General features: G+C 72.6%; 86 protein-coding genes, 1 tRNA gene and 5 pseudogenes (1 of these 92 only partly in view). 37 read left to right on the top strand and 55 right to left on the bottom strand.

The genetic code is table 11. The features are described from left to right. The first annotated feature begins 393 nt into the window (after positions 1 to 393). Positions 394 to 915 carry a sigma-70 family RNA polymerase sigma factor gene (locus tag Sm713_RS37340; RefSeq protein WP_212914362.1) on the top strand — a complete coding sequence of 174 codons (522 nt, stop codon included), beginning with the start codon at positions 394 to 396 and terminating at the stop codon, positions 913 to 915. Between the two features lie 136 nt (positions 916 to 1,051). Next, complete coding sequence (locus Sm713_RS37335) at positions 1,052 to 1,567, top strand: hypothetical protein (RefSeq protein WP_212914361.1); 516 nt, start codon at positions 1,052 to 1,054, stop codon at positions 1,565 to 1,567. A gap of 141 nt (positions 1,568 to 1,708) precedes the next feature. Here the strand turns inward: Sm713_RS37335 and Sm713_RS37330 are convergent, their stop codons facing one another. The 6 genes from Sm713_RS37330 to Sm713_RS37305 all read right to left on the bottom strand — a co-directional run bounded on the left by Sm713_RS37330 (position 1,709) and on the right by Sm713_RS37305 (position 8,914). Next, positions 1,709 to 2,917 (bottom strand): sensor histidine kinase, encoded by a 1,209-nt coding sequence (locus Sm713_RS37330; RefSeq protein WP_212914360.1) that lies wholly within the window; start codon positions 2,915 to 2,917, stop codon positions 1,709 to 1,711. Next, the gene (locus tag Sm713_RS37325) at positions 2,914 to 4,500 is read right to left on the bottom strand and encodes a cation acetate symporter (protein ID WP_212914359.1); all 1,587 of its coding nucleotides are present in this window, start codon (positions 4,498 to 4,500) and stop codon (positions 2,914 to 2,916) included. The genes Sm713_RS37330 and Sm713_RS37325 overlap by 4 nt, the downstream gene beginning before the upstream one ends. After that, a complete protein-coding gene (locus tag Sm713_RS37320; RefSeq protein WP_212914358.1) occupies positions 4,497 to 4,874 on the bottom strand; it encodes a hypothetical protein in 378 nt (125 codons plus the stop codon). Before Sm713_RS37320 ends, Sm713_RS37325 begins: the two co-directional genes overlap by 4 nt. Positions 4,875 to 4,998: 124 nt before the next feature. After that, the gene (locus Sm713_RS37315; RefSeq protein WP_212914357.1) at positions 4,999 to 5,823 is read right to left on the bottom strand and encodes a LytTR family DNA-binding domain-containing protein; all 825 of its coding nucleotides are present in this window, start codon (positions 5,821 to 5,823) and stop codon (positions 4,999 to 5,001) included. A gap of 52 nt (positions 5,824 to 5,875) precedes the next feature. Beyond that, positions 5,876 to 6,790 (bottom strand): Fpg/Nei family DNA glycosylase, encoded by a 915-nt coding sequence (locus tag Sm713_RS37310; RefSeq protein WP_212914356.1) that lies wholly within the window; start codon positions 6,788 to 6,790, stop codon positions 5,876 to 5,878. Positions 6,791 to 6,829: 39 nt separating this feature from the next. Next, complete coding sequence (locus tag Sm713_RS37305) at positions 6,830 to 8,914, bottom strand: SpoIIE family protein phosphatase (protein WP_212914355.1); 2,085 nt, start codon at positions 8,912 to 8,914, stop codon at positions 6,830 to 6,832. A 192-nt stretch (positions 8,915 to 9,106) separates the two neighbouring features. Here Sm713_RS37305 and Sm713_RS37300 point away from each other — a divergent pair, with 192 nt between their 5' ends. Next, complete coding sequence (locus tag Sm713_RS37300; RefSeq protein ID WP_212914354.1) at positions 9,107 to 10,534, top strand: lipase maturation factor family protein; 1,428 nt, start codon at positions 9,107 to 9,109, stop codon at positions 10,532 to 10,534. A gap of 126 nt (positions 10,535 to 10,660) precedes the next feature. Here the strand turns inward: Sm713_RS37300 and Sm713_RS37295 are convergent, their stop codons facing one another. Genes Sm713_RS37295 through Sm713_RS37260 form a run of 8 tightly spaced genes read right to left on the bottom strand, consistent with a single transcriptional unit; the run spans position 10,661 to position 18,758 of the window. After that, the gene (locus Sm713_RS37295; protein ID WP_212914353.1) at positions 10,661 to 11,578 is read right to left on the bottom strand and encodes an amidohydrolase; all 918 of its coding nucleotides are present in this window, start codon (positions 11,576 to 11,578) and stop codon (positions 10,661 to 10,663) included. After that, entirely contained in the window at positions 11,575 to 11,889 is a 315-nt protein-coding gene (locus Sm713_RS37290) for an L-rhamnose mutarotase (RefSeq protein ID WP_212914352.1), read from the bottom strand. The genes Sm713_RS37295 and Sm713_RS37290 overlap by 4 nt, the downstream gene beginning before the upstream one ends. Next, complete coding sequence (locus tag Sm713_RS37285; protein WP_212915097.1) at positions 11,886 to 12,899, bottom strand: aldo/keto reductase; 1,014 nt, start codon at positions 12,897 to 12,899, stop codon at positions 11,886 to 11,888. Before Sm713_RS37285 ends, Sm713_RS37290 begins: the two co-directional genes overlap by 4 nt. Before the next feature lie 14 nt (positions 12,900 to 12,913). Then, positions 12,914 to 13,723 carry an SDR family NAD(P)-dependent oxidoreductase gene (locus tag Sm713_RS37280; protein WP_212914351.1) on the bottom strand — a complete coding sequence of 270 codons (810 nt, stop codon included), beginning with the start codon at positions 13,721 to 13,723 and terminating at the stop codon, positions 12,914 to 12,916. Next, positions 13,720 to 15,069, bottom strand: a complete 1,350-nt coding sequence (locus Sm713_RS37275) for an L-fuconate dehydratase (protein ID WP_212914350.1) — start codon at positions 15,067 to 15,069, stop codon at positions 13,720 to 13,722. Before Sm713_RS37275 ends, Sm713_RS37280 begins: the two co-directional genes overlap by 4 nt. 20 nt (positions 15,070 to 15,089) lie before the next feature. After that, positions 15,090 to 16,124: an ABC transporter permease gene (locus Sm713_RS37270; RefSeq protein ID WP_212914349.1), complete on the bottom strand. Its 1,035-nt coding sequence runs from the start codon at positions 16,122 to 16,124 to the stop codon at positions 15,090 to 15,092. Then, positions 16,117 to 17,682, bottom strand: coding sequence for a sugar ABC transporter ATP-binding protein (locus Sm713_RS37265; RefSeq protein WP_212914348.1), 1,566 nt, complete (start codon positions 17,680 to 17,682; stop codon positions 16,117 to 16,119). Before Sm713_RS37265 ends, Sm713_RS37270 begins: the two co-directional genes overlap by 8 nt. Continuing rightward, on the bottom strand, positions 17,679 to 18,758 hold the full coding sequence (locus Sm713_RS37260) for a sugar ABC transporter substrate-binding protein (protein WP_212914347.1): 1,080 nt from the start codon (positions 18,756 to 18,758) through the stop codon (positions 17,679 to 17,681). The genes Sm713_RS37265 and Sm713_RS37260 overlap by 4 nt, the downstream gene beginning before the upstream one ends. Positions 18,759 to 19,036: 278 nt before the next feature. Between Sm713_RS37260 and Sm713_RS37255 the strand changes: the two genes are divergently transcribed. Then, complete coding sequence (locus tag Sm713_RS37255) at positions 19,037 to 19,747, top strand: FadR/GntR family transcriptional regulator (protein WP_212914346.1); 711 nt, start codon at positions 19,037 to 19,039, stop codon at positions 19,745 to 19,747. Between the two features lie 137 nt (positions 19,748 to 19,884). Here Sm713_RS37255 and Sm713_RS37250 read toward each other — a convergent pair whose 3' ends face one another. The 4 genes from Sm713_RS37250 to Sm713_RS37235 all read right to left on the bottom strand — a co-directional run bounded on the left by Sm713_RS37250 (position 19,885) and on the right by Sm713_RS37235 (position 26,566). Beyond that, positions 19,885 to 22,911, bottom strand: coding sequence for a glycoside hydrolase family 38 C-terminal domain-containing protein (locus tag Sm713_RS37250; RefSeq protein WP_212914345.1), 3,027 nt, complete (start codon positions 22,909 to 22,911; stop codon positions 19,885 to 19,887). A 442-nt stretch (positions 22,912 to 23,353) separates the two neighbouring features. Continuing rightward, positions 23,354 to 24,091 (bottom strand): flavodoxin family protein, encoded by a 738-nt coding sequence (locus tag Sm713_RS37245; RefSeq protein WP_212914344.1) that lies wholly within the window; start codon positions 24,089 to 24,091, stop codon positions 23,354 to 23,356. 245 nt (positions 24,092 to 24,336) lie between these two features. Then, positions 24,337 to 24,519 (bottom strand): hypothetical protein, encoded by a 183-nt coding sequence (locus tag Sm713_RS37240; protein WP_212914343.1) that lies wholly within the window; start codon positions 24,517 to 24,519, stop codon positions 24,337 to 24,339. Positions 24,520 to 24,931: 412 nt separating this feature from the next. Beyond that, positions 24,932 to 26,566 (bottom strand): SDR family NAD(P)-dependent oxidoreductase, encoded by a 1,635-nt coding sequence (locus Sm713_RS37235; RefSeq protein ID WP_374196114.1) that lies wholly within the window; start codon positions 26,564 to 26,566, stop codon positions 24,932 to 24,934. 412 nt (positions 26,567 to 26,978) lie between these two features. Here Sm713_RS37235 and Sm713_RS37230 point away from each other — a divergent pair, with 412 nt between their 5' ends. Then, positions 26,979 to 28,271 carry a DMT family transporter gene (locus tag Sm713_RS37230; protein ID WP_212914342.1) on the top strand — a complete coding sequence of 431 codons (1,293 nt, stop codon included), beginning with the start codon at positions 26,979 to 26,981 and terminating at the stop codon, positions 28,269 to 28,271. Here Sm713_RS37230 and Sm713_RS37225 read toward each other — a convergent pair. Beyond that, positions 28,261 to 29,172: pseudogene (locus Sm713_RS37225) on the bottom strand (peptidoglycan DD-metalloendopeptidase family protein); the annotation flags it as partial. The gene Sm713_RS37230 and the pseudogene Sm713_RS37225 overlap by 11 nt on opposite strands. A gap of 186 nt (positions 29,173 to 29,358) precedes the next feature. After that, positions 29,359 to 29,649: pseudogene (locus Sm713_RS41900) on the bottom strand (transglycosylase family protein); the annotation flags it as partial. 363 nt (positions 29,650 to 30,012) lie between these two features. Between Sm713_RS41900 and gndA the strand changes: the two are divergent. After that, positions 30,013 to 31,452: an NADP-dependent phosphogluconate dehydrogenase gene (gene gndA, locus Sm713_RS37220; protein ID WP_212914340.1), complete on the top strand. Its 1,440-nt coding sequence runs from the start codon at positions 30,013 to 30,015 to the stop codon at positions 31,450 to 31,452. 691 nt (positions 31,453 to 32,143) lie between these two features. Here gndA and panD read toward each other — a convergent pair. The 6 genes from panD to Sm713_RS37190 all read right to left on the bottom strand — a co-directional run bounded on the left by panD (position 32,144) and on the right by Sm713_RS37190 (position 40,322). Beyond that, positions 32,144 to 32,566, bottom strand: coding sequence for an aspartate 1-decarboxylase (gene panD, locus Sm713_RS37215; protein WP_212914339.1), 423 nt, complete (start codon positions 32,564 to 32,566; stop codon positions 32,144 to 32,146). 90 nt (positions 32,567 to 32,656) lie between these two features. Continuing rightward, complete coding sequence (locus Sm713_RS37210) at positions 32,657 to 34,024, bottom strand: MFS transporter (RefSeq protein ID WP_249416931.1); 1,368 nt, start codon at positions 34,022 to 34,024, stop codon at positions 32,657 to 32,659. A gap of 95 nt (positions 34,025 to 34,119) precedes the next feature. Then, a complete protein-coding gene (locus tag Sm713_RS37205; protein WP_212914338.1) occupies positions 34,120 to 35,340 on the bottom strand; it encodes an amidohydrolase family protein in 1,221 nt (406 codons plus the stop codon). Positions 35,341 to 35,383: 43 nt separating this feature from the next. Next, positions 35,384 to 37,108 carry a hydantoinase B/oxoprolinase family protein gene (locus Sm713_RS37200; protein WP_212914337.1) on the bottom strand — a complete coding sequence of 575 codons (1,725 nt, stop codon included), beginning with the start codon at positions 37,106 to 37,108 and terminating at the stop codon, positions 35,384 to 35,386. Next, entirely contained in the window at positions 37,105 to 39,168 is a 2,064-nt protein-coding gene (locus Sm713_RS37195) for a hydantoinase/oxoprolinase family protein (RefSeq protein WP_212914336.1), read from the bottom strand. Before Sm713_RS37195 ends, Sm713_RS37200 begins: the two co-directional genes overlap by 4 nt. A 497-nt stretch (positions 39,169 to 39,665) precedes the next feature. Then, positions 39,666 to 40,322: a TetR/AcrR family transcriptional regulator gene (locus Sm713_RS37190; RefSeq protein WP_212914335.1), complete on the bottom strand. Its 657-nt coding sequence runs from the start codon at positions 40,320 to 40,322 to the stop codon at positions 39,666 to 39,668. A 151-nt stretch (positions 40,323 to 40,473) separates the two neighbouring features. Here Sm713_RS37190 and Sm713_RS37185 point away from each other — a divergent pair, with 151 nt between their 5' ends. Together Sm713_RS37185 and Sm713_RS37180 are read left to right on the top strand one after the other, a co-directional pair. Beyond that, positions 40,474 to 41,232 (top strand): SDR family NAD(P)-dependent oxidoreductase, encoded by a 759-nt coding sequence (locus Sm713_RS37185; RefSeq protein WP_212914334.1) that lies wholly within the window; start codon positions 40,474 to 40,476, stop codon positions 41,230 to 41,232. A 31-nt stretch (positions 41,233 to 41,263) separates the two neighbouring features. Continuing rightward, positions 41,264 to 42,472 carry an NAD(P)/FAD-dependent oxidoreductase gene (locus Sm713_RS37180; protein WP_212914333.1) on the top strand — a complete coding sequence of 403 codons (1,209 nt, stop codon included), beginning with the start codon at positions 41,264 to 41,266 and terminating at the stop codon, positions 42,470 to 42,472. Between the two features lie 121 nt (positions 42,473 to 42,593). On the opposite strand, the gene Sm713_RS37175 is transcribed toward Sm713_RS37180, so the two are convergent. The 3 genes from Sm713_RS37175 to Sm713_RS37165 all read right to left on the bottom strand — a co-directional run bounded on the left by Sm713_RS37175 (position 42,594) and on the right by Sm713_RS37165 (position 47,148). Then, positions 42,594 to 43,559: an acetoacetate decarboxylase family protein gene (locus Sm713_RS37175; RefSeq protein ID WP_249416930.1), complete on the bottom strand. Its 966-nt coding sequence runs from the start codon at positions 43,557 to 43,559 to the stop codon at positions 42,594 to 42,596. Positions 43,560 to 43,781: 222 nt separating this feature from the next. Beyond that, positions 43,782 to 45,767 carry a peptidase M6 gene (locus tag Sm713_RS37170; RefSeq protein WP_212914332.1) on the bottom strand — a complete coding sequence of 662 codons (1,986 nt, stop codon included), beginning with the start codon at positions 45,765 to 45,767 and terminating at the stop codon, positions 43,782 to 43,784. Between the two features lie 94 nt (positions 45,768 to 45,861). Further along, entirely contained in the window at positions 45,862 to 47,148 is a 1,287-nt protein-coding gene (locus tag Sm713_RS37165) for a peptide MFS transporter (RefSeq protein ID WP_249416929.1), read from the bottom strand. 424 nt (positions 47,149 to 47,572) lie between these two features. On the opposite strand from Sm713_RS37165, the gene Sm713_RS37160 reads away from it, so the two are divergent. After that, positions 47,573 to 48,076, top strand: a complete 504-nt coding sequence (locus Sm713_RS37160; protein ID WP_212914330.1) for an N-acetyltransferase — start codon at positions 47,573 to 47,575, stop codon at positions 48,074 to 48,076. A 150-nt stretch (positions 48,077 to 48,226) separates the two neighbouring features. Continuing rightward, positions 48,227 to 49,324, top strand: coding sequence for a teichoic acid biosynthesis protein C (locus Sm713_RS37155; RefSeq protein WP_212914329.1), 1,098 nt, complete (start codon positions 48,227 to 48,229; stop codon positions 49,322 to 49,324). Positions 49,325 to 49,445: 121 nt separating this feature from the next. Here the strand turns inward: Sm713_RS37155 and Sm713_RS37150 are convergent, their stop codons facing one another. The 5 genes from Sm713_RS37150 to Sm713_RS37130 all read right to left on the bottom strand — a co-directional run bounded on the left by Sm713_RS37150 (position 49,446) and on the right by Sm713_RS37130 (position 54,901). Next, positions 49,446 to 50,108 carry a peptidoglycan recognition family protein gene (locus tag Sm713_RS37150; protein ID WP_249416928.1) on the bottom strand — a complete coding sequence of 221 codons (663 nt, stop codon included), beginning with the start codon at positions 50,106 to 50,108 and terminating at the stop codon, positions 49,446 to 49,448. Positions 50,109 to 50,546: 438 nt separating this feature from the next. Further along, positions 50,547 to 51,167, bottom strand: a complete 621-nt coding sequence (locus Sm713_RS37145; RefSeq protein WP_212914328.1) for a TetR/AcrR family transcriptional regulator — start codon at positions 51,165 to 51,167, stop codon at positions 50,547 to 50,549. Between the two features lie 10 nt (positions 51,168 to 51,177). Next, on the bottom strand, positions 51,178 to 53,313 hold the full coding sequence (locus Sm713_RS37140; RefSeq protein ID WP_212914327.1) for a xanthine dehydrogenase family protein molybdopterin-binding subunit: 2,136 nt from the start codon (positions 53,311 to 53,313) through the stop codon (positions 51,178 to 51,180). Further along, on the bottom strand, positions 53,313 to 54,320 hold the full coding sequence (locus Sm713_RS37135) for a xanthine dehydrogenase family protein subunit M (protein ID WP_212914326.1): 1,008 nt from the start codon (positions 54,318 to 54,320) through the stop codon (positions 53,313 to 53,315). Before Sm713_RS37135 ends, Sm713_RS37140 begins: the two co-directional genes overlap by 1 nt. Continuing rightward, a complete protein-coding gene (locus Sm713_RS37130) occupies positions 54,317 to 54,901 on the bottom strand; it encodes a 2Fe-2S iron-sulfur cluster-binding protein (RefSeq protein WP_212914325.1) in 585 nt (194 codons plus the stop codon). Before Sm713_RS37130 ends, Sm713_RS37135 begins: the two co-directional genes overlap by 4 nt. 88 nt (positions 54,902 to 54,989) lie before the next feature. On the opposite strand from Sm713_RS37130, the gene Sm713_RS37125 reads away from it, so the two are divergent. Continuing rightward, positions 54,990 to 56,174, top strand: coding sequence for an XdhC family protein (locus Sm713_RS37125; protein ID WP_212914324.1), 1,185 nt, complete (start codon positions 54,990 to 54,992; stop codon positions 56,172 to 56,174). Positions 56,175 to 56,189: 15 nt separating this feature from the next. On the opposite strand, the gene Sm713_RS37120 is transcribed toward Sm713_RS37125, so the two are convergent. Then, a complete protein-coding gene (locus tag Sm713_RS37120; RefSeq protein WP_212914323.1) occupies positions 56,190 to 57,164 on the bottom strand; it encodes a zinc-binding dehydrogenase in 975 nt (324 codons plus the stop codon). A gap of 108 nt (positions 57,165 to 57,272) precedes the next feature. On the opposite strand from Sm713_RS37120, the gene Sm713_RS37115 reads away from it, so the two are divergent. Both Sm713_RS37115 and Sm713_RS37110 read left to right on the top strand, forming a co-directional pair. Further along, on the top strand, positions 57,273 to 57,617 hold the full coding sequence (locus tag Sm713_RS37115; protein WP_212914322.1) for a helix-turn-helix transcriptional regulator: 345 nt from the start codon (positions 57,273 to 57,275) through the stop codon (positions 57,615 to 57,617). A 171-nt stretch (positions 57,618 to 57,788) separates the two neighbouring features. Then, entirely contained in the window at positions 57,789 to 58,550 is a 762-nt protein-coding gene (locus tag Sm713_RS37110; RefSeq protein ID WP_212914321.1) for a crotonase/enoyl-CoA hydratase family protein, read from the top strand. Between the two features lie 84 nt (positions 58,551 to 58,634). Here the strand turns inward: Sm713_RS37110 and Sm713_RS37105 are convergent, their stop codons facing one another. The 3 genes from Sm713_RS37105 to Sm713_RS37095 are packed head-to-tail and all read right to left on the bottom strand — an operon-like array spanning position 58,635 to position 62,727. Then, the gene (locus tag Sm713_RS37105) at positions 58,635 to 59,873 is read right to left on the bottom strand and encodes an NAD(P)/FAD-dependent oxidoreductase (RefSeq protein ID WP_212914320.1); all 1,239 of its coding nucleotides are present in this window, start codon (positions 59,871 to 59,873) and stop codon (positions 58,635 to 58,637) included. After that, positions 59,870 to 61,285: an FAD-dependent oxidoreductase gene (locus Sm713_RS37100; RefSeq protein ID WP_212914319.1), complete on the bottom strand. Its 1,416-nt coding sequence runs from the start codon at positions 61,283 to 61,285 to the stop codon at positions 59,870 to 59,872. Before Sm713_RS37100 ends, Sm713_RS37105 begins: the two co-directional genes overlap by 4 nt. Further along, positions 61,282 to 62,727 (bottom strand): FGGY family carbohydrate kinase, encoded by a 1,446-nt coding sequence (locus Sm713_RS37095; protein ID WP_212914318.1) that lies wholly within the window; start codon positions 62,725 to 62,727, stop codon positions 61,282 to 61,284. The genes Sm713_RS37100 and Sm713_RS37095 overlap by 4 nt, the downstream gene beginning before the upstream one ends. 301 nt (positions 62,728 to 63,028) lie before the next feature. Here Sm713_RS37095 and Sm713_RS37090 point away from each other — a divergent pair, with 301 nt between their 5' ends. The 9 genes from Sm713_RS37090 (at position 63,029) to Sm713_RS37050 (ending at position 75,783) form a co-directional block, all read left to right on the top strand. Further along, positions 63,029 to 64,009 (top strand): hypothetical protein, encoded by a 981-nt coding sequence (locus Sm713_RS37090; RefSeq protein WP_212914317.1) that lies wholly within the window; start codon positions 63,029 to 63,031, stop codon positions 64,007 to 64,009. 176 nt (positions 64,010 to 64,185) lie between these two features. After that, positions 64,186 to 65,718: an amino acid permease gene (locus tag Sm713_RS37085; RefSeq protein ID WP_249416927.1), complete on the top strand. Its 1,533-nt coding sequence runs from the start codon at positions 64,186 to 64,188 to the stop codon at positions 65,716 to 65,718. A gap of 188 nt (positions 65,719 to 65,906) precedes the next feature. Then, entirely contained in the window at positions 65,907 to 66,323 is a 417-nt protein-coding gene (locus Sm713_RS37080; RefSeq protein ID WP_212914316.1) for an SSI family serine proteinase inhibitor, read from the top strand. 1,133 nt (positions 66,324 to 67,456) lie between these two features. Continuing rightward, entirely contained in the window at positions 67,457 to 69,823 is a 2,367-nt protein-coding gene (locus tag Sm713_RS37075) for a glycosyltransferase (RefSeq protein ID WP_212914315.1), read from the top strand. Then, positions 69,820 to 71,061: an acyltransferase gene (locus tag Sm713_RS37070; protein ID WP_212914314.1), complete on the top strand. Its 1,242-nt coding sequence runs from the start codon at positions 69,820 to 69,822 to the stop codon at positions 71,059 to 71,061. The genes Sm713_RS37075 and Sm713_RS37070 overlap by 4 nt, the downstream gene beginning before the upstream one ends. Before the next feature lie 357 nt (positions 71,062 to 71,418). Further along, positions 71,419 to 72,588 carry a 2-keto-3-deoxygluconate permease gene (locus tag Sm713_RS37065; protein WP_212914313.1) on the top strand — a complete coding sequence of 390 codons (1,170 nt, stop codon included), beginning with the start codon at positions 71,419 to 71,421 and terminating at the stop codon, positions 72,586 to 72,588. Then, positions 72,585 to 73,946 carry a four-carbon acid sugar kinase family protein gene (locus Sm713_RS37060; RefSeq protein ID WP_212914312.1) on the top strand — a complete coding sequence of 454 codons (1,362 nt, stop codon included), beginning with the start codon at positions 72,585 to 72,587 and terminating at the stop codon, positions 73,944 to 73,946. The genes Sm713_RS37065 and Sm713_RS37060 overlap by 4 nt, the downstream gene beginning before the upstream one ends. 47 nt (positions 73,947 to 73,993) lie before the next feature. After that, entirely contained in the window at positions 73,994 to 75,016 is a 1,023-nt protein-coding gene (gene pdxA / locus Sm713_RS37055; protein ID WP_212914311.1) for a 4-hydroxythreonine-4-phosphate dehydrogenase PdxA, read from the top strand. Further along, entirely contained in the window at positions 75,013 to 75,783 is a 771-nt protein-coding gene (locus tag Sm713_RS37050) for a DeoR/GlpR family DNA-binding transcription regulator (RefSeq protein ID WP_212914310.1), read from the top strand. The genes pdxA and Sm713_RS37050 overlap by 4 nt, the downstream gene beginning before the upstream one ends. Positions 75,784 to 75,987: 204 nt before the next feature. Here Sm713_RS37050 and Sm713_RS37045 read toward each other — a convergent pair whose 3' ends face one another. From Sm713_RS37045 to Sm713_RS37025, 5 genes are all read right to left on the bottom strand, one after another. Beyond that, complete coding sequence (locus tag Sm713_RS37045) at positions 75,988 to 76,584, bottom strand: ATP/GTP-binding protein (RefSeq protein WP_212914309.1); 597 nt, start codon at positions 76,582 to 76,584, stop codon at positions 75,988 to 75,990. Next, complete coding sequence (locus Sm713_RS37040) at positions 76,565 to 76,939, bottom strand: DUF742 domain-containing protein (RefSeq protein WP_212914308.1); 375 nt, start codon at positions 76,937 to 76,939, stop codon at positions 76,565 to 76,567. The genes Sm713_RS37045 and Sm713_RS37040 overlap by 20 nt, the downstream gene beginning before the upstream one ends. Continuing rightward, the gene (locus Sm713_RS37035) at positions 76,932 to 77,363 is read right to left on the bottom strand and encodes a roadblock/LC7 domain-containing protein (RefSeq protein WP_212914307.1); all 432 of its coding nucleotides are present in this window, start codon (positions 77,361 to 77,363) and stop codon (positions 76,932 to 76,934) included. Before Sm713_RS37035 ends, Sm713_RS37040 begins: the two co-directional genes overlap by 8 nt. Before the next feature lie 14 nt (positions 77,364 to 77,377). Next, complete coding sequence (locus Sm713_RS37030; RefSeq protein ID WP_212914306.1) at positions 77,378 to 80,122, bottom strand: nitrate- and nitrite sensing domain-containing protein; 2,745 nt, start codon at positions 80,120 to 80,122, stop codon at positions 77,378 to 77,380. A gap of 864 nt (positions 80,123 to 80,986) precedes the next feature. Further along, a complete protein-coding gene (locus Sm713_RS37025) occupies positions 80,987 to 82,555 on the bottom strand; it encodes an acyl-CoA dehydrogenase family protein (protein ID WP_212914305.1) in 1,569 nt (522 codons plus the stop codon). Positions 82,556 to 83,138: 583 nt separating this feature from the next. Here Sm713_RS37025 and Sm713_RS37020 point away from each other — a divergent pair. Further along, positions 83,139 to 84,143 carry a GAF domain-containing protein gene (locus Sm713_RS37020; protein ID WP_212914304.1) on the top strand — a complete coding sequence of 335 codons (1,005 nt, stop codon included), beginning with the start codon at positions 83,139 to 83,141 and terminating at the stop codon, positions 84,141 to 84,143. A 391-nt stretch (positions 84,144 to 84,534) separates the two neighbouring features. Here the strand turns inward: Sm713_RS37020 and Sm713_RS37015 are convergent, their stop codons facing one another. Beyond that, complete coding sequence (locus tag Sm713_RS37015; RefSeq protein WP_212914303.1) at positions 84,535 to 85,542, bottom strand: LacI family DNA-binding transcriptional regulator; 1,008 nt, start codon at positions 85,540 to 85,542, stop codon at positions 84,535 to 84,537. Positions 85,543 to 85,797: 255 nt separating this feature from the next. Here Sm713_RS37015 and Sm713_RS37010 point away from each other — a divergent pair, with 255 nt between their 5' ends. From Sm713_RS37010 to Sm713_RS36990, 5 genes are all read left to right on the top strand, one after another. Beyond that, positions 85,798 to 87,090 (top strand): ABC transporter substrate-binding protein, encoded by a 1,293-nt coding sequence (locus Sm713_RS37010; protein ID WP_212914302.1) that lies wholly within the window; start codon positions 85,798 to 85,800, stop codon positions 87,088 to 87,090. A 3-nt stretch (positions 87,091 to 87,093) separates the two neighbouring features. Beyond that, positions 87,094 to 88,047 (top strand): carbohydrate ABC transporter permease, encoded by a 954-nt coding sequence (locus tag Sm713_RS37005; protein WP_212914301.1) that lies wholly within the window; start codon positions 87,094 to 87,096, stop codon positions 88,045 to 88,047. Positions 88,048 to 88,187: 140 nt separating this feature from the next. Continuing rightward, entirely contained in the window at positions 88,188 to 88,970 is a 783-nt protein-coding gene (locus Sm713_RS37000) for a carbohydrate ABC transporter permease (RefSeq protein WP_212915091.1), read from the top strand. 65 nt (positions 88,971 to 89,035) lie between these two features. After that, positions 89,036 to 91,165 (top strand): alpha-galactosidase, encoded by a 2,130-nt coding sequence (locus tag Sm713_RS36995; RefSeq protein ID WP_212914300.1) that lies wholly within the window; start codon positions 89,036 to 89,038, stop codon positions 91,163 to 91,165. Between the two features lie 118 nt (positions 91,166 to 91,283). Further along, positions 91,284 to 93,143, top strand: a complete 1,860-nt coding sequence (locus Sm713_RS36990) for an alpha-L-fucosidase (protein ID WP_212914299.1) — start codon at positions 91,284 to 91,286, stop codon at positions 93,141 to 93,143. A gap of 89 nt (positions 93,144 to 93,232) precedes the next feature. Here the strand turns inward: Sm713_RS36990 and Sm713_RS41895 are convergent, their stop codons facing one another. Together Sm713_RS41895 and Sm713_RS36985 are read right to left on the bottom strand one after the other, a co-directional pair. Continuing rightward, entirely contained in the window at positions 93,233 to 93,355 is a 123-nt protein-coding gene (locus tag Sm713_RS41895) for a hypothetical protein (protein ID WP_374196113.1), read from the bottom strand. Beyond that, positions 93,352 to 95,177, bottom strand: a pseudogene (locus Sm713_RS36985) (bifunctional YncE family protein/alkaline phosphatase family protein). Before Sm713_RS36985 ends, Sm713_RS41895 begins: the two are co-directional and overlap by 4 nt. A gap of 105 nt (positions 95,178 to 95,282) precedes the next feature. Here Sm713_RS36985 and Sm713_RS36980 point away from each other — a divergent pair. Then, positions 95,283 to 96,083 carry a lamin tail domain-containing protein gene (locus Sm713_RS36980; protein WP_212914298.1) on the top strand — a complete coding sequence of 267 codons (801 nt, stop codon included), beginning with the start codon at positions 95,283 to 95,285 and terminating at the stop codon, positions 96,081 to 96,083. Then, a complete protein-coding gene (locus Sm713_RS36975; RefSeq protein WP_212914297.1) occupies positions 96,047 to 98,062 on the top strand; it encodes an ExeM/NucH family extracellular endonuclease in 2,016 nt (671 codons plus the stop codon). The genes Sm713_RS36980 and Sm713_RS36975 overlap by 37 nt, the downstream gene beginning before the upstream one ends. Positions 98,063 to 98,194: 132 nt before the next feature. On the opposite strand, the gene Sm713_RS36970 is transcribed toward Sm713_RS36975, so the two are convergent. From Sm713_RS36970 to Sm713_RS41545, 3 genes and pseudogenes are all read right to left on the bottom strand, one after another. Continuing rightward, the gene (locus Sm713_RS36970) at positions 98,195 to 98,806 is read right to left on the bottom strand and encodes a hypothetical protein (RefSeq protein ID WP_212915090.1); all 612 of its coding nucleotides are present in this window, start codon (positions 98,804 to 98,806) and stop codon (positions 98,195 to 98,197) included. Between the two features lie 200 nt (positions 98,807 to 99,006). After that, positions 99,007 to 99,186: a hypothetical protein gene (locus Sm713_RS36965; protein ID WP_212915164.1), complete on the bottom strand. Its 180-nt coding sequence runs from the start codon at positions 99,184 to 99,186 to the stop codon at positions 99,007 to 99,009. A 70-nt stretch (positions 99,187 to 99,256) separates the two neighbouring features. Continuing rightward, positions 99,257 to 99,499, bottom strand: a pseudogene (locus Sm713_RS41545) (ATP-binding protein); the annotation flags it as partial. Positions 99,500 to 99,748: 249 nt separating this feature from the next. Here Sm713_RS41545 and Sm713_RS41890 point away from each other — a divergent pair. Beyond that, positions 99,749 to 99,874, top strand: a pseudogene (locus Sm713_RS41890) (transcriptional regulator); the annotation flags it as partial. Between the two features lie 82 nt (positions 99,875 to 99,956). Further along, positions 99,957 to 101,000 carry a transcriptional regulator gene (locus Sm713_RS36955; RefSeq protein WP_249416926.1) on the top strand — a complete coding sequence of 348 codons (1,044 nt, stop codon included), beginning with the start codon at positions 99,957 to 99,959 and terminating at the stop codon, positions 100,998 to 101,000. A 110-nt stretch (positions 101,001 to 101,110) separates the two neighbouring features. Here Sm713_RS36955 and Sm713_RS36950 read toward each other — a convergent pair. After that, a tRNA-Pro gene (locus Sm713_RS36950) sits at positions 101,111 to 101,184 on the bottom strand. A gap of 42 nt (positions 101,185 to 101,226) precedes the next feature. Continuing rightward, a complete protein-coding gene (locus Sm713_RS36945) occupies positions 101,227 to 102,813 on the bottom strand; it encodes an endo-1,3-alpha-glucanase family glycosylhydrolase (protein WP_212914296.1) in 1,587 nt (528 codons plus the stop codon). 597 nt (positions 102,814 to 103,410) lie between these two features. On the opposite strand from Sm713_RS36945, the gene Sm713_RS36940 reads away from it, so the two are divergent. After that, positions 103,411 to 104,895, top strand: coding sequence for an exopolysaccharide biosynthesis polyprenyl glycosylphosphotransferase (locus Sm713_RS36940; protein WP_212914295.1), 1,485 nt, complete (start codon positions 103,411 to 103,413; stop codon positions 104,893 to 104,895). Between the two features lie 120 nt (positions 104,896 to 105,015). Here the strand turns inward: Sm713_RS36940 and Sm713_RS36935 are convergent, their stop codons facing one another. Then, positions 105,016 to 105,960, bottom strand: coding sequence for a GDP-L-fucose synthase (locus tag Sm713_RS36935; protein ID WP_212914294.1), 945 nt, complete (start codon positions 105,958 to 105,960; stop codon positions 105,016 to 105,018). A gap of 164 nt (positions 105,961 to 106,124) precedes the next feature. On the opposite strand from Sm713_RS36935, the gene gmd reads away from it, so the two are divergent. The 3 genes from gmd (at position 106,125) to Sm713_RS36920 (ending at position 110,957) form a co-directional block, all read left to right on the top strand. Beyond that, positions 106,125 to 107,138 carry a GDP-mannose 4,6-dehydratase gene (gmd, locus tag Sm713_RS36930; RefSeq protein WP_212914293.1) on the top strand — a complete coding sequence of 338 codons (1,014 nt, stop codon included), beginning with the start codon at positions 106,125 to 106,127 and terminating at the stop codon, positions 107,136 to 107,138. A 178-nt stretch (positions 107,139 to 107,316) separates the two neighbouring features. Beyond that, entirely contained in the window at positions 107,317 to 110,043 is a 2,727-nt protein-coding gene (locus Sm713_RS36925) for a LamG-like jellyroll fold domain-containing protein (protein WP_212914292.1), read from the top strand. Between the two features lie 263 nt (positions 110,044 to 110,306). Next, positions 110,307 to 110,957 (top strand): hypothetical protein, encoded by a 651-nt coding sequence (locus Sm713_RS36920; RefSeq protein ID WP_212914291.1) that lies wholly within the window; start codon positions 110,307 to 110,309, stop codon positions 110,955 to 110,957. A 61-nt stretch (positions 110,958 to 111,018) separates the two neighbouring features. Here the strand turns inward: Sm713_RS36920 and Sm713_RS36915 are convergent, their stop codons facing one another. Together Sm713_RS36915 and Sm713_RS36910 are read right to left on the bottom strand one after the other, a co-directional pair. Beyond that, complete coding sequence (locus Sm713_RS36915) at positions 111,019 to 112,146, bottom strand: glycosyltransferase (RefSeq protein WP_212914290.1); 1,128 nt, start codon at positions 112,144 to 112,146, stop codon at positions 111,019 to 111,021. After that, entirely contained in the window at positions 112,143 to 112,679 is a 537-nt protein-coding gene (locus tag Sm713_RS36910) for a WcaF family extracellular polysaccharide biosynthesis acetyltransferase (RefSeq protein ID WP_249416925.1), read from the bottom strand. The genes Sm713_RS36915 and Sm713_RS36910 overlap by 4 nt, the downstream gene beginning before the upstream one ends. A gap of 324 nt (positions 112,680 to 113,003) precedes the next feature. On the opposite strand from Sm713_RS36910, the gene Sm713_RS36905 reads away from it, so the two are divergent. Continuing rightward, positions 113,004 to 114,428 carry a hypothetical protein gene (locus Sm713_RS36905; protein WP_249416924.1) on the top strand — a complete coding sequence of 475 codons (1,425 nt, stop codon included), beginning with the start codon at positions 113,004 to 113,006 and terminating at the stop codon, positions 114,426 to 114,428. Here the strand turns inward: Sm713_RS36905 and Sm713_RS36900 are convergent. Beyond that, on the bottom strand, positions 114,388 to 115,343 hold the 3' portion of the coding sequence (locus Sm713_RS36900) for a hypothetical protein (RefSeq protein ID WP_249416923.1). 280 nt of this gene lie beyond the right edge of the window; only the last 956 of its 1,236 coding nucleotides appear in the window; its start codon lies beyond the right edge, outside the window — the gene reads right to left on this strand; its stop codon occupies positions 114,388 to 114,390. The genes Sm713_RS36905 and Sm713_RS36900 overlap by 41 nt on opposite strands.

Raw genomic sequence — 115,343 nt, 5'->3', positions numbered from 1 at the left:
TTACCGGTACGCACGGCGCCTGAAGGGGCGCGGGGAACTGCGCGAGAAGCGACCACCGCGCGCGGACAAGCAGGCCACCGCAAGGACCACGGCGCCGACAAGGGGCGCGGGGAACTGCGCAAGAATGACCACCACGCCGCAGACAAGTAGCCCACCGCAAGGGGCAGGGCCCTGGCAAAGGAGCGCGGGGAACTGCGCAGAAGGCGACCACTCCGCCGCACACAAGCAGCCCACCGCAAGGGCAGACCCCCGACAGAGGGGTACGGGGAGGCCGCACTCCCCGGTCGCCCGGTCACCCGCTCGCCGCACCGCTCGCCGACCGCTTCGACCGCCCGCCGCAGACCGCGGCCCCTGCCCTGTCCGAGCCGGCCGGGACTGCGGTGCCATACGCCCATGACCGTGAGGACGGGGGAGCGGGAGCTCGCCGAGCTGCTGCGCGAGCACGCGGGTCCGCTCTTCGCACTGCTGCTGCGACTGAGCGACGGCGACCGGCAGCGCGCCGAGGACCTGGTGCAGGAGACCCTGGTGCGCGCCTGGCAGCACCCGGAGGCCCTGGCCGCCGACTACGAGTCGGTGCGCCCCTGGCTGTTCACGGTCGGCAGGCGGCTCGCGATCGACGCCCGGCGCGCCCGTCTCGCCCGCCCCGCCGAGGTGCCGGGCGTGGTGACGGAGAGCGCGCGGATCTGTGCCGACCACGCGGAGCGCGCCGCCGCGGCCCTCGATGTCCGCGAGGCTGTGAAGACTCTCACTCCCGAGCACCGCGATGTCCTGTTGCAGGTGTACTTCCGCGGGGCGAGCGTGGCGGAAGCCGCCCAGGCCCTGGGGATCCCTCCCGGTACTGTGAAGTCCCGGGCGTACTACGCTCTGCGGGCGCTGCGCCGGGTGCTTCCCGGTTACGCCTCCGACCAGGCGTGAAACCGTGGCTGAGGCAAAACATTCGCAAAGCGCCTTGCCAGTGCGCCGGTTGCGTACTCGGCTGTCCTCATCCGTGTTCCACAGACATCAGGGGCCCGGCCGGGGCGCGCCACGGACCGGAGGAAGGCGGGAAGGGATGCAGCACGCAGGCCGAGGGAGTACGGACGGCGCCGGCGGAGGCGAAGTCACCGTCCCCATGGCATGGTTGTACGCCGAGTACGTCGCCGACGAGGTGCTGCGCAGCGGGGATCTGATGCCGCCCACCTCGTTCGAGTACCGCGCCGGGCGTGACGCCCTGGCGCTGACCATCTTCCTGTCCGACCCGGAGAGCGAGCTCAGCGGCCCCCACGTCGTCGCGTACTTGGAGACCTGGCTGTCGCTGACGGCGTACGACCAGCCGTGGCGCGACTGGGTGCGCGAGCGCATGGCGCTGCTCACCGCCGACGCGGTGGCGTCCGGCGGCGTCGGCCCCGACCTGGAGCTGGCCGCGTGCGCCTGGCGGTGGCTGGAGGAGACCGAACTGCTCGCCCCGGACCTCGACGCGGTACCCGGGGGCGGCCCGGTCCCCGAGGAGGACGAGGCACCACAGGTCTGGACACCGGCCTGGCAGCTCGGACTGCCGCTCGGCCACCTCGCGATACACCTCTTCTGACCCCGCGCCGCACGGCCGGCACACGCAGACACACCCGCACGCACCCCGGCACACGCAGACCCACTCACGCACACCCCGGCAGACTCAGACCCTCCCGCGCACATGCCGTGCGCCACCCCGGCCTCCCCCGGCGGCCCCCGCTCAGCCCTCGCTGTCGGCCGGCGACGAGTGCACGCCCGCCCGGTACTTGGGAATCCGGATCGTGATCCGCATGCCCGCCCCCACACCGGTGTCGATGACCAGCCCGTAGTCGTCCCCGAAGACCTGCCGCAGCCGCTCGTCCACGTTGGACAGGCCGACGCCCGACGTCGCCTCGCCCTCGCCGCGCAGGATCCGGCGGAGCAGCTCGGGCTCCATGCCGACCCCGTCGTCCTCGATCACCACCTCCGCCTCGGCGCCCGCGTCCTTCGCGCTGATGGTGATGCTGCTGCGCGCCACTGCGCCCTCCAGACCGTGCTTCACGGCGTTCTCCACCAGCGGCTGGAGGCAGAGGAACGGCAGGGACACCGGCAGCACCTCGGGCGCGATCTGCAGGGTCACCGAGAGCCGGTCGCCGAAGCGGGCACGCACCAGCGCCAGGTACTGGTCGATGGAGTGCAGCTCGTCGGCGAGCGTGGTGAAGTCCCCGTGCCGCCGGAACGAGTACCGGGTGAAGTCGGCGAACTCCAGCAGCAGTTCCCTCGCCCGCTCGGGGTCGGTGCGTACGAACGAGGCGATCGCCGCGAGCGAGTTGAAGATGAAGTGCGGGGAGATCTGCGCGCGCAGCGCCCGGATCTCCGCCTCGATCAGCCGGGTGCGCGAGCGGTCCAGCTCGGCCAGTTCGAGCTGCACGGAGACCCAGCGGGCCACCTCGTCGGTGGCGCGGGCCAGCACCGCGAAGTCGCGTGTCGCGTACGTCACCAGCGCGCCCAGCACCCGCTGGTCGACCACCACGGCCGCCGCCACCCCCCAGCGCAGCGGGCAGTCCGGGTCGCCGCAGCCGCAGTCGAAGGCGGTCGAGCGGCCGGTGGCCAGCAGGCCGGCCAGCTTCTCCATCACGTGCCCGGCGTGCTCCTCCCCGCCGCCGTCCCAGGCGAGCACGGAGGAGCGGCCGGTGACGCAGAGCGCGTCGGTGCCCAGCAGCGTGCGCAGTCCCCGCACCGCCTTGCGGGCGGTGTCCTCGGTCAGCCCGGCGCGCAGCGGGGGCGCGGCGAGCGAGGCGGTGTGCAGGGTCTCGAAGGTGGCGCGCTCCACCGGCGAGCCGACGTCGCTGCGACCGCCCGGGTGCGCGGTGCGCCGGCCCACCAGGAACCCGCCCGCCAGCAGCAGCGGGCAGAGCGCGAGCAGCACGGCGGCCGCGGTGCCGGTCATCCGCTCGCCTCGGGTGCCGGGCGCTCCGGCCGCGCGTGCGCCCGGGCTCCCCCGGCGGCGGCCGCGGTCTGCCGGACGCTCAGCGACTCCGGCAGGTGGAGCCGGGTCATGGTGGCGGACGTGTGCGGCGGGATGCTGCCGGGGGTGGCCAGCGAGACCAGCACCATGGCGAGGAACCCCACGGGCACCGACCAGACGGCGGGCCAGGCCAGCAGCGTGTGCAGCCAGCGGGTGCTCGCGACGCCGGCCCCGGCCGCCGTCAGCGTGACCGCGACCAGCGCGGAGCCGCCGCCCAGCAGCAGCCCCGCCATGGCCCCCGGCGGGGTGAGCCTGCGCCACCAGATGCCGAGGACCAGCAGCGGGCAGAACGACGACGCGGACACCGCGAACGCCATCCCCACCGCGTCCGCCACCGGTATCCCCTCCATCAGCAGCGCGCCGCCGAGCGGCACGCCCATCGCCAGCACCGTGGCCAGCCGGAAGTGCCGGGGCCCGCGGGCCGGCAGCACGTCCTGGCTGAGCACTCCGGAGACCGCCATGGTGAGCCCGGACGCGGTGGACAGGAAGGCCGCGAAGGCGCCGCCCGCGACCAGCGCGCCCAGCAGATCGCCGCCGACCCCGCCGACGGCGCGCCCCGGCAGCAGCAGCACGGCCGTGTCGGCCTCCCCGCTGCCGGTCAGCTCCGGCGCGTACAGCCGGCCGAGCCAGCCGTAGACGGGCGGCAGCAGGTAGAACAGGCCGACCAGTGCGAGGACGACGACGGTGGTGCGGCGCGCGGCGCGGCCGTTGGGGCTGGTGTAGAAGCGCACCACCACGTGCGGGAGGCCCATGGTGCCGAGGAAGGTGGCGACGATCAGGCCGTAGGTGGCGTACAGCGGGTGGTCGGCGCGGGTGTCGGAGAGCGGCTGGTCGGGGCCCGGCGCCCCGGACATCACGTCCGGGTCCGTGGGGAACGCCGGCGGGGTGCTGCCGTCGTGGCGCCAGGCGAGCAGCAGGAAGACCGCGGGCACCAGCAGCGCGGTGAGCTTGAGCCAGTACTGGAAGGCCTGCACGAAGGTGATGCTGCGCATGCCGCCCGCCGCCACGGCGACCACCACCACGCAGGCGACGAGCACCGCGCCGAGCCAGCGGGGCGCGCCCGTCAGGGTGCCCAGCGTCAGCCCGGCACCCTGCAACTGGGGCACCAGGTAGAGCCAGCCCGCGCCCACCACCAGCACGCTGACGACCCGGCGCACCCGCGCCGACTCCAACCGCCCCTCGGCGAAGTCCGGGAGTGTGTAGGCACCGGAGCGCCGCAGCGGCGCGGCCACGAAGATCAGCAGGACGAGGTAGCCCGCGGTGTAGCCCACCGGGTACCAGAGCATCTCGGGCCCCTGGACGAGCAGCAGCCCCGCGACGCCGAGGAACGAGGCGGCGGAGAGGTACTCACCGCTGATCGCCGCGGCGTTGAGCGAGGCGCCCACGGTGCGCGAGGCCACGTAGAAGTCGGAGGTGGTGCGGGAGATCCTGAGGCCGAAGCCGCCGATGAGGACGGTGGCGAGCACCACGCCGGCCACGGCGCAGACGGCGTACGCCTCGTTCACGGCGGCCCGTGGGGGTCGGTGCCGCGCACCAGGCGGGCGAAGTCGCGCTCGTTGCGCTCGGCGCGCCGTACGTACCACCAGCCCAGCAGGACCAGCAGCGGGTAGCAGCAGAAGCCGAGCACCGCCCACACGAGGGTGGCACTGCCCAGCGCCGTGAAGAACAGCGGCAGGGTGACGACGGGCAGCGCGAGAAGCGCCAACGCGGCCAGCCCGGTCCGCAGCTGGCTGCGCATCAGGGAGCGTACGTAGGCGGCGCCGAGCGTGGTCTGCTCGTCGATCTCCCACTGGGTGCGGTGGCGCGGTATGCGGTGCACCCTGCGGGGCTCGCCGGTGACCCGCTCACGGCGGGGTGCGGGCTCGGCGCTGGCGGACACGGCGTGGAGTGTAAGCAGGTCGCGGCCGGAAGGGAAGGCGGACACCCGTGCGAGGCCGCCGGGCCCGTGGCTTCCGTACGCACAATGTCCGTGGTCTTCCGCACGAGCAGGGCCCGCGCGCCGGTCAGTTGCCCGCGCGTCGCACCAGCAGCTCCCGCACCCGGCTCGCGTGCCGCCTGCTCACGGCGAGCTGCGCGCCGCCGATCCGCACGCTCATGCCGCCGCCGTCCAGCCGGAGTTCGTCGATCCGGTGCAGCGCCACCAGGTGGCTGCGGTGGATGCGGACGAACCCGTAGGGCTCCCAGCGCTCCTCCAGCGTGGCCAGCGGGATGCGCACCAGGTGGCTGCCGTCCGGGGTGTGCAGCCGGGCGTAGTCGCCCTGGGCCTCGGCGTAGGTGATGTCGGCGACGGCCAGCAGCCGGACGACGCCGCCGAGTTCCACGGGGATGCGGTCGGCGCCGGCGTTGGGCACGCCCTCGGCTCCGACGGTGCGGACGCGGTCCGTGCCGCCCGCGGGGGTCCGGTCGGCCGGGGCGTGGTCCCCGGAGCGCCGGATGACCGCGAGCTGCTCGGCGACCCGGCTCACCGCCTCGGCGAGGCGCTCCTTGCGCACCGGCTTGAGGAGGTAGTCCACCGCCTTGAGGTCGAAGGCCTGGACGGCGAAGTCCTCGTGGGCGGTGACGAACACGATCAGCGGGGGCCTGGCGAAGCCGGCCAGCAGCCTGGCGACGTCCAGGCCGGTGAGGCCCGCCATCCGGATGTCGAGGAAGAGCACGTCGAAGGCGTCCTCGGCGTCGGGCCCGGACTCCAGCGCGCGCCCGATCCGGCGCAGCGCGCCGGTGGCGTCGGTGGCCCCCTCGACCTGGCCGACCCGGGCGTCGGCCCGCAGCAGGTACATCAGCTCCGCGAGCGCGGGCTCCTCGTCGTCCACGGCCAGTACGCGCAGCATGCGGCTGGAGTGTAGAGGTTCGCGACACGGGTGTGCAGGCGGCGCGAGCGGGCTACTTCAGCAGGCGCGACATCCGGCGGTCGGCGAGGATCTTCCCGTCGGTCTGGCAGGTGGGGCAGTACTGGAGGCTGGAGTCGCTGAACGACACCTCCCGCACGGTGTCACCGCACACCGGGCAGGGCTCGCCGGCCCGGCCGTGCACCCTGAGCCCGCTCTTCTTCTCGGCCTTCAGCCGCCCCGCGGCCACGCCCCGCGCCCGTTCCACCGCGTCGCCGAGCGTGCCGCGCATCGCCTCGTACAGGCCGTGCACCTCGTCGGCGCCGAGTCGCGCCGCCAGCTTGTACGGCGACATCCGCGCGGCGTGCAGGATCTCGTCGCTGTAGGCGTTGCCGATTCCGGCGATCAGGCTCTGGTCGCGCAGCGCGCCCTTGATCTGCCGCCGCTCCCCCGCCAGCAGGGCGGCGAGGCGGGCCTCGTCGAAGCCCACGTCGAGCGGGTCGGGGCCCAGCCTGGCGACGCCGGGCACCTCCGCGGGGTCGCGCACGACGTACACGGCCAGGCGCTTCTGGGTGCCCTGCTCGGTGAGGTCGAAGCCCTCGCCGGTCTCCAGCGCGACCCGCAGGGCCAGGGGGCCCTTGCCGGGACGCATCAGGGCGAGGTCGCGCGCAGCGCGTCGATGAGGGGTGGTGGCCGGGTGACGGGCGGGACCGTCGGGCAGCCGGTCGCGCCAGTGCAGCCAGCCGGCGCGGGCAAGGTGGACGACCATGTGCAGGCCGCCGGCGTCCAGGTCGAGGAACTTTCCGTACCGGCGCACCGCCATCACGCTCCGGCCCTCCAGGGCGGTCACGGGCGGTTCGTAGGTCTTCAGCACGCTGATGGCGACCGGCAGCACCCGCACGATCTCGTGCTCGGTCAGGTGGTCGCCGAGGAAGCCGGTGAGCGCTTCCACCTCGGGGAGTTCGGGCATGGATCCAGGGTGCCACCCCCGGAGTCCGATCACTGTCCGTCATTCTCGCCGTGGCACCACGAACTCGCCCCAGACGCACTTGCCGCTGCCGCGCGACTCCACGCCCCATACGTCCGCCATCCGGTCCACCAGCAGCAGGCCCCGCCCGGACACGCCGATGTCGCCGGCGTCCCGGCGGCGCGGCAGGGCGCTGGAGCCGTCCTCGACCTCGACCCGCAGCCGGCGGTCGAGCCCGGTCAGCACACGGAGCGTGACGATCGCGGGGCCCTCGGTGTGCGTCAGGGAGTTGGTGATCAGCTCTCCGGCCACCAGCTCTATCTCGTCGGTGCGCTCGGCGGCGCCCCAGGCGTGCACCGCCGCGCGGATCATGTGGCGGGCCTCGTGGAAGGCGTCGGGGTCGCCCGGTTCGATGTGCTGCTGGAGCCGGCCGCCGCTCTGCGGGGCGTCGACTCCCCTGCGGCGGAGCAGCAGCAGCGCCACGTCGTCGCGGCCGCTCAGCTCGTCGGCGGCCACGCAGAGCCGGTCGGCGAGCCCCGCCAGGTCGCCGGGGCCTGTGTCGACCAGGGCGGTCAGGTTCTGCATGCCGTCGTCCAGGTCCCCGCCGGGCTTCTCGACGAGGCCGTCGGTGCACAGCAGCAGGGTCTCGCCGGGGTCCAGCTCCATGATGCCGACGGGGTAGGCGAGCTGGTCGAACTCCGCGGAGAGGCCGAGCGGGAGCCCGCCCTCCACGGGCAGCCGGCGGCAGGCGCCGTCCGCGTGCCGCAGCAGCGGGTCGAGGTGGCCCGCGCGGACCAGCTGGGCGATCCCGGTGGCCAGGTCCACCTCGGCGTAGAGGCAGGTCGCGAAGCGCTCGGTGTCCAGTTCGTGCAGGAAGACGGAGGCCCTGGCCATCAGGGCGGCGGGTGAGTGCCCCTCCATCGCGTAGGCGCGCAGCACGATGCGGAGCTGGCCCATCACCGCCGCGGCGTGGGTGTCGTGGCCCTGCACGTCCCCGATGACCACGCCGACCCGGTCGCCGGGCAGGGGTATCACGTCGTACCAGTCGCCGCCGATGTCCCGGCCGAGGGCTGCCGAGCGGTAGCGGACCGCGACCTCGGCGCCGGGCACCTCGGGGATGGTGCGCGGCAGCATGGCCTGCTGGAGGCTCTCGGCGAGGTCCTTCTCCTGCTCGAAGAACATGGCCCTCTGCAGGCTCTGGCCGATGCTGCTGCTCAGGGCGACGAGGAGGTCGCGCTCCTCCTGGGAGAAGCCGAACTTGTCGTGGTACAGCAGCCCGAGTGCGCCGATCGGGCGGGCCTGCGCGATGAGCGGCAGGTAGGCGCCGGCCGTGATGCCCAGGTGCCCGAACCGCTGCCAGAGCAGCGGGTAGGCGGAGGAGAACTCCTCCGGCGACTCGACGAACCGGGGCTTGAGCGTGCGCACCACCTCGCTCATCGGATACGGGCTGTCGGTCCGCAGGAGCGTGGCGTCCGGCATGTCGCCGCCCACGGGGCCCCGCCACACCAGGTTGATCCGCCCGGCCTCCACGAGGCCCATGACGAGGCCGGCGGCGCCCGTGTGCAGCAGGCCGCGGGTGTCCTCCAGTACGTCGATGACGTCCTGGACGGTCCGGGCGTGGGCGAGGGCCGCGGTGACGCGCTGCACGATGCTCGTGCGCCGCCTGCGCTCGTCGCCGGACACGGCCTCCCGCGTCCGCTCCCGCGGGGTGGTCTTGTCGGCGAGTTCCTCGGTGGCGTCGCGCACGATGCCGAAGATGCGCCGCGGCCGGCCCGCCTCGTCGCGGCGGATGTAGCCCTGGGCGTGGGTCCAGCGCAGGCTGCCGTCGTGGCGGCGGACCCGGAAGTAGGTGCCGTAGTTCTCCGCGCCGGTCTTCAGCGCCTTCGAGACGACCGCGTCGAGCCGGGACGCCTCGTTCGGCGGGAGGCGCGAGCTGAGGCTGTGGGCGACACCGTCGTACTCACCGGGCCGCAGGTCCAGTACCTCGTGGCCCTGGTCGTCCAGGTGCAGGCGGCCGCTGTCGAGGTCCCAGTCGAAGCTGCCCATGCCGTTGAGCGCCAGGACGGGGTCCGGATGGACGGGCCAGTCCCCCGGGAGTGACGGCGCCTTCGCGCCCCGCTCGATCATGGACCACCTTGCCACCAGTTGCCGACTTGCCGGCGTCCCCGCTGTTCCGGCGCTCCCGCGCCGGCCCACCGATATCTACCGGTCCGCCCCGATTGTGAAGCCTATATATCTTTCGCACCAGGCGCCGCCTCCAGTGTGCCGCCGCCCTCCCTCCGGGAGCCTCCATGCATGACTCAGCGTCACACTGGTGACATGGAATGGTTCACGGCCGACGGCTACTGGATGAGCCGGCTGATCTTACAGCGGGGCCTGGCCGCCCTCTATCTGGTGGCCTTCCTCGCGTCAGCCCTGCAGTTCAGGGCGCTGATCGGCAGACACGGCATGCTGCCGGTGCCCGATCACGTGGCCCGGGTGCCCTTCCGGCGGGCGCCGAGCGTCTTCCACGCCCACTACTCGGACCGGTTCTTCGCGGGCTGCTGCTGGCTGGGCTGCGCCGTGGCCCTGGCCCTGCTCGCGGGCGCCGGCGACCTGGTGCCGCTGTGGGCGGCGATGCTGCTGTGGGCCCTGCCGTGGGCGCTGTACCTGTCGATCGTGAACGTCGGGCAGACCTGGTACGGCTTCGGCTGGGAGACGCTGCTGCTCGAAGTGGGGTTCCTGGCCATCTGGCTCGGCAACGACCACGTGGGGCCCCCGATCGTGGTGCTGTTCCTGCTGCGCTGGGTGCTGTTCCGGGTGGAGTTCGGGGCGGGCCTGATCAAGATCCGCGGGGACGCCTGCTGGCGCCGGCTCACCTGTCTGGACTACCACCACGAGACACAGCCGATGCCGGGCCCGCTGAGCTGGTTCTTCCACCGCATGCCGAAGCCGCTGCACCGCCTGGAGGTGGCGGCGAACCACGTCACGCAGCTCGTCGTGCCGGTCCTGCTCTTCACTCCCCAGCCGGTCGCGTCGATCGCCGCCGCGCTGATGATCGCCACCCAGCTGTGGCTGGTGCTCTCGGGCAATTTCGCCTGGCTGAACTGGGTGACCATCGTGCTGGCCCTGGCCGCCCTCGACCTCGCCCCGCTCGCCGGCGACCGCGCCCAGCCGCCCGCGCCGCTCTGGTACGAGGTGGTGGTGCTCACGGTCGCGGCCACTCTCGTGGCCCTGAGCTACCGGCCGGCGCGCAACCTCCTGGCCCGGCGGCAGCTGATGAACTTCTCGTTCGACCCGCTGCACCTGGTCAACACCTACGGCGCCTTCGGCAGCGTCAACCGGATCCGCCTGGAGGTGGTGCTGGAGGGCACCGAGGATCCGCGGCCGCGGCAGGACGCGCAGTGGCGGGAGTACGAGTTCCGGGGCAAGCCGGGCGATCCCCGGCGCTGGCCGCGCCAGTTCGCGCCGTACCATCTGCGTCTCGACTGGCTGATGTGGTTCGCCGCGCTCTCCCCCGCCTACGCCCGTCCGTGGTTCGGCCCGCTGGTGGAGCGCCTGCTCACCGGGGACCGGGACACGCTGCGGCTGCTGCGCCGCTCGCCCTTCCCCGCCGAGGACCCGCCCGGGGCCGTCCGCGCGCTGCTCTACCGCTACCGGTTCACCACCCCGGCCGAGCTGCGCGCGACGGGCGCCTGCTGGGACCGCACCTACATCCGCGAGTACTGGCCCCCGACCCGGCTGGAGGCCGGGCCTCCGGAGCCCTGAGCGGCACGGGAGCCCCGAGCCAGGGGACGACGGCGGGCCGGCGCCCCGCGAGCCCGCGAGGCTCGGGAGGGCCGGCGCGTGCGGGCCGCGGGAGCGCGCGAGGGCGGCACCCCGCGGCCCGTACCGCTACAGCCCGTAGACGCGGGTGGCGGTGCCGGAGAAGACCTGGGCCCGCTCGTCGCCGGACAGCTCCTCGGCGAGCAGGTGCGCGGTGTCCACGACCTGCCCGTAGTCGGCCGCGAGATTGCACACGGGCCAGTCGGAGCCGAACATCACCCGGCCGGGCCCGAAGGCGTCCAGCACGGTCTCGGCGTACGGCCGCAGGTCCGCCGCCGTCCAGGAGTCCCAGGCGGCCTCGGTGACCATGCCGGAGAGCTTGCAGACGGTGTTCGGCTGTGCGGCCAGGGCACGGACCTGGGCGGCCCAGGGCTCCAGCGTGCCCGCGGCGATGGGCGGCTTGCCGAGGTGGTCCAGGACGAAGGTGAGCTGGGGCAGCTCGGCCGCGGCCCGCACGCAGGCCGGCAGCTGGTGCGGCAGCACCACCAGGTCGTAGACGAGGCCGGCGTCGGCGACCGCGGCCAGTCCGCGGCGCACGTCCGGCCGCTGCAGCCACTGCGGGTCGTTCTCGCCCTGCACCTGGTGCCGGATGCCGACCAGGTGGCGTCCGCCGGGCAGGGCGCGCAGCCTCGCCAGCGACTCCTCGGCGTCCGGCCTGGTCAGGTCGGTCCAGCCGACCACGCCGGCGACCAGGTCGCTGCCGTCCGCGATGGCCAGGAAGTCCGGGGTCTCGGCGGCGGCGGAGACCGTCTGCACCAGCACGCTGGCCGTGACGCCCTTGGCGCGCGCCTCGGGCGCCAGGTCGTCCACCGTGAAGTTCCGCCGGATCGGCGCCATGGCCTGACCGGTGATCCATTCCTGGTCGCGCACCGACAGGTCCCAGACGTGGTGGTGGGCGTCGACGATCCCCGGCCCCGCCGGCGCGGGGGGCGGGCTCCCGCCGGTGGCCGCGCCGTTCCCGTCGTGAGTGTCCGAGGGTGTGGTCATGGCAGCTCCCATACGACCGGCAGGCCCGCCTCGGCGCCGTCCGGCGAGTAGTCGTGGGCGGTGTCGAGGAGTTCGGCCATCCGGGCCTGCCAGGCGACGTTCACCGGCAGGTTCTCCAGCTCGGCCAGCAGCCGGGCGTAGTCCTCGCACTCCAGCAGGTGGAAGAGGTGGGTGCCGCTGCGCCAGATGGTCCACGAGGTGGCGCCCGCCGCGCGGATCGCGGCCGTCAGCTCCCTGGGGACCTCGCGGTGCGCGGCCTCGTACTCCGGGACCTTCTCGGCACGGACCGTCGTGTGCAGTGCGACCCTCATGACGTCCTCTCCACGGCGGATGCGCCCGGCACGGGCACGTCGGGCGGCAGCAGCCGCTCGGCGCGCAGTTCCGCCCAGAAGTCCGCGGGCACCGGGCTCGCGTACTGCCGCACGCAGTCCGCCACCTCGTCCGCGGAGCGTGTGCCGACGAGCACCGACGCGACGGCGGGGTGGGCGAGCGGGAAGGCCAGGGCCGCGGCCCGCAGCGTGGTGCCGTGCCGCTCGGCGAGGGCCTTCATCCGCAGGGCGGTGTCGAGCAGGTCGTGCGGTGCGGTGGTGTAGTTGAAGGTGGCGCCGGGCTTCGGGTCGGCGAGCAGCCCGGAGTTGAAGGCGCCGCCGACCACGACGGAGGTGCCGCGGCGCTCGGCGGCGGGCAGCAGCCCGGTCAGCGCACGCTGGTCCAGCAGGGTGTAGCGGCCCGCGCAGAGCACCGCGTCGACGTCGGTGTCGCGGACGAACCTGGTGAGCATGTCCGTCTGGTTCATGCCGGCGCCGATCGCGCCCACCACGCCCTCGGAGCGCAGCCGCTCCAGCGCGGGGTAGGCCTCGCGGAACGCCTGCTCGCCGTGGTCGTCCGGGTCGTGCAGGTAGACCACGTCCACCCGGTCGGTGCCGAGCCGGGTGAGGCTCTCCTCCAGGGACCGGCGCACGCCGTCGGCGCTGAAGTCCCAGACCCGGCGGTGCGTGGCGGGCACCGCGAAACCGTTCGCCAGGTCGTCGCCCGCCGCCGTGGCGGCGTCCGCGGGCTCCAGCAGGCGGCCCACCTTGGTGGACAGGGTGTACCGGTCCCGGGGCCGGCCGGCGAGGGCCTCGCCGAGCCGCCGCTCGGAGAGGCCGATGCCGTAGTGCGGCGCCGTGTCGAAGTACCGGATGCCCGCCTCCCACGCGGCGTCGACCGCGGCACGCGCGCCCTGGCCGGTGACCGGCGTGTAGAGGTTGCCGATGGCCGCGGCGCCGAACGCCAGCTCGCTCACGCCGACCGGGCCGCGGCCGAGGGTGCGGGCCGGCATGCTGGGCACGGCGCTCACCGTCCGGCCGGGCGGAGCCTGAGCCCCTGCATACCGCCGTCCACGGCGAGTGCGGTGCCGGTGGTGGCGCCGGACAGCGGACTCGCCAGGTAGGCGATGGCGGCGGCCACCTCGTCCGCGCTCACCAGCCGCCCGGTGGGCTGCCGGGCCTCCAGCGCGGCACGCTCGGCGGCCGGGTCGTCGGCCGCGTCCAGCAGCCTGCCGACCCAGGGGGTGTCGACGGTGCCCGGGGTGACGCAGTTGACCCGGACGCCCTCGCGGACGTGGTCCGCGGCCATGGCGAGCGTCAGCGAGTACACCGCGCCCTTGCTGGCGCTGTACAGGGCGCGCTGCGGCAGCCCCGCGGTGCCGGCTATGGAGCAGGTGTTGACGATCGCGGCGCTCCGGCCGACCTCGGCGCCGCGGCGCAGGTGGGGCAGCGCGGCGCGGGTGGTGCGGACGATGCCGAGGACGTTGACGTCGAGCACCCGCCGCCACTCGTCGTCGTCGTTGTCCTCGACGGTGCCGCGGGCGCCGATGCCGGCGTTGTTCACCAGGATGTCCAGGCCGCCGAGGGCGGCGGTGGCGGCGGTGACCCCGGCGCGCACCGAGGCGTCGTCGGTGACGTCCGCACGGTAGCCGAGCAGGGGCCGGCTGCCGCCGTCCAGGTCGCCGGGGTCGAGGTCCAGCACGGCGACGCGGGCGCCGCGCGCCGCCAGCAGCTCGGCGGTGGCCCGTCCGATGCCGGAGGCGCCCCCGGTGACCAGGGCTTTCAGTCCCGCGAACTCCTGAGAGGCCGCCGGGTGCGGCGACGTGGTTTCCGTCATACCGCTGCATCCTTTCGCTCGGCCAGGTCGGCGACCCAGAAGGTGCCGTCCGGGTAGGTGTACTCCGCGATCGACTCGGGACGGATGGTTGCCGAGAAGCCGGGTGCGGACGGGGCCCGGTAGTGGCCGTCGCCGATCACCACCGGGTCCTCGAAGTGCTCGTGGAGGTGGTCGACGTACTCGATCACACGGTCCTCGGTCGTGCCGGTGAGCGCCACGTAGTCGAACATCGACAGGTGCTGGACCAGCTCGCACAGGCCCACCCCGCCGGCGTGCGGGCAGACGGGGACGCCGAACTTGGCGGCGAGCAGCAGGATGGCGAGGTTCTCGTTGACGCCGCCGACGCGGGCCGCGTCTATCTGGAGGACGTCGATGGACCCGGCCTGGAGGAGCTGCTTGAAGACGATGCGGTTCTGCACGTGCTCGCCGGTGGCGACCTTGACCGGTGCGACGTCCCGGCGGATCGCGGCGTGGCCGAGGATGTCGTCGGGGCTGGTGGGCTCCTCCACCCAGTAGGGGGCGAACTCGGCCAGCGCGCTGGTCCACTCGATGGCCTCGTCGACGTTCCAGCGCTGGTTGGCGTCGATGGCCATCCGGATGTCCGGGCCGACGACGGAGCGCGCCACGCGGCAGCGGCGGATGTCGTCGGCCAGGTCGGCGCCGACCTTCAGCTTGATCTGGGTGAAGCCGTCGGCGACGGCCTGCGCGGCGAGCCGCGTCAGCTTCTCGTCGTCGTAGCCGAGCCATCCGGGCGAGGTGGTGTAGGCGGGGTAGCCGCGCTCGCGCAGCCGGGCCGCGCGCTCGGCGGCGCCTTCGCGGCCCCGGCGCAGCAGGTCGAGCGCATCGTCGGGGGTGAGGGCGTCGGTGAGGTAGCGGAAGTCGACCTGGCTCACCAGCCACTCGGGCTCGGCGTCGGCGAGGAACTGCCACAGCGGCTTGCCCGCGGACTTCGCGGCCAGGTCCCAGGCGGCGTTGACGACGGCGCCGATCGCCATGTGCATCACGCCCTTCTCGGGGCCCAGCCAGCGGAGCTGGCTGTCACCGGTCAGGTCGCGGGCCAGCGAGCCGGGGTCGGCGGCGAGGTCGGCCACCGGCCGCCCGAGGACGTGCTCCCTCAGGGAGTCGATCGCGGCGACCTGGACATCGTTGCCACGCCCGATGGTGAAGGTGAAGCCATGCCCCTCGGGACCGCCCGGGGCGTCGGCGCGCAGCACGACGTACGCCGCCGAGTAGTCGGGGTCGGGGTTCATGGCGTCGGAGCCGTCGAGCTCCCTGGACGTGGGGAAGCGGATGTCGTAGGTGTCGACCGCGGTGATGCGGGCGGCGGAGGTGACGTTCTCGGTCACGTAAGGCCTTTCGGTGTGGGTCAGTCCTGGGCGCGGCCGGTCGTGACACGGGCGATCATCAGGGCGAGCAGAATGATTCCGCCGTAGATGGCGTCGATCCAGAAGGACTGCACCTGGGCGAGCGTCAGCATGTTCTTGACGACGCCGAGCAGCAGCACGCCGGTCACGGCACCGAACATGGTGCCCTTGCCGCCGTCGAGGCTGATGCCGCCGATGACCGCCGCGGCGAAGACCGTGAAGATCATGTTCTGGCCCTGGTTGGCGCCGATCGCGCCCACGTAGCCCGTGTACATGAGTCCGCCGACCGATGCGAGGACGCCGGCGATCACGTAGACGGACAGCCGCACCCGGTCCACCCGGATGCCCGCGGCCCGGGCCGCCTCCACGTTGCCGCCGATGGCGTACAGCGCGCGGCCCCAGCGGTGGTACTTGAGCATCAGCCCGGCGATTGCGAACGCCACCGCGGCCAGCCACACCGACATGGGGATGCGCAGGAACGTCGTGGTGGCCAGCGAGAAGAAGGCGTCGGGCATGCCGAAGAGCGTCTTGCCCTTGGTGGCGCCGACGAGCAGGCCGCGCAGCACGATCAGCATGGCGAGGGTGACGATGAACGCGTTGAGCTTCAGCTTCACCACGAGCAGCCCGTTGAAGGTGCCGAGGACGGCGCCGACCACGAGGATCGCGAGGATGGCCACCCCGGCGGGCAGCTCGGTGCCGAAACCGGACTGGGCCGCGGGCAGCACGAGCAGCGCGCCGACGGCGGGCGCGATGCCGACGACCGACTCCAGCGACAGGTCGAACTTGCCGGAGATCAGCACCAGGGACTCGGCCAGCACCAGCATGGCGAGCGAGGCGGACGCGCCGAGGATGGAGACCAGGTTCGACTCGGTGAAGAAGGCCTCGTTGAGGACGCTGCCGAGGATCAGCAGCACCACCAGCGCCGGCACCAGGGAGAGTTCGCGGGCCTTGCGCAGCAGAACGGACTTGGCGGCCCCCTCGCGTCCCGCCCGCCCCGGTGCGGGGGTCGGGGCCGACGGGGCCTTGGTGTCAGCCATCGTGTTCAGCTCCTTGTGAGTGCGTGTGCTGTGCCGCGTGCCCTTCGGCGGCGATTCCCTCGATGGAGGCGATCAGCTCGTGGTCGCTCCAGCCGGCCGGGTGCTCGGCGACGACGCGGCCGTGGAAGAGGACCAGGACCCGGTCGCAGCGGCGCAGGTCGTCGAGTTCGTCGGAGACGACCAGGACGGCGGTGCCGTCCTCGCGGGCGTTGTCGACCCGCCGCAGCAGGGATTCCTTGGACTTGACGTCCACGCCCGCCGTGGGGTTGATGAGGACGAGCAGCCGGGGGTCGGACGCGAGCGCGCGCGCCATGACGACCTTCTGCGCGTTGCCTCCGGAGAGGTCGGAGACGGGCTGGTCGGGGCCCTCCGCGTGGATGTCGAGCCGTTCGATGAGGTCGACCGCGAAGGAGCGCCTGCGCTCGGTGCCGACGAAACCGCCGCGGCCGATGCGGTCGAGGACGCTGAGGGTGGCGTTGTCACCGATGGTGAGACCGGTCACGAGACCCTGCTCGTGGCGGTCGCGGGGCACCCAGCCGACGCCCGCGCGCAGGGCGCCGGTCACATCGCCGAACGGCAGCTCGGTGCCCTGGAGCGTGGCCGTGCCGGCGGTCGGGCGGTGCAGGCCGGTGAAGGCCTCGGCGAGCTGGATCTTTCCGCTGCCGCTGGATCCGGCCAGCCCGACGACCTCGCCGCGGCGGATGGTGAGGTCCACGTCGTGGTAGGTCTCCGAGCTCAGCCCGCGGACGTCGAGGAGCACCGGGGCGTCGTCGGGGACGCCGGCGCGGGCCGCGGACTCCTCGCGGGTGACGAGCTCCCCCGCCATGGCCTCGACCAGCGCCGGGCGGTCGAGTTCCGCGACGGGTGCCGTGACGATCCAGCGGGCGTCGCGCAGCACCGTGACGGCCTGGCAGACCTCGTAGACCTCCTGGAGGTGGTGGGAGATGAACAGGAACGTGACGCCCGAGTTCTGAAGTCCCCGCATCCGCGCGAAGAGCCGCTCGATCTCGCGGTTGTCGAGCTGTGCGGTCGGCTCGTCGAGGATGATGAAGCGCGCGCCGCCGCTGAGGGCGCGGGCGATCTCCACCATCTGCCGGTCCTCGACCTTGAGCTCGGCGGTGCGCGCGTCCGGGTCGACGTGGATGTCCCAGGTGTCGAGGAGCCGCGCGGCCTCGGTGCGCAGGGTGCGCCAGCTGAAGAAGCCGCGGCGGCCCGCCGGCTGGCGGTTGATGAAGAGGTTCTCGGCGACGGTCAGCTCGGGGACGACGGTGGGGTGCTGGTAGACGCAGGCCACCTTCTGCCGCCACGCGTCGCGGTCGCCGAGCGCCGGCGCGGGCTCGCCGTCGAAGAGGACGGTGCCCGCGTCCGGCGCCTGGAGACCGGTCAGGATCCGCACCAGGGTGGACTTGCCGGCGCCGTTGCGGCCGACGAGCGCGTGGGACTCGCCCGGCAGGACGGTCAGCCGGCCGTCCTGGAGGGCGACGGTGGGTCCGTAGCGTTTGACGATGCCGTCCGCTTCGACGAGCGGGCGCGGTCCGGTCGTGTCACTCGTGCTCATTTGACCGTGTTGCCCCAGAGCTTGGGGTCGTCGACGTTGTCCTTGGTGACCAGCGGCGCGGGCAGCTCGTCCTCCAGGATGCCGCCGGGCAGCTCGACGATCTTCGAGTCGTGGTCCGTCGGGCCGGGCTTGAACGTCTTCCCCTGCATCGCCGCCTTGATGTAGTACATGCCGTACTTGGCGTAGGAGTCGGCGGGCTGCGAGACCGTCGCGTCGATCTGGCCGCTGCGGATGGCGGCGAACTCCTGCGGGATGCCGTCGTTGGAGACGATGGTGATGTGGCCCTTCTGGCCCGCCGCCTTCAACAGCCCCTTGGACTTGAGCGTCTGGAGCGTGGGGGCGAGGTAGACGCCGCCCGCCTGCATGTAGATGCCCTTGATGTCGGGGTTGGCGTTGAGCAGGGTGTCGAGCTTGGAGGCGGCCGTGTCGGCCTCCCACTTGGCGGGGATCTCCAGCACCTTGAGCCCGGGGTACTTCTTCTTCGCGCAGGCGCGGAACGCCTCGGAGCGGTCCCGGCCGTTGACGGAGGCCAGGTCGCCCATGATCTGCACGACCTTGCCGGTCTTGACGTGCTGGCCGAGGTAGTCGCAGGCCTTCTGGCCGTAGGCCACGTTGTCGGCGCGCACCACCATGGCGACCTTGCCCTTCTCGGGCGCGACGTCGACGGCGACGACCGGGACGCCCTTGCGCTCGGCCTGGTCGAGTCCCGCGGAGATGGCGGCGCTGTCGATGGGGGCGACGACGAGGCCCTTGGCGTTCTGGTTGAGGGCGTTGTTGATGTCGGTGATCTGCTGCGAGGGGTCGTTGTTGGAGTTGACGGTCTTGAGCGCGTCGACCCCCTCGGACTTCGCCATCTTCGGCACGTAGTCGTTGTACGACTGCCAGAACGGGGAGGTGAGCAGGGGCAGGATCACCCCGACCTTGCCACCACCCTTGCCGTCACCGCCCGCGCCGGCGGCGCCGGTGTCGTTGGTGCTGCCGCATGCCGTGAGCGCAAGCGCGACGCATGCGGCCGCAGCCGCCGTACGCACCGCCTGCGATGTGAATCGCCTGTTCCGCACTGTCCTGCCGGCCATCTGACGGCACTCTCCTCGCATAGCGGTGAACGGGATGTACAGGGATGTACGGGAGTGCTGCGACCGAGCGGAGCGTCCCGCCGGCCGGGCGTCCCGTCCCCGGCCGGGACGATATTTATCAGACCACTTGGCGCCGCAAAACCCTCTGTCGCAGATTTCCCCTCGACTTTTCCCATGTATTGGTCGGGCCACTGTCGTGGTGGTCCGACCACATCGGTGGTTACACTGCGGCGACCTCAGCCGACGGAGAGGCGAGCGAAGCGACGGAAGGACACAGGGTGAACGACAGCGCCGAGAGCGCCCCGCAGAAGGGCACGGTGACGCAGCGCGCCATCGAGCAGATCAAGGCGCTGATCGGCGAGGGCCGCCTGGAGCCCGGGGAGCGGCTCCCGACGGAGCGCGAACTCGCGGTGCAGCTCGGCATCTCCCGCAGCTCCATGCGCGAGGCGATCCGGGCCCTGACGGTGATGGGCGTGCTGGAGGCGCGGCACGGCTCGGGGATCTACGTCACGCGCCTGGAGGCCGGCGACCTGCTGGAGACCTTCGGGGTGGTCGCCGACCTCTCCCGGGGCATGGGCCTGGTGGAACTGCTGGAGGTGCGGCGGATCCTGGAGTCGACGGCCACCTCGCTGGCCGCGGCCCGGATCACCGACGAGCAGCTCGCCGAGGTGGAGGGCCACCTGACGGCCATGAGGGCCACCGACGGGTGGGAGGACATCGTCACCCACGACCTGGCGTTCCACCGCGCCATCGCGACGGCGGCGGGCAACCACACGATGGCGGCGATCCTGGAGGGCCTGTCCTCGCGCACGTTCCGCGCCCGGGTGTGGCGCGGCTACCAGCAGGAGGGGGTGTTCGAGCGCACCAAGCGCGAGCATGAGCGGATCCATGCGGCGCTTGCGGCCCGGGATCCGGAGGCGGCGCGGGCGGCTGCGGCCGCGCATGTCGCCGGGGTCGAGGAGTGGCTCAGGGGCCGGCTGGCCCCGTGAACCCCGATGTGTGCGTTCGCCCCCTTCTCCTCGTCCTTCGGACGTTCGCCCTTCGGGCGCGGCGCTCGCCCAGCCCCTTGCGGTGTCGCGAGAACAACCGCAAGAGGCTGGGTTGAGCGGATCCCGCGCAGCGGGGATCAGGCGCGGCGGCGCAAGCGCAGCGTCATCAGCTGGAACGGCCGCAACGACACGGCAACCGAGTCCCCCGTACGCTCCGGCGCCGGGACGCCGGACAGTTCACGCTCCAGCAGGTCCGTGACGGTGACCGAAGCGACGGGGAAACCGGCCGTGAGAACGGCCCTCGCCCGCCCCCCGTGCGCCTCGTGGAACCGCACCACGACATCACCGCTGCCGTCGTCGGCGAGCTTGACGGCGGTGACCACCACCGCGTCGTTGTCGACGGCGACCAGCGGTGCCACCTCGCCGGCACCGGTGATCTCGCGCTCCGCCAGGTTGATGCGGTAGCCCTCGCGCACCGCGTCACCGACCGTCGCACCCGGCACCAGGGCGTGCCGGAAGCGGTGCACCCCCTGGTCCGTCTCCGGGTCGGGGAAGCGCGGGGCGCGCAGCAGTGACGCCCGGAGCGTGGTGGTCGTACCACCGTCGTCGGCGCGCACGGTTCGCGTCACGTCGTGGCCGTAGGTCGAGTCGTTGACCAGCGCGACGCCCCACCCGGGCTCGCCCAGGTGCACGAAGCGGTGGTTGCACGCCTCGAACTTGGCGGCCTCCCAGCTGGTGTTGGTGTGGGTGGCGCGGTGGAAGTGCCCGAACTGCGTCTCGGACGCGTACCGCTCGGCGTGGACGTCGATCGGGAAGGCCAGCTTGAGGAACTTCTCCGTCTCGTGCCAGTCGACCTCGGTGGCGATGTCGAGCCGCGGCTCGCCCGGCACGAGCGACAGCACCTGGGTGACCCGGGAGTCGCCGAAGCTGCGCACGATCCGGACGGACGCCCCGGCCTCCCCCGCCTGTGCTGTCACCTCGTCCGCGTCGACGAGGTCCGTGACCGAGTTCCGGTAGAACGCGTCCACGTCCCAGGCGTCCCACTTGTTGGGGAAGTCCGGGTGGAGCTGGAGGAGGGCGGCGGGCTTCCCGGGGGCGACGGTCTCGCGGTCGGCCGCCAGGTCGCGGGCGGAGACCACCAGGCCCCGCTCGTCGATCTCCACCCGCAGCAGGCCGTTGTCCAGGACGTGGCCGCCGCCCGGCCGCTCCCCGAGCGTGACGGTGCCCTGCGCGGACGGGACTCCCGCACCGCCCGCCGGCACGCCGTCGCGGGTGTGCGGGGTGGCGTTGAACAGCAGCGGGGTGTCGCCCTCGCCGGCCAGGGCGTGCTGGGCGGCGGTGATGACGGCGGTCAGCTCCTCCGCCACCTTCTCGTAGGTGCGGCGGGCCTCGCGGTGCACCCAGGCGATGGAGGAGCCGGGCAGGATGTCGTGGAACTGGTGCAGCAGCACCGTCTTCCAGATCCTGTCGAGCTGCTCGTACGGGTAGGCGAACCCGGCGCGCACGGCGGCGGTCGCGGCCCACAGCTCGGCCTCCCGGAGCAGGTGCTCGCTGCGGCGGTTGCCCTGCTTGGTCCTGGCCTGGCTGGTGAGCGTGGCGCGGTGCAGCTCCAGGTAGAGCTCGCCGACCCAGACGGGCGCCTCGGGGTATTCGGCCTCCGCCTTCTCGAAGAACTCCTTGGGGGTCTCCCAGACGACCTGTGCCGCACCCTCCAGATCGCGCATCCGGGCGGCCTTGGCGACCATCTCGCGGGTGGCGCCGCCGCCCCCGTCACCCCAGCCGGTGGGGGCCAGCGAGTGGCTCGCCCGGCCCTTCTCCTTGAAGTTGCGCACCGCGTGGGCGATCTCCCGGCCCTGCATCGAGCAGTTGTAGGTGTCCACGGGCGGGAAGTGGGTGAAGACGCGGGTGCCGTCGATGCCCTCCCAGCGGAACGTGTGGTGCGGGAAGGAGTTCGTCTGCGACCACGAGATCTTCTGGGTGAGCAGCCACTTGGCGCCCGCCGCCTTGATGATCTGGGGCAGACCGGCGGCGAAGCCGAAGGTGTCGGGCAGCCAGGCCTCGTCGTTGTCGATGCCGAACTCGTCGATGAAGAACCGCTTGCCGTGCACGAACTGCCGGGCCATCGCCTCCGAGCCGGGCATGTTGGTGTCGGACTCCACCCACATGCCGCCGGCCGGCACGAATCTGCCGTCCGCCACGGCCTTCTTCACCTTCGTCCACACCTCGGGCCGGTGCTCCTTGATCCAGGCCCACTGCTGGGCCTGCGACATGGCGAAGACGAAGTCCGGCTCGTCCTCCAGCAGCGCGGTCATGTTGGCGGCGGTGCGCGCCACCTTGCGCACGGTCTCGCGCAGGGGCCACAGCCAGGCGGAGTCGATGTGCGCGTGGCCGACCGCGCTGATGCGGTGCGCCGAGGGTACGGCGGGCCGGGTGAGCACCCCCTGGAGGCGGGCACGGGCCTCGGCGGCGGTGCCGTTCACGTCCTGCAGGTCCACCGCGTCGAGCGCCTCCTCCAGGGCTCGCAGCACTTCCCACCGGCGGGGCGAGTCGGCGGGCAGCTCGTGCATCAGCTCGCCGAGCACCTCGAGGTCGTTGACCAGTTCCCACACGGTCTCGTCGAGGACCGCGAGGTCCATCCGCGTCAGGACGTACTGGGGGTCGGTACCGGCGGTGTCCTTGTCACCGAGTGCCGTGGGCTGGAACGGCCGGTGGCCCATGATGACCGGGTTGGAGGCGGCCTCGATGTGCAGCACCACCTCCTCGCCACCGGACACCGGCGCGCCGACGCGGACCCACTGGTTGCGCGGGTTGAGGCCCTTCACCGGGGTGCCGTCGGGGCGGTAGACCAGGCCCTCGCACTGGAAGCCCGGCATGTTCTCGTTGAAGCCGAGGTCGAGCAGGGCCTCCACGGTGCGCCCCGCCCACGCCTTCGGCACGGTGCCGTTGACCCGGAACCAGCTCGTCCCCCACGGGGCCCCCCACCGCTCGCCCACCGCGATCGGCTGAGTCTGCGCGGCGAGGCCCTCCTCGACGGGCACCGGCTCGCCGGGCGCGTGCCACACCGCCACCTGAAGGGGCACGGACTCCGGGTACACGGCGGGCCTGATGCGTTCCTCGAGGACACGCTCGAGCCGGGATTCGACCAGGGTGCGGTCGTCATGCATGACGGGTGCTCCGTAGTGATTCGGGGGTGTGTTGCCGGGTGGGTGCGGCATGGTGCGGCCGCGGGACGTGCCCTCTGGGGGCCGCGTGGCGGTCGGTACGGACCGGGCACGGCGGCCGGACGGATGAGTTCTGCCAGGGACCGTACTGCCCGCCGCGCGGCACGCTCATCCTGATTCCGCCGGATTCCCTGGTCAACGAGGGGGCGGGAGCCGCTCCGGGACGACGGGTTCGCGGCTCCGGCTCGCGGGCACCGCCGGGGCCGGGCGGGGACCTCGGCGGGATTCCGGGCGGGGACGCGTGACTCCGCGCGGGGCCTCGGCAGGAACTCCGGGCGGGAACGTCCGCGGGACCATCCGTCGCCGGCGGCCCGGGTTCGAGCGCACGCGAACAGGCGGCCGGGGCCGGGCCCTCGACGGGGCACGGGGCCCGGCCCCGGATTCGCTAGCGGTGCTCCGGATTCTCGGAGCCGGGGCGCATGCCGGCGTCCCAGGCGGAGCGCTGGTTGCCGTAGGCCGGGATGCCGCCCGCGTCCTTCAGGAGCCGGGCCAGGTGGAGCAGGTTCCAGGTCATGAAGGCGGTGTTGCGGTTGGTGAAGTCGTTCTCCGGACCGCCCGAGCCTGGGTCCAGGTAGGACGGGCCGGGGCCGGCCGCGCCGACCCAGCCGGCGTCCGCCTGCGGCGGGATGGTGTAGCCCACGTGCTGGAGGCTGTAGAGGACGGCCGTCGAGCAGTGCTTGGCGCCGTCCTCGTTGCCGGTGATCAGGCAGCCGCCCACGCGGCCGTAGTAGGCGTACTGGCCGCGGTCGTTGAGCTCGCTGGAGCAGGAGTAGAGCCGCTCGATGATCTGCCTGGTCACGGAGCCGTTGTCGCCGAGCCAGACCGGGCCCGCGAGGACGAGGATGTCGGCCGCCAGGACCCGGGCGTAGATCTCGGGCCACGCGTCGCTCGGCCACCCGTGGTCGGTCATGTCGGGCCAGACGCCGGTGGCGATGTCCTCGTCGACGGCCCGGATCAGCTCCGTCCGCACCCCCTGCGCATGCATGATCGCCATGCTGCGGTCGACGAGGCCCTGGGTGTTGCTGCGCTCCGGGGACCGCTTGAGGGTGCAGTTGATGTAGAGCGCCCGCAGGTCGTCGTAGCGGGCGGGCGGTTCGGCGGCCGGCTCTGTCGGGCTGGTCATGGAGGGCTCTCCGGGCGTCGGGCCGCCGTGCCGTTCACCGCGGCGGAACGCTGACCATGGTGCTGGCCCGGCGACCGCCGCCGCGGCAGCGGCGCATCAGGGCGCCGACGACCACCCCTACAGCCGAACCCCCGGCGCCGGTCCCGAGCCCCCCTGACGTTCCGGTGTGCCGCCCGCGGCAGGGGAGGTTCCGCGGCCGGCGCGAGGACACGTCCGGCGGGGCCGGCGCCGTGGAAGGGCGCCGGTCAGTCGACGCTTTGCAGGATGTGCGGCTCGGCCAGGTCGTCCTCGTAGCCCGCGAGGCGGATGGGGGCGGACCTGGCCCAGACGTCCAGGCTGCCGAGCTGGTCCGTATCCGGGACACCCGGGACCAGCTGGTCCGTGCGTTCCTTGGGGGGTTGTTCTGCCGTGGCCTTCTCTGGTGTCACCGCGCACTCCTTCTGTGTCGGGTAACCCTCGGGGCAGGTTCCGCCCGGTCCGGCGACCGGGCGCCTGACGCCCGGTGGGGCTTGGGACAAGGGCAGCCGGGACGCGGTGGCGCCGACAGTTCGCTGGGGAGCGGGGCGGTGGTGGCCGGCCCTTCCCTGGACGGACCATGGATATGGATGTGGTTCCCAGAACCGTCCGTCCGCTCCAGAGTAACCATGTGAGCGGACATCCGCTCGATCGGGAAGAAAAATAAGGCTATTTGTCCGCGGCCATCCGCTTCCATTCGGCCATGATCCTCCGCCGAACGGACGCGCGCAGCCCGAACGGGGCGCACCCGTCCGCCGAGTCCCCAGCGCGCAGGGCGAGTCGGGCCCGCGCGGAGCCCGGCGCGCTGCTCTGTCCGGGTGACGGCTACCAGGGACGCGGGGCGTAGTCCTTGAGGAAGACGCCGTACACGTCCTCGCCGCCCTCCCCGCGCACGACCGGATCATAGACGCGTGCCGCGCCGTCGATCAGGTCCAGGGGGGCGTGGAAGCCCTCCTCGGCGAGGCGCATCTTGTCCGGGTGCGGCCGCTCGTCGGTGATCCAGCCGGTGTCCACCGCCGTCATCAGGATGCGGTCGGCCTGGAACATCTCCTGGGCGCTGGTCCTGGTCAGCATGTTCAGGGCGGCCTTGGCCATGTTGGTGTGCGGGTGCCCCGCGCCCTTGTAGCCGCGCCCGAAGACGCCCTCCATCGCGGAGACGTTCACGACGTAGGCGCGCCGGGCGCCCGCCGCGACGGCCGCCGCCATGGCCGCGCGCAGCCTGCTGATGAGGATGAACGGCGCGGTGGAGTTGCAGAGCTGCACCTCCAGCAGCTCGACCGGATCCACGTCCTGGACGGCCTGCACCCAGCTGTTGTGGTCGTGCAGGTCGGGGACGAGCCCGCCCGCGTCGACGGCCGTGCCCGCCGCGATCCTCGCGGGCGTCGCGGAGCCCGAGACCAGCGCCAGCTCGGTGATCTCCTGGGCGCTCAGGCCGCTGCGCCGGGGCGCCGGCAGCGCCGCCACGGCCCCGGAGCCGAAGGAGCCGATCACCTCGGCCGCGGGCAGCGCCCCCGCGGGCAGAGGTGCGGACTCGGCGGCCTCCAGCTCGCTGTACGCGCCCCGGGAGCGGCGCACGGTCTGGGCGGCGTTGTTGATCAGCACGTCCAGGGGACCCGCGGCGGCGACCGAGTCGGCGAGGGCCACCACCTGGGCCGGGTCGCGCAGGTCGATGCCGACGATCTTCAGCCGGTGGATCCACTCGTCGCTGTCGGGCATCGCCTTGAAGCGCCGTATCGCGTCATTGGGGAACCGGGTGGTGATCGTGGTGTGGGCGCCGTCGCGCAGCAGCCGCAGCGCGATGTACATGCCGATCTTGGCCCGGCCGCCGGTGAGCAGGGCCCGCTTGCCCGTGAGGTCGGTGCGGGCGTCGCGGCGGGCGCGGTTCTCGGCGGCGCAGTCCGGGCAGAGCTGGTGGTAGAACGCGTCGACTTCGACGTAGCGGGTCTTGCAGACGTAGCAGGACCTGGGCCGCCGCAGGACGCCGGCGACCTCGCCGCGGGTGGCCGAGGAGGGCAGCACGCCCCGCGTCTCGTCGTCGATCCGCTCGGCGGAGCCGGTGGCGGTCGCCTCGGTGACGGCCCTGTCATGGGCGGTCTTGGCGGCCCGCCGCTCCTGGCGGCGGCGCTGCTTGACCGTGCGGTAGAGCCCGGAGGTGGCGCGGCGGACGGTGATCGCGTCGGGGTGGTCGACGTCGAGGGTGTCCAGTTCCGCGAGCACGCTCAGGGTTGTGGCGAGCCGCTCGGGGTCGATCCCGGGGCCGTACTGGCGGGCCTGCCCGTCGGGCTGTGCGGATCCGCGCCTGTGAGCCTCGGGGCCGGGCCCACCGGGGCCCGAGTCCATCGCCGGGCCGCCGGGCTCCCCCGCCTCCGCGGAGCCCGCTCCCGGCGTCCTCGGGGCATGCGTGGGGCGTTCGGCAGCCCTGCCGGGCCGCTGCACCGGTCCGTCGTCTGTCACCGTCATCGCCGCCGTCTGGCCCCTTCGTCCGCTCGAACTGTCCGGGCGCCTACCCGGCCGGCGGCGCACGCGGTGCGACCGGCCGGCCGGGTGCCCTCGGAAACGGCCGTAAACGGGCGCTCCAGAAGCGGGACTCTACGTCAGGCACCGCGTGCCATGCCAAACCGCAGGCGGGAATACCTGCCGCTTCCGCGGCCTTGCACCGACGGCGTCCCCCCACGGTCGCCAGTCCGGGGGATGACAGTGACTCCTGTTGTACTCCGTTGGCAGTAGGACCCAATGCGTGCTCAGGGACGACGACGCGAACCGTATTGCGAGGCATCGTGGAAGGTATGGACCCCGACGGGACACACCACCGACCGGACCGCGCAGCGCCGCGCCCTGACCACCGCACGCCCGGACCCGCGAGGTGCGCGTCATGAGCGCTCTCACGCTGGCCGTGCTGCTCTCCCTTGTCTCCGCGGTGGCGTACGCGGGTGCCGCCATCGTCCAGGAGCGGGTCGCCGCCGCCGAGCCCGGCACCGGCCCGCATTACGCGCCCATGCACCGCCCCGTCTGGTGGGCCGCGGTCGGGCTCAACGGCCTGGGTGCCGTGCTGCACGTGGCGGCCCTCGCCTTCGGGCCGCTCAGCCTGGTCCAGCCGCTCGGCGCGCTGACCATAGTCTTCGCGCTGCCCATGGCGGCCGTCTTCGTGCGGCGCCGGGCCGGTGCGACCGCCTGGCGGGGTGCGGTGATGGCCACGCTCGGCCTCGCCGGGCTGCTGGCGCTGACCGGCGCCTCCGACAGCCAGTCGCTGAGCGGGCTGCAGCGCGTCGGCGTGGCCTCGGTCACCGCGGGTTCGATCGTGGCGCTGATGGTGACCGCGCATGCGCTGCACAGCCGTCCCGCGGTCCGCAGCGTGCTGCTGGCCACGGCATCGGGTGCCGCCTTCGGCATCGCGTCGGTGTTCACCAAGACGGTGGCGCTGGACTGGTCCGGGGGCAGCACGCTGCCCGTCCTGCTGCCGACGCTGGCGGTGACCGCCGTCATGGCGGTGGCCGGTCTGCTGCTGTCGCAGGCCTCGTACCGCGACGCGGGCCTCGCCGCGCCGCTGTCCACGCTCACGGTCGTCAATCCGGTGGTGGCCGCCGGGGTGGGCCTCACCATGTTCGGCGAGAGCTTCCAGCACGGCACCGCGGGCGCCGTGCTCGCACTGGGGTGCGGGGCGGTCGCCGCGGGCGGCCTGGTGCTGCTGACGACGGAGCGCATCCACCCCTCAGGCCCGGCGGCCGGCGACCGTGCCGTTCCCGCGGTCGCGGACGGGCGGCCGTTCGCGGCCGGGGGCACGGTGCCCCACCCCGTGATCGTGCTGGAGGGCGCGGCGGCAAGAGCCGGGGAGCGGGCGTCCGTGTCCGGGCGCCTGACGCCGTTGCCCGACGACGCCGCGCAGCAGGTCCCGGGCCGCCAGGCCGCGGCACCGGGTGCCGCTTCCGAGGTGCCGCAGCAGCCGGCCCCGGTGTTCGAGGGCCTGGAGCGGTTGCAGCGCGAGGAGCGGCTGCCGGAACTGCGGCAGCTTCCGGGTGTCCGGGAGCTGCCCGGGCTGGACGCCCTGTCCGACCCGCGGGAGGAACCGCAGCGGAGCACGCTGCCGCATCGCCTCCCCCACCAGCCGGGGGGCGCGGAGCGGAGCGCCGGCGGGTGGCTCGCTCCCTGCGGTCGCCTCAGATCCTGACGCCGCCGGCCCGCAGATAGGCGAGCGGGTCGATGTCGGATCCGAATCCGGGCCCGGTCCGCACCTCGAAGTGCAGATGCGGGCCCGTGACGTTCCCGGTGGCGCCCGAGCGGCCGAGTCGCTGGCCGGCCACGACGTTCTGCCCGCTCTTCACGGAGATCGCCGACAGGTGGGCGTACTGGCTGTACCTGCCGTCGGCGTGCCGGACCACCACCTGGTACCCGTACGAGCCGCCCCAGCCCGCGGACACCACGTGGCCGGCCGCGATGGCCTTGACGGAGGTGCCGGTGGGCACGAGGAAGTCGACGCCGGTGTGGTAGCCCTTCGACCAGGAGCTGCCCTCGGCGTGGTACGGCGTGCCGATGGAGGCGGCGACCGGGGCGAGCAGGCCGTGGTGCGCGGGGTGCGCGGCCTGGTGGTGCCTGGTCGCGGGCCTCGCCTGCGGCTTGGCGGGCTTCGCGGCGGGCTTGGCGGCCTTCGACGGCTTGGGCTTGGTGGCGGTTCCCACTGACTTCGCGGTCTTCGCGGTCTTCGGGGCCGTCGGGCTCTTCGCGGCCTTCGACGGGGCGGGGGCCTTCTCGTGCTCCGGTGCGTGGTGCTCGGGCGCGGGGTGCCGGGGGCGGGTGTGGCGCTCGGTGTCCGTGGGGCTCTTCGGCGCGGGTCTCGCCGCGTTGCGGTGCGCAGCCGTGGCGGCTCGCGATCCGTCGAGGGAGAGCCGCTGGCCCGGAATGATCAGGTCGGGGTCGGCTCCGACGGTGCTCCGGTTGGCGGAGTAGAGGCGCTGCCAGCCGCCGTCGACGTGGTGGTCGTCGGCGATCTCCGAGAGGGTGTCGCCGCGCACCACCCTGTACATCTCGGCGGTGCCGGCGCGGGACTGCGGAGTGGTCTCCGGCTTGACGTCCACGGCCGTCTCTTTGACCTGCCTGGTGCCGGTGTCGGTCTTCGGGGCGGCGGTCCGGGATCCGGTGCCCGCGGCGGCGGGGGCGGCCGGAGCGGGTCCGCCCCGGGTCAGTCCCGCGCGCTGCGAGCAGGTGGGCCAGGCGCCGGGGCCCTGGCTGTTCAGCACCCTCTCGGCGACGGCGATCTGCTGGGTCTTGCTGGCCTGGTCGGCACGGTGCGCGTAGGACCGGCCGCCGTAGGCCTCCCACGTGGACTGCGTGAACTGGAGGCCGCCGTAGTAGCCGTTGCCGGTGTTGACGTCCCAGCGGCCGCTCGACTCGCAGGCGGCGACCTTGCTCCAGGTGTCCACGTCGGCTGCGTGGGCGACCGTTGCGCCGATGAGGGGTATCGCGAGGCCGGCGCCGCCCGCGGTCACGGTCAGCGAGGCGCGGTTGATCCGGTTCGGCTGGTACCTGCGGTGCCGACCGCGTACGGCCATGGGGGTCCCCCCGTCGACTGGCCGGGGGCGCGCCCCCGGGTCCCACAGCATTGGGCGCCGCAAAGTTACGCGCTGCGACAGGACGGGACAAGAGCGCAATCAGTCGCTCATATCGGTGTTCTGAGCGCTCAACCACCCCAGAGTCGGCGGTGTCGGACCCCGCCTGTCCTGCGGATTCCGGCTGTCACCGGGAGCGGGCCGCGGTGGCGTGGCACTGCGTGCCGCGGCCGAAAGCGACACTCCGTTCCGGCAGTTGCCCGAAGTGCGGCCGCCGTCCCCGGATACGCCTTCGTCGAGAGGAACCGCCCTGCACGAGTAATACTGGCGATCACGGTTTCCTTAACTGATCCAGGAGTTTGGCATATGAGCAGTTCGGCCCAGATCGGCGTAACGGGGCTTGCGGTCATGGGGCGCAACCTCGCCCGGAACTTCGCCCGCAACGGCTATACGGTCGCCGTCCACAACCGCACCGCGTCCAAGATGCGTGCGCTGGTGGAGGAATTCGGCGACGAGGGCACCTTCGTACCGGCCGAGACCCCGGAGGAGCTCGTCGCCGCGCTGGAGCGCCCCCGCCGCGTGATGATCATGGTGAAGGCCGGTGCGCCCACCGACGCGGTGATCCAGGAGTTCGCACCGCTCCTGGAACCGGGCGACATGATCATCGACGGCGGCAACGCGCACTTCGAGGACACCCGGCGCCGGGAGCACGAGCTGCGTGAACGGGGCATCCACTTCGTCGGCACCGGGATCTCCGGCGGCGAGGAGGGCGCGCTGCACGGGCCGAGCATCATGCCCGGCGGCTCCCCTGAGTCGTACGCCTCGCTCGGCCCGATGCTGGAGAAGATCTCGGCGAAGGCCCCGGACGGCTCGCCCTGCGTGACCCACGTCGGCCCGGACGGCGCCGGGCACTTCGTCAAGATGGTCCACAACGGCATCGAGTACGCGGACATGCAGCTCATCGGCGAGGCCTACCAGCTGCTGCGCAGCGTCGCCGGCTACACGCCCGCGCAGATCGTCGACATCTTCCGCACCTGGAACACCGGCCGGCTCGACTCGTACCTGATCGAGATCACGGCCGAGGTGCTGTCGCAGACCGACGCCCGTACCGGGTCCCCGTTCGTGGACGTGGTGCTCGACCAGGCCGAGCAGAAGGGCACCGGCCGCTGGACGGTGCAGGTCGCGCTGGACCTGGGCGTGCCGGTGTCCGGCATCGCCGAGGCCGTCTTCGCGCGCTCGCTCTCGGGCCACGGGGCGCTGCGCGACGCCTCCCGGCACCTGGCCGGCCCGACGGCGCGGCCCATGAGCGAGAAGGACGCGGCGGCCTTCGCGGACCAGGTGGAGCAGGCGCTGTACGCGTCGAAGATCGTCTCGTACACGCAGGGCTTCCACCTGGTCGCCTCGGGGAGCGAGGAGTACGACTGGAACATCGACGAGGGCTCGGTGGCGGCCATCTGGCGCGCCGGCTGCATCATCCGCGCGGCGTTCCTCGACCGGATCCGCAGCGCCTTCGACGCCCGCCCCGACCTGCCGAGCCTGCTCTCCGACAAGGGCTTCGCGGACGAGATCGCGGCGGCGCAGGACGACTGGCGCGCGGTGCTGGCGGCGGCGGTCCAGCAGGGGGTGCCGACACCCGGTTTCTCCGCGGCGCTCGCCTACTACGACGCGCTGCGCGCCGACCGCCTGCCCGCCGCGCTCACCCAGGCGCAGCGGGACTACTTCGGTGCGCACACCTACAAGCGCACTGACGGGGAGGGCACCTTCCACACCCTCTGGGCCGGTGACCGCTCGGAGGTCGAGGCGTAGCGGGACGGTCGCGTCGGACCGTCGTCCGACCACTCACGGGCCGGTGGCTGCGCGGCCGCGGCGGGGCACCCGGCGCCGCCGGCCGGCCCGCGCCTTCCGGGCGCCGGTGAACACGGCGTGTCCGCGACGGCCCGGTTATGGCGGAGAACGCCCCTCCCGGCCGGTGGCCGGCCGGGAGGGGACGCGCTGTGGCGGGTCGCTCGCCCGCTGCCTTGACGGCGTGGAAGGCATCCCCGTCTCGCGCCCCTGACCGGGCGCCGAGCGCCGATGAAAGGGGCGCGGGGAGCTGCGCGTGCGACCGCCCACGCGCCGGTGCTCCGGTGTCAGGACACGGGCCCCGGCTCGGGCTCCGGCGTGGGTTCGGGCCCGGGCGGCTTCGGAACCGGCGACGGCTCCGGCATCGGCCGGGGACCCGGGGCCGGCGTCGGGTCGGGCGGCATCGGGTCCGGGGGCCGCGGCGGCCCTGGGCGGTCGGGCCCGGGCGTGGGGGTCGGAGGGACGGGGTCGGGGAACGGAAAGGTCATGTCGGCCTCCGGGCCGGTTGTCCGGACGCCTCTGTCTGCGGTCCGGACGCGGCTGCTTCTGGACTCGACCCTCGCGTACCCGGCGCGTACCCGCCCACTCATGTTCGGCGCCGCTCAGCGTGCGCCCGGACGCGGAAGGGTGCATACTCCGCGCCCGGGTGGAGTGCTCACGCCCTGGCCACGGCCCCCGGGCCGCGCACCACCTCGCCGCCCGGCACGGGCTCGGAGGGATCGGCGCCCGTGGCGACGATGCGGTTCGCGCGGTCCACATGGACGACACGGGGACGCAGCGCACGCGCCTCGGCGTCGTCGACCTGCGCATAGCTGATGACGATCACCAGGTCGCCGGGGTGCACCAGGTGCGCCGCGGCGCCGTTGATGCCGATCACACCGGAGCCCCGCTCGCCCTCGATGACGTAGGTCTCCAGGCGTGCGCCGTTGGTGATGTCGACGATGTGGACCAGCTCGCCCGGCAGCAGGTCGGCGGCGTCCAGCAGGTCGGCGTCGATGGTCACGGAGCCGACGTAGTGGAGATCGGCCTGGGTGACGGTGGCACGGTGGATCTTGGACTTGAACATGGTACGCAGCATCGAGATACTCCCGAATCAGGCTCCCTGCCCGCACTTTTGCAGGTCAAGGGCGATTTCCACACTCTACAGCGAGCCGCGTGCCCGGGACGGTCAGGTCAGCTCCTCGCCCTCCGTCTCCGGCAGTGGCAGGGCCAGCACGAGGGCGACGACGAAGAACGCCTCGATGAACGCCACCGTGCTGGTGAACCCGAACGCGTAGGAGACGAAGAGCCCGATGACACCGGGCGCGATGGCGTTGGCGACGCGCTGGGCGGCGATGCCGAGGCTGTAGCCGCGGCCGCGGTTGTGCGTCTCGTACACCTCGGCCATCCAGGTGTCCCAGACGCCCCAGGAGCCCTGGGCGAAGATCGACATCATGACGTTCCCGGCGTAGAGGAACGCCATCGAGGGGGCGAACGCGAACAGCAGCCCGCCGGCGGTGCCCAGGAAGACATAGCTCAGGTAGATGCGCCGCCGGCCGTAGCGCGCGGTCAGCCAGGCAGCGCTGAGGTAGCCCGGGATCATGCTCAACGCCGAGACGGTGATGAACAGATAGCTCGCGGGCAGCGACAGCCCCCGGTCGGCGAGCAGGTTCGGCAGCCACGTCTGAAGGCCCCAGTAGCCCCAGGACAGCGCGAAGTTGACGACCACCTGCAACAGCGTGATCTTCGTGGCCCTGCCCTGGAACAGCGCCCGGGCGCTGGAGCGGGGGCCCACCGGCACGTACAGCTCGCGGGTCGTGTCCACCTGGCCGCGTGAGAGCCGCTCGATGGCGGCGCGTGCCTCGGCCTGCCGCCCCTTGGTGACCAGCCAGTACGGGGATTCCGGCACCCATCGCCAGATCAGCAGCGCCCACAGACCGGACAGCGCGCTGATCAGGATCACCGCGCGCCAGCCCAGGGTGTTCACCACGCCCGCGGTGACGCCGACGGCGATCAGGGTGCCGATCGGCCAGCCGCCCGCGAGGAAGACCGTGGCGCGGCCGCGGTGGCGCACCGGCAGCAGTTCCTCGAAGTACACGAACACCGCGACCAGGATGCCGGCGAGGGCGAATCCCGAGCAGAAGCGGGCGGCGCAGAAGCTCCAGTAGTTGGGGGCGAGCGCGGAGGCCGCGCAACAGAAGCCGTAGCCGGCCAGGCTCCAGATGCAGGTCATCTTGCGGCCGATGCGGTCGGTGACCGCGCCCCACAGGAGCGCGCCGGGGATCATGCCGAAGTACATCGACGACAGGAGCAGTCCGACGGCGGCGGCGCCGATGTGGAAGTCGGCGCGGATGGAGGAGGAGACGTAGGAGACGATCAGCATCTCCCACGCCTCGATGACGAAGGCGAAGAACAGCGCACTTCCGGCTTTGACGTGTTCCCGGGTGAGGCTCATGGTGGCGAACGCGTGGCCCACGGGCAGCGGGCCACCGGCGACGGGGGCGGCGGAGGACAGGTCGTGACCGGCGCCGGACGCGCCGATCGGGTCGGGAGACATGGCAGTTCACCTCCGGGGGTGCGGGTCCGGCAGCAGCGGGGCGGCGGGCCCCGCCGTGCCCTGGACACCGGTGGCACGCGCCGTGGGCGGGGCCGTCAGGCGGGGTCGGGGAGGCCACCGGGTTCGAGGGGGATGCCGTCGTGGACGACCAGGCGCGGCCTGCGGTGGTCCCACAGCGCGGCCGGATCGTCGAAGGGGTTGCCGTCCAGGAGCAGCAGGTCCCCGCGGGCACCCACGGCGACGGTTCCGAGGTCGTCGCGGCCCAGCAGCCGGGCGTTGACGGAGGTCGCCGAGCGCAGGCAGGCGAGGATGCCGGCGGCCTCGGTCTGCAGGCGCAGGCCGAGCAGCTGGTCGTCCTCCAGGTCTCCCATCAGGTCGGTTCCGAAGCCGACGGGCACGCGGGCGGCGTGCGCCCGCTCGACGGCCACCCGCCCGGCGTCCAGCACCTCGCGGTTCTTCGCGCGGCCCACCGCGGGCAGGCCGACCTCCTCGCCGCGCCGGTCCATCGCGTCGTAGGCGGCGAGCGTCGGGACGAGGAAGGCCTCGTGCTCGGCCAGCAGGGCAGCGGTCGGCTCGTCGAGGAGGTTGCCGTGCTCGATGGAGCGCACCCCGTTCAGCACGGAGTGCCGGATCGCCTCGGGCGAGTAGGCGTGGGCGGCCACATAGCTGCCGCGCCGCGCGGCCTCGTCGGTGACGGCCGCGACCTCCTCGGCCGAGTACTGCGCGGGCCGCAGCGGGTCCGTCGGGGAGACGACCCCGCCGGAGGTCATGATCTTGATGGCGTGGGCTCCGGTGCGGAACCGTTCGCGTACGGCCCGGCGCAGCGGCTCCACCCCGTCGACGACCTCGTTCATGTGCCCGCCGTGCAGGCAGATGTCCAGTTCCGCGGGACGTGCGTCGCCGTGCCCGCCGGTCTGGCTCAGCGCGGGCCCGGTGTACAGGTAGCGGGGCGCCCGCAGCAGCCCGGCGTCGATCGCCCGTGCCAGGCCGATGTCGCCGCCGGCGACGTCGCGCACGGTCGTGAAGCCGCGGCCGAGCGCCCTCTCCAGCCGGCGGGCACCCGCCAGGGCGAGGTAGCTCGCCGGGCCGGCCTGGAACTCCAGGCCCAGCAGCGAGATGCCGTAGGCGTGGAAGTGCGCGTCGATCAGGCCGGGGATCAGGGTCCTGCCCCGGGCGTCGATGACGTGCCCGCCCCGCGCGACCCCCTCGCCGATCTCCTCGACGATGCCGTCCGCGATGCGCAGTGAGGCCTCGGTGAGCTCCGCGGAGTGGCCGTCGAAGACCAGCGCGTTCTCGATCGTCAGATTTCCGGGCACGAGCGTCTCCCTGGGAGGTGGGGCGGGCGGGATCCGGGCGGTCTCACCCGGGTGTACGGGCGGCGGCCCGCAGGTCGGCAGTCCTGTCCTCGTCGACGGCGAAGTCCTCGGGGTCGACCTCGACCCCGTACTCCCGCGCGGCCGCCGCCACCGACACGAAGCCGTTCCTGACGTCGTCGGCCACGCGCTGGGGCTGGCGCTCGAAGGGGTCGCCGAAGCCGCCTCCCCCGCCGGTCTCGTTGGCGAGCACCTCGCCGGCCTCCAGGCGGTTGTAGCTGCCGCCCTGGACGCGCTCGCGCTCGGTGCCGCCGTTGATGACGATGCGGTTCGGGACCCCCTCGCCGCCACCCGCGATGGACCAGGGGCGGGTCCTGGTCTTGTAGACCAGGCAGATGCCGGTCGAGGGCGCGGTGAAGCGGTAGACCCGGCTGACCCCGCAACCGCCGCGGTGCCGGCCCGCTCCCCCGGTGTCGGGCCGGTAGCCGTACGACTCGATGACCATCGGGGACTTGGTCTCCAGCACCTCGACCGGGTTGTTGCGGCAGCCGGGCTCGGACAGGTGCATGATGCCGTCCTCGCCGTCCGCGGTGGCGGTCGCGCCGAAGCCGACGGCCTCGTTGGTCGCCTCCAGCCAGGGCTCGCCGGTGCGCGGGTTGACGCCGAGGCCCATCATCGAGCAGACGTCGCCGCCCGAGCAGGCGGGCACCAGGTCGGGCATGCCCTTGGCGAGCGCCTTGAGGACGACCTCGCCGGCCAGCAGCCCCGTCCACAGCGTGAACGTCGGCATCGGCGGCACCGCGTGCATCACGCTGCCCGGTTCGGTGATCACCCGCAGCGGGGCGAAGTTGCCCGCGACCACCGGCGTGTCCGGCGTGGTCAGCGCCTTGAAGATCAGGCTGGACAGGGCGTGGGTCTGGCCGACGGGGAGGTTGATCGGGCCGCGCACGTCGCGGGCGCTGCCCGTCCAGTCGACGGTCATCTCGTCGTCGGTGATGGTCACGGTGGCGCGCAGCTCGACGAGCCGGTCGGTGTCGACGCCGTCGCTGTCGACGAAGTCGGTCGCGCTCCAGGTGCCCTTGGGCAGCTTGGCGAGGCCGAGCCTGGCCAGCGCCGCGCCGTGCTCGTTGATCGCCCGCATGGCGCCGGTCAGGTTCTCGCGACCGTGCTTGGCGGCGATGTCCTGGGTGCGCCGCACGCCGGTGACGCACGCGGAGACCTGCGCCTGGATGTCGCCGATGGTGCGCTCGGGCAGGCGGGAGTTGAAGCGGATGATGTTGAAGACGTCGGTGTTCTGCTCGCCGCGCCGGTAGAGCCTGACGGCGGGCAGCACCAGGCCCTCCTGGGAACTGTCGGTGGAGTCCAGGACGTAGCCGGGGTCCTTCTGGTTCAGGTCCAGCACGTGCACGCGGCAGGAGGCGAAGCCGACCAGCTCGTCCCCGACGTGGATCGGCGCGAAGACCAGCGGGTCCAGGGTGTGCGCGCAGGCCCAGTAGGGGTAGTTCAGGATGAACACGTCACCGGGTTCCATGGCGCCGGCGCCGAGGAACTCGACCGCCTTCTTGATGCCGTGGTCGTTGCCGCGGGTGAAGACGGCGATGCCGGGGGCGTCGGCGACGACGTCGCCGGCCGCGTCGTGGATGCCGATGCCGTAGTCGTGGATCTCGTACACGACCGTGTTGTAGGCGGTGCGGCACAGGTTGCGGGCGACCTCCTCGGCCGCGGACAGCAGCGCGTGCCGGATGATCTCGATGGTGATCGCGTCGGTCATCGGGCCTGCTCCCCCGTTTCGGCGGCCTCTTCGGCGACGGTGACGAGCAGCTCGCCGTACGGGCCGACCTCCAGGCGGTCGCCCTCGTGCAGCACGGTGGTGGCGGTGTGCTCGGCGATGATCGCTGGTCCCTCGATGCGGTCGGACCGCCGCAGGTCCTCGCGCACGTACAACACGTAGTCGGTGACGCGGCCGCCGGCCCCGTGGACCTTGCGGCTGCCGGCGGCCGGGACCGGCCCGCCCGAGCGGTCGGGGAGGCGGGGCAGTTCGGGCTTGTCCACCACGCCGACCGCCCGCAGCCGCAGCGCGGTGATCTCCGCGGGTTCGTCCATCACGTGGCCGTACTGGCGCAGGTGCAACGCGGCGAACTCCGCGCCGATGGCCTCGACCAGGTCCTCGCTGCCGGTGGGGAAGGGCATGGTGACCGAGTGCTCCTGCCCGACGTAGCGGACGTCCACGCCCCGGTGCAGCAGGCGGCGCCCCGCGTCGAAGCCCTCGTCCGCCAGTTGCCCGCAGGCTTCTTCCTCCATGGCTCCGTAGGAGGACTCGACCGCGTCGCGGTCCAGGTCGGACAGGGCGATGACCGCGGTGCGGGACAGGTCGTGCTGGACGTCGGCCATGAGCATCCCGAGCGCCGAGAACGCGCCCTGGCCGGGCGGGACCACGACCGAGGGGATGCCCAGCTCGCGGGCCACGTCCACGGCCACCAGGCCCCCGGCACCCCCGAACGACAGCAGCGAGAAGTCCTTCGGGTCGTGGCCGAGTTCGACCGTGATCGCCCGTACCGCGCCGACGATCTTGGTGTTGGAGATCCGCAGGATCCCGCGGGCCAGCTCGGTCGTGCCAAGACCCAGCGCGCCGGCGATCGGTTCCAGTGCCGCGGCAGCCGCCGTGCCGTCCAGGGCGAGCCGGCCGCCCAGCGGGGTGTCGGCACCCAGGTAGCCGACGACGAGCGCGGCGTCGGTGAAGGTGGGCTGCGTCCCGCCGCGGCCGTAGGCCACGGGCCCGGGTGTGGCTCCGGCGCTGCCCGGGCCGACCTGGAGCGCGCCCGCGCCGTCGAGGTAGGCCAGGGACCCGCCGCCGGCGCCGATGGTGTGGATGTACAGCGACGGGGTGTTGATCGGCAGGCCCTCGAACTGCGCGCCCTGGTGGACCACCTGCTGGGAGTCGAGGATCAGCGAGGCGTCCAGGCTGGTCCCGCCCATGTCGACGGTGATCAGGTTCTTCCGGCCGATCAACCGCGAGAACGCGGCGGCGCCCACCACTCCCCCGGCCGGCCCGGACAGGATCAGGTTGACCGGCTGCTCGCGGGCGGCCGCCGCGGTCATGGCGCCGCCGCCGGAGCGCGACATCAGGAAGCGGCCGGCGAAGTCCCGCCCGGCCAGCTCGGTCTCCAGGTCCCGCAGGTATCCGCGGACGACGGGCTTGATGTAGGCGTCCAGGACCGCGGTGCTGGTCCGCTCGTACTCCCGGTACTCGCGGGACAGCTCGTGAGAGACGGTCACCTGCAAGCCGGGCCGCGCCTCCTGGAGGATCTCCCGCATGCGCAGCTCGTGACGCGGGTTGGCGTAGGAGTGCAGGAAGGCGACGGCCACGGCCTCGTAGCCGCGCTCCGCGATCAGAGCCGCCACCCGGTGGGCGTCCTGCTCGTCGAGTGCGGTGGCGACCGTCCCGTCGAAGTGCGCGCGCTCGGTGACCTCGAACGTGTCGTAGCGCTGGAGCAGGGGCGCGGCCTTGCGGTAGGCGATGTCGTACATCGCCCGGCGGTCGGTCCGTCCGAGCAGGTACACGTCGCGGAAGCCGCGGGTCGAGACCAGCGCGGTACGCGCGCCGGAGCGGGTCAGCAGGGAGTTCAGGCCCAGCGTGGTGCCGTGGTGGAACATCGCGACGTCCGGCATGGCGACCGCCGCCTGCTCGAAGGCGTTCATCACACCGCTGGTCGGGGCGTCTGGCGTGGTCGGCACCTTCTCGAAGGCCAGCTCGCCCGTGGCGGGGACCAGCTTGACGACATCGGTGAAGGTCCCTCCCACGTCGATGGCGACCCGGGTTTCCACACTCATCTGCGAGATGCCTTTCTCTCGTGCCTGGTCCGCGACGGGGCGCGCGTGCGACACAGCCCGGCAGCGGTCCCGTGCGGGGCGGCAGGATCGGAGGGAGCGGCGGCGGTGGGCAGCACGCTCGCCACCCCGTTCACCTCAGGCGGCGGCCTGTGCGAGGAGGTGGGCACGTAAGGGGGGGCGCTGGGGCCGCTGGGGCCCACCGCGGCCGACGGGATTCCACGGGGCAGACCTCCGCATGCGTTCGTCCAAGCGAACACCGGTCACGCTAGGGTCCGGCTCCGGGGAGTGTCAACGGTCACGCGGCATCCCCTCGCGGACGGCCACTTCCCACACCGGTCGAGGTGACAGCGGCACTCTGGCAGGCGCGCCGGGCGTGCGAGCGGGCGCAGGCCCGGGCGGTGACGCCCTCACGCACCGCCGGACGCCCATCTCGTTCGTTATACGGAACGGGAGTGGTGGGCGCTTCGCGCGGAGCGTCCGGCGTCACGGACGGATCCTCAGGTACGCCTGGCGTACTCGCCGATGCCGTCGCCCACCATCTCCCGCGCCACACCGAGCCAGTCGTCGAAGGCCTTGCGCCTGCGGTTCCTCGGCTGCGCACGGACGTGGGCCATGGCCTCCGGCGAGGCCATCATCCGGTAGACCATCACGATCTGAGCGGCGGCGACGCGGGGACGGGGAGAGTGTTCCGGCTCGCCGGTCTCCGCGGCGAGTTCCGCGGCCACGGCCAGTTCGAAGCGTTCCCACATCAGCCGCATGCGCGACAGGAGATTGCCGTTGTCGCCGACGGTGCGGTGCAGGCGTTCGAGTTCACCGACGGCGCCGATGGCGCTGGCGGTCATCGTCCGGCCCAGCATGTCCACGGTGGCGTCGAGCGGGGTCGTCCCGGCCGGGCGGTTCCTGATGACCTCGACCAGGGTGCGCAGCACCTCGTCCTCGCCGTGGAAGACGAGGTCCTCCTTGGTCGGGAAGTACACGAAGACGGTCTTGGCCGCGACGTTCACCGCATCCGCGATCTCCGCCACCGTGACGTTGTCGAACCCGCGCTCGGCGAACCTGGCCTCGGCCGCCTCGATCAGGGCCCGGCGGGTCAGCAGCTTCTTGCGCTCACGCAGGCTCAGCCGCGCGGCGCCCTCTTCCTGATCACCGGCCATCCGGGCACGCTAGCACGCCCTCACCGCATTTCCACACTCGGTGACTTTTGTATGTGAGGCAGGTTACCACCCGGACGATAAGGTAACTGACTTACTTTTGTGTTTGACTGTGAATGCAAGGCCGGAAGGCGTGAGGCAGGGAGGGTGCGTAATGGCAGAGGACCGGACGGGCCGGGTCGCGGTGGTGACCGGCGGGAGCAGCGGGATCGGCCTGGCGACGGCGGCCGAGCTGGCGAAGCGGGGGTACGCCCTGGTGATCGCCGGGCGCGACGCCGCGAAGCTGGCGTCGGCGGCGAGCCGGATCTCCGGGAGCGCCCCGGTGCACACGGTGGCCGCGGATCTCGCGACGGTGACCGGGGTGGAGCGCCTGACCGAGGAGGTCCGTCAGCGGTACGGGCACATCGACGTGCTGTTCGCGAACGCGGGCAGGTCCGATGCCCCACCCGTCCTCGACACCCGTGAGCAGGACTTCGACCTCATGGTGGACACCAACGTCAAGAGCGTGTTCTTCACCGTGGTCCGGTCGCTGCCACTGCTGCGCCGCGGCGCTTCGGTGGTGGTCACCGGTTCCGTCGCCGAGGCGAAGGGCCGTCCCGGTGACCCGCTCTACTCGGCCAGCAAGGCGGCGGTGCGCAGCCTGGTGCGGACGCTGGCGCTGGACGAGGAGGTACTCGGCCGCGGCGTGCGCGTCAACGCGGTCACCCCCGGGTGCATCGCCACCCCGCTGACCGCGCAGCAGGACCCGGCCATGCGGGACGCGATCGACGCGTACGTGACCGGCACCGTACCGATGGCCCGCTGGGGCAGGCCGGAGGAGGTGGCCCGTGCCGTGGCCTTCCTCGCGTCGGAGGACTCCTCGTACATCACCGGCTCGGAGATCGTCGTCGACGGCGGCCTCGCTCAGATCTGACCGTGAAACCACTCATGACAGGAACCTGGACATGACCGAACTCCCTCCCGTCCCCTCCTCCTTCCCCTCCTCCGAGCAGGTCGCGCGGGCCTCGGACGTCGTCGTTCTGGGCGGCGGCCCGGCGGGGCTCGCGGTCGCGCGGCTGCTGCACCTGCGCGGAGTGACCCCTCGCGTCCTGGAACGGGACGCGGGACCGCATGCGCGCTCCCAGGGTGGCAGCCTGGATCTCGGCGAGCGGGGCGGACAGCTGGCGCTGCGCGAGATGGGCCTCCACGAGAGGTTCGAGGAACTGGCGCGCCCCCTGGGGCAGCGGCTGTGCCTGATGGGGCCCGACGGCGAGGTCCGTATGACCGTCGACGAGGAGGCCGGCGAGTACCGGCCGGAGATCGACCGGGTGCAGCTGCGGCACCTGCTGCTCGATGCGCTGCCACCGGAGACGGTCACCTGGGGCGCTCGCGTCGACGAGGTGACGCCGCTGCCCGGCGGCCGCCACCGGGTGAGCCTCGCGGACGGCAGCCGGCTCGACGCCGACCTGGTCCTCGCCTGCGACGGCATCCGCTCCCGCGCCCGCCCGCTGGTCACCGCCGCCCGGCCCGCCTACAGCGGGATCACCTTCGTGCACGGCGATCTCCGGGACCCCGGTCCCGGCTCCTTCGTCGCCCGCCACACCGGTGAGGGCATCCTCCACGCGCTCGGGGACAACAGGGCGATACTGGCGCAGCGCAGCGCCGACAGGTCGGTTCGCGTCTACTTCGCGATCCGGGCGGCTGAGGACCCGACGCGCTCCCAGGGCGAACGCTTCGAGGACGCCGACGCGGTGCGGGACCACCTGCGCGGGACCTTCGCCGGATGGCACCCCGACCTGCTGGCGGTGCTCGACGAGATCGACGGCGACTTCGCGTACTGGCCCCTCTACGGCATGCCCGCGCACCAGCGCTGGCGGCCCCGTTCCGGGCTCACGCTGCTCGGTGACGCGGCGCACGTCATGCCGCCTTTCTCCGGCGAAGGCGTCAACATGGCCCTCCTCGACGCCGTCGAACTCGTCCGCGCCCTGTTCGCGCCGGAACACCGGGGTCTCGACGAGGCGATCGCGGCGTACGAGCGGAGCATGCTCGACCGCATGGTGGAGGTCGTTCACCGCTCCTACGCGGGCGCCGATCTGCTGCTGAACCCGGAGGGTACGGCGCCCCTGCTCAAGCACTTCGCCGCCGCGGGGGCGTCCGTGCCCGGCGAACGGTGAGGCTCGGGCCGGGCGTTTGCCGGACGGCTGCGTCACCCGGCTCGCCGACCTGCCGCCTCCCCCGAGGTCTGGCACCGGCCGGCTGCGGGACGGCCGCTGGACGGCCGCCCCGCAGCGCGGGTCAGTTCCCCGGGGCGTCCGGGCCGGTGAGGATCTTCAGGTCCGTCACCGTGTAGGAGAGGGAGCCGCGGAAGCCGATGCCCGTGCGCTGGATCTTGAGGTCGGCCAGCTCCTCGCCGGGCGCCGGGAAGAAGCTGAGGTCACCGCTGCCCGTCCAGACGTTCGCCACCTGCGGCGTGTCGAGTATGGACTGGGTGAGTTCGTGGACGGCCGGGTTGGCGTACTGCCCGGCGCTCAGCCGCGGGAAGTGCCGCAGATTGACGATCGGCCGGCCCAGGGCGGGCAGGGTCGTGCCGCTCTGCTTCAACGTGATCTTCGCCTCGGCGAGCCGGTGACCGGCCGCGGACATGCTGGCCCCGAAGGCGCCGCCGGCGCCCACCACGGGCCCGGCCTGGCTGGCGACGGAGAACGCGCGGGTCTGGCGGATGGTCCCCATCTTCTTGGGGAAGCCCTGGAACCAGCCACGGGCCAGGGCGGCATCGTTGTCGACGTAGATGAACGGGCACCATGCGACGGCGGTGTCGTCGAACCGCGCGTCGAGCAGGATCAGGAATTCCGAGTACTGGCTGCGGACCGGGTCCAGGTACTCCTGGTGGTCCCCGGAGAACTGCCAGTCGATGAAGCAGGCGTAGCCGTGGCCCGCGGTGGACGGGTCGGAGATGAGACCGGCGGGCAGTGCCGCCTCGGCCGCGTCGGGAGAGGTCCAGAACTCCACGCCGACGAGGTCGCCCACGTAGTGCCACGGCGGCGCGGCAACGATCTGGGCCGTGCCGCGTGCGCTGAGCGGCAGGCTGTAGCCGAGCAGTTCACCGTCGGGAACGGTGACGTCCGACCGCGCCGGAGCCGTGGGCTTCCCCTCGGCGGCGGACGCGGGTGCGGCCATCGCCGTGGCGGTCATGGCGGCGAGTGAGCCGCCGATCAGGTGGCGCCGTCCCAGTCCTGCCTGAGGAGCTTGGCGTTCAGTCATCAGTTGTCTTCCTTGGTCCGTGCTGCGATGCGGATGGCGCCGCGGGTGCCTGAGCCCGGCCAGGGCTCCGGCACCCGCGGCCCGCGGACGGGCGTGGGGGGCGAGAGGCTCGCCCGGGGTGCCTGCGGCACGCCTCGTGCGGTCCTCACGCACGGAACACGAGGGGAAGGGACCGAACCGTTCACGCTTCGGGTGGAACGTGCAGCGGCAGAGCCGCGGCGGCTACCTGGTCACCGTGCACGTCGATGTCGCCGACCTGGACGGGTCGCTGACGGAGGTTGCCGTCAGGGTCACCTGACCGGTGCGGCTCGCGCCGCCGGCCGCGGCGACGGCCACGTCGACGCCGGCGCCGCCGGCGAAGCGGGCGGTGGCCAGCTCGTTCGGCAGCGAGGCCCGCCAGCCGTCGCCCTTGACGTCCGCCGTGAGGCGGTAGACGTCGGAGTGCAGGGAGGCACGGGTGTCCGCGGGCTGTGCACCGTCGTCCCGGTACCGTCCGGTGTTGGTGAGGCCGAACCGGCACGTCCCCATCCCCTTGCCGGCGCCGGCCTCCTTTCCACGGCTCAGCGCGACACCGTGCCGGGACGCCCCGGCACCGTCCAGTGACTGGACCGCGACCGTGTACACCAGCTCGCCGCCGGCATCCATGTGCTTCCCGACGACGTAGAAGTGCAGCCGGTTGGCCTGGTCGACGTACTCGTACGCGCTGCCGGAGTGCGTGCCGGCGTGGAAGAGGCCGTCGTTCAGCTGCCGGTAGTCCCCGATCGAGCGCATCACGGGAGTGCCGTTCGGCTCGTAGTAGTCCACCTTGTGGATGTCCTGCGGGTTGGCGTCGATCATCCAGCTGAAGCAGAGGTAGCCGCAGCTGTCGTCCTCGTCGCCGAACGGCTTGTTCTTGGTCAGCATGACGCCGTGGTCGGGTGTGAACGAGTCGGCGCCGATGCGCTGCACGGTCTCGATCGTGTAGTCGGTGAACCCGGGCCCGGAGCAGAGCGGGTCCTTGCCGATGTCGCAGGCGGGCGTCCGGTCCGTGCCGAAGTCGACCTGGACGCCCAGGATATCGCCCTTGCCGGGCTTCGCGGAGCGCGCCTTGACGTCGAACACGGCGAGACCGCTCGTGCGCAGCGCGTCCTTGGACAGGTGGAGTATCTGGCCGTCGTCGACGAAGCCGAGCTTCGTCTTCGTGCGCACCGTCTGGCCGGCCGGCATCGCGGCGCCCTGGGTGGCGGGCACCACCCAGCGCATGTGCGGCCCGCCGGGGCCGTTGAACGACCCACGGTCCATCAGGTCGAACGGACCCGTCCCGGCACGGTGGTACGGCTCCGCGTAGGGATTGTTGTTGTTGTCGCCGATGTCGAACGTGTGCGAGATCTCGTGCGTGATCGTCCCGGAGCTCTCACCCTGGCGGATTCCGGAGTTGCCCCAGAGCTGGGAGCCCGCTTTCCAGGACGTGAAGTCGGTGTAGCGGCTGCGCACCGCGTTCGGCAGGGCCGGATCCGGCGGCCCCCACTCGTCGGGGACGTCGTCCTTCGTCTGGAACTTCATCGGACCGAATTCCTGCCAGACGGAGGTCTCGTCGTACCCCGCGTACACCCTGAGCACGCGGTCGAACTTCTCGTCCCCGACGTCCTTCTTCCACATCGGGTCGACGTCGTGCTCGATCGTCCCGTCGCAGGTGTGTCCCGACGGGCAGCCCGCCTTCTCCTGCCCGATGTCGTTCAGGCCGTACTCGTACGAGGGGCGCGGCGCGCGGTACTCGCCGACCGGCACGAATTCCACGCCGATCCGGCCGTTGGTCTGTTCCATCCAGTACTCGTTGACGGTGTGCTCGTGGTTCAACGTGCTGGGCTTGCCGTAGAAGTCGGCGTAGAACTGGGCGATCTGGTCCCGCTTGACCGGGTCGATCTGCGGGTTGCCGAAGTCGTCGCTCTTCTTGGGCTCGGTCATGACGAACGGCTGGTCCGGGAAGTCGACGGCGACCACGGCTATTCTGAGCTTCTGCTTCGTGGGCTGCCTGTCGGGATTGGCCCAGTCGGTTCCCGGTACGTGGTGGTAGTCCGCCCACGTCATGTCCTGCTGGTCCTGCCAGTGCTGGGGATCGATGGGGTCGAAGGGGCTTTCTGGGGCGGCGCCCGCGCTCTGCCCGGAATCCGGCCGCGTCGCCGCGACACCCGCGTTCCCGAGCAGCGTGACACTCGCGAGCAGTGCCACGGCCGCAACCGTTCGAGTGGTCGTTCGCTTGCGTTTCACCATCACCGCTCCGTCTTGTCGATGAGTTGGCGGACTCGACGTGCACCCGGCTCGGTCATTCGGCTCCTTTCATGCCGCGTCGCACCGCGGGCGCGAGGAAGAAAAGGACGATCCCCATGAGCAGCACTCCGGCGCCGAGCCCGCCGAAGTACGCGGTCTCGGTGCCGGGGTCGTACAACTTGACGACCTGGGCGCTGATGCCCTGCCCGACCGCGTCCGCGAGGAACCAGATGCTCATCATCTGCGAGGCGAGGGCCGCCGGCGCCAGCTTCGTGGTGGCCGAGAGGCCGACCGGTGACACACACAGCTCCCCGAGCGTGATCACGACGAACACCGCGACGAGCCACAACGGGTGAGCGGGCGTGCCGGTCCCGTTGAGCAGGCCGGGCAGCATCATGATGAGGTAGGCCAGCCCGGCGAACACCAGTCCTGCCGCGAACTTGCGGGGCGTGCTGGGCTGCCGGGGTCCGAGCCGGGTCCACATCTGCGCGAAGACCGGCGCGAGCACGACGATCGCCACCGCGCCGATGGACTGGTACCACTCGGGATCGATCCCGAAGCCCAGCGCGTCGAGGTCGGTCCGCTGGTCCGCGAACCGGGCGAGGATGGTGGAGCCCTGCTCCAGGAGCATCCAGAAGAGCGCCGCCGCGACGAACAGCGGAATGTACGCGCGTATGCGGGCCCGTTCGACCGCGGAGGTCCTCGGGCTGCGCAGCATGAAGGCGAAGTACGCGACGGAGAGCAGCACGCCGAGGACGCTCACAGCGTTGATGACGAGCTCTATGGTCAGCAGGCCGGTGGCCGCGAGGGCGGCGACGAGCACCGCCACCAGCGCCACTCCCGAGCCGATGCGTGTGAGGGCCCGGCCTCTTTCCACCGGTCCCAGCGGATTGGCGGGGCGCCACCCGGCGTCGCCCAGCGCACGGCCTCCGAGCAGGTACCAGACGATGCCCAGCGCCATGCCGACGGCCGCGACCGCGAAGCCGGCATGGAATCCCGCCGCGTCCCGCAGCCCGCCGACGACCTTGGAGACGTTCGTCTTGAGCAGGCCGGTCCCCAGCACGATCAACGCCATCGACCCGTACAGCGCGGCCTTCCCGCCGCCCGGGACCGCGAGGCAGAGGTGCCCGAACATGATCGACATGAGCGACGCCGCGAGGCCCTCGTCCATGCCCAACCCGCCGTCGCGCACCGAGTTGTACATGTAGTACAGCAGGATGGCCCGCATCCCGTAGTACGAGAAGCGTTCCCAGAACTCGGTGAAGAACAGCGGCGAGAGCCCTGCCGGGTGACCGAGGAAGCCGCGGTTCGCACGTTCGCCCGTGCGCTCGGTGGTGGTCACGTGCATGTCCTTCCTTCGAAGGGACGCTGCGTTCGAGCTGGGGCCGCTCGGCGGGTCGACCGCACCCGGCACTCGGAGCGGCACCGGCCAGGATGTTCCGCTCGTTCTACTCATCGAACACCGATCGTTCGATATAGAAAACGATGGCAGCGTAGGATCCGACATGCACACTGTCAACGGTGGTGGTTGACTGCCTCTCACATCGCCTGGCGCTCCAACGTCCGGGAAACTGAGGCTTGTTACCCGGACCCATCCGATAGTCGCCTTCTCGACTCGTTCGACATAACGAACGAATCCTGTTCGGCGTGCAGAACCCATCGGAGCGGCTGCGCCCCGCGGTGGCCTGCCGCCGGCCGGTTTCGACGGCCGGACGCGTCCGCTCACCCCGCACCACAGATGCAGATGCGGATGCAGAATGAGCGGCGTGATCGACGTGATGACACTGGGGCAGGACGACTGGCGCCTGTGGCGGGAGTTGAGACTGGCAGCCCTGGCCGAGGCACCGTACGCCTTCGGCTCGACGCTGGCCGAGTGGCAGGGGGACGGGGACCGCGAGGAGCGGTGGCGGGCGCGGCTCGCCCTTGCGGACTCGCACAACGCCGTCGCGCGCGTGGACGGCAGGCCCGCCGGGATGGTCAGCGGTGTCCCCACGGGCTCCGCGGACGTGGTGGATCTGATCTCGTTGTGGGTCAGCCCCACGGCCCGGCGTCTGGGAGTGGGAGGGGTTCTGATCGACGAGGTCGCACGGTGGGCCGCGAGGCGGCGGGCCACGGCGGTGCGGCTGTCCGTCGCGCCGGACAACGCCGCGGCCGTCGCGCTCTACGAGAGCCTGGGCTTCAGGGACACCGGGGTCCCCGGTGAGCCGCTGCGCGACGGCGCCGGCACGGAAGTGGTCATGGAACGTTCCCTGTACGGGGGACCACGCTGAACCGGAAGTGTGGGAACACGGAAACGGGCGGCTGGAAAAGACCGCCGGGGAGGCTGACTCATCATCATTAAGGGCATGCACCTGTCATGCCAGCGAATATCGCCGGCACGTCCCGTGGCCCAGATGACGGATGAGGCAGGAGAGTCCCGCATGATCGATCGAAGGGCCTTTGTGCTGGCCGGCGCGGCAGGACTGGCGGCGACCGCCACCTGGACGGGCGCGGCCGCCGCGACGGCAGCGCCCCGCACCGCGGGAGTCGCGCCACGCACCCCCGGAGCCGGCCTCCGCACCGCCGCGGCCCGTTCCGGTGCCGCCCCGAAGAGTGCCGGCCCCGCGGCCTCGGGCGACCGGTTCGACCTCAACGCCCCCGCCGTCCAGTACCTCCGCGAGAAGGCGCTGTTCAACTCGACGATCCTGCAGTCGTTCGCCTTCGACGACGTGAACCGCTGCCTGTACGCGGTGCAGTTGATGGAGGGCGGCATACAGCTCCCGGGTGAGCCGGGGCCCGTGTCCGGTGCCGACCGCAGCGCGCACGGCGACCTGTGCCTCACCAAGCTCAGCCTCTCGGGGGACCAGCTCGGCCATATGTACCTCCGTGGATTCGGCCACGGCGCCTCGATCGGCGTGGAGCCCGCCGGGCGTACCTCGTACATCTGGACCGAGGCCGACGCCAATCCGGACAGCGGCTACGGCATGGCCGTCGCGCGATTCGCCTACGCGGACGGAGGCGTCGTGGACAGCGGCTCCGGTTCCGTCCACAAGCTCTACGTGGTGCCCGGCTCGACCAGTAACCGGCCGGCTGTCGACATGCGTCACCGCAGGCTGCTGGTGCAGTACATGCTCGACGACGGCACGTATCGCTACCGCGTCCTCGACCTGGACCGGGCCGAGCGGGGCGACGTCCGCCCGATCTTCGACATCCCCAGGATCGGCATCGACGCCGCCGAGACCCCGCAGGGCGTGGCCATCCTGGGCGACTACGTCTACCAGATGACCGGCACCCACTACACGGACGAGTCCGGCGACAACCCGCCCTCCGGCCACGGCAACACGTACCTCACCAGGCTCCACCTGCCCACCAGCCAGGTGGAGCAGCGGGCGCGCTCCGAGGCCGCCTACACCCTGGACTACCGGGAGCCCGAGGGCCTCGCCTTCCAGCTCGGCTCCGCGCCCCGCCTCCACCTGGGCTTCGCCTCCGGCGCCGCCGGGGCGCGCAAGTACACGCTCTACTACAAGCCGCGGTCGTGAGCGGTGGCGGAGAGTCCATGCGCCGGATTGCAGCACGCAGCGCTTCTGATGGCCACCTGCCACCGCCTCGCCGTGGCGCCCCGCATACGACACAGACAGCCGGGACGCGCCAGGTGCATGGTCAAACGGTCGCCGCCACGTCCTTGCGCAGCTGCGGGAGCATGCCGTAGAGCACGTCACCCGGGCACTGGGTGTCGTCGAAGTCACGGTGCCCGTAGATCTCGCTGGGGTCGAGACCGTACTGGGAGCAGATGTACGCGCAGAAGGCGACGAGGCTCGTGTACAGCACCTGGGGCGGGGTGGCGGTGATGTAGGTGCCGTTGTTCTCGATGCCGATGCCCTGGCTGTTCTGGCCGACGGTGTGGGCGCCCACGACCATGTCACTGCCCGCGCGGAGGCGTTCGAGGCTGCGGTGGCGCCCCTCCATGACGAGGCCGCTGCGGCTGATGGTGAAGTGCTGGCCGGTGTCGATCCAGCCGTTGGTGTCCATGTGCAGGTCCTGGATCTCGTGCGCGATGGCGAAGGAGCCTGCCTGCCCGGTGTCCGGGGTGTTCGCGAAGGCGGTGTGGTGTACGACGATCTTGTTCGGGTCGTTGCCGGCCAGGCTGACCGGTGAGGACGGCGGCCTGGCACCCCAGGCCGTGGTGTCGTAGACGGTCGGCGCGGCGGCGGCCCGCGCGTTCGGGGATCCGATGAGTACGGCTCCGGTGCCGAGGCCGGCGGCGGCCGTCGCGGTGAGGAATCTGCGGCGTGACATCCCGAAGGTCCTGGCGAACGAGGACATGCCTGCTCCTGCGAAGTGGGGGTCGGAGTACAACGGTGGCCTGTTCGATCGGGGATGAAACTTACTGCCACTCAGTAACCCCCGGATAGAGCCGGGATGAAAGTTTCCGTCATGCGGGGCCTGAGCGGGGCTCTCGGAAACGGGATACACGGCGTGGCGGCGGCACGACCACGAGCGCCCGGCGGCGGCACGGCCCCGGGCATCCGACGGCGCCGGACGCGCCCGGGCCCTTGACACGGGGATGCCGTTGCAGCATGAAAGTGGGTGACAGCACCGAGAGGCGGACGGGGCGTACCGGGGGCGCAGCATGCCCCGCCCTGGTGCGAAGGCGGAGGTCGTACGCGGAGGATGACGAGGTGGATCGCGCCACCGCGTACGACCGCTCCCCGCACGAGAAAACTACTAGTCAAGCAAGGGTCAAGAAAGACCCTCTTTGAGTCAATGGCTCTTTGCCTGGTCTTGACATGCGTAGCCCGAGGCCAACGACCGCGCCGCCCGGCCGGCGCGCTCCGCGACGGACTCGCAGACCTCCATGGGCGGGCCGAACGACCCGTCCAGCAGGAGGGCCGCGTAGCCCCGCGACAGGCAGCGGAGCGCCTCCAGCAGGGCGACGGCCGACTGCGGCTCCGCGAGGGCGAGCGCGCTGGGGAGCTGGAGATCCACCAGCGAGCGCGTGCTCTCCCTCAACTCCGGGCGATACGACCGCAGTTCTGCATCCATCAGCAGGTCGAAACAGCTCTGGAAGCGGGCCGCGGAGCGGACGTAGGCAGTGGCCACCGCGGCGAGCCGGTCCTCGGGTCGGCGGGCGGCGGCGGCCGCCTCCCGGCAGGCGGCCTGCAACTGGTGCGCGATCGTGTCGGCGGCCGCCGCCAGCAGGGTGTTGCGGTCCGCGAAATGGCGGTAGGGCGCCGCCGGGCTGACGCCGGTGCGGCGTGCGGCTTCTGCCACCGAGAAGCCGTGCACGCCGCACTCGGCGACGATCTCCAGCGTGGCCCGGACCAGCGCCGCCGGGAGGTCCCCGTGGTGGTAGGAGCTGCCCGGCTGCCCGGTGGCCGACATACGCCCGCTCCTACCGTGCGGCTGCCGGCGCCTGCTCGCCCGGCGCCTGTCGCAGCGCCCGCCGGGCGTCCTCGATGCGCAGCGGAAGGTCGCGGACGCGGACGCCCGTGGCGTGGTGGAAGGCGTTGGTGAGGGCCGCCGCCGCGCCCACGATGCCCAGCTCGCCGATGCCCTTGCCGCCGACCGGGTTGATCCGGTCGTCCTGCTCCTCCAGCCAGTGCGCCTCGATGGCGGGCACGTCGGCGTTGGCCGCATAGTGGTACCCGGCGAGGTCGTGGTTGGCGAAGTCGCCGAAGCGGGGGTCCAGTTCGCCGATCTCCAGCAGCGCCATCGACAGGCCCATCGTCATCGCGCCGATGAGCTGGGAGCGCGCCGTCTTCGGATTGAGGATGCGGCCGGCCGTGAACACGCCGAGCATCCGGTCGACCCGGATCTCACCCGTGTCCGTGTCCACCCGCAGCTGCACGAACTGCGCGCCGAACGCGTGCCGGGAGAGCTCCTGCTGCCCCTCGATGTCCTCCGAGGTGTCCGCCTGCACCTCAAGGCCGCCCTCGGGCACCACGCCCGCGAACGCGTCGAGCTTGTCGACGAGCGCCCGGCAGGCCTTGTCCACGGCCCAGCTCCACGACGCCGTGCCCATCGAGCCACCGGAGAGCGGCGCCATGCCCAGCGAGCGGCGGCCGATCTCCAGGCGCAGCCGGTCAAGCGGGATGCCCAGCGCGTCGGCGGCGACCTGCGCCATGGCGGTGCGCGCGCCCGTGCCGACGTCCATCGCGCCGACCCGCACCAGGAAGGTGCCGTCCGCCTCCGCGCGTGCCACGGCCGTGGACGGGCGGACGTAGACAGGGTGGGTGGAGGAGGCCATGCCCGTGCCGACCAGCCAGCGGCCCTCGCGGCGGCTCGCCGGCTTCGGGTCGCGGTACTGCCAGTCGAAGCGTGCGGCCCCCTCGCGCAGGCAGGCGGTCAGATTGCGGCTGCTGAACTCCAGGCCGGTGAAGGGGTCGACCTCGGGCTCGTTGCGCAGCCGCAGCTCGACGGGGTCGATGTCGAGCGCCTGGGCCAGCTCGTCCATGGCCGACTCCAGCGCGAACATGCCCGGGGTGTGGCCGGGGGCGCGGAAGAAGCCGGGGGTGGGGATGTCGAGCCGGGAGAGCCGTGAGACGGTGCGGATGTTCGGGGAGGCGTACATCATCCGCGCGTCCGCCGTGCTGTTCTCGCCGAAGTCCTTCAGGCGGGACGTGTGGTTCAGCGAGTCGTGCACGACGGCGGTGAGCCGGCCGTCCCTGCCGGCGGCCAGGCGGACCCGCTGGATGGTCGGCGCCCGGTGCGTGACCAGGGAGAACATCTGCTGGCGGGTCATGGCGAACTTCGCCGGGCGCTCGACGACCCGGGCTGCCATGATCGTCAGCACGACGGACGGGCGGGGGGTGCCCTTGGAGCCGAAGGCCCCGCCCACGTACTCGGCGACGATCTCCACCGCGGAGGAGTCGATCCCGAACAGGGCGGCGAGCGTCTCGGCGTGGCCGAACGGTCCCTGGTTGGCGTCGTACAGCGTCAGCCGCTCCTCGTCCCACACCGCGATGGTGGCGTGCGGCTCCATCGGCATGGCGTGCTCGGCCGGAGTGGTGTACTGGGCGTCCACGACGACGTCCGCGGCGGCGATCGCCGCGTCCGGGTCGCCCAGTTGGAGGCTGGCGGGGATCATGCCGTTCAGCAGCTCCGGGGAGAAGACGCTGTCGTCGTCGCGGAGCAGCACCTCGTGGGGCTCCTCCTCGTAGGTGACCGGCAGGGCCTCGGCGGCGGCGCGAGCCGCCTCCAGGGAGGTGGCGACGACTCCGGCGACGATCTGGCCGCGGTAGGCGACGTCGGGCGACTGAAGGACCATCAGGTCGGCGTCGACCCCGGACTTCAGCTTCGGGGCGTTGGTGTGGTCGAGCACGGCGAGCACGCCGGGGCGGCCGAGCACGGCCGCGGCGTCGACGTGGGTGACACGGCCGCGGGCGACGGTCGCGACGGCCGGGAAGACGTAGACGACGCCCTCCACCGGGTACTCGTAGGCGTACTGCGCCTCGCCGGTGACCTTGGCGTACCCGTCGAGGCGGGTGACCGGTGCACCCAGGGTGTGGGTGAGGGTGCTCGTGCTCATCAACGGTCCTTCCTTCCGGCCTCGTCGGCCAGGTCACGCACGGCGGCGGAGATCAGGTCGGCGGCCAGGTCCACCTTGAACGCGTTGCCGGGCAGCGGGCGGGCTGCCGCGAACTCCGCCTCGGCAGCGGCGCGCAGCGCCTCGTCGGTGGGCCGCGCACCGCGCAGCACCGCCTCAGCGGCCCGGGCGCGCCAGGGCCGGACGCCGACGCCGCCGAGCGCGATCCGGACGTCCGCGAGCGAGCCGTCCTCGGCCACCTCGACCACGGCGGCGATGCTGACCAGCGCGAAGGCGTAGGACCAGCGGTCGCGCACCTTGCGGTAGCGCATCACGGCCCCGGCGGGCGGGGCGGGCAGCTCCAGCGCGGTGATCAGTTCGCCGCGTTCGAGCACGGTCTCCTGGTGCGGGGTGTCGCCGGGCAGCAGGTAGAGGTCCTCGACGGGCAGGGTGCGGGTGGTGCCGTCCGGCGACCTCAGCTCGGCGACGGCGTCCAGCGCGACCATCGCGACGGCCATGTCGGAGGGGTGGGAGGCGACGCAGTGCTCCGAGGTGCCGAGCACGGCGCTCTCGCGGTGGGCCCCTTCGACGGCGGGGCACCCGGAACCGGGCTCGCGCTTGTTGCAGGGCTTGGTGACGTCCTGGAAATAGCCGCAGCGGGTGCGCTGGAGGAGGTTGCCGCCGATCGTGGCCTGGGAGCGGAGCTGGCCCGAGGCCCCGGCGAGCAGTGCCTGGGAGAGCGCGGGGAACCGGGCGCGGATGCCGTCGTCGCCGGCGAGCGACCCGTTACGCACGGTGGCGCCGATGCGGGCGGAGCCGTCCTCGCGGTGCTCCACGGTGTCCAGCGGCAGGCGGGAGACGTCCACCAGCAGGCCCGGCTCCGTCACGCCGAGCTTCATCAGGTCGACGAGGTTGGTGCCGCCGCCGAGGAAGACCGCGTCGGGGCGCTCGGCGACCAGTTCCTGGGCCTCGGCGGCACCGGCGGCCCGTACGTAGGCGAACTCCTTCATCGGGCCTCTCCGTTCGCGGTCGCGGGCGAGGCGGCCGCTTCGAGGACGGCCTCGACGATGCCGCCGTAGGCACCGCAGCGGCACAGGTTGCCGCTCATGCGCTCGCGCACCTCCGCGGCGTCCAGCGCGGCTGCACCCCCGATCCCTGCCGCTGTGTCCTGCGTCACCACGCTGGGCCAGCCGCGGTCCGCCTCGCCCAGGGCGCCGACGGCCGAACAGATCTGGCCGGGCGTGCAGTAACCGCACTGAAGGCCGTCGTACTTGAGGAAGGCCTCCTGCACCGGGTGCAGGTCGGATTCCGCCTGCGCGGCCGGCAGGTCGGCGACGCCCTCGATGGTGACGATGTCACGGTCGTCGGCGGCGACGGCCAGCAGCAGGCAGCTGTTGGCCCGCTCCCCGTCGACCAGAACCGTGCAGGCCCCGCACTGGCCGTGGTCACATCCCTTTTTCGTGCCGGTCAGCCCGAGTTGCTCACGCAGCGTGTCCAGCACGGTCGAGCGGTTGTCCACGGTCACCTCGTGACGTTTGCCGTTGACACGCAGGACCACGTCGCTGCTCGACGATGAATGTGAGAGGCTCATACATCTGAATGTATCAAGCTCTTACATTGGAGTGGGGGCCGGTCCGCTTCTGCGGACCGAGGGTTGGGCGGAAGGGAGCATCTCGCCCATGCGTGGCCTGGTGATGGAGGAGATGGAGCGCTGGTGGCGCGCCGGCGAGCCGTTCGCGTGCGCGACCGTGGTCGAGACGTGGCGGTCGTCGCCGCAACCGCCCGGGGCCCAGATGCTGGTCGGTCCGGACGGCACGGTCGTCGGCAGCGTCTCCGGCGGCTGCGTCGAGGGCGCGGTCTACGAGCTGTGCGAGCAGGTGATCGCCGACGGGACTCCGGTCCTGGAGCGGTACGGCGTCAGCGACGAGGACGCGTTCGCGGTGGGTCTGACCTGCGGGGGCATCATCGATGTCTTCGTTGAGCGGATCGATCCCGCGTCCTTCCCCCGGTTCGACGAGCTGGCCGCCACGCTGCGCGCGGGTGACCCTGTGGCCGTGGTCACATGCGTGGCCGCCGCCGCCCCGGGCCGGCCCGCGGCGGACGGCGAGGGGGAGGACGCGGGCGCCTTCGGCGGTGACGACCCGAGCGGCCGGGTGGGCCGCCGCCTCGTGGTGCGCACCGACCGCGCAGAGGGCTCCCTCGGCACCGACCTGCTGGACCGCGCGGCCACCGAAGCGGCCAGGGGCATGCTCGCCGAGGGCCGGACGGGCACGCTGCGCCGCGGCTACGACGGCAGCACCCGCGGGGACGACCTCACGCTCTTCGTCTCCGTGCACGCCAGGCCGCCCCGGATGATCGTCTTCGGCGCCATCGACTTCGCGGCAGCGACCGCGCGCATGGGCAGCTTCCTCGGCTACCACGTCACCGTGTGTGACGCCCGTCCGGTGTTCGCCACCTCGCGCCGCTTCCCCGACGCCGCCGAGGTCGTCACCGACTGGCCGCACCGCTATCTGCGGGCCGAGGCCGAGGCGGGCCGCATCGACCGCCGCACGGTGGTGTGCGTGCTCACCCACGACCCGAAGTTCGACGTTCCGCTGCTGGAGGTCGCACTGCGCCTGCCGCTCGGCTACATCGGCGCCATGGGCTCCCGCCGCACCCACGACGACCGGCTGACCCGGCTGCGCGAGGCCGGCCTCACCGAGGCGGAGCTGGACCGGATGTCGTCACCGATCGGTCTCGACCTGGGAGCCCGCACACCGGAGGAGACGGCGGTCTCGATCGCCGCGGAGATCGTCGCCACCCGGTGGGGCGGCAGCGGGGAGCGGTTGACGGAGCGGTCGGGGCGCATCCACAGCGCTGGATGATTCGGAGGTGCGCGCTCAGCCGCCCACTCGCAGGAGCAGCTTGCCCGTGCTCCCCCGCGCCCCCATCAGCCGGTGCGCCTCCGCTGCCTCCTCCAGAGCGAACTCCGCCGTGACCGGCAGCGACACGGTGCCGTCCGCCACCGTCGCGAAGGCCCGCTCGGCCAGCGCCCGCAGCTCCGTCGGGGCCGTCCGCGCCAGGGTCAGGATCGAGAAGCCGGCCACCGAGACGCCCAGCGGGTAGAGCTCCGGCTGCCCCACGCTCCACGGCTGCGCGGAGCTGGCGTTGCCGAAGGAGACCAGGCGGCCGAAGGCCGCGAGGGAGGCCAGGCTCGCGCTGAACGTCTCACCGCCGACCGGGTCGAGGGCGAGGTCGACGCCGCGGCCGCCGGTCGACGCCCGCACCGCCTGCGTGAACTCGCCGACGAAGACCTCGTCGTAGCCGTGCTCGCGGGCGTACGCCGCCTTGCCCTCGCCCGACACCACCCCGTACACCGCCGCGGCCCCGGCCGCCTCGGCCAGTTGGCCCACGACCGTGCCGACGCCGCCGGCCGCGCCCTGCACCAGTACCGTCTCGCCCGGCTTCAGCCGGCCCACCGCGTGCACCAGGGCGTACGCCGTCGGCAGCACCGCGGGGAGCGTGGCGGCGGTGCGCAGGTCGACGCCCCCGGGGAGGGAGAAGACGGTCGCCGCGTCGGCGATCGCCACGTCCGCGTACGCGCCGCCCTCCGTCAGGGCGGTCACCTCCTGCCCCACGGCCAGGCCCTCCACGCCCGGCCCGACCGCCCGCACCCGCCCGTACACCTCAACTCCCGGCACGTACCCCAGCCGCGGCACCCGGTAGCCATCGGCGCGGGCCTTGAGGTCGACGAAGTTCACCCCGGTGCAGGCCACGTCGATGCCCACCTGGCCGGGGCCCGGCTCGGGGGCCGGCGCCTCGACCACCTTCAGGACCTCGGGACCGCCGTACTCCTGGAACTCGACCACGCGCATGGCACAGCACCTCTCGGAGAGTGTTCGATGAAAAGCGAACACGTGAGAGCGTGTGGTTTTCATCGAACACCCACAAGCGGGGCGGCGGCACCGACGCGGGAGGGCGACATGGCCCAGGCCACCGGCACCGGTCACCGGATCGCTCCGGAGCACACGCACCCGGACGACGTGCCCGTCCTCGCCGCGCTCGCCGCACTCGCCGACCCCGTACGGATGAAGCTCGTACGGGAGTTGTCCGGCTCCCTTGGCTGGACCCGCAGCTGCGGCAGCTTCGACGTGCCCGTCGGAAAGGCCGCCCTCAGCCATCACTTCGCGGTGCTGAGAGGCACGGGCCTGATCGAGCAGCGCGACGTGGGGCCCAAGCGGGTCAACCGGCTGCGCCGCGAGGAGTTCGACGCCCGCTTCCCCGGGCTCCTTGCCCTCGTGCTGAGTCCGGACCCGCGCGACCGGTAGCACTCACCGCCGCATCCCGGCAGCGCTCACCGCCGCGCCCGCGCGCGGCTCTCCGGCCCGCCCCGCGGTTCCTCGCCTATCCTTCGGCTGCCGCCGCCACGCTCCACGGCCACCGGCGGCCGCACGCCCGGGATCTCCGTTCCCGGCACCGGAAGAGCAGAGGGAGCCGACATGCCCGTCCGCACCGAACGCGCGGGACACGTCACCACGGTCGTGCTGTCGCGGCCCGAGGCCCGCAACGCCGTCGACGGGCCGACCGCGGCCGAACTGACCGCGGCCTTCCGCGCCTTCGAGGCGGACGACACGGCGCGGGCGGCGGTGCTCTGGGGTGAGGGCGGTACGTTCTGCGCGGGCGCCGACCTCAAGGCCCTGGGCACCGAGCGCGCCAACCGGGTGGTGGCGGACGGGGACGGGCCGATGGGGCCGACCCGCCTGCGGCTGTCCAAACCGGTGATCGCGGCGGTGGCGGGGCACGCGGTGGCCGGCGGCCTCGAACTGGCGCTCTGGTGCGACCTGCGCGTCGCCGAGGAGGACGCCGTCTTCGGGGTGTTCTGCCGCCGGTGGGGCGTGCCCCTGATCGACGGGGGAACGGTGCGGCTGCCCCGGCTGATCGGCACCGGACGGGCCATGGACATGATTCTCACGGGCCGCCCGGTGCCCGCCGCTGAGGCCCTGTCGATGGGCCTCGCCAACCGTGTCGTCGCGCCCGGCCGGGCCCGCGCGGAGGCGGAGGCGCTGGCCGGGCGCCTCGCCGGCTTCCCGCAGGCGTGCCTGCGCGCCGACCGGGCCTCCGTCCTGGACCAGGAGGGGCTGGACGAACAGGCCGCGATGGCGGCCGAGTTGCGGCACGGCACCGGCGTCCTCGGCGCTGCCCTGGAGGGCGCGGCACGGTTCGCGGGGGGCGCCGGGCGGCACGGGGCCTTCGAGGACTGAGGCCGCGGACGCGACCGGCCGGGGCTCAGGACCCGGAGCCCCGGCCGTCCGCAGAGCCACCCATGACGTTCGTCTGCCGGCCGCTCAGTCCACCTCCACCCGCACCGCCCCGCCCTCCTGGTCCACCTGTGCCGTCCAGGTGCCCGACAGCGGCACGGGACGGCCCGGTACCGCGGTGCGGTGGAGCCGTTCGCAGTGCAGGGTGCGGCCGTCCTGGCTGACGCGGAGAAGCGGCCGGGCGAGGAAGCGGTCGGTGCGCAGCAGGAAAGTGCAGGCGGTGGGCGCGCCGGCAGTCAGGCGGTTCGGGGCGATCCAGCGCAGCGGCGGCTCGACCCGCACCGTCGCGCCCGCGGTGGGCCAGCGGCCCGGCCCGGTCAGGTGGCACAGCACCGAGCGGGCGGCAAGAGCCCCCTCGTGCGCCGCGACCCGGGCGCTCTCGGCGGCGTGCAGCACGCTGCCCACCGCGAACACGCCGGGGTGCGAGGTACGGAACGCCGCGTCCACGGCCGGCCCCCGGGTGCCCGCGTCGAGCGCGATGCCGCCCTGCCTGGCCAGCACCTGGTCCGGCGTGAAGTCCCCCGTGAAGACGACCGTGTCGCAGGCCAGCACGGCGCCGCGCCCGTCGTGCCGGCGCAGCCGCAGTCCGGTCAGCCGCGGGCGGCCCAGTACCTCGACGACCTCGGCGCCGGTCAGCAGCGGCACCCGGCCCACCAGCCGGGCCCACTGGGCACGGGCCGCGTGCGCCTGGGACCGGGGCAGGCCGGTGACCATGGCGACGGTCTCGGTGCCGGCCCGGCGCAACGCGTCCAGCGCCACATAAGCGACCGGTTCCGCGCCGACGACGACGGCCCGCCGCCCGGCCTGCTGGCCGTAGAGGTGCACGGTCTGCTGGAGCTCGCCGGTGGTGAGCACTCCGGCGGGGCGGGTGCCGGGGACGAGGCGGGCGCTGCGCGGGCGTTCGCGCGCGCCGGTGGCGAGTACCACCGTCCGCGCGGTGATCCGCTCGGGCCCCTGGGGTCCCGTGGTGTCGAGGGTGGTGGGCCCGGCCCAGCCGAGCGCGGTGGTGCCGCAGCTCAGCTCGGCGCCGGCGCCGACCGCGGCCTCGGCGGCCCGTGCGGCGTACTCGGGGCCGGTCCACCAGCGGCCCGGCGGCCCGAAGCCGCGCTGCTCGCAGTGGCGCGGCACGCCGCCGGGCTGCTGCTCGCGGTCCAGCACCAGCACCCGGCCCGCGCCGCGCGCGGCGAGCCGCGTCGCCGCGGCCAGCCCGGCCGGGCCGGCGCCCACCACCAGCACGTCGACGCTCCGTGCGGACGGCTCGTTCATACGCCCTCCCGCACCGGCGAGCGCTCCAGCAGGTCGCGGAGCGCGGCGCCGCACCAGGCGCCCTGGCAGCGCCCCGCGCCGGCCCGGGTGCGGCGGCGCAGCCCGGCCGGCGAGCGCGGCGGCACGGGCGCGGCGAGCGCGTCGCGGATCTCCCCTCGGGAGACCAGCTCGCAGTGGCAGACGACGGTGCCGTACTCGGGGTCGGCGGCGACGAGGCCGGACTGCCGGCAGGGCCGGGCGGCGGTGCGGCCGAGCGGGGGCATGCGCAGCGGGGGCAGCTCGCCGGCGGCGCCGAGGTCGAGTCCCACCTCGGCGAGCAGGCCGGTGACATGGGCGGCGATGCCCATGGACGCGGTGAGGCCGGTGGAGCGGATGCCGCCGGCGGTGACCGCCCGCTGCTCGGGGTGGGCCCGGATCCGGTAGTCGTCCTGGCCGGTCGCGGCGCGCAGGCCGGCGTACACGGCGGTGACCTCCTCGTCGAGCAGCGCGGGCAGGATCCGCCGGCCCTTGCCGGTCAGCGCCGCGAGCCCGCCGGCGGTGGACTCGGTGGCGCGCTTGTCGGGCAGGTCCTCGGCGGTCGGGCCGAGCAGGACGTTGCCGTACACGGTGGGCGCGACCAGCACGCCCTTGCCGAGGGCGGTGGGGACGGGCAGCAGGATGTGCCGGACGAGGTCTCCGGCGAAGGTGTCGAAGACGATGAGCTGGCCGCGGCGCGGGGTGACGGTGAAGTCGTGGTGGCCGAGCATCGCATCGACGGTGTCGGCGCTCAGGCCCGCGGCGTTCACCAGGTACCGGGCGCTGAGCCGCCCCCGGGCACAGCTCAGCTCGTGCCGGTCCCCGTCCTGCCGGATGCCGTTCACGGGGCAGTTGAGGTGGAGGTCGGTGCCGGCGAGCACGGCGTGGGTGGCGTAGGCGAGCGTGGTGGTCCAGGGGCAGATGATGCTCTCCCCCGGCACTTCGAGGGCGCCCAGGGCGCCGGGGCCGAGGCGGGGTTCGAGCGCGTGGAGCTCGTCGGCGTCGAGGAGGCGGGTGTCGTGGTAACCGTTGCGCTCGGCCTTGCCGGCCAGTTCGGGCAGGCGCGCGAGCTGCTCCGCGTCCCAGGCGACGAGGAGCGCGCCGACGCGTTCGACCGGGATGCCGACCTCGGCGGCGTACCGGGCGAGGCGCCGGGAGCCGTCGGCGGTCAGCCGGGCATCCAGGGAGCCGGGCGCCGCGTCGAATCCGGTGTGCAGGATGGCGGTGTTGGCCTTGGAGGTGCCCTCGCCGACGTCCTCGGCCGCCTCCACCAGCGCGATCCTCAGGCCCCGGTGGCGGGCCAGCTCGCGGGCGATCGCGGCGCCGACGACACCGGCGCCGATCACCGCGACGTCGTACGTCTCCTCGGGCAGCGGCCCCGAGCTGGTGACGGTCACGGTGCCACCGCCGGGCGCTGCGGCAGGGCGTCGACGGCCTCGCGGAAGCGGGCGCGGCGCTCCTCGGCCTCCGCGGGCCCGATGCGCGGTTCGTGGACGGTGGCCGGCCGCCAGGCGGGGACGGCCTCCTCGACGGTGAGCGAGGGATCGAGGCCCAGGCGGGCGGTCGCGGCCACGCCGAGGGCCGTGGCGTCGGGCACCGCGGACACCTCCACGGGACGCTGCGACAGGTCGGCCTGAGCCTGCATCAGCAGCGCGGAGCGGGTCAGGCCGCCGTCCACGCGGAGCGTGTCGAGAGGGGTGCCGAGGTCGCGGGTGGCGGCGTCGGCGGCCTCGGCGACCTGGGCGGCGATGCCCTCGCACAGGGCGCGCACCAGGTGCCCGGGGCCGGTGTCCAGGCCGAGGCCGGTGAGCGAGCCGCGCGCGTCGGCGCGCCACCAGGGGGCGGCGAGGCCGGCCAGCGCCGGTACGAAGGTGACGCCGCCGCTGTCGGCCACCGAGGAGCCGACCCTGTCGAGGTCCCGCGCGCCGGAGATCACGCCGAGGCCGGCGAGCCAGGCGACGGCGGACGCGGCGGCGTAGACCTGGCCGTCAAGGCAGTAGGACGCCCGGCCGGCGAGCCGCCAGGCGACACAGCTCACCAGGCCCTGCTCGCTCCGGCGCGGCCGGTCGCCGGTGGCGGCGAGCAGGAACGCGCCCGTGCCGTAGGTGCACTTGGCGGTGCCCGGCTCGGTCACGCGCAGCGCCAGCAGGGCCGCCTGCTGGTCGACGAGCAGGCCGGTGAGCGGCAGCGGCGGGCCGAACGCGGCGGTGGTGCCCGCGTGGCAGCCCGCGTCGACGATCTCGGGCAGCCGCTCGCCGCCGAGCCCGAAGGCGTCCAGGGCGGCCGGGGACCAGGCGACCTCGTCCAGGTCGAGGAGCTGGGTGCGCCCGGCGGTGGCCGCGTCGGTGACGAACGCTCCGGTGAGGCGGTGCACCAGCCACGAGTCGGTGGTGGTGACGACCCCCTCGGTGGTGAGGTGCCGCCGGATCCAGGCCATCTTGGGGGCCGCGAAGTAGGGATCGAGCGGCAGGCCGGTGAGGCGGCGCAGCTCGCCGGCGCGCGCGGCGAGGCCGGCGCAGACGGTCTCGGCGCGCTTGTCGTGCCAGACGATCGCGTCGGTCAGCGGCTCCCCGGTGGCCGGGTCCCAGGCGAGCACGGTCTCCCCCTGGTTGGCCAGCCCCACGGCGGCGACCGGCTCACCGGCCGCGGCGAGCGCCTGCCGGCCGGCGGCCAGCACCGAGGCGTACAGCTCCTCGGGGTCCGCCTCGGCGCGCGAACCGGCCAGCTGGCGTACCGTCACGGGGGCCGAGCCCGCCCCGAGCACGCCGCGTCCCGAGCAGACCACGAGGGCCTTGGTCCCCGAGGTGCCCTGGTCGATGGCGAGGACCGGGCCCGTCATGGCACACCCCCATGGAGTCGTCCGCCGGGTGTTCGTGATCACGTGCCGTCAGCCTTGTGCAGAGCGCGGGGCACCGTCAAGCGCACCCGCGGGAGTTCGAGGAGGGGCCGGAGGAGCCCCGGTGCTCACTCTGAATCGCCGGTGAGCCACTATGCGTGGAGAAAGATCCTCGATTTCTTCCACCGATCGGAAGTACCCCCTCTACACTGGCCGCCGACTGCCGCACACCCCCCATGCATTCCGCGGAGCACCGCTTGCGAGTTCACCTGGCCATGTCCTGCCGCACCGGGGCGAGAGACTGATGTCACCTACGGGATTCCGCCCTGCCTACCACCCGGCGGGCCACGACGCCGACCTGCGGGTCGCGTTGCAGGACCTGCGTGTCGGGCGCTGGATGTCCATGCGGAATCTGCTGGAGGCGACCACCGGCCACGCGCTGTGGACGCAGCGCACGCAGGTGCTCGCGGCCGCGGCGGCGGGCACGGACCTGGTGCAGGCGTGGCGTGCGGAGGAGCCGCACAGCGTCGCGGCGGCGGTGATGCACGGCCGCGTCGCCGTGGAGCGCGCGCTGCGGGCGCACCGCGAGGGCCACCGGCACACCCAGGACCTGTGGCACCAGGCGTGGGACGCGTGCCGGATAGCCGCACGCACCTCCGAGGGGGACCCGGTGCCCTGGGTCTGCCTGCTGGCGCTGGCCCGGCTGGACGAGCGGCAGCAGTGGGACGAGCACCGGGTGGCGCCGCCCGAACCGATGCTGCCGCCGGGGCCCTGGGGGCTCCTCGCCCAGGCCGACAAGCGGGATCCGTACAACCGCGAGGCGTACCACCGGATGCTGCAGTTCCTGTACGCCAGACCCACCGGGGGGCGGCTGACGGAGGCGGTCAACTTCGTGCAGTGGGCGGTCTCGTCGGCCCCGACGGGCTCCTCGCTGCACATGCTGCCGCTCTACCTGCACGTCGAGCGGTACCGCAGGGGCGGCGGCCGTGACACGGCGCTCGACCTGCACTGGGTGGCGGAGGACGCCACCCGCGACGCACGGCGGGCGCTGTACGAGTGGTTCGACCACGTGTCCCCCACCGAGAGTTCCCTGCTGGACCTGAGCCATCTGGCGCACGGGCTCTGGGGCGCCCTGCAGTTCCGCGAGGCGAGCTGGGTCTTCAAGGCCCTGGGCCCGTACTACACCCCGGTGCCCTGGCTGTACCGCGTCGAGGGCACCGGTGGCACCGCCGCGGCGGCCGAGCTCTACGTGCAGGCGCGGGCCCGCTGCCTGTCCGCGTTATAGGGCACGCGCGGCGGCCGAAGCCGCCGCGCGTGCCCCGGCACGGACGCCCGGCGGGGCCGGCGCCCCAGCCGACCCGCCGCCCGCGCCCCACCGAGCGTCCGCTCCCCTTCCCGCCGCCGCACGTGACTGTTGCTGAACGTCCCTGTTGCTGAACGTCGTTCTACGGAGGTAAGCGCGTGTCCCGCTCCACATGGTCGAGTACGACCACCGACGACCGCCCGCGCGACGAGGAGCAACGGCTCCGGGAACTGGGCTACCGGCCGGTGCTGGCCCGCCGCATGGGCGGTTTCGGCAACTTCGCCATCAGCTTCTCGGTGATCTCCATCCTGTCCGGCTGCATGACCCTCTACGGCTTCGGGCTCGGCACGGGCGGACCCGCGGTGATGCTGTGGGGCTGGGCCGGAGTGGGGCTCTTCGTGCTCTTCGTGGGCATGGCGCTGGCGGAGGTGACCAGCGCGTACCCGACGTCGGGGGCGCTGTACTACATGGCGGACCGGCTCGGCGGCCGCCGCTGGGGCTGGTACACGGGCTGGCTGAACCTGCTGGGGCTGCTGGGTGCGATCGCCGGGATCGACTACGGGGCCGCGCTGTTCACCGGCGCCCTGCTGAACCTCCAGTTCGGCTTCGACCCGACGCCGGGTGCCACGATGCTGATCTTCTGCGGGATCCTGCTGCTGCACGCCGTGCTCAACCTCTTCGGGGTCCGCCTGGTGAGCCTGCTGAACTCCGTCAGCGTGTGGTGGCACCTGGCGGGCGTGGCGCTGATCGTGGCCGTGCTGGCGATCGTGCCGGACCACCACCAGTCGCCCTCTTTCGTGTTCACCAAGTTCGTCAACGACACGGGCTGGTCGAATCCCATCTACGCGGCGGCGATCGGGCTGCTGCTCGCGCAGTACACCTTCTGCGGATACGACGCCTCGGCGCACCTGTCGGAGGAGACCTCGAACGCCTCGGTGTCGGCGGCGCGCGGCATAGTGCGCTCGATCTGGGTCTCCTGGATCGCCGGCTTCGTCCTGCTGGCGGGCCTGACCTTCTCCATCCAGGACTACGCGGGCACGCAGGACAGCGCGACGGGGGTGCCGCCGGCGCAGATCATGCTGGACTCCCTGGGCACGGACGGCGCCACGGCGCTGCTGCTCGTCGTGATCGTGGCCCAGCTGTTCTGCGGGAACGCGGAGGTGGCGGCGGCCAGCCGGATGGTGTTCGCGTTCAGCCGCGACAACGCCCTACCGGGCTCCCGGCTCTGGCGCAAGGTCAGCAGCCGCACGCAGACGCCCGTTCCGGCGGTCTGGCTCTCCGTCATCGTGGCCTGCGTGCTGGCGCTGCCGTCGCTGTACTCGACGACCGCGTACGGCGCGGTGACGGCCATCAACGTCATCGGGATCACCCCCGCTTACGCCCTGCCGATCCTGCTGCGGCTGCGCGCCGGCGAGAGCTTCAAGCGCGGGCCCTGGCACCTGGGCCGGTGGAGCCGGCCGGTCGGCTGGGTGGCGGTGAGCTGGGTGGTCGTGGTGACCGTGCTGTTCTGCCTGCCGCAGTCGTCGCCCATCACCGTCGACTCGATGAACTACGCGGTGATCGCGCTGGCGGTGGTGCTGATCCTGGCCAGCGTCTGGTGGTACGTCGCACGCGGCACGTACGGCACTCCCGACACCTCCGCCTACGGCTCGGACCAGGAGCAGGCGGAGATCGCGGAGGGGATCGTCTGAGCACGGCACCGTTCGCACGGCCGGAGGGCCGCCGTCCCGAGGGGATGGCGGCCCTCCGGCCGTGGTGGTACGGGAAGCGGCCCGTGGGGCCCATGGGAGTTCAGCAATGGCTCATTCCCCACCCCCGCTCGACGGCGACGTGGCTCTAGCTTCGTGTCCCCTCGTTTCGCACCGAGAAGGAGTCCACCATGACCCGCAGACCCGCCGCCGCGGCGCTCGCCGCCGCGGCCGCCCTGACCCTCGCGCTCACCGCCGCCGGCACGGCCTCGGCCGCCGGCGGCTCGACGGCGGCGCCGGCCAGTTCCCTCAGGCTCACCCTGCTCGCCTCGGACATCTCGCAACGCCCCATCGACCAGGCGACACTGGAGTGCGACCCGGACGGGGGCACGCACCCCGACCCCAAGGCCGCCTGTGCCGCACTCGCCGCGGTGAAAGGCGACTTCACCCGGCTCCCCAACGTGCCGGGCCGCACCTGCCCCACCGTCGTCGACCCGGTGACGGCCGTCGCGACCGGCACGTGGCAGGGCGCGCCCGTGTCCTACCGTGAGGACTTCATCAACCGGTGCGCCGCCGAGGTCGGCACATCCGACGTCTTCAAGTTCTGACCCGGGGGCGCCTGCGCCCCGCACTCCGGCGTGCCGGCCGGCCCCGCCCGGTGCGGGCCCCGGCACGCCCGGCGGAGCAGGCAGGTTCAGCCGGCGGGGGCCGGCAGGCTCCGCCCGGGGCGAGGGGCCCGGTCCCACCCCTCCCCCCCCACCGGGCGCCGTCGCACCGTCCACGACCTCCGCCTTCACCGAACCCTCGGACTTCATACGGGTGTTACAACACCGTAGGTGTGGTGTCACCGCCGCGAGCGAGGCTAAGGTGACACACTGCCGTTCGGCTCCAAGGGTTGAACGGTTGCGTACACAAAAGCTCGGTCCTCCCCCCACAATCCGAACAGGATGGGACCACTCATATGTTTTACGCGCTGACGCATCGCCCGCCGCCCTGCGCTCCTGCCGCGGGGTCCGCGTCCAGTTGGGAGCCCGCGGATCCGGGCGCACACCGGCCACCCCTGCCGGACGTGCCCGCGGCCGCCGGTTCCCCCCATCGGACGCTGCCGGCCGATTCTTGAACGTTCGGCCCTGTCCCCTGCCGGGACGGGCCGTCGGCGTACCACCCTCGTACCTCGCGATGAGCGTCGCACTCCCCCAGGTCGCGGCGCCTGACGCGTGCCGGGCGCAGCCCACCGGGCTGCCCTCCCCTGCCCGGCCGAGACGGGCCGCCGTCTCCCGTCCGCTACCACCCTCGGGTGCGCCCGCCGCACCCGCCTTCCGGCGCGACCCCGGCCGCCGCAGACGCCCGGCCCCGGTGCCGGGTGCCACAGGCGCCCCGGCGGCGGTCCGGCGCTGACCCGCGGACGCCCCACCACGGCCTGCGCGACCCCCACCCGCGCACCGGCCGCCCGTCCCCGGGCCCGTCGACGGCTCCGCCGTGCCCGGCGCCCCTTCGGCCCTGCCGTCCGGCCGGGCCCGCCCTGTCGTGCCCGTCCGCGGTCCGCACCGCCATGGGCCGGTCCGGGCTGCCCTTCCGACCCCGCCTCGACCCCCGCCCGACGCGCTCCGCGGCAGGGCGACGTCGACGACCCCCGAGCCGGACCACAGCCGGCGGCCCGCTCACGCACCACCCGTTTGCCATGGGACCTCCCGCGCTGACCACGCGCCCATGGACCCCCCACCGGTAAAGGAGACGCAAGGTGCTCATCACGCAGCACACCACCTCATCCCCGTCTTCCGCCCCACCACCGACCGGCCGGCCGGGCCGCGGCGACCCGGCGCCGGCGCGCGTCCTCGCCGTAGGCAACCCGGGACCGCGGCTCGACAGGCTGCTCGGAGCGCTGAAGTCCACCGGGCACCCGGTGGCGCACGCTCTGCCTCTGGAGGCGGGCTCCCGGCTGCGGCAGGCGCCGCCGGAAGCCGTCGTCGTCCTGGAGGAGGCCGCCGCGGGGCACGGTGACGGCCGCGCGGGCCGGCAGCCGGGCAGCGCCGCCGTGATCGCCGCGATCCGTGCCGTACCGCCCGGCAGCGCGCTGCCGCTGCTGGTGGTGACGGCGGCGTCGACCGGCTCCGGCGCGATCGCCGACCTGCTGGAGCACGGCGCGGACGACTGCCTGCGGGACGACTCTGAGCCCGCCGAGCTGTCCGCCCGCATCGAGGCACGCCTGCGCCGGGTGCCCGTGGAGAGCCTGCCACTCGATCCGCGCACCGGCCTGTACTCGTACCACCACTTCCTGGGCGAACTCGGCCGGGAGCTCCAGCGGGCACGGGCCGGGCGGCGCGGCGGCGCGCTCGCCGTGGTGGCCGTCGCGGAGATGGCGGGGCTCCAGGCGCGGCTCGGCCCCCGGGTGCACCGCGAGGTCGCCGAACGGCTCGCCGGCGTCGCGGAGAAGCTGGGCAACATCTGCGACCGGCTCGGCCGGGACGAGGACGGGCACCTGCTGATGCTCATCCCGGACGTCGACGAGGAGACCACCCGCCGGCGGTTGGAGCAGTTCGCGCACGCGGTGGCCGGCACCCGCTTCGTCGTCGCCGACGAGAACGTCCGGCTCACCCCCGCGATCGGCTGGCTGCCCATCGAGCGCACCACCGAGCGCGAGAAGCTGGTCGGCTCGGCCGCGCTGGCGGCCGACGAGGCGCTGAACCACCGGGATCTGCGGCCGGTGCGCCACGCGCTGTGGATGGACGGGAAGACACACCGGCGGCCCCGCCGCTCCCTCGTCAGGCCGCTGCTGTCCAGCATGACGCCGCTGCTGGTGCTGCTGCTCGGACTCGGCGCGCCCTTCGTGCTCTACCAGCAGCTCTACCTGGCGGGCTTCGACCTCGGCTCGGCGATGTACTGGGTGGTGGTGGGCGGCCTGATGGTCTCCGCCGCGCTGGTCGCCCTGGAGTGCCTCTTCGCGCTGGACGCACCGGTCCGGCCCAAGGTGCCCGGGCAGCCGTATCCACCGGCCAGCGCGGTGATCGCGGCGTACCTGCCGAACGAGGCGGCCACCATCGTCGACACCGTGGAGTCGTTCCTGCGCCTGGACTATCCGGCGGATCTGGAGATCGTCCTCGCGTACAACACACCGCGCCCGCTGCCGGTGGAGGAGACCCTGCGCGACATCGCCCGGCGCGATCCGCGGCTGGTGCTGCTGAAGGTGCGCGGCTCCACCTCCAAGGCGCAGAACATCAACGCCGCGGTCAGCCGGATCCACGGGGAGTTCGTGGGCATCTTCGACGCCGACCACCATCCGGAGCCGGCCGCGTTCCGGCACGCCTGGCACTGGCTGTCGAACGGCTACGACGTCGTCCAGGGCCACTGCGTGATACGCAACGGCGACAGCTCGCTGGTCGCGAGCCTGGTGGCGGTGGAGTTCGAGTCCATCTACGGGGTGAGCCACCCGGGGCGCACCCGGATGTACGACTTCGGCGTGTTCGGCGGCTCCAACGGCTTCTGGCGCTCCGACCTGCTCGCCCGGACCCGGATGCACGGCACCATGCTCACCGAGGACATCGACTCCAGCCTGCGTGCCCTCGAAGTGGGGGCCAGGATCGCCATGGACCGGGCCCTGATCTCGCGCGAGCTGGCGCCCACCACCCTGCGGGCCCTGTGGAACCAGCGGGCCCGCTGGGCGCAGGGGTGGTTGCAGGTGTCCCTGAAGCACCAGTGGCGGGTGCTGCGGACCGGGCCGTTCACCCGCAAGCAGCGGCTCGGCCTGACGGTGCTGCTGGGGTGGCGGGAGATCCAGCCGTGGCTGGGGCTTCAGATCGTGCCCATCCTCGCCTACACGGCATGGCGCGAGGGCGGTGTGGACAGGCTGCACTGGCTGGTGCCGAGCTGCCTGCTGGCGGTGCTGTTCACGATGGTGTCCGGGCCCTTGCAGGCGGCGTTCGCCTGGCGGCTCTCGGTTCCGGAGATCCGCCGCCGCAAGGGGTGGTTCTGGCGGTACATCGTGTTCTCCACGTTCTTCTACAGCCACCTCAAGAACATGGTGGCCCGTCAGGCCCATCTCAAGGAGGCCCTGGGCGACCGCCAGTGGCGGGTCACCCCGCGGGCGCAGGCCAGGGCGGCGCGGTCATGAGCGCCACCGTCACGGCGAACGGCGCCGGGGGCCGGGCACGGGCCCGCGGCCAGCATCCTCCGGAAGGGGCGCCGCCGCGCAGCCGCGCGCAGGAGATCGAGGGGTTCCGCGGCATCGCCGCGCTGAGCACCGTCATCTTCCACGTCTGGCAGATGTACATGCAGTACGGGCCCGACGGTCCGAAACCGCCGGTGGACGGCATGGCCCTGGGGTCGCTGATCTCCCTGGAGGTGGTCGACCTCTTCCTGGTGATGTCGGCGTACCTGCTGACGCTGTCGTACGCGCGGGCGGCCATCGACGGCGGCACCGTCCGCCCGGCGCGCTCCTTCATGTACCGGCGGATCATCCGCATCCTGCCGCTGTACTACCTGATGGTGCTCGTGGTGTGGGTCAGCAGGAACCCGGTGCTGCCGGGCAACTGGCTGGACCTGGTGGAACACCTCACGTTCACGCACCTCTTCGACCGGCAGCGGATCTTCTACACCCTCGGGCCCACCTGGTCGCTCTCCCTGGAGATCATCTTCTATTTCGTGCTGGTGGCGATCGGGCCGCTCGCGATCCGCTTCTGCCGGCGCTTCGCGAAACGCTCGACACGGGTGGCGATCAGCGCCGGCGGCTGCGTGCTGCTGTACGTGCTGCCGCTGGTGTGGATCTCGGTGGCCCGGTACGCGTACCACGTGGGGCACCTGGACTACCCGGTGTACTTCGGCCCGCAGGCCCGCTTCGGCGGGTTCGCGGCCGGGATGCTGCTGGCGGTGCTCGCGGTGGCCCTGAAGGACCGCGGCACGGTGCCCACCTGGCTCGCGGTGCCGCTGCGCCTGGCGAGCCTGGTGGCGCTGTACGTGCTGTCGTGGGTGTCGGTGCCGGAGAACTTCGCGTTCACCTTCTTCCACCCGATGTCCTCGGTGGTGTGGGGGGTGCTGCTCTACGCCACGCTGCGGAGCAGGAAGAAGGGTGCCTGGCACCGCGCGCTCCAGGCCCGCTGGCTCACCTTCGTCGGGCTGATCAGCTACAGCCTGTACATCCTGCACGAGCCCGTGATGCTGGAGCTGGACAAGCACGGGCTGCTGCCCGGCGGGACGTACGGCTACCCCCTGGGCACGGTGCTCGTGCTCTGCCTCGCGATACCCGCCTCGGTGGTGACGTACTGGCTGATCGAGTACCCGGCCGGGCTGCTCGGCCGGCTCCAGGACAAGTCCGGGGCGAAGCGCGACTTCTATCCGGAGCTGGTGAACTGACCGGACCGGACGGTCACCCGGCGCCCCGCCTGCGCGGACGCCACGGCACCTGGGCCCCCGCCCCTGGCGGGGGCCCTTTCCCGTGCCGCTCCATCCGGCGCCCGCGTTGCCTCGGGTCTTCCTCCGGCGGCACGCCGCTGGCGCGTCCCCGGCCCGTTCCCTGCGTGATCTGCCCGCTCCGGATGCGCGATGTGCGCAGTCCGCGCAGATCAGTAGCGCGTCGTGATGCGCGTTCCAAGCATATTGCGCGAAACATGCATACAGGTCTAGCGTCGCCCCAGGCGGAATGCACGGATCCTCTTGCTGCCGGAAACGGTGCGCAGGCCGGTTCCGGTACAGGGAAGGCAGGAGCCGCACATGTCCATACCGATCAAGAGGAGCCTGGAGCGCGTGCCCGGCGGGATGATGCTCATCCCGCTGCTCGCCGGCGCGGTGATCAACACCGCGCACCAGGGCACCGGCGAGTTCTTCGGCTCGTTCACCGGCGCGCTGTTCTCCGGCTCCCTCACCATCCTGGCGGTCTTCTACGTCTGCATGGGCGCCACCATCGAGCTGCGCACCACCCCGTACGTGCTGCGCAAGGGCGGGGCCCTGCTGCTGGTGAAGGTCCTGATGGCGGTGGTCGTCGGGGTGGTGCTCGGGCACTTCCTGGGCGAGGGCCCGGTCAGCGGTGGGGCCTTCGCGGGACTGTCCACGCTCGCGGTGGTGGCCGCGCTGAACGACACCAACGGCGGCCTCTACATGGCCCTCATGGGGCAGTTCGGCAAGGCCAAGGACGCCGCCGCCTACTCGCTGATGAGCCTGGAGTCCGGGCCGTTCCTCACCATGGTCACCCTCGGCGTCGCGGGGCTGTCGTCGTTCCCCTGGCAGACCATGCTCGGCGCCATCCTGCCCCTGATCGTGGGCATGGTGCTGGGCAACCTCGACCCGCAGATGCGCACCTTCCTCGGTGCCGCGGTGCCGGTCTGCATCCCCTTCTTCGGCTTCGCCCTCGGCGCCGGCATCGACCTCTCCACGGTCTGGACGGCCGGGCTGCTCGGCCTCGGGCTCGGCCTCTTCGTGCTGGTCTTCAGCGGTGCCACCCTGTTCGCGACCGACCGGATGATCGGCGGCAACGGCCTCGCGGGCCTCGCCGCGGCCAGCACCGCCGGGAACGCCGCCGCGGTGCCGGCGCTGGTCGCCGCGGCGAACCCCGCCTACAAGCAGGCAGCGGACAAGGCGACGGTCCTCGTGGCGGCGTCGGTGGTGGTGACCTCCCTGCTGGTGCCGGTGATCACCGCCGCGTACCACCGCAGGCTGCAGCGTCAGGCGCCTGCTTCACAGGAGCGGAGTGCGGGCCGGACGGTCGCCGATGGAGCCGGAGGGCGGCTGGCAGGCAGCACCGGCGAGCGGCCGGCGGACGCCGCACCCGGTACCGCGGCCACGCCCGGCACCGGCACCGCGCCGCGCCCGGCCACCGGGGAGCCCGCCCAGCAGAGCGCGCAGGAGTCCGCCCGGGGAACCGCCGAGGGGACCGGGCACCCGTGACCCCGTACGCCCCCGTCCTGCTGATCGTCGCCGACGACCTGTCCGGCGCCGCCGACACGGCCGCGGCCTTCGCGCACCGCGCCGGCACGGCGGTGCTCCTGGATCCCGGTGCCCGCCCGGCGGGCGCCACCGTGGTCGCCGTCGACACCGACAGCCGGTACCTGCCGCCCGGCGAGGCGGCGGCCCGGGTCACCCGCGCCCTGGCCGGGTACGGCCCCGGCACCCGCGTCTACAAGAAGATCGACTCCACCCTGCGCGGCGCCGTCGGTCCCGAGGTGCGCGCCTGCCTGTCCGCACTCCGCGACCGCGACGGCGTCCGCCCCCTCGCCGTGGTCGCCCCGGCGTTCCCCGCCACCGGCCGGATGGTCGTCGGCGGCCGGGTGCTCGTGGACGGTGTCCCGCTGGAGGACGTCCGCCCCGGCCATGTCCCCCTCGCCGAGCAGCTCGCGTCGGCCGGGCTTGCCGTGGAGTCGCTGGGCCTCGACGCGCTGCGGCGCGGTGACGGTGCCCGGCTGCTGGCGGAGGCCTCCCGTCGGGCGGACGCGGTCGTGGTGGACGCCGTCACCGACGCCGACCTGGCCCGCGTCCTGCCTGCCACGGCGGACCTGCCCGTGTTGCTGGTCGGCTCCGGCGGCCTCGCGCACCATCTCGCGCTGCCGGAGGTGGCGGGGCCGGAGCCCGGGCCGGAAACGGCGGGTCAGGACCCGACTCCGGGAGCGGTGGGTCATGGCCCGGCCCCGGAAGTAGCGGGCTCGGCCCCCGATCCGGAAACCGGGACTCCTCCCCCGGCTTCCGGGCCGGCCGGCACCGGCCCGCCGCGCACCCCGCCTCCGCTCCTCATCTGCGTCGGCAGCCGCACCGCGCAGGCCCGCTCCCAGCGCCGCGCGCTGATCGACCGGTTGCCCGCCGTCGCCGTCACCGTCGGCACGGGTCCCGGCGCACCCCTGGCCGCCGGGCGGGCGCTGCGGGCCGCCCTGCTGGCCGGGCACCACGTGGTGCTCTCCCCCGACCCCCGCGAGGAGGTGCGGCCGGCCAGGGCCGGACAGTTCGCCCATGCCCTGGCCGAGGCAGCGGCCGGCGGGCTCCCGCTGGCCGGGGCGCTGATCGCCACCGGCGGGGAGACGGCCCGCGCGGTGCTGCGCGCCGCGGGCGCCGGCTCCCTCGCCGTCCAGGGCGAACCGGCCCCCGGCGTGGTGCGGATGCGCACGCCCGGCGGACTGACCGTCGTCACCAAGGCGGGCGCCTTCGGCACCGAGGACACCCTGCTGAACGCCGCCCGCGCCCTTCTGGACCGTCCCTGCACTGCCGCGGAGGGCACCGGCCCGGCCGCCGCCGGCGCGGGGAGCGTCCCGTCATGACCCGAACCGATTGCGCCGCCGGGATGCGGCTGCGGAAGGATGTCACCATGTCCGAACCTGTTGTTGCCATCACCATGGGCGACGCCGCCGGCGTCGGCCCCGAGGTGATCGTCAAGGCGCTGGCCGGCGCCGGCGGGCGACTGCCCTTCCGGCCGCTGGTGGTCGGTGACGCCGCCAGGCTGAACAAGGCCGTCGAGCTGTGCGGGGTGGAGTTGGCGATCGACCCGGTGGACTCCGTCGCCTCCGCGGCCTGGCAGCCGGGCCGGGTGGACTGCCTGGACATCGGCGGCATCCCCGCGGACCTGCCCTTCGGGCGGCTCTCGCCGGTGGCCGGGGAGGGCGCGTACCGCTACGTGGCGGCGGCCACCCGGCTGGCGTCCGACGGCGAGGTCGACGCGATCTGCACCGCGCCCCTGAACAAGGAGGCGCTGCACGCCGCGGGCCACCGCTACCCGGGGCACACCGAGCTGCTCGCCGAGCTGACCGGCACCCCCGAAGTCTCCATGCTGCTGTCGGCGCCCACGCTCCGGGTCATCCACGTCACCACGCACATCGGTCTCGTCGACGCGGTGGCGAGGATCGAGCCGGGCCTGGTGGAGCGCACGATCCGCCGCGGGCACGCCACGCTCACCGCGTCCGGGGTCGCCTCGCCGCGCATCGCGGTCTGCGGCATCAACCCGCACGCCGGCGAGAACGGCCTCTTCGGGCACGGCGAGGAGGAGGCCAAGGTGGTCCCGGCGCTGACGGCGGTGCGCGCCGACGGGATCGACGCCCAAGGGCCGCTGCCGGCGGACACCGTCTTCTTCCGCGCCGTCAGGGGCGACTTCGACCTCGTGGTCGCCATGTACCACGACCAGGGCCACGGCCCGGTCAAGGTGCTCGGCCTGGACGCCGGGGTGAACATCACCGTCGGACTGCCGGTGATCCGCACCAGCGTCGACCACGGCACGGCGTTCGACATCGCCGGCACCGGCCGCGCCGACGAGGCGAGCATGGTGGAGGCCCTGCGGCAGGCGGTCGAGCTGGCGCCGCGGCGCGGTGCGGCGGGCGCGGGAGGCCGGCGGGCATGAACGGCACCGACCGCCGCGCGACCATCCGCGACCTGTTGCAGAGCCGCCCGCTGAGCGTGGCGGACCTCGCGCGGCGGTACGGCGTCTCGGAGTCCACCATCCGGCGCGACCTCTCCCGGCTCTCCGCGTCGGGCGAGATCGTGCGCACCTACGGTGGCGCGCTGTCGTCGGCGGTCGGCGAGGAACAGCCGCTCCAGGAAAGGGAGTTGCTGGCCCGCAGGGAGAAGGCGGCCATCGCGAGGGCGGCCGAGGAGCACACCACGGGTGGCGGCCTGCTGCTGCTGGACGCCGGGACGACGGTGGGGGCGCTCGCCTCCCGGCTGGCGGCGCGCGGCGGGGTGACGGTGGCGACGCCGGGCCTGACGTCCATCAACGAGCTCGCGGGCGTGCCGGGCGTCGAGCTGATCGTGCTGGGTGGCACGGTGCGGCAGCTCAGCCTGGGCATGGTGGGCCCGCTCACGGAGGCGGCGGTGAGCCGGCTCACCGCGGCGGCCGTCTTCCTCGGCGCGGACGGTGTGGTGGCCGGGCGGGGGATCTGCGAGGCCCGCCCGGAGCAGGCCGCGCTGAAGGAACTCATGATCAACCGCTCGGGGGCGGTGTACGTGCTCGCGGACGCCGGCAAGCTGGGCCGCGAGGAGTCCTACTGGTGGGCGGGGTTCGACGCACCCTGGACCCTGATCACCGACGACGGCGCCACTCAGGAGCAGCTGGCGCCCTTCCTCGCCGACCCGCTCTGCACGGTCGAGGTCGCCGAGGTGGCGGGCTGACACGAAGTGGCGGGCTGACCTGCGGCCGGAGAGGCACCTGGTGCCTGCGGGCCGGGACCGAACGGACCTGCGCCCGGGCCCTGCCGCGCAACGTCCGGACAGCCCCGGGACAACTCCCGGGGCCCGTCGGGGATCTGCTGGCCCGTCAGGGGTCCCCGGCCCGGGCCCGTCGGGGAACGGACCCGCCGTCAGGGCCTTCGGCCTTCAGTGGGTCGGCATGGCCGTCGTCCTGGCCATGGCCTGCGTCCGGGCCACGTCCAGCAGCGCCAGCAGGACCTCCTTGCTGGACTCGCGGTCGCGGGCGTCGCACAGCATCACCGGAATGTCCGGGTTGAGGTCGAGCGCCTTGCGGACCTGCTGGGTGGTCCACCCCCGGTGCCCGTGGAAGCAGTTGATGCCCACGGCGAACGGGGTACCGCGCTTCTCGAAGTAGTCCACGGAGGCGAAGCACTGCTCCAGGCGGCGGGTGTCCGCGAGCACGACCGCGCCCAGCGCGCCGAGCGCGAGGTCGTCCCACATGAACCAGAAGCGGTGCTGGCCCGGCGTGCCGAAGAGGTACAGGACCAGTTCCGGAGCGATGGTGATCCGGCCGAAGTCCATGGCGACGGTGGTCGCCGACTTCTCCTCGACGCCGGCGAGGTTGTCGAGTCCGACGCTCGCCACCGTCATGCGTTCCTCGGTCTCCAGCGGAGGCACCTCACTGACGGAGCCGACCATGGTGGTCTTGCCCACGCCGAAGCCTCCGGCGATGAGAATCTTCAACGCCGTCGGCATGACTGGGTTAGAGGCGGCGTATGCCATCCATGACCCTTTCGATCAGATCCACACTCGGGGCGTCGCCCTCCTTGGGAGGGGCCTGGACGAGGACCAGTTCCGAATTCAGTAAATCGCCGCAGAGCACTTTCACGACGCTCACGGGAAGATCCAGCTGAGCGGCGATCTCGGCGATGGCCACGGCGCGATCCCGGCAGATATCCAGGATCGCCGCCGCCTCCGGTTCGACGGGCTCACCGCCGAATCCGTCCGGAGACCGGGTGACCACGAGCGTAATCAGCGAGAACGAGTGCTCGCTGTGCCGTGTGCGTCCCCCGGTGATGGCGTATGGCCGGACATGATGGCCGACCCCTTCGGGTTCGGGCCACTGCCGGTCAGGCACCCTTACCGTACCGCACGAAGGGGGTCTCGACGCGAGGTGCGGCGCTCAGGTACTGCCCCACCTGCTTCACGAGCGTGTTCATCTCGAAGGCCATCATGCCCACGTCGACGCTGTCGGAGGCGAAGGCCGCGAGTCTCGCGCCCTGACCGGCACTGGTGACGAAGAGATAGGCGGTGTCCATCTCGACCACCGTCTGCCGCACCTGGCCCCCCTGGAACCGGTTGGCGGCACCGCGGGAGAGGCTCTGCAGGCCCGACGCGATCGCGGAGAGCTGCTCGGCGTCCTCCCTGCCCAGCTCCTTCGACTTGGCGAGGGTCAGGCCGTCCTCGGAGAGGACGATCGCGTGAAGGATCTCCGGGATCCTGTCCACGAGGCTGTCCAGGAGCCAGTCCAGCCTTGGAAGAGTCTCCACCTGCTCAGACATTACGGATTCATCCCTCACAGTTCGTCGGTGCCGTTGTGACGCGACTCTGCCGGGCCGTTCAGCTCGGCGGCCGGGGAGTCGTTCTCCCGGGCCCGCCTGGTGGCCCTCTGAATGGCCGTCATGTTGGCAGCAGACCTGCCGGGTGTGAAACTGCGCATGCCTTCCTCTACGTTCTCTCGGCCCGAGCGCGGGGGTGCCGCCTCCTCCCGCAACTGCTTGGCGAGACTTGCGCCCCGGGTCCTGGTGGGAAGGACCTGGGGATCCTTCAATGGCTGCGGCGGCATACCCTGCCCCATGGGTTCGACCGGCGGAACGCCGTAGTCGGCGTAGTCCTCCGAACGCTCCCGGTACCGGTCCCCACGGGCGTGGGGGTCGGTGTGCGCATACATGTCTGCGTGCGCATGGAGATCGTGCTGCGGCTGGGGCTCGTGGTGGGTCGGCACTTCGTGGTTCATCCCGAGGTCGGGCTGGTCCGGCAGGGGCGACCAGGCCGACGACGGGGCGGCGCCGGTCCACTCCTGCTCCATGGACGGCAGCAGGCCCGCACCGCCGTAGTCGGGGAACCCGTGCGTCTCCAGGTGCGGCTCGCGCGCCCCGGCCGTGACCAGGCCCGTGGAGCTCGCGACGGCCGGCACGCCGGAGTCGTCGATCAGGCCGCCGCCCCCTGTGGTGATCGGCTCCGGCGCCCTGGGGCTCGGGATGTGCACCGGGATGGGCGGCGCCGGCGGGGCAGAGGCGGCGGACTGGGGCGTCGGAACCGACTGGGCCTCGATCACCTGGGCGAGCGTCGCGGAGTGGCTCGCCGCCGCCTTCAGCTTGTCCGGCAGCGACGACTCGTGCTCCTCCAGGAGCGCGGAGGGCACCAGCACCACGGCGAGCGTGCCGCCGTAGTCGGACTCGCGCAGCGACACCTTGAGGCCGTGCCGCTCGGCCAGCTTGGCCACCACGAACAGCCCGAGACGCGGGTCCTTGCCGAGGGCGTCCATGTCGGGCTGCGGCGGGGCGGCCAGCAGCTGGTTCAGGTGGTCGTACTGCTCGGGCGGCATGCCGAGGCCGCGGTCCTCCACGTGCAGGGCCAGGCCCTTGGCCACCTTCCGGGCGCTGATCTGCACCTGGGTGTCCGGCGGCGAGAAGCTGGTGCCGTTCTCAATGAGCTCGGCGAGCAGGTGGGTGATGTCGGTGACCGCACGGGCCGTCACCGACACCTGGCTTCCCGGTGCGAGCGAGTGGACGGTGACCCGGCGGTACTGCTCGGTCTCGGAGACCGCGCCACGCACCACGTCCATGATGGACAGCGGGCGGATGCCGCGGCGGCCCGGGGCGGAGCCACCGAGGATCACCAGGTTCTCGGAGTGCCGCCGGACACGGGTGGCCAGGTGGTCGACCTTGAAGATGTCCTGGAGGAGGTCGGAGTCCTCGTGCTTGCGCTCCAGGTCGTCGAGCAGGGAGATCAGCCGGTGCACCAGGATCTGGGTGCGGCGGGTGAGGTTGGCGAAGACCTTCTCGGTGCCCTCACGGCCGCGCGCCTGCCGCACCAGCGCGGTCTCGAACTCGCGCCCGAGGCGGCTCACGGCCACCCCGAGCCGCTCCACCTGGTCGGCGTCCGGACCCGCGGGCAGCACCTCGCCCGGGGTGACGTGCTCGCCGCGTTCCAGTTCCTGGAGGATCTGCGGCAGCCGCCGCTCGCCGAGGTCGTCGATCTGCTGCTGGAGTTCGCTCAGGCGGCCGGTGGCCGACTTCGTGGCACGGCGCAGCAGGACACCGGTGGCGAGCAGCGCGGCGATGACGGCGAGGGTGCCGAGCACCGACTGGAGCAGCAGGACGTCGGCCCGGTCGGAGCCGTCGTCCGCGATGGCGGTGAGGGAGTCGCCGTCGATCTCGGTGAGGTCGGTGCCGACGGCGTCGGCGGCCGGCCGCCACCCTTCAGCCCGCGCCGGGAGGTGGGTGGAAGCGCTCCCGGTCACGGCGTCCTCGACGGACGTCAGCGACTTGAGCTTCGGGTCGGAGAGCAGGCGGTTGTAGGCGTCGGACTGGCTGCCGGGCAGGTCGCCGGAGTGCACCAGGGCGTCACGGATGTGCCGCTGGATGGCGGCGTACTGGACGAACTGCGTCCGGGCAGTCTCGGACATGCTGCCGGAGGCGATCGCGCTGGACAGCAGCGCGTCCTCGCGGGAGATCATCTCGGAGACCTGCACGAGGTACGTGGTGGCCGTGACGGCCGGTGCGGGCTGCCCTTCGCCGGTCTGCGTGGCGGCGTCGATCACCGCGGCACTGCTGGCGATGGCGTCCGTGTAGTACTGGAAGACCTTCGCCTCGCTGAGCGTGCGCCGGTCGATGGCGCTGCGGTTCTCGGAGAGCTTCTCCAGCTCCGCGTGGAGTGTCTTGGTGCGCTCCTGGAGCGTCATGGAGTCCGGGGTGGACCCCATCGTCTTGTGGAACGCCTCGATGGCCGCGTCGGTCTTGGCGCGCGCCTGCTCCAGGGCGGAGCGGGCGGGCTCGGCCTGGTTGGCCTGCCAGGTGGCGGTCAGGCGGCGTTCGATCTGCAGCTTGGCGAAGACGTCGTGGGCCGGTTCGCCGAGCGTCAGCGCCAGGGACGTGTCATCACGTAGCTGGGACTGGTCGGCGAGCAACCCCGCCGCCGTGGTTCCCCAGAGACCGACGAGGAGCACCGCCGGGATCGCCACCGGCAGAACGGACGCGGATCGAGGGGACTTGCGGTGGGCTGCCCTGCTAGCTGTGTGCCGGTCGCGTATGGGCATCTGGTTCCTTGAACTGCAGCGAAAACTGGTAGCGGTAGCAAATGGTGCGACATGCCTCGTTGTTCCCGCGTTGCCACTCTGACGTGCCGTCATCTCCCGATCACGACCCGGTGAACCGTACCAGGACCAGCGCTAAATAATCATACGAGTCTGGCGCTCGAGTGGAACCGCTCCTGCGGGCCGCCCTGGACCACGGAACTGCATGGGGAAGGGGGCGCGGGGCCGGAGCGGACTTTACCCGGTTCCCGGCGTTCCGCAGCCCGTCGAAACGAAAGTGACACCTGGCCAGGGGCATCGTGGCGGCCCGACGGTGGGAAACGTCACATGCCAACGGCGCATGCCACACCTTCAGAGCAAGGAAAGAAGTTTCGGGACGTAAAGGGCCGTAACAGGTTCGATCCCGGCGTCGGCGGCGAGCTCGGAGTATGCGTGTGGCGGCGCCTGCGGGCCCGGCCCAGGGCCATGCACACCGGCCCTCGTACGGGCCTTACGCGGTGCGCGTGTGCGCCGGAAGAGGCGCGGTGAGGGGCACACGTCGGCGGTCAGTGCGGACCACTCGATGCCGATGGGGTGTGAGCCCCATTCCGTGCGGGAGGATGCGACCGCATTGCCGGCGGTGGGCCGATGTCGGAATTCACCCGTGGAGACATCCCAGTAGGAAGCAGCCAGGCTTCCGCTGCCTGGGGTGCGCCTCGAAGCACACGAGACTGCCAGGCAGGAGACGACAGTGCCGGAAAGTGCCGGAAAGCCCCACCATCGCGCCAAGCCGGCGAATGCTGGGGCTCTCTGGGTGCTCGGCGATCCACCCTCGAATCGCACGCGTCATCTGCACGTGTCACCGTGCAGACTCCGCGATGGCCGTGCTCAATCGGCGAACGTCTGCTCGATCTTCTTGACCAGGGTACGTGCCCAGGAACCGCGGCTCCTCGGCGCCTGCGCGGGCAGCGGGATGGCCCGGGAGGGCGCCGGACGCGCGGGTGCCTGCCGCGGCGCCCCCGGATCGTCGAGGATGCCCGTGGCGAGCAGGCCGAACTCCCGCTCCACGCCGCGGATGTCGGCCTTCAGGAACTCCAGCGCCGCCCTGGCCCTGACGGGGGTTCCGCCACCGCCGGGCTCGGCCCAGCGCATGACCTGCGTCATGGCGATCACGTAGGCGATGGCGCGCCCGGCGAGCACGAGGTGTTCCTGGCGCAGTTCTCCGTCGAGGAAGCCCAGATCCAGCCGGTGCGCGGTGACGGCGCGCGCGGTGTGCGGGTAGCCGGCGAGGAAGGCGCTGAGCGGGCGCCCGTCGCAGTGGGCGAGGCAGTACTCGGTGAGCTGCTGGCTGAGCAGGTCGTTGGTGCCGTCGAAGATGGTGAAGACCCGCGAGTCCAGGAACGCCTGACCGGCGATGTTCGTCTGCGAGCCGACCCGGTACCCCTCACCGCCGACCAGCTGCTGGTAGTGGTGCGCGGCGCTGACCATGCGGTCCGTGGCCACCGTCTTGAGCGCCTGGGCGACGGGGAAGGCGCCCATCATGTCGGACTTCAGGTCCAGTTCGGTGAGCAGATGGTGCTGGAGTGCCTCGGCGATGGTGGCGGAGGTCTCGATGGACTTCAGCCGGTACTGCACGAAACGTATCTCGGACTGCGGGGCGCGACCGATCCGGCGGCGCTCGGTGTAGGCGTGCGCCTCACGGTCTATTCGGCGCAGGAAACCGCAGGCGAGGGCGGCCATCATGGTGCGGGAGGGCATGAGCATCTCCACCATGGGGCTCAGGTTGCCCTCCTCGGCGGCGATCCTGCGGTGCTTCGGGATCACGGCGTCGATCTCGTTGAGCCCGTAGTCAATGGCCTTCAGGCCCACCGAGTCGTAGGGCTGGAGGGTCCGGAACCCCTCATCGCGCCTGACGATGAAGTAGCCGAAGCGGCGGCTGCCGTCGTCGCTCCTGGCGGCCACCAGCCACCAATGGGCGTTGATGCTGAAGGCCTGCCAGTGCTTCCTTCCGCGGATGTGGTAGCCGTCGGCCGTCTCCGTGAAGGTGGTGGTCATGGCGGCCATGTTGGATCCGCAGTGCGGCTCGGTGGATGCGAAGCCGGCGAGCATGGGCTCCTGGCCGCTGAACTCCGTCAGCATCTCGCGTTGCGCCTCTTCACCGGCACGCAGTGCCACGGCGCGCAGCACGATCGCGGTCACGATCATCGTGTACATGCCAATGGGTAGATTCCACTCCGAGATGGCCTCCACCACTCGGCCCATCTCCACATGGCTGTCCCGACCGCCCAACTCCTTCGGCAGAGCGGGCAGCAGCACTCCCGCGCGGACCAGGTGCGCCCAGTCCTCGGCGGGGAGGTTCTGCTGCGGGTAGGTCTGGCAGTCGAACCGCGAGCGCGCTACCTCGGCTATGCCGGCGATGAAATCGTCTGTTGAGAGCGACAACAGATCCTGGGTCAACGACAGATCCTGCGTCAAAAGAACACTCCTGCGTCGAGGGGTGTGATCCGCGGGCGGGGGAGCCCTGAAGGTACGCCGGCACCAGTCAGCCCATGAGGAGGCCGAGGTGATCCGCCGCACCTGCACGATCGACTGATGATCCCGCAAGAGTAGCCACAAGGAAGCCCTCTGACACCACACAGGCACCAACAGCTACTACTTCACCACATCCTGGGGGAGCGTCAGCCATCAGGCGGCGAGCGGGACAACGAGAGGCACCCACCCGCGGGAATCACCGACCCTCCCTGCCTGACCGGCCACGACATCGCCCCGCCCCGGCGCTCCCCAGGCGACTGCCGACACCCGTATGATCATCAACACATCAAGGATTGACAGGAACTGATCGTTCCACGCACGGGACCGGACCGACGTGAACAGCGCCTGTGACCGATCCCGCAGCCGCTGTCCTGCACGGATGGGGCGTTCGGCCCGGCTGCGCCGTGCCGGCGCGGGGGGCACCGAGCATCCGCGGGTGGCCGGCGGAAAGGTCAAAGATGCTCAGGAAGGCGGCGCGGAACGAACGAATCTGGTTTCATCTCGAGACATGTCCCTGACTCCTGATCATTCTGCGCAGTCGGCCGAGGAACGTACCCACCGCCTACAGGTCCTCGGTCTCAACGGCGTCGGCGCCGACGCCACGTTCGACCGTGTCGCGGGCCTCGCCGCGTCCCTTACCGGGTCCCCGCTCGCCCTTGTGAACCTCATCAGCACCGAGCGGCAGATGTACCGTGGCCTGTATGTCCCTCCTCAGGGAGAGGAACGCGTCGAGACCGGCGACGGGGTTGTCTTCGATCTCAGCGACATGGCCCGTGAGGGGCCGGCCGACGCGGGTTTCTGCCCTCATGTCGTCGCCGAGAACGCGCTACTGGCCCTTGACGATGTCTTCGACTACCCCAGGTTCAAGGGCAACCCGGTGGTCAACACCCTGGGTGTGCGCTCGTACCTGGGAACGCCGCTCCGCGATCACACGGGCGCGGTCCTCGGCACCCTCTGCGTGCTCGACACCAAGCCGCGCAAGTGGGATCAGGGGCGCAAGGACGGGCTGATGGAGCTCAGCCAGACGCTCCTGTCGGAGTTCAAGCTGCGGGACAGCATCCTCACCCAGCAGCAGCAGCTCTTCGCGATCTTCGACCGTGCGCCTTTCCCCATCATGCTCACCGAGGGCCCCGAGCATCTGCTGCGCTATGCCAACTCCACCCAGGGCGATGCCTTCGGTCTCGTGCCGCGCCTCAGCCGTGGTCGGGACTCGCTCAGCGGTCTTGATTCCGTGGGCGTCTTCAGGACCATGGACCAGGCCTTCCATACCGGGCAGACGATCACTCTGCCGGAGGCCCAGCTGATCCCGTACAACTCCTCGTCTCCCAAGACCTACTCCTTCACCTGCACGCCCGTGAAGCTCTCGCCGAGGACCTCCGTCATCAGCGGGGTACTCACCGTGGCCATGGACATCACCGGGGACCCCTCGGGTGGCCAGGAGTCGCGTCACATCGCCGCCCAGTTCGGGGACCGGTTCGACCAGATAGGTTCGGGTGCCGGCGGGCATCTCTAGCCGGGGCGGCCGGCGCGCGGGCATCTGATGCGCTGAGCCACGCCTCGCGGAACCTCTTCCAGGCGCGTCCGTGCGTGATCGCGGACGCGCCCGGGATCGCCGTCCGCGGGTGACGGCTGCGGTCGACGCCAGCGGCCGGTCCCCCATCGGCTTCCCGTCCGACGCGGATATCCCGTTCGGGCCTCGGATGCCCCTCTTGGGCACCGGCCTTCGGACCGCGTGAGAATGATCACCGGCGCTGCCGCTGGTGGGGGATCGCCGGCGAGCCCTCCCCCACCAGGCCCCGCGCCCCCAGGACCCGGCAGAGCGCGACGAGTGGACCGCACCCGCGGACGGCGATCCCGGCGCGCCCCGAGCGCACGGCGATCCCGGCGCATCCCGAGCGGACCGCTCAGGTCGACTCCCGCACCACCAGCTGCGTCCGGATCGCCGTCTCCCCCTTGCCGCCGGTGCCCGCCATCTGCTCCGCCACCTGCTCGACGGCGGCCTGGCCGAGCCGGCGCTTGTCGATGGCGAGGGTGGTCAGCGGCGGGTCCACCAACTCGCCCAGCGCGAGGCCGTCGAACCCGACGAAGGCGCAGTCGCCCGGCACGTCGCGGCCGCGGGCCAGGGCGTGCCGCATGGCGCCGATGGCGATCATGTCGTTGTAGGAGACGACGGCCGTCACCTCCGGAGCCGTCTCCAGCAGCCGTTCCATGGCCGCCGCCCCGCCCTGCATGGAGTTCCCGGCGAGCTGCCGCCAGCGGGGGTCGACCTCAAGGCCGCACTCCAGGGCGACCTGGGTGAACAGCCCGCTGCGCACGTCCGGCGCCTCGGACTCCGCGCGGTCCCGGTCGTCGATCATGGCGATCCTGCGGTGCCCGCGAGCGATCAGGTGGTCGAATGCCTGCCGGATGCCGGAGCCGAAGTCGATCCGGATGGTGGGCACGTCGACCGGCCGGTCCTCGTTGCCGAGCAGCACGAAGGGCATGCCGGAGCCGGCGACGCGCCCGATGGCCGCGGTGTCGAGGAGGAACGCGACACACGCGTCCACATGGTCCACGACGGTCTCCGCGATCTCCTGCTCCCTGCTGAGCCGGGAGGAGGTGGTGTAGATCACCACCTGCCAGCCCCGCGCGTCGGCGGCCTCCAGCACGCCGGCCACCACCTCGGGGAAGAACGGGTTCAGCACGTCCGCGATCACCAGGCCGAGCGTGGTGGTGGACTGCCTCACCATGCCGCGGGCGAAGCGGCTCGGCCGGTAGCCCATCTCCTGGGCCGCGGTCAGGATGCGCTGCCGGGTCGCGGGATCGATCTCCGGCTTGTCGTTGATCGCCCGGGAGACGGTCTGCCGCGACACCCCTGTGGTGCGCGCCACGTCGTCGATGGTGATGCGGCGCGGCCTGTTCGTTGTGGACACGAGGGAACTCTAACCTCCGCCGGGACCTGCCCGGGTTCGCTCCTTCTACGCGAACCACCCTCCGTGAGCGTTCACGGGAACGTTCACGACCATGGGCCAATGATCCGGAACTTTAGCTGGTCATATGGGTTGACAGCGGAATCACCCTCAACCACTCTCATCCGGGAACGCTCACGTGAGCGTTCACGGCTCGATGCTGCTCGATGCGGCTCGACGCGGTGTACCCCCGCCTGCCGTCCTCGGAGGAGCCCTGCAATGCCACGAACCCGGGTCTGCTCGGCCGCGCTGCTCGCACTCGCGACGCTCGCGACGGTCAGCGCCTGCTCAGTCAGCGAGCCGTCGGCGTCGGCCGGCGGCAAGAACGGACAGGAGATCACCTTCCTGACGTTCGAGACGCCCAACCTGCCGCCCGCGTACTGGGACGCCGCGATCAAGCGGATCACCGCGCGGTACCCCGACATCAAGGTGAAGAAGCTGGTCTCGCCCAGTGCGGACCGCACCGCGTACGCCAAGCAGTTGCGCGCCTCCGGACAGTTCCCCGACGTGATGATCGCGGTGAGCCCGAGCGGTTTCGCCGAGGCCGGCGACCTCTACGCCTGGCAGCCGTCGGAGCTCAAGGACTTCGTCGTGCCGGACGGCGGCGCCATCGACGGCAAGGTGTACCAGCTGCCCACCAATACCCAGACCATCCCGAACGTCTACTACCGCAAGTCGATGTTCGCCGCGGCCGGCATCACCGCCCCGCCGAAGACGTACGACGAGCTGCTGGCCGACTGCGCCAAGCTCAAGGCCAAGGGCACCACCCCGTTCGTGGTGGGCGGCGGCAAGGACGCCTTCCCCTCGGTCCTGCCGCTGACCGGCACCGTGGCCACCGACGTCTACCGCACCGACCCCGACTGGATGGTGAAGCGCCGCGCCGGAAAGGTCGGCTTCGACCAGCCCGACTTCGTGGGCGCCCTGTCCAAGCTGGGCACCCTGGCCCGCAAGGGCTACATCGACCCGAAGATGATCTCCCTCGACTACGCGGCCACCGAGCAGGCGTTCCTCAAGGGCAAGGGCGCGATGTACCCGATGGGCTCCTGGTTCGCCTCGGCGGGCGACAAGAGCGCCATCAAGGACGACATCGGCGTCTTCCGCTGGCCCACCGGCGACGGCAGCGAGCTGCTGTCCGAGTACACCGGCGGCGGCCTGGACGTGAACGCCCACTCCAAGAACCTCGACGCCGCGAAGAAGTTCGCCCTCGCCTTCCAGCTCGACAGGAAGAACCTGGACGCGAACGTGCGCTCCGACGCCGTCTTCCCGGCGATCAAGGGGTACACGCCGCCGAAGGACATGGGACCGGTCTTCAACGAGACCTACGACCTGTGGACCAAGGCGCAGAAGGACAAGAAGACCGTGAAGGCGTTCGCCTGGGAGACCGGCGGCGACGGGCTGCTGCCCGGCATGGACGCCAAGGTCTTCGCGGCCACCCAGGACGTCGTCCTCGGTCGCAAGTCGCCCAAGGAGGCGGCCTCCTACCTGGACGAAGAGTGGAAGAAGGCATCCTGACCCATGGTCACCGATGTCCGGATCGACCAGCGCGCACAGCCCCGGCCCCGGGTCGGCGCCGCGGCCTCGCCGGGCCGCTCCCGCAGGATCCGCGCGACCCTCGCCCACTTCGGCGTCTTCGGCGCGCCGGGGCTGCTCGTCTACGGATGCTTCGTCCTCGCCCCGGTGGTGCTGAGCTTCTGGTACAGCCTCACCGACTTCAACACGTTCCATCCGCAGACGCACTTCGTGGGCCTGGACAACTACCGCACCCTCTTCGGTGACGACGAGTTCCTCACGTCGCTCCGGGTCACCAGCGTCCTCACCCTGATCGTGGTGGTGGTGCCGAACGCGGCGGGGCTCGGCATCGCGCTGCTCCTCAACAAGAAGGGGTGGTTCTACAACGCCTGGCGCGGGGTGTTCTTCGTGCCGATGGTGCTCAGCTCGGTGGTGGTCTCCATCGTGTGGACCCGGCTGCTCGCCGACGACGGCGTGGTGAACCAGGCCCTCGGCTGGATCGGGGTGCACCCGGTCGGCTGGCTGTCCGACCCCTCGCTCGCGCTGTACTCGGTGGCGGGCATCATGTCCTGGCAAATGCTGGGCTTCTGCGTGGTCGTCTACCTCGCGGGGCTCCAGTCCGTGCCCGACGAGCTGTACGAGGCGGCGTCGATCGACGGCGCGGGCCGTGGCGCCCGGTTCCGCCACGTCACCTGGCCGCTGCTGGCGCCCGCCCTCACCATCAACACCGTCGTCATGCTGATCACCGCCTTCAAGGCCTACGACCACATCCAGGTCATCACGGGCGGCGGGCCCGGCAGCGGCACTACCGCGACGGTCGCCTTCCTGACCCTGCAGACCGGGTTCGTCGCCAACCACCAGAGCTACGCGTCCGCGATGGCCGTGGTGATGCTGCTGATCGTCGCCACCGCCTCGGCCGTGGTGCTGCGGCTGCTGCAACGAAGGGAAGTGTCCCTGTGAGCGGTCCTGTGAGTGCCACGACGGCCCGGGGGGCGCCCGGAGGCGGACGGAGGGCGGCGGGGCGGAGCGGCGGGAGGTCTCCCGAGGAGCACGGCGGCCGGTTCGACGGCTCGTGGTGGCGGCCGCTCGTCGTCACCACGCTGGGCGCGCTGTTCGCCGTACCGCTCTACGTGGTCCTGGCCAACACCTTCAAGCGGGGTACCGACATCGCGCCCAGCCCCGCCTCGCTGCCCGATCCGCCCACGCTGGCGAACCTCCAGGCGGTGATGACCCGTCCCGACCACCTCTTCTGGGTGAGCCTGACCAACAGCATTGTGGTCACCGGCCTTTCGGTGGTCGTGCTCACCGTGCTGTCCGCGATGCTCGGCCACTACCTGGCCCGCACCCGCTCGCGGTGGGCCCGGGTCGCCACCCTGATCCTGCTCTCCGGACTGATGATCCCGCCGCAGGTGATCCTGCTGCCGATCACCAAGGTGCTGGGTGTCTTCCACCTGATGACGACCGTGCAGGGCCTGGTGCTGTTCAACGTCGGCTACTACGTGCCGTTCGGCGTCTTCGTCTTCGCCGGGTTCGTCCGCACCATCCCGGTGGAGATGGAGGAGGCCGCCGCGATCGACGGGGCGGGGCGGCTGACCGTGTTCTGGCGAATCGTCTTCCCGCTGCTGCGGCCGGCCACCGCCAGCTCCGTGATCTTCTTCGGGGTGTGGATCTGGAACGACTTCATCGATCCGCTCGTCATCCTCGGCCCCGGCACGGGCACCACCATCACCACCGGTATCTACCGGGCCGTCGGCCAGTACCAGGCGGACTTCGGCACGGTCTTCGGGCTGATGTTCCTGGCCACCCTGCCGGTGCTGGTCCTCTACCTGGTGCTGCAGAAGCAGTTCGTCCGCGGTCTCACCAACGGCGCCACCAAGGGCTGACCCGGGTCCCGGGTCTCCCGGGGCCGGCCGTGTCCGAGAGCGTCCCCCACACGAGAGGAACCACCATGGCGTGCGTCGTCGTCGACCGCGAGCGACGGGTCTGGACCCTGTCCACCGAGCACACCACCTACGCCCTGCACGCGGCCGGGGACGACAAGCTGGTGCAGCTCCACTGGGGCGCCCGGCTGACCTCTGCCGAGACGGCGCGCCTCACCGGCCCTCCGTTCACGACCGCCCCCTACGGCCTGCCGCTGGACCTGGAGGAACCGCTGCCGGTGGACGGCGGCCTGCGCTGGGGGGTGCCCTCGCTCCAGGTGACGTTCCCGGGCGGGGTGCGCTCGCTGGAACTCGTCCTGACCGGGGACGAGGTGGTGCAGGAGGACGGCGGTGCCCGGCTCGACCTGGTCCTCGCCGACCGGCACTTCCCGCTGCGGGTGGTGCTGCACCACCGGGTGCACGAGGGCTCCGACGTGATCGAGCGCTGGGTGACCCTGAGGCACACCGGGACCGAGGGCGAGCCGTCCGGCGAGCCCGTCCTGGTGCACCGGGCCGACTCGGGGAACTGGCTGCTGCCCGAGCTGACGGACTACCGGTGCAGCTCGATCACCGGGGCATGGGCAGCCGAGACGCAGCTCCAGCGGGTGCCGCTGCCGGCCGGCGAGTTCACCCTGACCAGCCGGCACGGCCTGACCGGTCACCACGCCAACCCCTGGATCATGGTCGACGACGGCACGGCGACCGAGGAGCACGGCGAGGTCTGGAGCGTGGCGCTGGCGTGGAGCGGCACGTGGCGGCTGACCGCGCAGCGGCGCTTCGAGGGCCGGGCTGCGGTCACGGCGGGTTTCGGGCACGACGGTGTCACCTGGCGCCTGGCGCCCGGTGAGGAGCTGTCCACCCCGCCGGTGCTCGGTCTCCACACCGACGGCGGGTTCGGCGCGGCCAGCCGGGCCTGGCACCGGCACGGCCGGGCCCGGGTGCTGCCGCATCCTGCGGAGACGCGTCCGGTGCTGTACAACTCCTGGGAGGCCGTCGAGTTCGACATCGACGAGGCCGGCCAGATCGCGCTCGCGCAGAAGGCCGCCGACCTGGGCGTCGAGCTGTTCGTGATGGACGACGGCTGGTTCGGCGGGCGCACGGACAGCACCGCGGGGCTCGGGGACTGGTGGCCCAACCCCGAGCGCTTCCCCCACGGCCTGCGGCCGCTGGCCGACAAGGTGCGCACCCTCGGCATGGAGTTCGGCGTCTGGGTGGAGCCGGAGATGGTCAACCCGGACAGCGAGCTCTACCGTGCCCACCCCGACTGGGTGCTGCACCACCCGCACCGGCGCCGTGACGAGCTGCGTACCCAGCTGGTCCTCAACTTCGCGCGCGACGACGTCCGCGAGTGGGCCTTCGGATGGCTGGACCGGCTGGTCGGCGACCACGGTGTGACGTTCCTGAAGTGGGACATGAACCGCGCGCTGTCCCAGGCCGGCTGGCCGGAGCGGGCCCGCAGCGGCGACGGCGACCAGGACCGGCTGTGGATCGACCACACCCGCAACGTCTACGCGGTGATGGACCGCTTGCGCGCGCGGCACCCGGCGCTGCGCATCGAGTCGTGCGCCGGAGGCGGCGGGCGGGTCGACTTCGGCGTGCTGGCCCGCACCGACGAGGTGTGGACCTCCGACAACACCGACGCCTTCCACCGGCAGTCCATCCAGCACGGCTTCAGCCAGGTCTACCCGGCCGGGGTGATGGCCGCCTGGGTCACCGACGCGGCCCGCGCCCCGCTGGAGTACCGCTTCCACGTGGCGATGGCGGGCGTCCTCGGCATCGGCGGCGACCTGAACGCGTGGACACCGCAGCAACTCGACACCGCCCGCCGGCTGGTCGCCGAGTACCAGGGGATCCGCACCGTGGTGCAGCACGGCGAGCAGTACCGGCTGGGCGCCGAGCCGGGCCGGGGCCTGTCCGCCGTGCAGTACGTGCACGGCGACGAGGTGGCCCTGCTGCTGTACCGGCCGGGCGCCGGCGTCGGGCCCTCCCCCGGCGTGCTGCGGCTGGCCGGGCTCGACCCCGACGCCCGCTACCGGGAGGACGACGGCGGCCCGGACCTGAGCGGCCGCACCCTGATGCGCGCCGGCCTGCCGATCCGCGACCGCCTGCCCGCCGGCGACTGGGCGAGCGCACTGGTGCGGCTGCGCCGCCTGCCCTGAACCCACCCCCCGAAGCACCGTGGGTCCGGCGCTCGCCGGCTCCACGGGCCCCGCAGTAGTCCGTTGCGTTCGAATCCGTTCCCCGACAGGACCCCCCGACGAGATGGGTGGCGAAGCAATGACCTCCAGACGTGATGTGCTCAAGGCGACCGGCGCGCTGGCCGGCGCCGCGGCCCTCACCGGTGCGCTCTCCGGCACATGGACCGCCTCCGGCGCCGCCAAGGCGCCCGAGGACACCCGCAAGAGCATCCCCGACAACCTCCCCGAAGGCCTCTACAACCCCCGCCAGCGCTGGCTGCGCGCCGCGTCGGCCGGGCTCTTCCTGCACTGGGGGATGCGCACCTATCCCGGTTTCAGGGACGCGGCCTCCTGGGAGGCGGCGATCACCGGCGGCGGCTGGACCGCCGACTACTGGGTGGACGAGGCACGCAAGCTCGACGCCTCCTACGTGGTGCTGACCAGCTTCCACAGCCGGCTCGGCTACTCCCGGGCCTGGCCGTCGAAGATCCCCGGCAGCGCGAGCACCAAGCGGGACTTCCTGGGCGAGCTGATCGACGCCGCCCAGGCCAAGGGCCTGCACGTCATCCTCTACATGACCGACGACCCGCAGTGGCACGCCGAAGGCGGCTTCGAGCAGCTCGACTCCGCGGCCTACTCGGCGTACAAGGGCAAGCAGGTGGACCTCACCACACGGCCCGGCTTCGGCGAGTACAGCTACGACAACTTCGTGGAGGTGATGGAGAACTACCCGGGCCTTTCCGGCTTCTGGATCGACAACGACAACGAGTACTGGGAGCAGAACGGCCTCTACGAGCTGATCCGCAAGCGTCGTCCGTCCTGGCTGCTGTCCAACAACAACGAGGACACGCCGATCATGGACACCGTCAGCAACGAGCAGAAGGTGGGGATGGTCCCGGACTACGACTATCCCGCGGCCCTCTACACTCCGATGCCCCGCCTGACGGAGGCCTGCTACAAGCTGCCCACCAAGGGCCAGTGGTGGTTCGACGGCTCCGACTCGACCGTCGACACCCACCTGAGCGTCGGCCGCTACATCACCAACGCCGGCTCCTCCGTGAAGTCCCTGATGGCCGAGACCGCCCAGGTCAACGGGAAGTTCCCGGCCCAGCAGGAGGCGTTCAACACCTTCATGGCCGGCTACCTGCCCGCCATCCGCGAGACCTACCGGGACACGGTGGGCGGCGGCTACATGTATGGAGGCATGCAGCCGGGCGCGTGGAACGACGGTGCCTACGGGGTCGTCACGATCAGCAAGCGCGACCCCAAGGTGCAGTACCTGCACGTCACCACCGCACCCTCGTCCGGAGACACCCTCACGGTCCGCGACAACGGCTACAAGGTGGTCGGCGTCTCGGACTACCGCAGCGGCAAGCGGCTGGCGTTCACCCAGCGGGACGGCCGGGTGACGATCAGCGGGATCTCCGCGTGGGACGAGCACGACACGATCCTCCGGGTGCGCACCGCGAGCCGCGAGGGCCTGTACCCGCAGCGCCTGGTGAAGGCGACCGCGAGCGCGGCGGCGGACGGCTACCCGGCGTCCGCGCTCACCGACGGATCGTTCCTGACGTGGTGGGACAGCGGGGCGACGCTGCCCGTCTCGATCACCCTCGACCTCGGTGAGCGGCGGGCGGTGAGCTTCCTCGCCGTCAACCAGCGGGAGTGGTCGCCGACGTACAACCGGGAGACGTTCGGCCGCAAGGAGGACTCCGCCCGCATCAAGGACTACGAGGTGCACGTCAGCGACGACGGCTCCGAGTGGGGCTCGCCCGTGCTGGCCGGGGTCCTGGAGAGCGCCCGAGGGGTGCGCTTCATCGATCTGGACGTGCCCCGGACGCGGTACGTCCGGCTCACCGTCACCACGACGTGGGCGGCCGAGACCGTCCCGGCGTTCTACCGCAAGCTGGGCATCGACGAGATCCGCGTCGGCTACCGCTCCCCGATGGGGCACGGCGCCTGACACCGGTCCCCGACAGGGGGACGGGGACCGGCACCGGGGCCTTCGCGGGCCACGCCCGCGAAGGCCCCGACGTGCCGGTCGCGGGGAGGTCAGTCGTCGGTGTCCGAGCCGGGGATGTAGGCGCCGGGCACCTGGTTCGGGGCGTAGATCTTCGGGTCACCCGGGTAGGGCCTGGTCCACCCGTGCGCCTCGTACCACGTGAAGCGGGTCATCTGCTCGGGGGCGCGGTGTCGGCCTTGGCGTTCGGCCCGGTGAACGGCTGCTTCGCCTTCCAGGCCTGCCACTGGGCCGCCACCTGCTGCTCGGCCGCCGGTATCTTCGCCGTCGTCGGCGCGGGTGCGGCGTCCGGGTCCTGTGCCGCCGGGGTGTCCGCACCGCAGGACGGCGCGGGCGAGACGCCCAGCGTCAGCGACGTACTGTTGGGCACGGCGTCGAACGGCGTGTAGTCGGGATTGCCGGTGAACGCCGTGGCCATCGGGGTGGCCGCGGTGTCCTTCTGGTTCATCGGGTGGATCCCGAGGATCTGCTCGGTGGTGCGGATCATGTTGATCTGCGTGTAGTAGTGGCTGTCGACCGCACCGGTCCGCTGGGCGTAGGGGCTGATGACCTGGATCGGGGCGCGGTGGCCGTCGATGTGGTCGACCCACTCCTGGGAGTCGTCCTCGACCACGAAGATCGCGGAGTCCTTCCCGTACTTGCTGTGCGAGATCTCGTCCACGATCTGCCCGGTGGACAGGTCGTTGTCCGCGGCCTGGGCCGGCGCGGTCGGGGGGCCGCCGGTGTGGTCGTCGCCGGTCCAGATCATGTTCAGGTTCGCGGGGCCGTTCTTCTCGAAGTCCTGCTTCCGCATCCGGGCGCGGTAGATGTCCGGAATGCTGGTGTCGTGCTTCGGGAAGCCGGGCACGGCCACCTGGTTGAGCGACGGGATCGCCGAACCCACCTGGATGGGGAAGGCGGTCCTCGCGCCGTGTTGGAGACCAGCACGTCCTTTCCGACGGTGGCGATCTCCGCCGGGAAGTAGTCCGTCGGGAGCAGGCTGACGTAGGAGACCGGGTCCTGGGCGCTCTTGTACCGGTAGACGGCGACCGCGTTGGCCCGGCCGAGCGTCACCAGCAGGCGTCCGTCGTCGGTGAGCGTCACGGCGTCGGGCTCGTAGCCCACGGACGCCTCCGGCCACGGCTGCGTGGCGATGGTCTGGACGACCTTGTCGCGCCTGGTGTAGATGACCGACACCTCGTTGCTCGCGGTGTCGGTGACGAACACGACGCCGTTCCTGGCGTACACGCTGGTCGGGTGCAGGCCGACGTCGATGTTCGCCGGGGCGGCGGCCGGCTTCGACAGGTCGACAACGCTGACCGTGCCGGTGGTGGTCGCACCGGTCTTCGCATCGGCCGGCACCTGGGTGCCGTAGGAGTTCATCGTGGTCTCGCCGGGCTTGGCCGTCCTGCCGCCCTCGTTGCTGACGTAGAGCTTGCTGCCGACCTGGACCATGCCGCGCGGGGCGTTGCCCGTGTCCCAGCTCTGCTTGACGGTCCCGGTGGCGGCGTCGAGGGCGACCACGCGGTTCTGGCCGTTGACGGCGGTGTACACGGTGGAGCCGTCCGCCGAGAAGACGGCGGCGGCCGTCAGCGCCTGCTGGGAACCGCTCGCCGCGATGGTGACGTCCTGGGGGCTCGACAGGGAGCCGTCGGCGTTCACGGCGAACTTGGTGAAGCCGTTCGCCCGGCCCAGCCAGGGCTGCTTGCCGTCGGGCGAGTACGTGGGGCCCTCTTGGCCCACGTCGTTGCCGCTGATCTTCAGATGGCGGTCGCCGATCGGGTTGATGTGCTGGTTGTCGGCCACGGTCAGGCCGTCGGCGCTGGTCTGGCCGACCTGGTCGAAGCCGAACCGCTGCGGCTGGGCCATGGCGGTGCCCGTGACGGCGAGGGCGACGGCGACGCCTACCGTCACCAGAGAGGTCCGGCGGCCGACGCGTCTGCCGAAAAGGGTGACCTGCTCCCTCTCGGTGCGCCGTCTGCGACGTGTTACGTGCATGGAGCTGTTCCTTCGTGTTCAGTGCGTCCCAGGTGGGGGCACGCAGCAGGAAGGAGCCGTTCGCGGCACCGGCCCGGGGCACTGATCGGGATCACCAGCCTCGCCGTGGCCGTGACCGGTCTCAGCGGCCTCCTCGCCGCACCCGTCCACGCCAACCCGGCCGGTTCCGGACTGGTGATCAACGAGGTGTACGGCGGCGGTGGCAACTCCGGCTCCACGTACATAAACGACTACATCGAACTCTTCAACCCCACCGGCGCGGCCGTCGACGTGAGCGGTTGGTCGGCGTCGTACTACAGCGCCAAGGGCAACCTCGGCGGGACCACGGCCCTTTCGGGCAGCGTGCCGGCCCACGGCTACTACCTGGTCCAGGAGGCACAGGGCACCGGCGGGACCACGCCGCTGCCCACCCCCGACGCGAGCGGTCAGCTGGCGCTGTCGGCGACGGCCGGCTCGGTGACGCTGACCGACGCGGGCGGCACCGTCGCCGACACGGTCGGCTTCGGCACCGGCGCGATCGTCGAGGGCGGCGACGCTCCCGCGCCGAGCAACACCACGGCCGTCACCCGCGCGAGACCCGGGGCGGACACGGACGACAACCACGCCGACTTCACCACCGGACGGCCCGCGCCGATCAACTCGGCCGGTGAGACCGGTGAGGGGGACACGAGCGGCGACGCCGGCGACGTGACGATCGCCCAGATCCAGGGCACCGACACCGGTACCTCGCCGCTGGCAGGCAAGACGGCCACCACCGAGGGTGTCGTCACGGCGGTGTACGCGACCGGCGGGTTCAACGGCTTCTACGTCGAGACGTCAGGCGCCGGGGCACCGCGGCCGACGACAGGACTCCCGGAGCCTCGGACGCCGTGTTCGTCTACGGGTCGCAGTCCGCCGGCACCGTGACCGTCGGTGAGAGCGTCCAGGTGCGCGGTACCGTCCAGGAGTTCGCGGGCGAGACCGAGATCAGCTTCCCGACCGTCACGAAGCTGTCCACGCCGCTGCCTGCCGTCGCCGCCGACCGGATCCCGTGGAGCGACCTCGGCACGGACGCGCAGAAGGAGGCGCACGAGGGCGAGCTCATGGCCCCCCAGGGCGACTTCACGGTGACGGACAACTACGACACCAACTTCTACGGCCAGGTAGGGCTGGCCTCCGGTGACCAGACGCTGCGCCAGCCGACGGACGCCGGCCCCGCCGGCAGTGCCGCCGCGCAGCAGGCCGTCGACCACAACGCCGACCACGCCATCACGCTCGACGACGGCGCGAGCGTCACCTACTCCCCCACCGGCCCCGCCGCAGGCGACCCGCTGCCCTGGCTCACCGCCGGCAACCCGGTCAGCGTGGGCGCCAAGGCGACCTTCCACGAGCCCGTGGTGCTCGACTACCGCAACTCCCTGTGGAGCCTGCAGCCCACCGGCCGGGTGAGCGGCGCCGGCACGGACACCGTCTCGTTCTCCGACATGCGCACCCGGAACGCGAAGCCGGCGGCCGTCGGCGGCAAGGTCCGCCTCGCGACGTTCAACGTGGAGAACTACTTCCCGATGACGGGCGCCCGCTACACCGAGAGCGGCCTGGGCACCTGCTCGTACTACGACGACCGGCAGGGAAACCACATCGCGGTGGACGACTGCGGTGCCAGCGGCCCTCGCGGCGCCGCCGACGATGCCAGCTTCCAGCGCCAGCAGCAGAAGATCGTCACCGGCATCAACGACCTCGGAGCCGGCATCGTCTCGCTGGAGGAGGTCGAGAACTCGGTCAGGTTCGGGGAGGACCGCGACGCCGCGCTCGCCGGCCTGGTCGACGCCCTCAACGCCGAGGCGGGCGCCGGCACCTGGGCCTTCGCACCGTCCCCGGCGGCCGCGGACCTGCCGGCGACGGCCGACCAGGACGTCATCCGGACCGCGTTCGTCTACAAGCCGGCCGACGTCGCCCTGGTAGGCCCCTCGCACGTCCTGAACGACCTCTCCGGCCCCGGCCAGGACTTCTCCATCGCCCGCGAACCGCTGGCCCAGGGCTTCAAGGCCACCGGTGCCGCCGACTCCGACGCCTTCCTGGTCGTGGCCAACCACCTGAAGTCGAAGAGCAACGACGCCGCGGGGCTGTACCCCGGCGACAAGGACACCCGCCCCGCCTACGACCAGGGCTGCTACAACGAGATGCGCACGCACCAGGCGCAGGACATGTTCGCGTTCACGCAGGCCCAGGCGAAGGCGCTCGGGACGGACAAGGTGTTCCTCGTGGGCGACTTCAACGCCTACGCCCACGAGGACCCGATGGAGTACCTGTACAGCCAGGGCTACACCGACCTCGGGTCGGCGCACGACCCGAACCACTGGTCCTACTCCTACAACGGCCTCGAAGGCTCCCTGGACCACATCGTGGCCAGCCCGGCCGCGAAGTCCATGGTCACCGGCGCGACGATCTGGCAGATCAACGCGCAGGAGTCGGTCGGCTTCGCCTACAGCCGCTACAACTACAGCGCGACCCCGCTCTTCAACGCCGGCGACCCGTTCGCGGCCTCCGACCACGACCCCGTCGTCGTCGGCCTCGACGCGGGCCCGGCGAAGGCCGCTGCCAGGGTCGACATCAAGGTCACACCGAACAAGGTCGTCGCGCACAGGACCCGAGCGGTCGTGCACGTGACGGTCAGGGCCACCGGCACCACCCCGACCGGCACCGTCACGGTGACCGCCGACGGCCACACCTACCGGGCCCCGCTCGTCCGCGGCACGGCGAACATCAAGCTGCCGGCGTTCCGCGACGCCGGCAGGCACACCGTGACCGTGGACTACTCCGGCGACGCCAAGGTGCTCGCCGGGACGGCTCGCGCGACGGTGACGGTCGCCAGGGGGTACTGGGCCGGGCAGGCACGTTGGCATTGACGCGCGTCACTCACGACGGGAGCCTGCCCTTCGGGGCGGGCTCCCGTTCGGTTGCCGGACGGGTCCGTCGCTCCGGAGCCGGTCAGGGGTAGGGGTGTGCGCGGGCCCTCTGGCTGGGCCCGCGCACAGCGGTCAGGAGAGCTTCTTGACCGCTGTCCTCGTGGTCGCCTTGAATGCCTTGACCGGGGCGTCCTGGAACGTGCCCATCTGGGCCCACTTCACGACCGTCACGGTGTTGCCGTCGCGGCCCACCGAGAACAGCGCGATGTCGGAGGAGCCCCAGGACGTGGCGGTGTGGACGCCGTACACGTGCGCGCCGTCGCCGACACCCAGTTCGCCGTAGTCCTTCGCGCTCGCCGTGACGTCCGGGTCCTGCTCCAGGTTCGTCGCGCAGTCCGCGAGGTCCCGGCGCAGCAGGCCGGCGAAGTCGGCGGCCTCCTGCTCGTCGCGCTCGACGACGGTCACCTGCAACGCGTTGGCGTCGAGGTCCGTCCAGTAGGCGCGGTGAGAGGAGGTCGACGGCAGGGCCTCGCCGACGCACATGGGCAGCGGGTCCGGCTGGCCGGCGGTGACAGGGCCGGCGTACCAGGGCGACGACGGGTGGGGCGGCAGGTCGGCCGGGGCGAGGAAGCGGGGTCCGTCCGCCGCGGTGGCGGCCGTCGCCGAAGCCCCCGCCAGCGCGAGCACGGCGCCGGTGGCCAAGGCGGTCAGGGCGGTGCGGGCGCGGTGCGTACGGATCTTCATGGTGTCCCCCTGTGTGGTGCTGACCGATGCCGGCGAAGGTTGCTCTCCGGCGATTACGTCCCGTACGACCCGGCTCGGGGCCGGTTGGTTGTGGGCCGCACCCGGTACAGAACGATCACGAGTGTCACCGGTCCGTAACAGCCGGTGAAGCCCCGGCTCGGTTGGGTTCAGCGGACGGGACCTCCCCTCTTCCGGGGGAATCAGATCTGCTCGTCGTCCTCCGACTCGCCGCTGTCGGGGGCGACAGATCGGGCCCAACCATCTGCGCCGGATTCGGGAGTGGTGTTGATCCAGAGGCACCCGTCCGTGCCGAACATCTCGATCAACTGGGACAGGTGGGCTCGGGCAGTGCTGCGCCCGGGGATCTCCCCGGCGCTCACCCTCGTCCCTCCAGTCCGCCCACACGATCTTCCCCCAGCGCCGCTCGTCGATGCCCCAGTCCGCCGCCACCGCCGCCACGAGGAACAGACCGCGCCCTTCGTCGTCGCCCTCTCCCGCCCCGCGCGGTACGGGCCGCTTACAGGAGAAGTCCGAGACGGCCACCCGGATCGTGCGCGGCGCGGTGCGCTCGATCGCCACACGGATGGACTCCCTCCGGGCGTGCTGCACGGCGTTCGCCACCAGCTCGGAGACGACCAGGGCGCTCTCTTCGGCCAAGCCGTCCAGGCCCCACGCGGCGCACGCGGCGCGCACCAGGCGCCGGGCTGCGGCGGCGCTCGGGCTCGCGCGGCAGGGTCCGGCTGTAGCCGGGGTGCCCGGTCCGGCGGGCCCGCGTTGCAGTTTGCGGCATGTCGGTCTGCTTCCTCAGATCGGCCAAGCCCCGGGGGCCGGTCGCACGGTCGCCGGGGCGCTGTGCGTTCAGGTAACCGGGGGGCGTGATCAGCCGGACGAGCCAACCAGGGCGCCAGGGAGGGGCCACACTGGATACGGAAGGGGGCCACCATGAGCGACACCTCACAGCGACGCCGCGAGTTCGGCGCCTACCTCGCCGGTCTGCGGCGGCACTCCAGCCGCTCACAGCGGCAGTTCGCTGCCGCGCTGTGCGCGGTGTCCGGTGCCCAGTCGATCACGCGGAACGAGGTCTCCCGGTGGGAGCGCGGGGAACGCATCCCGGACGTGTGGCTGCCCGCCTTCGCCCAGGTGGCTCGGGGTGCCGCTGCACGAGCTGGAGCAGGCCGCCGCGTACGCCCGGGAGGACGCCCAAGCCCCCCTTCCCGGGGTCGCGGCCACCCTGGCGGACCTGCTGCCCGACGGCGACGCACTGGAGCCTCTGGCAGCTCCCTGCGGCCGTCGGATCGGCACCACCACAGTGGATGGCCTGGCGGCCCGCGTGCACGGCCTCCGGCTTGCGGACGACGTACTGTCGGGCGGGGACCTGATCACCCCCGCCTTTCGTGAACTGCGCGCCGCCGTCCGGCTGTACCGCGAGTCCGAGCACTCCGAGGACACCGGGCGCGGGGTGCTGGTGCAGATCGGAGAACTGGGGCAGATCGTCGGGTGGATCGCCTCGGATGCCGGGCGCGGTGAGGACGCGGAGCGCGCCTACCGGCTCGGCATCTCCGCCGCCTGGCAGGCCGGTGATGCCGTGCTGGTGGCACAGCTCGCGGGCAGCCTCGGCTACCACCTGTCGAACAGCGGCCGGGAGCGGGAGGGCCTGGAGTTGGCGAAGGCGGCCGTGGCGGAAGCCGGACCGGATGCTCCGGCCGCGACGCGCGCCCTGTTCCTGGATCGCGTGGCTTGGGCGTATACACGCGCCAGGGAGTCACAACCGGCCCTGCGGGCGCTCGGGCAGGCGCACGCTGCCCTGGACTCCATGGACGGCGCTCCGGCACAGGCGTGGGCGTACTGGGTGAACCGCGAGGAGCTGGAGGTCATGGACGCCCGGGTGTTCACCGAGCTGCGCCGCCCGCTGCGCGCGGTGCCACTGCTCCAAGACGTGCTGGGGCGCTACGACGCCACCCACGCCCGGGAGGTCGCCCTTTACCGGTCGTGGCTGGCGGTGGCTCTGGCCGACGCGAACGAGCCCGAGCAGGCCGCCGAAGAGGCCCGCCGGGTCATCGAAGCCTCCGGCGATCTGTCCTCGGAACGCACGGCGGAGCGCGCACGGGTCGTGCTCCGCCGCTTGGAGGAGTGCGACCACGTGCCGGAGGTAGGCGAGGTGCTGACCGACCACGGGCACCTGCTGCTCGCATGATGGGGTGGCTGACACCTGGGTTCTCTACGCCGCTTCGACCGGATACAGACGGTGTCCCTGGAAACGATCGAGAGGGGCCCCGAAGGACCCCTCTGACCTGCTGCTTACCGTCGGGACGACAGGATTTGAACCTGCGACCCCTTGACCCCCAGTCAAGTGCGCTACCAAGCTGCGCCACGTCCCGGTACTGCATGTCAGACGATACAGGATTCCGGCGCGCCGCCGGTCAGCCGGGGTGGCCCGCCTCCGCGGGGCGTCCGCTGGTCACCGCGTAGTACTGGAGGTCCTGGACGTCGACGGCGGTGCGCACCGGGTAGCGCGTGGTGACGGTCGCCGTGGTGTGGCCGCCGCGGGTGACGGTGGCCGTGCTGTGGCCGGCCCGCAGCGGCAGCAGGGTCGGGTGGACGCCGGCGGGGACCCGGTCGCGCTGCCGGACGCCGCCCACCGTGGTGTCCAGGGTGGCGTCGGCGGTCAGGAACGTGAGCACCTCGACCGTGTCCCGAGGCGTGGCGGTGCCGGGGCGGGGCTCCATCAGCCTGCGCTGCCGGGCCGCCTTCCGGTTGCCCGCGAACTGGACACGCGAGGTGACGTAGACCGTGTCTCGGACGATCGGGGGCCACCGGCCGGTCTTGAACCGGGTCAGGTAGTACGAGCACAGGTCCAGGTACGCGTGGCCGTCGTGCGGCGAGGGCGCGATGTGGGTGGACTCGGAGTAGTCGTTCCAGGTGGTGAGCTGGACCCAGTCGGCGCCGTCGTCGATGGCGTCGTCCCAGGTGGTGCGGAGCAGGGCGGTGTTGCCCGCCTCGTCGTAGACGCCCTGGTTGGGGCGGGCGTCCTGGACGGCGACGGAGTGTATCCAGCGCTTGCCGAGCCGGTGCGCGAGGTCGATGTTCCCGGCGCTGCCCGACTGCCCGGTGTGGCTGCGGTTGCCCCACGCGGAGAAGCCGTAGCTGAGCGGCGCGAACTGCTCGGCGTGGCCGCGGAAGTCCAGGAACAGCGGGACGAGGGCCGTGCGCACGCCGTGCCGCGCCGCCAGCCGGTCGAGCACGCGCTTCCACCAGCCCGCCTCCCGCGCCTCGGCCTTGAACGGGGAGACGACGAGGCGCCCGTCGGACAGGTGGAACGCCGCAGGGGCGGCGGCAAGCGTCGCGAGCGCGTCCGCCAGGATCTCCGGACCCTCGTCCAGGGCCGCCATGTCCGGCATGAGCATGATCTTGAAGCCGGGGTCCACGGCCTGGGCGGCCCGCAGCAGGGTGCGGACCCGGTCCCAGTTGGGCCCCGACAGCGTGAGGATGTCGACGCTGAAGCCGTCGATGCCGGCGTCGCGCGCAGTGCGCACCTCCCGCTCCATGTTGGTGAGCTCGTAGTCGCCTCCGGACGGCGCGACGGGCAGCGGCCGGTCCCGCAGCAGGCCGCCGTACGCCGCGTGCTTGCCGCCCTCGCCGCCGACGCTGAGGTAGTTGCGGGTGTAGTAGTCGCGGTCCGCCGGCGCGTCGTCGAGGGAGAGCGGGAACGGCGGGAAGTAGTGCGCGAAGACGAGGTGGGGGCCGGCGCGGAGCTGCCGCGTGCCGGGCAGGTCGAACGGGAGCGCGCCGCGGGCCCCGTCTCCTGGCGCGGCGCCGGGACCCTTGCCCGTGCCGGGCGGCGGCGGGGTGCCGGGGGTGTTCCACAGGAGCCCGATGCCTGCGGCGGCGACCAGCACGGCTCCCAGCAGCAGTGCGAGTGCCGGGCGTCGCGAGCGGCGCCGGCCGCGCGCGGGGCGGCGGGGCCCGGCCGGGTCCGGGGCCTCCGGGCGGTCGGGCTCGTGGGTCATGGGCGTTCCTCCTGGTGACCGGCCTGGCGGCGAGGGCGGCCTCGCGGCCCGGCCGCGGGGCGCGGGAGCGGTCCTGAGGAGGTCCGCCCGGGACAGGATGGAAAGCCCCGGTATGAGCCAGTACAGCCGATCCTCCGGTACCGGTGCAATGCCACTTCCGGTCGCCTGCCACCCGTTCCGCGCGGCCTCGACGGTCGGCCGTGCTCAGCCTCTTCGGGCCGTCGCCGGGTCCTCGGCTCCGGCGCGGCAAGATCGGACGCGCGCCGTCGAGTCGCCTCGCACGCCGGGGCGAGTTTCGGACGCACGATGGAGCCCACTGATCCGCCCGCCAGGCTCCCGGGGCGCTCGACGACAAGCCTCACCCGCCCGGACCCGTAACCACTGGGACCCCTGATGCGAGAGCACACGCCGCGCTCTCGGTCACCGGATGGCCTGAACCCTGCGCAACCCTCTAACTATGTTCACGTTATACACACTCAACACACAGGCGATTGCCATACTGTTCGCCGCCACGCCGCCACGCCGCCGGGCCGTCACTGGGGGCGCCGGGGCACCGGGTGGGCGGCAGCGTCCAGAGCAGGACGTCCAGGGGGGTACATGCGGCATGTTCAGGCGTCCGAGACACGCACGTCACCGGCGCGGACCCGCCCAACCCGGGCCCCGGGCCCCGCGCTGGGCGCGAAACCCCGCTGGTACCTCCCCGTCGCCCTGCTCGTCGACGTCCTCGTCCCCGGCATCTCCGCGGCGGTCCTCGTCCGTCCCGCGGCGGCCCCGTTACGCTCCTGGGCGACGGCCGCCCTGCTCGCCTCCGTCGCCTGGCCCGCGGTGCGGCTCTTCAGGAACCGGTACGCGTCGCGCGCACTCGGCGAGTCCCGGGGCACGCTCCCGGTGCTGCACGACTGGCTGGTCCTGCTGGGCGTCCTGGCGATCGTCCGCGTCGCGGCGGATCTGCGCCAGCCGGCGGCGCTCTGCCTGGCCGCCCTCGTACCACCGCTGGTGGCCACCCTCCTCACCCGCAAGCTGACCTACCGGCACCTCATGGCGAGCCGCCGGGAGGCCCAGGCGGTGATCCGGGTGCTGGTCGTCGGCGAGCCCGGTGCCGCCGACGAGGTGGCCGGCCAGCTCGCGAGCCGTACCGACCACCCGTTCGTGGTGGTCGGAGTGGTCGCCGTCGGACAAGGCCCCCAGGCGGGCGGCGTTCCGATGGCCGCCCGCCTGGCCGACCGCGCGCTCGCCGCACCGGACGAGGACGCCGCCGCGGTGCTGGCGGCGGCCCGTGCCCGCGGCGCCGACCTCGCCCTGGTCGCCTCCAGCGCGCTGCTCTACGGAGAGCGGCTGCGCCGGCTGTCCTGGGGGATGCACGACGCGGGGCTCGAACTCGCCCTGGTCCCGGGCCTCGTGGACGTGTCCGTCAAGCGCCTGGAGACCGGCTCTGCGGCCGGCATGGCGCTGCTGCGCATCGCTCCCCCGCTCCGGCACGGCGTCCAGCCCGCGCTCAAGCACGCCCTGGACCGGGTGGCCGCGGCGCTCGGCATGCTGCTGCTCTCGCCGCTGCTTCTGGCCATCGCGCTGGCCGTCCGGCTGGGTTCGCCCGGTCCCGTGCTCTACCGGCACGAGCGGATCGGACGGGGCGGGGCGCCGTTCACCATGTGGAAGTTCCGCACGATGGTCGCCGGCGCGGACGCCCGCAAGGCCGAGCTCGCCGGGGAGAACGAGCAGGACGGCCCGGTGTTCAAGATGCGCTGCGACCCGCGGGTGACCCGGGTCGGGGGGCTGCTGCGGCGTACCTCGCTGGACGAGCTGCCGCAGCTCGCGAACGTGCTGCGCGGGGAGATGTCGCTGGTCGGGCCCCGGCCGCCGCTGGCCGAGGAGGTGGCGCACTACACCGCGGTGGAGCGGCGCAGGCTCGCGGTGCGGCCGGGGATGACGGGCCTGTGGCAGGTCGGGGGCCGTTCCGACCTGTCCTGGGACGAGGCGGTCCAGCTCGACCTGAGTTACGTCGACAACTGGTCCTTCACCAGCGACCTCGACGTCATGACCCGCACCGTCAGGGCCGTCGTCGACGGCCGCGGCGCGTACTGAGGGATGGCGGGGAGCCCGGTGGTGAGACGAAGCGTCCGGCGTGCGCGGGGTGGTGAGCGCGTCGTATCGCGGGCGCTCAGTGGCGGGCCTGCTGCGGGCCGGGGCCTTCCTCAGGGGCCGTCAGCCCGCCGAGTGCCCGCGCCAGGCGGCGTAGGTGCCGGCGATGCCGTCGCGGAGGGGGACGGCGGGGCTCCAGCCGAGCGCGGTCAGCCGGGATACGTCGAGGAGCTTGCGCGGGGTGCCGTCGGGCTTGCCGGTGTCCCAGGCGATCCGGCCGGTGAAGCCGGTGACCTCGGCCACGGTCTCTGCGAGCTCGCGGATCGTCAGGTCCGCGCCGCAGCCGACGTTCACCGGGTCGTCGCCGTCATAGGCCCGCAGCAGCAGCGCGCAGGCCGAGGCGAGGTCGTCGACGTGCAGGAACTCCCGGCGCGGGGTGCCCGAGCCCCACAGCACCACCTCGCCCTGGCCGGCCTTACGCGCCTCGTGGAACCGGCGGATCAGGGCGGGCAGGACGTGCGAGGTCTCCAGGTCGAAGTTGTCGCCGGGGCCGTAGAGATTGGTCGGCATGGCGGAGATGTACGAGGCGCCGTACTGCTGGCGGTACGACTGGACCTGGACGATGCCTGCGATCTTCGCCAGGGCGTAGGCGCGGTTGGTGGGCTCCAGGGGGCCGCCGAGGAGGGCGTCCTCCGTGATCGGCTGGGCGGCCAGCCTGGGATAGATGCAGGACGAGCCGAGGAACAGCAGCCTGCGCACCCCGGCGGCGTGCGCCCCGGCGATCACGCTCAGCTGGATCTGGAGGTTCTCCTCGATGAACTGCACCGGGTGGGTGCTGTTCGCGAGGATGCCGCCGACCCTGGCGGCGGCGAGCACCAGCGCGTCGGGGCGCAGCTCGCGCAGCACCTCGGCGGTGCGCGCCGCGTCGCGCAGGTCGAGTTCGGCACGGGTGCGGGTGAGGACCCGGTGGCCGTCCGCGGTCAACCGCCGGGCCACCGCGGAGCCGACGAGACCACGGTGTCCGGCGACGAATATGCGGGCCCGGTCGGGCAGCAGCGATGCCGTCATGCCCCGGATCATGCCAGGGCCAGGCGGCACGGGAGAGGCAAAAGCATGATTTCCAGTCGTAGATCACGACATGCCGGAGGATCGTCCGGCGAGCGGCACGGCCGCCACCACGGGGGACCGCGGTCCCCGCGCGGGCGCACCAGGTCGGAAGGGGAGCAGACCCTATGAGCAGGTGCGCGCTGATCACCGGGGTCACCGGGCAGGACGGCTCCTACCTGGCGGAGCTGCTGATCTCCAAGGGCTACACGGTGCACGGCCTGCTGCGGCGTTCGTCCAGCTTCAACACCGAGCGCATCGACCACATCTACCAGGGGCCGCAGGAAACGAACCGGTCGCTCGTGCTGCACCACGCCGACCTCACCGACGGGGTGGCGCTCGTGAACCTGCTGCGGGACATACGGCCCGACGAGGTCTACAACCTGGGCGCGCAGTCCCACGTGCGCGTCTCCTTCGACGCCCCGATCTACACCGGTGACGTCACCGGCCTCGGCGCGCTGCGGTTGCTGGAGGCGATCCGGGCGAGCGGGGTGCACACCAGGATCTACCAGGCGTCGTCCTCGGAGATGTTCGGCTCCACTCCCCCGCCGCAGAACGAGTCGACCCCGTTCCACCCGCGCAGCCCGTACGCCGCAGCGAAGGCATACGCCTACTGGGCGACCGTCAACTACCGCGAGGCGTACGGCATGTTCGCGGTGAACGGGATCCTCTTCAACCACGAGTCGCCGCGCCGCGGCGAGACGTTCGTGACCCGCAAGGTGACCCGTGCGGTGGCGCGGATCAAGGCGGGCCTCCAGGACCGGCTGTACCTGGGCAACCTGGACGCCGTACGGGACTGGGGCTATGCGCCGGAGTACGTCGACGCGATGTGGCGGATGCTCCAGCACGACGAGCCGTCCGACTACGTGGTCGCCACCGGGGTGCCGGCCACCGTGCGGCGGTTCGTCGACACCGCGTTCGCCCACGCCGGGCTCGACGCCGGCGCGCACGTCCGCTACGACCCCAGGTACGAGCGGCCCAGCGAGGTGGACGCCCTGATCGGCGACGCCTCCAAGGCCCGCGACGTGCTCGGGTGGAAACCGCGGGTGCTGGTCGACGAGCTCGCGCGGATCATGGTCGACGCCGACAGGCGCCAGGTCGCGGACGAGCTCGCCGGCGCGGCCGTCCGCATCGACCGCTGACCGCCGTGGAGCCGGCGCCCGGCGCGGCGATGACGCCGTATCACGCACTGGTTCCGCTTGGTCAGGGATTTCGTCAAGCGTGGCCCACGGCACTCCACGAGCCCGTAATGTTCGCGGACACAGGGGTCTTTGAGGTCACTTCCGGCCACATGACCGGGCCTATCAGCCTGGGGGGTACATGTACAGATCCAGGGGACTCACGGCTGCCCTCGTCCTCTCCTTCGCCGCCACCGGACTCGGTGGGGTCACGGCGCCCGGGGCGGCGGCCCTCACCCCGCCGGTGGGGTTCACCGCCGACGCCCTGCCCACCTGGCAGACCAACGGCATCGTGTGGGCGCTGGCACACGCCGGCGACACCGTCTTCGCGGCGGGAACCTTCTCCCAGGTCCGCCCGCCCCAGGGTGCCTCCGGCGAGCCCCGTGACGCGGTGAACTTCGTGGCGCTGAACACCGTCACGGGCGTGCCCACGTCGTGCAGCCTCGCGTTCACGGTGGGCACCGGCACGGCGACCGTGCGGGCCCTGGCGGTCTCCCCGGACCAGAAGACGCTGTACGCGGGCGGGTACTTCGGCTCCGTGAACGGCACCCCGGTGAGCAGCCTCGCCGCGATCGACATCGCCACCTGCAGCCCGAAGTCCGGCTTCCACGCAGGCTTCCCGGCCACCGTGCGGTCGCTGTCGGTCACCGGCGACACGGTGTACGCGGCCGGCGACTTCAGCACCGTCGACGGGCAGCCGCGGCAGCGGTTCGCCGCGGTGGACGCCGCGAGCGGTGACGTGCGGCCGTTCCGCGCGGACGCCGACGAGCCCGGGCGCGCGGTCAAGGTGACCGCGGACGGCAAGGACGTCGTGCTCGGCGGCGACTTCTTCACCGTGAACGGCGCCGACTCGCACGCGCTCGCCGTCGTGGACGCCACCACCGGCGCCAACGTCAGGACGTACCCGCGGGGCTTCATCGACACCAACTCCGTGGTGAAGGCCATCGACGCCGACGACACGGGGTTCTACACCGGCAACGAGGGCAACGGCGGCGGTGTCTTCGACGGGCGCATCGCCATCGACGCCGGGACCTTCGACCAGCGCTGGCGGGACACCTGCCTGGGCGCCACCCAGACGGTGCTGTCGTACCAGGGGGTCCTCTACAGCGGCTCGCACGCGCACGACTGCTCCAGCATGGGCGAGTTCCCGCAGGGGCCCCGGCACCACCTGCTGGCCGAGTCCACCGGCGACCCGAGCCTGCTGGGCTGGTCCCCGAACACCGACGACGGCCTCGGCGAGGGCGTCGGGCCGCGCGCGCTGACCGTCGCCGGCACCAGCACCACCCGCTACATGTGGGTGGGCGGCGAGTTCACCGGCGTCAACGGCGGCGCAGCCCAGGGCCTGACCCGCTTCGCCACCGGTCCCGACACCGGCACACCGGACGTGCCGATGGCTGAAGCGGAGAGCACCGGGCCGGACTCCGTCCAGGTCCGCTGGCGCGCCAGCACCGACCTGGACGACGGCAAGCTCACCTACAAGGTGTACCGGAACGGCTCCTCGACACCCGTCGACACCGTCGACGGCAGCTCCGCCGACTGGAACCGCCCGCAGCTCTCCTTCACCGACACACACGTCACCCCGGGCCAGACGTACAGCTACCGGGTCTCCGCCACCGACGGCGCCGGCAACACCAGCGCCCTGTCCACCGCGGCCACGGTGACGGTGCCGGCGTCGGCGCAGCCCTACGCGCAGGCGGTGCTGGCCGACGGCGCCACGCTCTACTGGCGCCACGACGAGTACACCACTCCCTTCGCCGGAGACTCGTCGCCGTCGGACACCGCCGGCGTGTACGTGGGCGGGCCCGCGATGCGGCAGGCCCCCGCCGCGGTGAACGGCCCCGGCACCGCGGTCGGCCTCGACGGCACCGACCAGCAGGTCTACGGCGTGCCGCGCACCACCATCCCGGGCGCCTTCTCGGTGGAGACCTGGTTCAAGACCACGACGACACACGGCGGCAAGCTCATCGGGTTCGGCAGCGGCACCACCGACACGAGCACCTACTACGACAAGCACATCTACATGGACGACACCGGAGCGCTGGTCTTCGGTGTCCACTCCGGCTCCTCGCGCATCCTGGCCACCTCGACCCGCTACAACGACGGCAAGTGGCACCACGTCGTCGGCACCCAGGGTTCCTCGGGCATGGCACTCTACGTGGACGGGAAGCTCGCCGGCAGCAACACCGTGACCGGCAACCAGAGCTACACCGGCCACTGGCACGTCGGCGGGGACTGCCTGCGGAACTGGCCGCGCGAGCCGTCGAGCTGGTTCTTCGACGGGCAGATCGACGAGACCGCCGTCTACTCCAAGGTGCTCACGGCGGCCCAGGTCAAGCGGCACCACGACCTGGCATCCGCCACGGCCGACACCGTCCGCACGGTCCCGGTGGCCGAGGACACCTACGTCAACGCCGGCGCGCCCGGCAGCAACTACGGCTCGTCCAGCTCGCTGGCGGTGCGCGGCAGCTCCGCCTACCTGTCGTACCTCCGCTTCGACCTGCCGTCCGCGCCGTCCGGCACGGTGCTCAAGAGTGCCCGGCTGGCGGTGAAGACGAGCACCCAGTCGGGGGCGGAGTCGGCGGACACCGCCTCGGTGGTGCCGGTCACCGGGACGTGGAGCGAGTCCACGGCGACGTACACCGCCCGTCCCGCGCTCGGTGACCAGCCGATCGGGACGCTGAGCGGTACCTCTCAGGCGTCCGCCATCTACGCGGCGCCCCTGGACACCACGGCGCTGTCCGCGGCGCTGGGCCACTCCTACAGCGTCGCGCTGACGGGCAGCGGCTCGGACGCGCTCTGGCTCTGGTCGGGTGAGGCCACCGCCGCGGAGGGCACGCCGCAGCTGGTGCTCACCTTCGGGGCACCCTGACCGGCACGGGGTGCCCGGCGGGAGTGGACGGCGCCCCCGCCGGGCACCCCGCGCTCCCGCGCACGGCACACGGCACACGGCACACGGCACACGGCACACGGCACACGGCACACGGCACACCGAGTACCGCATACCGCCGGGCACACCGCGCACGACCGGTCGCGCCCGACCGGTGGCGAACACCCACCTCACCGCCCGTGCCCCGGCACGCGGCACCCGGCACACCGCCCCGACGCACCTCCGAGGCCCACAGGAGTTTCTCCATGCATCCACTCCGCCGGCGCACCGCGCTGTCGTGTGCCGCGCTGGCCGCCACCCTGGCCGTGCTGACCGGGTGCGGCGGGCAGGACGACGCCGGGCGGGCCCCCGCGGGCACCGCGGGCGGCCGGCCGGGCGCCGGGCCCTCGGCGTCGCGGGGCCCCATGCTGCCGGACTCCCGGATCACCCCGGCCACGGGATCGTTCACGAAGGAGCAGAAGCAGTACCTCAGCGGGCGGGTGCCCGCGGACACGGACCCCGCCGCGGTACTGCAACTCGGCCAGGAGGCCTGTGACCGGGTGGCGCACACCGCCCGGCACGACCGGGACGCCGCCGTCGCCGCGGTCATCGCCGGGGACATCCCCGGTGCACGGGACGCCATCGAGCCGCTCTGCCCCGACCAGCTCTCCGTGCTGCGGGCGGCCCGGGCCGGGTTCCCGGACGGCACGCGGAAGGGGCCGGCCGCGGGAACGTACCGGGCGCTGACGCCAAGCGCGTCCTGCTCCTGGCGGGCCCTCGGCGAGGGCGGCAAGGTACTGGCATCCGGCCCAGAGCTGGACTCGGGCTCCGGGCCCGGCAAGCGGATCACCGCCCGGGTGCCCGCGGGGACGCGTGAGTTCGCCTCCAGCGGCTGCTACGCCTGGGTGCCCGCGTAGGCGGCGGATGACGGGCTCGGGACGCGGAACCGGCCTCCGGTGTCCGTGCGGGCAGCGAACCCTAGCGTCCGGTGTCCGCGCGCACCCGCTCGTACTCCCCCACGAGGGTGTCGAGCACGGTGTCCATGGAGAACGCCTCGGCGGTGAGCGCGCGCCCCGCCGAGGCGGCGGCCCGGCGGGTGTCCGGGGCGAGCAGGTCGAGCACGGCGTCCGCGATGCCGTCCGCGGCGGTCACCACGCGGCCCGCCCCGGCCTTCTCCACGTCCCGGGCAAGGCCGTTGGAGCGGGTGACGACGACGGGGGTGCCCACGGACATCGCCTCCAGCACCGACATGGGGAACGGCTCGGCCACGGACGGCAGGACGTAGACATGCGCCCGGCGCAGCTCCGTGAGCATCTGCGCGCCGGACAGCGGGCCCGGCAGGTGCACCTTGTGGGCGAGGCCCGACCCGGCGACCAGGGCCCGCACCGCGGGCAGTTCCCCCTCGTCGGGGCCGGCCACCACGAACTCCGCGTCCGGGTACCGGCGCAGGATCGCCGGGGCTGCCGCGACGAAGTCCCGCGGCCGCTTGCGCTCGTGGAGCCGGGCCGCGTACAGGACGCGCGGCGGCCCGGCGGGCGCGGCCCCGGCCTCCTGCGCCGGAACGCCGTTCACCAGGCGGACCGCGCGCCCCGGCGGGCAGGGGCCCGCGACTCGTTCCAGGTCGTCGCGCTCGTGGTCGGTCAGGTACAGCAGCCGGTCCGCGGAGCGCAGCACCCGGCGCACGGCGAGGGTGTCGAGCACCCTCGCGAGAGAGCGGCCGCTGGGGTCGACCATGCCGTGCGTCTGGAGCACCAGCGGCCTGCGGGCGCGCAGGGCGGCCAGCGCGACCGGCAACGTCACCAGGTCGCGGGCGAGGTGCACATGGACGACGTCCGCCGCGCGGACCAGGCGTCCGGCGCCGGCGAGGAGCGCGGGCGAGGTCAGGCCGCTGAAGCCGAGCGGAAGCACGCGGCGGGCCGCGAACAGCCGCGCGGGCACCCCTTCCACGTCCGCGGGCAATGGCCTCGGGAAGCCGTCGGCGAGCGCCACGAGGCGTGGTCGGTGGCCGCGGGCCGCGAGCCCCTTGGCGAGGTTGAGCGCGACGCGCACGGGACCGCCGAAGGCTCCGGTCGGGGTGTGCAGGGTGACCGCGTGCAGCACTCTCATGCCGGCTCCTGGACGGGCCGCCGGCCGGTGGCGGTGTGCAGGGTCAGCTCGGGCAGGTCGCGGTCGACGACGGTGCCCGCGGCGACCACCGCGTGCCGGCCGACGCGGACCCCGGCGAGCACGGTGGCGCGCGCCGCTATCCAGGCGCCGTCGCCCACGGTGACCGGGGCGTTGCGGTAGCGGAAGTCGGCCGCGCGGTGGTCGTGGCTGCCGGTGCACAGCAGCGCCTCCTGGGAGACGCAGACGTGCGAACCGATGGTGACCGGTTCGAGATTGAGGATCCACGCGCCCTCGCCGATCCAGCTGTGGTCGCCCACCGTCAGCTTCCACGGCCACAGGATCCGCACCCGGTGCCGGATGAGCACGCCCGTGCCGATCCTGGCGCCGAACGCGCGCAGCAGCGCCACCCGCAGCCGGGCCGGGCAGAACCACGCCATGAACAGCGTGTTCATCACCGCGAACCACAGCGCCTGGACGACCCTGCCGCGCCCCTTGTCGTAGCCGGCCAGCGTGAACGACGGAAGATCGCGCACCCTGCATCCCCCCAACAGCGCCCCCTCAGACGCCCGTCCGCGAAGCCTAACGGTTACCGGAAGGTGACGCTGCGGCATCGGTAGACTGCGCGCGGGGACGCTCCCGCGTGGGGCGGATTGGGGGGCGTCATGCCGCAGGTGCCGCCGGGCGGAGGCGGGACGGCCGGGTCCACGGGGCCGGATGCCGGGCCGGGTGCGACCACGGGCGCCCGGAATCAAACGAGTTACGCGCCGGGCGCCGGTGACGCGCGCCCCGCACCCGGCGGCGGAGCGGACGGAACCGATGCGCAGGGCGCCCAGGGGCGCGGCACCGGTGCTCCGGCCGTGTCGCCCCGCGCCCTGCTGTCCCGGGCGCTGTCGGTGCCGCTGGTCCTGGCGTTCTCCGTGCTGCTGCCGCTGGCCGTCGCCGCGCAGCCGGGCGGGGGCAGCAGGGACGCCGCGTTCTGGCTCCAGCTCACCCTCACCGTGTACGCGGGCGCCCGGCTGTCCACGATGATCCTGACCAGCAGGCGCAAGCTGCTCCAGGGCTCGTTCTGGCTGTTCGTCTACATGGCGATGGGAGTGGCGCCGCTGGCGCAGGCCGTGCTGGGGCAGGTCCCGACGCCGGTGGTCGGACCGCGCTCGGATCTCACCGAGGCCGTCGCGCTGGTGCTGATCGGGTGCGTCGCCTTCGACGTGGGCGCGCTGCTGGCCCGGCACCGGCAGGGCGGCGAGGACGCCGGCGGGCGGCGGCCCGCGCTGGTGCACCGGCGGCGGCTCGCCCTGCTGGTGCTGCTGGCGTTCGCGGGCAGCGCGGCGCTGGTGGTGAAGCTGGGCGGGCCCGCGGTGTTCTTCACCAGCCGTCAGGAGATCGCCGCGGGCATCGAGGACGCCGGACTCTCCCAGGCCGGCTCCCAGGCGGGCCAGGCCCTGCTGCGCGGCTTCGGCACGGTGCCGGCGCTGATCGCCCTGCTGGTGTACACCCGCCGGCTGGTCACCTCGCGGTACGCACGCAGATCGCCCGGTGTCCTCGCGGCGTGGGCGGCGCTGGTGGCGGTCAACGTCATCGTCAACAACCCCGTGTCCAACCCCCGTTACTGGTTCCTCACGGTGCTCTTCTCGCTGCTGTTCACCGTCTTCCCGGTGAGCGCCGCGATGTACCGCTCGGCGCTGACCCTCGGGGTGGTGGTGGCGCTGGTGGTGTTCCCGTTCGCGGACCGGTTCCGCTACGACCAGCTCAACTACCGGCCCGTCCAGACCTCGTCGGTGCTGGAGCCCCTGGCCATCAAGGACTTCGACCAGATGGGCATGTTCGCCAACACCATCACCTACGTGAGGTCGGGCGAGGGGCACACCTGGGGCAGGCAGCTCGCGGGCTCGGTGCTGTTCGCGGTGCCGCGTTCGCTCTGGCCGGGCAAGCCGCTGGACACGGGGGTGCTGGTCGGGCAGTGGATGGGCACGGTCAACACCAACCTGTCGTCGCCGGTGTGGGCGGAGCTGTGGATCGACGCCGGTCCCGTGGGCATGGCGGCGGGCCTGCTGGGCCTCGGGTACGCGGCGGCCCGCATGGACCGGCGCCATGCCCGCCGGGCGTCGCGGCGCGCCCCGCCGGGCAGCCTGATCGCCCTGGTCGTGCCGCTGGTCGCGGGCTACTCGTTCATCCTGCTGCGCGGGCCGCTGCTCCAGGCGTCGGGGCGCGCGGCCATCGCGCTCTGCTGCGTCCTGCTGATCATGACGCGCCGTCAGGACCGGGCCGCGGCACTGCGCTGACGGCCGCCCCCGCGGTCGGGTCCGCGGCCCGGGGCCGCAGCACCCGCAGCCAGGCGGCAGCGGCCTTGAGCGCGGAGCCCGCCGCGAGGCCCCAGGCCGCGCCCGCCGCGCCGCCCAGCCGGTAGCCCGCGAGCATCAGCACTACGGCGAGCAGGGAGAACACCACCTGGACCCGGAGCGTGGCGCGCGGGCTGAGCACCCGCAGGGTGACCAGCGCGCAGGTGCCGAGGCCCATCACGGCGTACTGGCCGCCCACGGCCGGCAGCAGCGTGGCCGCGGACTCCCAGGTGGCGCCGAGGATGTGCCGGCCGGCACCGGCCGGCAGCGCGTACAGGACGGCAGCCCAGCAGAGGCCGACGGCGGCGAGCACACCGCCGAGCCCCGCGGCCGCCCGTACGGTGGCGCGCCGTCCGCCGAGCCGGCCGAGGAGGGGCGGCCCGAAGGCGTTGACGGAGTTGAAGAGGACGTTCAGCGGCCCGAAGAGGGTGGTGGAGCCGCGCAGCGCCCCCACCGCCAGCGGGTCGGCGAGCAGTCCGAGGCCGAGGACGGCGAGCTGGCTGGAGGCGTTGCCGACGGCGAACTCGACGATGAACCGCATGCCCAGGTGGCCGCGGCGCAGATAGCCCCACAGGCGGACGGGCGCGCCGGTGGCGAGAGGCCGCAGCAGGCCGAGGCCGAGGAGCAGCGCGGGCACCGCCGACACTCCCCAGACCGCCACGAGGCGCGCTGGAGAAGTGTGCTGCGGTTGCAGGAGGAGCGCCGGCACGACGCACAGCAGGCGCAGCGTGTCGGCGGCGAGGGCGCGCCCCGGCCGGCGCAGCGTGGAGAACGCGTACCGGAGCCCGTCCTGCACCAGCACCAGCGGCAGCACTGCCCCGAGCGCGGCGAAGGCGCCGCCCAGCCCGCCTCCGGCGG

It is taken from the genome of Streptomyces sp. TS71-3, from assembly GCF_018327685.1.
Taxonomy (GTDB): domain Bacteria; phylum Actinomycetota; class Actinomycetes; order Streptomycetales; family Streptomycetaceae; genus Streptomyces.
The sequence above is the reverse complement of the archived record's forward strand: the minus strand, read 5'-3'. Positions and strand labels throughout refer to the sequence as shown.

Bases quoted from the DNA above. Each gene is read 5' to 3' on its own strand.
- Sm713_RS37340 (WP_212914362.1), top strand. From the start codon at position 394: ATGACCGTGAGGACGGGGGAGCGGGAGCTCGCCGAGCTGCTGCGCGAG.
- Sm713_RS37335 (WP_212914361.1), top strand. From the start codon at position 1,052: ATGCAGCACGCAGGCCGAGGGAGTACGGACGGCGCCGGCGGAGGCGAA.
- Sm713_RS37330 (WP_212914360.1), bottom strand. From the start codon at position 2,917: ATGACCGGCACCGCGGCCGCCGTGCTGCTCGCGCTCTGCCCGCTGCTG.
- Sm713_RS37315 (WP_212914357.1), bottom strand. From the start codon at position 5,823: ATGCTGCGCGTACTGGCCGTGGACGACGAGGAGCCCGCGCTCGCGGAG.
- Sm713_RS37310 (WP_212914356.1), bottom strand. From the start codon at position 6,790: ATGCCCGAACTCCCCGAGGTGGAAGCGCTCACCGGCTTCCTCGGCGAC.
- Sm713_RS37305 (WP_212914355.1), bottom strand. From the start codon at position 8,914: ATGATCGAGCGGGGCGCGAAGGCGCCGTCACTCCCGGGGGACTGGCCC.
- Sm713_RS37300 (WP_212914354.1), top strand. From the start codon at position 9,107: ATGGAATGGTTCACGGCCGACGGCTACTGGATGAGCCGGCTGATCTTA.
- Sm713_RS37295 (WP_212914353.1), bottom strand. From the start codon at position 11,578: ATGACCACACCCTCGGACACTCACGACGGGAACGGCGCGGCCACCGGC.
- Sm713_RS37290 (WP_212914352.1), bottom strand. From the start codon at position 11,889: ATGAGGGTCGCACTGCACACGACGGTCCGTGCCGAGAAGGTCCCGGAG.
- Sm713_RS37285 (WP_212915097.1), bottom strand. From the start codon at position 12,899: ATGCCGGCCCGCACCCTCGGCCGCGGCCCGGTCGGCGTGAGCGAGCTG.
- Sm713_RS37280 (WP_212914351.1), bottom strand. From the start codon at position 13,723: ATGACGGAAACCACGTCGCCGCACCCGGCGGCCTCTCAGGAGTTCGCG.
- Sm713_RS37270 (WP_212914349.1), bottom strand. From the start codon at position 16,124: ATGGCTGACACCAAGGCCCCGTCGGCCCCGACCCCCGCACCGGGGCGG.
- Sm713_RS37265 (WP_212914348.1), bottom strand. From the start codon at position 17,682: ATGAGCACGAGTGACACGACCGGACCGCGCCCGCTCGTCGAAGCGGAC.
- Sm713_RS37260 (WP_212914347.1), bottom strand. From the start codon at position 18,758: ATGGCCGGCAGGACAGTGCGGAACAGGCGATTCACATCGCAGGCGGTG.
- Sm713_RS37250 (WP_212914345.1), bottom strand. From the start codon at position 22,911: ATGCATGACGACCGCACCCTGGTCGAATCCCGGCTCGAGCGTGTCCTC.
- Sm713_RS37245 (WP_212914344.1), bottom strand. From the start codon at position 24,091: ATGACCAGCCCGACAGAGCCGGCCGCCGAACCGCCCGCCCGCTACGAC.
- Sm713_RS37235 (WP_374196114.1), bottom strand. From the start codon at position 26,566: ATGACGGTGACAGACGACGGACCGGTGCAGCGGCCCGGCAGGGCTGCC.
- Sm713_RS37230 (WP_212914342.1), top strand. From the start codon at position 26,979: ATGAGCGCTCTCACGCTGGCCGTGCTGCTCTCCCTTGTCTCCGCGGTG.
- gndA (WP_212914340.1), top strand. From the start codon at position 30,013: ATGAGCAGTTCGGCCCAGATCGGCGTAACGGGGCTTGCGGTCATGGGG.
- panD (WP_212914339.1), bottom strand. From the start codon at position 32,566: ATGCTGCGTACCATGTTCAAGTCCAAGATCCACCGTGCCACCGTCACC.
- Sm713_RS37210 (WP_249416931.1), bottom strand. From the start codon at position 34,024: ATGTCTCCCGACCCGATCGGCGCGTCCGGCGCCGGTCACGACCTGTCC.
- Sm713_RS37200 (WP_212914337.1), bottom strand. From the start codon at position 37,108: ATGACCGACGCGATCACCATCGAGATCATCCGGCACGCGCTGCTGTCC.
- Sm713_RS37195 (WP_212914336.1), bottom strand. From the start codon at position 39,168: ATGAGTGTGGAAACCCGGGTCGCCATCGACGTGGGAGGGACCTTCACC.
- Sm713_RS37190 (WP_212914335.1), bottom strand. From the start codon at position 40,322: ATGGCCGGTGATCAGGAAGAGGGCGCCGCGCGGCTGAGCCTGCGTGAG.
- Sm713_RS37185 (WP_212914334.1), top strand. From the start codon at position 40,474: ATGGCAGAGGACCGGACGGGCCGGGTCGCGGTGGTGACCGGCGGGAGC.
- Sm713_RS37180 (WP_212914333.1), top strand. From the start codon at position 41,264: ATGACCGAACTCCCTCCCGTCCCCTCCTCCTTCCCCTCCTCCGAGCAG.
- Sm713_RS37175 (WP_249416930.1), bottom strand. From the start codon at position 43,559: ATGACTGAACGCCAAGCTCCTCAGGCAGGACTGGGACGGCGCCACCTG.
- Sm713_RS37155 (WP_212914329.1), top strand. From the start codon at position 48,227: ATGATCGATCGAAGGGCCTTTGTGCTGGCCGGCGCGGCAGGACTGGCG.
- Sm713_RS37150 (WP_249416928.1), bottom strand. From the start codon at position 50,108: ATGTCCTCGTTCGCCAGGACCTTCGGGATGTCACGCCGCAGATTCCTC.
- Sm713_RS37145 (WP_212914328.1), bottom strand. From the start codon at position 51,167: ATGTCGGCCACCGGGCAGCCGGGCAGCTCCTACCACCACGGGGACCTC.
- Sm713_RS37140 (WP_212914327.1), bottom strand. From the start codon at position 53,313: ATGAGCACGAGCACCCTCACCCACACCCTGGGTGCACCGGTCACCCGC.
- Sm713_RS37135 (WP_212914326.1), bottom strand. From the start codon at position 54,320: ATGAAGGAGTTCGCCTACGTACGGGCCGCCGGTGCCGCCGAGGCCCAG.
- Sm713_RS37130 (WP_212914325.1), bottom strand. From the start codon at position 54,901: ATGAGCCTCTCACATTCATCGTCGAGCAGCGACGTGGTCCTGCGTGTC.
- Sm713_RS37125 (WP_212914324.1), top strand. From the start codon at position 54,990: ATGCGTGGCCTGGTGATGGAGGAGATGGAGCGCTGGTGGCGCGCCGGC.
- Sm713_RS37120 (WP_212914323.1), bottom strand. From the start codon at position 57,164: ATGCGCGTGGTCGAGTTCCAGGAGTACGGCGGTCCCGAGGTCCTGAAG.
- Sm713_RS37115 (WP_212914322.1), top strand. From the start codon at position 57,273: ATGGCCCAGGCCACCGGCACCGGTCACCGGATCGCTCCGGAGCACACG.
- Sm713_RS37110 (WP_212914321.1), top strand. From the start codon at position 57,789: ATGCCCGTCCGCACCGAACGCGCGGGACACGTCACCACGGTCGTGCTG.
- Sm713_RS37105 (WP_212914320.1), bottom strand. From the start codon at position 59,873: ATGAACGAGCCGTCCGCACGGAGCGTCGACGTGCTGGTGGTGGGCGCC.
- Sm713_RS37095 (WP_212914318.1), bottom strand. From the start codon at position 62,727: ATGACGGGCCCGGTCCTCGCCATCGACCAGGGCACCTCGGGGACCAAG.
- Sm713_RS37090 (WP_212914317.1), top strand. From the start codon at position 63,029: ATGTCACCTACGGGATTCCGCCCTGCCTACCACCCGGCGGGCCACGAC.
- Sm713_RS37080 (WP_212914316.1), top strand. From the start codon at position 65,907: ATGACCCGCAGACCCGCCGCCGCGGCGCTCGCCGCCGCGGCCGCCCTG.
- Sm713_RS37070 (WP_212914314.1), top strand. From the start codon at position 69,820: ATGAGCGCCACCGTCACGGCGAACGGCGCCGGGGGCCGGGCACGGGCC.
- Sm713_RS37065 (WP_212914313.1), top strand. From the start codon at position 71,419: ATGTCCATACCGATCAAGAGGAGCCTGGAGCGCGTGCCCGGCGGGATG.
- pdxA (WP_212914311.1), top strand. From the start codon at position 73,994: ATGTCCGAACCTGTTGTTGCCATCACCATGGGCGACGCCGCCGGCGTC.
- Sm713_RS37050 (WP_212914310.1), top strand. From the start codon at position 75,013: ATGAACGGCACCGACCGCCGCGCGACCATCCGCGACCTGTTGCAGAGC.
- Sm713_RS37045 (WP_212914309.1), bottom strand. From the start codon at position 76,584: ATGGCATACGCCGCCTCTAACCCAGTCATGCCGACGGCGTTGAAGATT.
- Sm713_RS37035 (WP_212914307.1), bottom strand. From the start codon at position 77,363: ATGTCTGAGCAGGTGGAGACTCTTCCAAGGCTGGACTGGCTCCTGGAC.
- Sm713_RS37030 (WP_212914306.1), bottom strand. From the start codon at position 80,122: ATGCCCATACGCGACCGGCACACAGCTAGCAGGGCAGCCCACCGCAAG.
- Sm713_RS37020 (WP_212914304.1), top strand. From the start codon at position 83,139: ATGTCCCTGACTCCTGATCATTCTGCGCAGTCGGCCGAGGAACGTACC.
- Sm713_RS37010 (WP_212914302.1), top strand. From the start codon at position 85,798: ATGCCACGAACCCGGGTCTGCTCGGCCGCGCTGCTCGCACTCGCGACG.
- Sm713_RS37005 (WP_212914301.1), top strand. From the start codon at position 87,094: ATGGTCACCGATGTCCGGATCGACCAGCGCGCACAGCCCCGGCCCCGG.
- Sm713_RS36995 (WP_212914300.1), top strand. From the start codon at position 89,036: ATGGCGTGCGTCGTCGTCGACCGCGAGCGACGGGTCTGGACCCTGTCC.
- Sm713_RS36990 (WP_212914299.1), top strand. From the start codon at position 91,284: ATGACCTCCAGACGTGATGTGCTCAAGGCGACCGGCGCGCTGGCCGGC.
- Sm713_RS41895 (WP_374196113.1), bottom strand. From the start codon at position 93,355: ATGACCCGCTTCACGTGGTACGAGGCGCACGGGTGGACCAGGCCCTAC.
- Sm713_RS36970 (WP_212915090.1), bottom strand. From the start codon at position 98,806: ATGAAGATCCGTACGCACCGCGCCCGCACCGCCCTGACCGCCTTGGCC.
- Sm713_RS36945 (WP_212914296.1), bottom strand. From the start codon at position 102,813: ATGACCCACGAGCCCGACCGCCCGGAGGCCCCGGACCCGGCCGGGCCC.
- Sm713_RS36940 (WP_212914295.1), top strand. From the start codon at position 103,411: ATGCGGCATGTTCAGGCGTCCGAGACACGCACGTCACCGGCGCGGACC.
- Sm713_RS36935 (WP_212914294.1), bottom strand. From the start codon at position 105,960: ATGACGGCATCGCTGCTGCCCGACCGGGCCCGCATATTCGTCGCCGGA.
- gmd (WP_212914293.1), top strand. From the start codon at position 106,125: ATGAGCAGGTGCGCGCTGATCACCGGGGTCACCGGGCAGGACGGCTCC.
- Sm713_RS36925 (WP_212914292.1), top strand. From the start codon at position 107,317: ATGTACAGATCCAGGGGACTCACGGCTGCCCTCGTCCTCTCCTTCGCC.
- Sm713_RS36920 (WP_212914291.1), top strand. From the start codon at position 110,307: ATGCATCCACTCCGCCGGCGCACCGCGCTGTCGTGTGCCGCGCTGGCC.
- Sm713_RS36915 (WP_212914290.1), bottom strand. From the start codon at position 112,146: ATGAGAGTGCTGCACGCGGTCACCCTGCACACCCCGACCGGAGCCTTC.